The organism is Bacillus sp. J14TS2 (assembly GCF_018333015.1).
In the GTDB taxonomy this organism is placed as follows: Bacteria; Bacillota; Bacilli; order Bacillales; family Bacillaceae_C; genus Lederbergia.
Window position 1 is genome coordinate 1 of sequence record NZ_BORE01000011.1, and the last position, 115,343, is coordinate 115,343.

Annotated in this window: 109 protein-coding genes, 2 pseudogenes, 1 riboswitch and 2 other annotated features (1 of these 114 running past the window's edge); of the genes and pseudogenes, 30 read left to right on the plus strand and 81 right to left on the minus strand. The window is 39.2% G+C overall.

Annotated elements, in window-relative coordinates; genetic code table 11:
• Window positions 1-168: 168 nt before the first annotated feature.
• The 4 genes from ytfJ to sppA form a co-directional block, all read right to left on the minus strand.
• Window positions 169-615: a GerW family sporulation protein gene (ytfJ, locus tag KI375_RS16905; RefSeq protein WP_212974651.1), complete on the minus strand. Its 447-nt coding sequence runs from the start codon at window positions 613-615 to the stop codon at window positions 169-171.
• On the minus strand, window positions 608-1,246 hold the full coding sequence (locus tag KI375_RS16910) for a DUF2953 domain-containing protein (RefSeq protein WP_212974652.1): 639 nt from the start codon (window positions 1,244-1,246) through the stop codon (window positions 608-610). The genes ytfJ and KI375_RS16910 overlap by 8 nt, the downstream gene beginning before the upstream one ends.
• A gap of 79 nt (window positions 1,247-1,325) precedes the next feature.
• Window positions 1,326-1,841: an RDD family protein gene (locus KI375_RS16915; protein WP_212974653.1), complete on the minus strand. Its 516-nt coding sequence runs from the start codon at window positions 1,839-1,841 to the stop codon at window positions 1,326-1,328.
• A gap of 31 nt (window positions 1,842-1,872) precedes the next feature.
• Complete coding sequence (gene sppA / locus KI375_RS16920) at window positions 1,873-2,877, minus strand: signal peptide peptidase SppA (protein ID WP_212974654.1); 1,005 nt, start codon at window positions 2,875-2,877, stop codon at window positions 1,873-1,875.
• A 128-nt stretch (window positions 2,878-3,005) separates the two neighbouring features.
• On the opposite strand from sppA, the gene KI375_RS16925 reads away from it, so the two are divergent.
• Window positions 3,006-3,809, plus strand: coding sequence for an NAD kinase (locus tag KI375_RS16925; protein ID WP_212974655.1), 804 nt, complete (start codon window positions 3,006-3,008; stop codon window positions 3,807-3,809).
• A gap of 330 nt (window positions 3,810-4,139) precedes the next feature.
• Here KI375_RS16925 and KI375_RS16930 read toward each other — a convergent pair whose 3' ends face one another.
• The 5 genes from KI375_RS16930 to refZ all read right to left on the minus strand — a co-directional run bounded on the left by KI375_RS16930 (window position 4,140) and on the right by refZ (window position 10,177).
• Window positions 4,140-4,337: an alpha/beta-type small acid-soluble spore protein gene (locus KI375_RS16930; RefSeq protein ID WP_207448397.1), complete on the minus strand. Its 198-nt coding sequence runs from the start codon at window positions 4,335-4,337 to the stop codon at window positions 4,140-4,142.
• Between the two features lie 136 nt (window positions 4,338-4,473).
• Window positions 4,474-5,682 (minus strand): tRNA uracil 4-sulfurtransferase ThiI, encoded by a 1,209-nt coding sequence (gene thiI / locus KI375_RS16935; RefSeq protein WP_212974656.1) that lies wholly within the window; start codon window positions 5,680-5,682, stop codon window positions 4,474-4,476.
• Between the two features lie 4 nt (window positions 5,683-5,686).
• Entirely contained in the window at window positions 5,687-6,829 is a 1,143-nt protein-coding gene (locus tag KI375_RS16940; RefSeq protein ID WP_212974657.1) for a cysteine desulfurase family protein, read from the minus strand.
• 433 nt (window positions 6,830-7,262) lie between these two features.
• Window positions 7,263-8,978, minus strand: a complete 1,716-nt coding sequence (gene ezrA / locus KI375_RS16945) for a septation ring formation regulator EzrA (RefSeq protein ID WP_212974658.1) — start codon at window positions 8,976-8,978, stop codon at window positions 7,263-7,265.
• 545 nt (window positions 8,979-9,523) lie between these two features.
• On the minus strand, window positions 9,524-10,177 hold the full coding sequence (gene refZ, locus KI375_RS16950; protein WP_212974659.1) for a forespore capture DNA-binding protein RefZ: 654 nt from the start codon (window positions 10,175-10,177) through the stop codon (window positions 9,524-9,526).
• Between the two features lie 275 nt (window positions 10,178-10,452).
• Here refZ and KI375_RS16955 point away from each other — a divergent pair, with 275 nt between their 5' ends.
• Entirely contained in the window at window positions 10,453-10,932 is a 480-nt protein-coding gene (locus tag KI375_RS16955) for a GAF domain-containing protein (RefSeq protein WP_212974660.1), read from the plus strand.
• A gap of 115 nt (window positions 10,933-11,047) precedes the next feature.
• Here the strand turns inward: KI375_RS16955 and KI375_RS16960 are convergent, their stop codons facing one another.
• The 3 genes and pseudogenes from KI375_RS16960 to KI375_RS16970 all read right to left on the minus strand — a co-directional run bounded on the left by KI375_RS16960 (window position 11,048) and on the right by KI375_RS16970 (window position 14,626).
• Window positions 11,048-12,445: a sensor domain-containing diguanylate cyclase gene (locus KI375_RS16960; protein WP_212974661.1), complete on the minus strand. Its 1,398-nt coding sequence runs from the start codon at window positions 12,443-12,445 to the stop codon at window positions 11,048-11,050.
• A 206-nt stretch (window positions 12,446-12,651) separates the two neighbouring features.
• Window positions 12,652-13,930, minus strand: a pseudogene (locus KI375_RS16965) (MFS transporter).
• 72 nt (window positions 13,931-14,002) lie between these two features.
• On the minus strand, window positions 14,003-14,626 hold the full coding sequence (locus KI375_RS16970) for an ArsR/SmtB family transcription factor (RefSeq protein ID WP_212974662.1): 624 nt from the start codon (window positions 14,624-14,626) through the stop codon (window positions 14,003-14,005).
• A gap of 469 nt (window positions 14,627-15,095) precedes the next feature.
• On the opposite strand from KI375_RS16970, the gene rpsD reads away from it, so the two are divergent.
• Window positions 15,096-15,698, plus strand: coding sequence for a 30S ribosomal protein S4 (gene rpsD / locus KI375_RS16975; protein WP_212974663.1), 603 nt, complete (start codon window positions 15,096-15,098; stop codon window positions 15,696-15,698).
• A 211-nt stretch (window positions 15,699-15,909) separates the two neighbouring features.
• Here rpsD and KI375_RS16980 read toward each other — a convergent pair whose 3' ends face one another.
• The 5 genes from KI375_RS16980 to KI375_RS17000 form a co-directional block, all read right to left on the minus strand.
• On the minus strand, window positions 15,910-16,455 hold the full coding sequence (locus tag KI375_RS16980) for a hypothetical protein (protein WP_212974664.1): 546 nt from the start codon (window positions 16,453-16,455) through the stop codon (window positions 15,910-15,912).
• Window positions 16,448-16,717 carry a hypothetical protein gene (locus KI375_RS16985; protein ID WP_212974665.1) on the minus strand — a complete coding sequence of 90 codons (270 nt, stop codon included), beginning with the start codon at window positions 16,715-16,717 and terminating at the stop codon, window positions 16,448-16,450. Before KI375_RS16985 ends, KI375_RS16980 begins: the two co-directional genes overlap by 8 nt.
• Complete coding sequence (locus tag KI375_RS28000) at window positions 16,710-17,015, minus strand: FtsK/SpoIIIE domain-containing protein (RefSeq protein ID WP_374706862.1); 306 nt, start codon at window positions 17,013-17,015, stop codon at window positions 16,710-16,712. The genes KI375_RS16985 and KI375_RS28000 overlap by 8 nt, the downstream gene beginning before the upstream one ends.
• Before the next feature lie 259 nt (window positions 17,016-17,274).
• Window positions 17,275-17,823 (minus strand): DUF2812 domain-containing protein, encoded by a 549-nt coding sequence (locus KI375_RS16995; protein WP_212974667.1) that lies wholly within the window; start codon window positions 17,821-17,823, stop codon window positions 17,275-17,277.
• The gene (locus tag KI375_RS17000) at window positions 17,807-18,148 is read right to left on the minus strand and encodes a PadR family transcriptional regulator (RefSeq protein ID WP_212974668.1); all 342 of its coding nucleotides are present in this window, start codon (window positions 18,146-18,148) and stop codon (window positions 17,807-17,809) included. Before KI375_RS17000 ends, KI375_RS16995 begins: the two co-directional genes overlap by 17 nt.
• Window positions 18,149-18,392: 244 nt before the next feature.
• On the opposite strand from KI375_RS17000, the gene KI375_RS17005 reads away from it, so the two are divergent.
• The 4 genes and pseudogenes from KI375_RS17005 (at window position 18,393) to KI375_RS17015 (ending at window position 20,841) form a co-directional block, all read left to right on the plus strand.
• The gene (locus tag KI375_RS17005; protein ID WP_244852775.1) at window positions 18,393-18,560 is read left to right on the plus strand and encodes a helix-turn-helix domain-containing protein; all 168 of its coding nucleotides are present in this window, start codon (window positions 18,393-18,395) and stop codon (window positions 18,558-18,560) included.
• A 79-nt stretch (window positions 18,561-18,639) separates the two neighbouring features.
• Entirely contained in the window at window positions 18,640-18,849 is a 210-nt protein-coding gene (locus tag KI375_RS27470; RefSeq protein ID WP_244852777.1) for a hypothetical protein, read from the plus strand.
• 76 nt (window positions 18,850-18,925) lie between these two features.
• Window positions 18,926-19,772: pseudogene (locus KI375_RS28135) on the plus strand (site-specific integrase); the annotation flags it as partial.
• A gap of 430 nt (window positions 19,773-20,202) precedes the next feature.
• Window positions 20,203-20,841 carry a sugar O-acetyltransferase gene (locus KI375_RS17015; RefSeq protein ID WP_212974669.1) on the plus strand — a complete coding sequence of 213 codons (639 nt, stop codon included), beginning with the start codon at window positions 20,203-20,205 and terminating at the stop codon, window positions 20,839-20,841.
• Between the two features lie 262 nt (window positions 20,842-21,103).
• Here the strand turns inward: KI375_RS17015 and KI375_RS17020 are convergent, their stop codons facing one another.
• The 3 genes from KI375_RS17020 to KI375_RS17030 form a co-directional block, all read right to left on the minus strand.
• The gene (locus tag KI375_RS17020; RefSeq protein WP_212974670.1) at window positions 21,104-21,568 is read right to left on the minus strand and encodes an AAA family ATPase; all 465 of its coding nucleotides are present in this window, start codon (window positions 21,566-21,568) and stop codon (window positions 21,104-21,106) included.
• Window positions 21,569-21,846: 278 nt separating this feature from the next.
• Window positions 21,847-22,827, minus strand: a complete 981-nt coding sequence (locus KI375_RS17025; RefSeq protein WP_212974671.1) for a phosphotransferase — start codon at window positions 22,825-22,827, stop codon at window positions 21,847-21,849.
• A gap of 85 nt (window positions 22,828-22,912) precedes the next feature.
• Window positions 22,913-23,098, minus strand: a complete 186-nt coding sequence (locus tag KI375_RS17030; protein WP_212974672.1) for a DUF6440 family protein — start codon at window positions 23,096-23,098, stop codon at window positions 22,913-22,915.
• Between the two features lie 311 nt (window positions 23,099-23,409).
• On the opposite strand from KI375_RS17030, the gene KI375_RS17035 reads away from it, so the two are divergent.
• A complete protein-coding gene (locus KI375_RS17035; RefSeq protein ID WP_212974784.1) occupies window positions 23,410-23,856 on the plus strand; it encodes a DinB family protein in 447 nt (148 codons plus the stop codon).
• A gap of 63 nt (window positions 23,857-23,919) precedes the next feature.
• Here KI375_RS17035 and KI375_RS17040 read toward each other — a convergent pair whose 3' ends face one another.
• The 15 genes from KI375_RS17040 to KI375_RS17110 all read right to left on the minus strand — a co-directional run bounded on the left by KI375_RS17040 (window position 23,920) and on the right by KI375_RS17110 (window position 43,132).
• Window positions 23,920-24,201 carry a CotD family spore coat protein gene (locus tag KI375_RS17040; RefSeq protein ID WP_212974673.1) on the minus strand — a complete coding sequence of 94 codons (282 nt, stop codon included), beginning with the start codon at window positions 24,199-24,201 and terminating at the stop codon, window positions 23,920-23,922.
• A gap of 205 nt (window positions 24,202-24,406) precedes the next feature.
• Window positions 24,407-25,060 (minus strand): 4Fe-4S cluster-binding domain-containing protein, encoded by a 654-nt coding sequence (locus KI375_RS17045; protein WP_212974674.1) that lies wholly within the window; start codon window positions 25,058-25,060, stop codon window positions 24,407-24,409.
• Window positions 25,061-25,075: 15 nt separating this feature from the next.
• Window positions 25,076-27,019: an anaerobic ribonucleoside-triphosphate reductase gene (gene nrdD / locus KI375_RS17050; RefSeq protein WP_212974675.1), complete on the minus strand. Its 1,944-nt coding sequence runs from the start codon at window positions 27,017-27,019 to the stop codon at window positions 25,076-25,078.
• Complete coding sequence (locus KI375_RS17055) at window positions 27,012-27,275, minus strand: thioredoxin family protein (RefSeq protein WP_212974676.1); 264 nt, start codon at window positions 27,273-27,275, stop codon at window positions 27,012-27,014. The genes nrdD and KI375_RS17055 overlap by 8 nt, the downstream gene beginning before the upstream one ends.
• Window positions 27,276-27,448: 173 nt before the next feature.
• A complete protein-coding gene (locus KI375_RS17060; protein WP_244852779.1) occupies window positions 27,449-28,408 on the minus strand; it encodes an LCP family protein in 960 nt (319 codons plus the stop codon).
• Window positions 28,409-28,420: 12 nt separating this feature from the next.
• The gene (locus tag KI375_RS17065) at window positions 28,421-29,053 is read right to left on the minus strand and encodes a helix-turn-helix domain-containing protein (RefSeq protein WP_212974677.1); all 633 of its coding nucleotides are present in this window, start codon (window positions 29,051-29,053) and stop codon (window positions 28,421-28,423) included.
• A gap of 360 nt (window positions 29,054-29,413) precedes the next feature.
• A complete protein-coding gene (locus tag KI375_RS17070) occupies window positions 29,414-33,097 on the minus strand; it encodes a cobaltochelatase subunit CobN (RefSeq protein ID WP_212974678.1) in 3,684 nt (1,227 codons plus the stop codon).
• Window positions 33,098-33,452: 355 nt separating this feature from the next.
• On the minus strand, window positions 33,453-35,369 hold the full coding sequence (locus KI375_RS17075) for an AAA family ATPase (protein ID WP_212974679.1): 1,917 nt from the start codon (window positions 35,367-35,369) through the stop codon (window positions 33,453-33,455).
• Between the two features lie 16 nt (window positions 35,370-35,385).
• Window positions 35,386-36,309: a magnesium chelatase ATPase subunit I gene (locus KI375_RS17080; RefSeq protein WP_244852781.1), complete on the minus strand. Its 924-nt coding sequence runs from the start codon at window positions 36,307-36,309 to the stop codon at window positions 35,386-35,388.
• 51 nt (window positions 36,310-36,360) lie between these two features.
• On the minus strand, window positions 36,361-37,143 hold the full coding sequence (locus KI375_RS17085) for an ABC transporter ATP-binding protein (protein WP_212974681.1): 783 nt from the start codon (window positions 37,141-37,143) through the stop codon (window positions 36,361-36,363).
• Window positions 37,143-38,177: a FecCD family ABC transporter permease gene (locus tag KI375_RS17090; protein WP_244852783.1), complete on the minus strand. Its 1,035-nt coding sequence runs from the start codon at window positions 38,175-38,177 to the stop codon at window positions 37,143-37,145. The genes KI375_RS17085 and KI375_RS17090 overlap by 1 nt, the downstream gene beginning before the upstream one ends.
• Window positions 38,164-39,183: an ABC transporter substrate-binding protein gene (locus KI375_RS17095; RefSeq protein ID WP_212974682.1), complete on the minus strand. Its 1,020-nt coding sequence runs from the start codon at window positions 39,181-39,183 to the stop codon at window positions 38,164-38,166. The genes KI375_RS17090 and KI375_RS17095 overlap by 14 nt, the downstream gene beginning before the upstream one ends.
• 286 nt (window positions 39,184-39,469) lie before the next feature.
• Window positions 39,470-40,552, minus strand: a complete 1,083-nt coding sequence (locus KI375_RS17100) for a Gfo/Idh/MocA family protein (RefSeq protein WP_212974683.1) — start codon at window positions 40,550-40,552, stop codon at window positions 39,470-39,472.
• 287 nt (window positions 40,553-40,839) lie between these two features.
• Window positions 40,840-41,820 (minus strand): Gfo/Idh/MocA family protein, encoded by a 981-nt coding sequence (locus KI375_RS17105; RefSeq protein ID WP_212974684.1) that lies wholly within the window; start codon window positions 41,818-41,820, stop codon window positions 40,840-40,842.
• Window positions 41,821-42,262: 442 nt separating this feature from the next.
• Window positions 42,263-43,132, minus strand: coding sequence for a sugar phosphate isomerase/epimerase family protein (locus tag KI375_RS17110; protein ID WP_212974685.1), 870 nt, complete (start codon window positions 43,130-43,132; stop codon window positions 42,263-42,265).
• Window positions 43,133-43,884: 752 nt separating this feature from the next.
• Here KI375_RS17110 and KI375_RS17115 point away from each other — a divergent pair.
• From KI375_RS17115 to KI375_RS17125, 3 genes are all read left to right on the plus strand, one after another.
• On the plus strand, window positions 43,885-44,967 hold the full coding sequence (locus KI375_RS17115) for an oxidoreductase (protein WP_212974686.1): 1,083 nt from the start codon (window positions 43,885-43,887) through the stop codon (window positions 44,965-44,967).
• 3 nt (window positions 44,968-44,970) lie between these two features.
• On the plus strand, window positions 44,971-45,792 hold the full coding sequence (locus KI375_RS17120) for a sugar phosphate isomerase/epimerase family protein (RefSeq protein ID WP_212974687.1): 822 nt from the start codon (window positions 44,971-44,973) through the stop codon (window positions 45,790-45,792).
• Between the two features lie 265 nt (window positions 45,793-46,057).
• Window positions 46,058-47,380 carry an ABC transporter substrate-binding protein gene (locus KI375_RS17125; RefSeq protein WP_212974688.1) on the plus strand — a complete coding sequence of 441 codons (1,323 nt, stop codon included), beginning with the start codon at window positions 46,058-46,060 and terminating at the stop codon, window positions 47,378-47,380.
• Window positions 47,381-47,579: 199 nt separating this feature from the next.
• Here KI375_RS17125 and KI375_RS17130 read toward each other — a convergent pair whose 3' ends face one another.
• The 3 genes from KI375_RS17130 to tyrS form a co-directional block, all read right to left on the minus strand.
• Complete coding sequence (locus KI375_RS17130) at window positions 47,580-48,503, minus strand: S66 peptidase family protein (protein ID WP_212974689.1); 924 nt, start codon at window positions 48,501-48,503, stop codon at window positions 47,580-47,582.
• 442 nt (window positions 48,504-48,945) lie between these two features.
• Entirely contained in the window at window positions 48,946-49,593 is a 648-nt protein-coding gene (locus KI375_RS17135; protein ID WP_212974690.1) for an HD domain-containing protein, read from the minus strand.
• 119 nt (window positions 49,594-49,712) lie between these two features.
• Window positions 49,713-50,978: a tyrosine--tRNA ligase gene (gene tyrS, locus KI375_RS17140; RefSeq protein WP_212974691.1), complete on the minus strand. Its 1,266-nt coding sequence runs from the start codon at window positions 50,976-50,978 to the stop codon at window positions 49,713-49,715.
• 47 nt (window positions 50,979-51,025) lie between these two features.
• Window positions 51,026-51,248 (minus strand) — a binding site (T-box leader).
• A gap of 135 nt (window positions 51,249-51,383) precedes the next feature.
• Here tyrS and KI375_RS17145 point away from each other — a divergent pair.
• The gene (locus tag KI375_RS17145; protein WP_212974692.1) at window positions 51,384-54,365 is read left to right on the plus strand and encodes a transglycosylase domain-containing protein; all 2,982 of its coding nucleotides are present in this window, start codon (window positions 51,384-51,386) and stop codon (window positions 54,363-54,365) included.
• A gap of 504 nt (window positions 54,366-54,869) precedes the next feature.
• On the opposite strand, the gene acsA is transcribed toward KI375_RS17145, so the two are convergent.
• The gene (acsA, locus tag KI375_RS17150; protein WP_212974693.1) at window positions 54,870-56,588 is read right to left on the minus strand and encodes an acetate--CoA ligase; all 1,719 of its coding nucleotides are present in this window, start codon (window positions 56,586-56,588) and stop codon (window positions 54,870-54,872) included.
• A gap of 209 nt (window positions 56,589-56,797) precedes the next feature.
• On the opposite strand from acsA, the gene KI375_RS17155 reads away from it, so the two are divergent.
• The 3 genes from KI375_RS17155 (at window position 56,798) to KI375_RS17165 (ending at window position 59,390) form a co-directional block, all read left to right on the plus strand.
• Window positions 56,798-57,430: a GNAT family N-acetyltransferase gene (locus KI375_RS17155; protein ID WP_212974694.1), complete on the plus strand. Its 633-nt coding sequence runs from the start codon at window positions 56,798-56,800 to the stop codon at window positions 57,428-57,430.
• Window positions 57,431-57,571: 141 nt separating this feature from the next.
• A complete protein-coding gene (locus KI375_RS17160; RefSeq protein ID WP_212974695.1) occupies window positions 57,572-58,219 on the plus strand; it encodes an acetoin utilization AcuB family protein in 648 nt (215 codons plus the stop codon).
• Between the two features lies 1 nt (window position 58,220).
• Window positions 58,221-59,390, plus strand: a complete 1,170-nt coding sequence (locus KI375_RS17165) for an acetoin utilization protein AcuC (RefSeq protein ID WP_212974696.1) — start codon at window positions 58,221-58,223, stop codon at window positions 59,388-59,390.
• A 178-nt stretch (window positions 59,391-59,568) separates the two neighbouring features.
• Here the strand turns inward: KI375_RS17165 and ccpA are convergent, their stop codons facing one another.
• Window positions 59,569-60,567, minus strand: a complete 999-nt coding sequence (ccpA, locus tag KI375_RS17170; protein WP_212974697.1) for a catabolite control protein A — start codon at window positions 60,565-60,567, stop codon at window positions 59,569-59,571.
• Between the two features lie 285 nt (window positions 60,568-60,852).
• Between ccpA and KI375_RS17175 the strand changes: the two genes are divergently transcribed.
• Window positions 60,853-63,084 (plus strand): cell division protein FtsA, encoded by a 2,232-nt coding sequence (locus KI375_RS17175; RefSeq protein ID WP_212974698.1) that lies wholly within the window; start codon window positions 60,853-60,855, stop codon window positions 63,082-63,084.
• A gap of 85 nt (window positions 63,085-63,169) precedes the next feature.
• On the opposite strand, the gene KI375_RS17180 is transcribed toward KI375_RS17175, so the two are convergent.
• The 4 genes from KI375_RS17180 to KI375_RS17195 form a co-directional block, all read right to left on the minus strand.
• Window positions 63,170-63,673, minus strand: coding sequence for a YtxH domain-containing protein (locus KI375_RS17180; protein WP_212974699.1), 504 nt, complete (start codon window positions 63,671-63,673; stop codon window positions 63,170-63,172).
• A 20-nt stretch (window positions 63,674-63,693) separates the two neighbouring features.
• Window positions 63,694-64,182 carry a DUF948 domain-containing protein gene (locus KI375_RS17185; RefSeq protein ID WP_212974700.1) on the minus strand — a complete coding sequence of 163 codons (489 nt, stop codon included), beginning with the start codon at window positions 64,180-64,182 and terminating at the stop codon, window positions 63,694-63,696.
• 369 nt (window positions 64,183-64,551) lie between these two features.
• Window positions 64,552-65,871: a UDP-N-acetylmuramate--L-alanine ligase gene (gene murC, locus KI375_RS17190; RefSeq protein ID WP_212974701.1), complete on the minus strand. Its 1,320-nt coding sequence runs from the start codon at window positions 65,869-65,871 to the stop codon at window positions 64,552-64,554.
• A gap of 337 nt (window positions 65,872-66,208) precedes the next feature.
• Window positions 66,209-68,707: a DNA translocase FtsK gene (locus KI375_RS17195; RefSeq protein WP_212974702.1), complete on the minus strand. Its 2,499-nt coding sequence runs from the start codon at window positions 68,705-68,707 to the stop codon at window positions 66,209-66,211.
• A 320-nt stretch (window positions 68,708-69,027) separates the two neighbouring features.
• Here KI375_RS17195 and KI375_RS17200 point away from each other — a divergent pair, with 320 nt between their 5' ends.
• A complete protein-coding gene (locus KI375_RS17200; protein WP_212974703.1) occupies window positions 69,028-69,633 on the plus strand; it encodes a YhcN/YlaJ family sporulation lipoprotein in 606 nt (201 codons plus the stop codon).
• A 53-nt stretch (window positions 69,634-69,686) separates the two neighbouring features.
• Here KI375_RS17200 and KI375_RS17205 read toward each other — a convergent pair whose 3' ends face one another.
• From KI375_RS17205 to KI375_RS17225, 5 genes are all read right to left on the minus strand, one after another.
• Window positions 69,687-69,923, minus strand: a complete 237-nt coding sequence (locus tag KI375_RS17205) for a hypothetical protein (RefSeq protein ID WP_207448513.1) — start codon at window positions 69,921-69,923, stop codon at window positions 69,687-69,689.
• A 40-nt stretch (window positions 69,924-69,963) separates the two neighbouring features.
• Window positions 69,964-70,116, minus strand: coding sequence for a hypothetical protein (locus KI375_RS17210; RefSeq protein WP_207448517.1), 153 nt, complete (start codon window positions 70,114-70,116; stop codon window positions 69,964-69,966).
• 20 nt (window positions 70,117-70,136) lie between these two features.
• Complete coding sequence (locus tag KI375_RS17215; protein ID WP_212974704.1) at window positions 70,137-70,298, minus strand: glycine zipper domain-containing protein; 162 nt, start codon at window positions 70,296-70,298, stop codon at window positions 70,137-70,139.
• 455 nt (window positions 70,299-70,753) lie between these two features.
• Window positions 70,754-71,251, minus strand: a complete 498-nt coding sequence (locus tag KI375_RS17220) for an NUDIX hydrolase (protein WP_212974705.1) — start codon at window positions 71,249-71,251, stop codon at window positions 70,754-70,756.
• A 30-nt stretch (window positions 71,252-71,281) separates the two neighbouring features.
• Window positions 71,282-72,034 (minus strand): alpha/beta hydrolase, encoded by a 753-nt coding sequence (locus KI375_RS17225; RefSeq protein ID WP_212974706.1) that lies wholly within the window; start codon window positions 72,032-72,034, stop codon window positions 71,282-71,284.
• Window positions 72,035-72,289: 255 nt separating this feature from the next.
• On the opposite strand from KI375_RS17225, the gene KI375_RS17230 reads away from it, so the two are divergent.
• On the plus strand, window positions 72,290-72,754 hold the full coding sequence (locus KI375_RS17230; RefSeq protein WP_212974707.1) for a DinB family protein: 465 nt from the start codon (window positions 72,290-72,292) through the stop codon (window positions 72,752-72,754).
• 58 nt (window positions 72,755-72,812) lie between these two features.
• Here KI375_RS17230 and KI375_RS17235 read toward each other — a convergent pair whose 3' ends face one another.
• The 7 genes from KI375_RS17235 to KI375_RS17265 all read right to left on the minus strand — a co-directional run bounded on the left by KI375_RS17235 (window position 72,813) and on the right by KI375_RS17265 (window position 78,639).
• Window positions 72,813-73,232 (minus strand): universal stress protein, encoded by a 420-nt coding sequence (locus tag KI375_RS17235; RefSeq protein ID WP_212974708.1) that lies wholly within the window; start codon window positions 73,230-73,232, stop codon window positions 72,813-72,815.
• 26 nt (window positions 73,233-73,258) lie between these two features.
• Entirely contained in the window at window positions 73,259-74,710 is a 1,452-nt protein-coding gene (locus tag KI375_RS17240; RefSeq protein WP_212974709.1) for a SulP family inorganic anion transporter, read from the minus strand.
• 311 nt (window positions 74,711-75,021) lie between these two features.
• Window positions 75,022-75,624 (minus strand): YtpR family tRNA-binding protein, encoded by a 603-nt coding sequence (ytpR, locus tag KI375_RS17245; protein WP_212974710.1) that lies wholly within the window; start codon window positions 75,622-75,624, stop codon window positions 75,022-75,024.
• The gene (locus KI375_RS17250) at window positions 75,625-76,440 is read right to left on the minus strand and encodes a DUF1444 domain-containing protein (protein WP_212974787.1); all 816 of its coding nucleotides are present in this window, start codon (window positions 76,438-76,440) and stop codon (window positions 75,625-75,627) included.
• A gap of 217 nt (window positions 76,441-76,657) precedes the next feature.
• Window positions 76,658-76,975, minus strand: coding sequence for a thioredoxin family protein (locus KI375_RS17255; RefSeq protein WP_212974711.1), 318 nt, complete (start codon window positions 76,973-76,975; stop codon window positions 76,658-76,660).
• 1 nt (window position 76,976) lies between these two features.
• Entirely contained in the window at window positions 76,977-77,993 is a 1,017-nt protein-coding gene (locus KI375_RS17260) for a PTS sugar transporter subunit IIC (protein WP_212974712.1), read from the minus strand.
• Window positions 77,994-78,126: 133 nt separating this feature from the next.
• Complete coding sequence (locus KI375_RS17265; protein ID WP_212974713.1) at window positions 78,127-78,639, minus strand: hypothetical protein; 513 nt, start codon at window positions 78,637-78,639, stop codon at window positions 78,127-78,129.
• A gap of 393 nt (window positions 78,640-79,032) precedes the next feature.
• On the opposite strand from KI375_RS17265, the gene KI375_RS17270 reads away from it, so the two are divergent.
• From KI375_RS17270 to ribH, 5 genes are all read left to right on the plus strand, one after another.
• Window positions 79,033-79,473, plus strand: a complete 441-nt coding sequence (locus KI375_RS17270; protein WP_212974714.1) for a YtoQ family protein — start codon at window positions 79,033-79,035, stop codon at window positions 79,471-79,473.
• 111 nt (window positions 79,474-79,584) lie between these two features.
• Window positions 79,585-79,734, plus strand: a riboswitch (FMN riboswitch).
• Window positions 79,735-79,985: 251 nt separating this feature from the next.
• The gene (gene ribD, locus KI375_RS17275; protein WP_244852786.1) at window positions 79,986-81,101 is read left to right on the plus strand and encodes a bifunctional diaminohydroxyphosphoribosylaminopyrimidine deaminase/5-amino-6-(5-phosphoribosylamino)uracil reductase RibD; all 1,116 of its coding nucleotides are present in this window, start codon (window positions 79,986-79,988) and stop codon (window positions 81,099-81,101) included.
• Window positions 81,082-81,726 (plus strand): riboflavin synthase, encoded by a 645-nt coding sequence (gene ribE, locus KI375_RS17280; protein ID WP_212974715.1) that lies wholly within the window; start codon window positions 81,082-81,084, stop codon window positions 81,724-81,726. Before ribD ends, ribE begins: the two co-directional genes overlap by 20 nt.
• 15 nt (window positions 81,727-81,741) lie before the next feature.
• A complete protein-coding gene (locus KI375_RS17285; RefSeq protein ID WP_212974716.1) occupies window positions 81,742-82,935 on the plus strand; it encodes a bifunctional 3,4-dihydroxy-2-butanone-4-phosphate synthase/GTP cyclohydrolase II in 1,194 nt (397 codons plus the stop codon).
• 12 nt (window positions 82,936-82,947) lie between these two features.
• The gene (gene ribH / locus KI375_RS17290; protein ID WP_212974717.1) at window positions 82,948-83,415 is read left to right on the plus strand and encodes a 6,7-dimethyl-8-ribityllumazine synthase; all 468 of its coding nucleotides are present in this window, start codon (window positions 82,948-82,950) and stop codon (window positions 83,413-83,415) included.
• Between the two features lie 88 nt (window positions 83,416-83,503).
• Here the strand turns inward: ribH and KI375_RS17295 are convergent, their stop codons facing one another.
• The 5 genes from KI375_RS17295 to KI375_RS17315 form a co-directional block, all read right to left on the minus strand.
• Complete coding sequence (locus tag KI375_RS17295) at window positions 83,504-84,016, minus strand: DUF84 family protein (RefSeq protein WP_212974718.1); 513 nt, start codon at window positions 84,014-84,016, stop codon at window positions 83,504-83,506.
• A 27-nt stretch (window positions 84,017-84,043) separates the two neighbouring features.
• Window positions 84,044-85,432 carry an NAD-dependent succinate-semialdehyde dehydrogenase gene (locus KI375_RS17300; RefSeq protein WP_212974719.1) on the minus strand — a complete coding sequence of 463 codons (1,389 nt, stop codon included), beginning with the start codon at window positions 85,430-85,432 and terminating at the stop codon, window positions 84,044-84,046.
• A gap of 189 nt (window positions 85,433-85,621) precedes the next feature.
• The gene (locus KI375_RS17305; protein WP_244852788.1) at window positions 85,622-86,848 is read right to left on the minus strand and encodes an MFS transporter; all 1,227 of its coding nucleotides are present in this window, start codon (window positions 86,846-86,848) and stop codon (window positions 85,622-85,624) included.
• Between the two features lie 71 nt (window positions 86,849-86,919).
• The gene (locus KI375_RS17310) at window positions 86,920-87,408 is read right to left on the minus strand and encodes a GNAT family N-acetyltransferase (protein ID WP_212974721.1); all 489 of its coding nucleotides are present in this window, start codon (window positions 87,406-87,408) and stop codon (window positions 86,920-86,922) included.
• 144 nt (window positions 87,409-87,552) lie between these two features.
• Window positions 87,553-88,623, minus strand: coding sequence for a M42 family metallopeptidase (locus KI375_RS17315; protein WP_212974722.1), 1,071 nt, complete (start codon window positions 88,621-88,623; stop codon window positions 87,553-87,555).
• A gap of 130 nt (window positions 88,624-88,753) precedes the next feature.
• Here KI375_RS17315 and KI375_RS17320 point away from each other — a divergent pair, with 130 nt between their 5' ends.
• Window positions 88,754-89,215 carry a hypothetical protein gene (locus KI375_RS17320; RefSeq protein WP_212974723.1) on the plus strand — a complete coding sequence of 154 codons (462 nt, stop codon included), beginning with the start codon at window positions 88,754-88,756 and terminating at the stop codon, window positions 89,213-89,215.
• Window positions 89,216-89,309: 94 nt separating this feature from the next.
• Here KI375_RS17320 and KI375_RS17325 read toward each other — a convergent pair whose 3' ends face one another.
• Window positions 89,310-89,456, minus strand: coding sequence for a hypothetical protein (locus KI375_RS17325; protein WP_207448555.1), 147 nt, complete (start codon window positions 89,454-89,456; stop codon window positions 89,310-89,312).
• 186 nt (window positions 89,457-89,642) lie between these two features.
• Here KI375_RS17325 and KI375_RS17330 point away from each other — a divergent pair, with 186 nt between their 5' ends.
• On the plus strand, window positions 89,643-90,605 hold the full coding sequence (locus KI375_RS17330) for a D-2-hydroxyacid dehydrogenase (protein ID WP_212974724.1): 963 nt from the start codon (window positions 89,643-89,645) through the stop codon (window positions 90,603-90,605).
• A 108-nt stretch (window positions 90,606-90,713) separates the two neighbouring features.
• Here KI375_RS17330 and KI375_RS17335 read toward each other — a convergent pair whose 3' ends face one another.
• From KI375_RS17335 to KI375_RS17345, 3 genes are all read right to left on the minus strand, one after another.
• Entirely contained in the window at window positions 90,714-91,430 is a 717-nt protein-coding gene (locus tag KI375_RS17335) for a ferredoxin reductase domain-containing protein (RefSeq protein WP_212974725.1), read from the minus strand.
• 119 nt (window positions 91,431-91,549) lie between these two features.
• Window positions 91,550-93,178 (minus strand): hypothetical protein, encoded by a 1,629-nt coding sequence (locus KI375_RS17340; protein ID WP_212974726.1) that lies wholly within the window; start codon window positions 93,176-93,178, stop codon window positions 91,550-91,552.
• Window positions 93,171-93,971 carry an ABC transporter ATP-binding protein gene (locus KI375_RS17345; RefSeq protein ID WP_374706865.1) on the minus strand — a complete coding sequence of 267 codons (801 nt, stop codon included), beginning with the start codon at window positions 93,969-93,971 and terminating at the stop codon, window positions 93,171-93,173. The genes KI375_RS17340 and KI375_RS17345 overlap by 8 nt, the downstream gene beginning before the upstream one ends.
• 161 nt (window positions 93,972-94,132) lie before the next feature.
• Between KI375_RS17345 and KI375_RS17350 the strand changes: the two genes are divergently transcribed.
• On the plus strand, window positions 94,133-94,444 hold the full coding sequence (locus tag KI375_RS17350; protein WP_207448562.1) for a PepSY domain-containing protein: 312 nt from the start codon (window positions 94,133-94,135) through the stop codon (window positions 94,442-94,444).
• 94 nt (window positions 94,445-94,538) lie between these two features.
• On the opposite strand, the gene KI375_RS17355 is transcribed toward KI375_RS17350, so the two are convergent.
• Together KI375_RS17355 and trmB are read right to left on the minus strand one after the other, a co-directional pair.
• Window positions 94,539-95,423 (minus strand): YtnP family quorum-quenching lactonase, encoded by an 885-nt coding sequence (locus KI375_RS17355; RefSeq protein WP_212974727.1) that lies wholly within the window; start codon window positions 95,421-95,423, stop codon window positions 94,539-94,541.
• A 94-nt stretch (window positions 95,424-95,517) separates the two neighbouring features.
• Window positions 95,518-96,159, minus strand: a complete 642-nt coding sequence (trmB, locus tag KI375_RS17360) for a tRNA (guanosine(46)-N7)-methyltransferase TrmB (RefSeq protein ID WP_212974728.1) — start codon at window positions 96,157-96,159, stop codon at window positions 95,518-95,520.
• 139 nt (window positions 96,160-96,298) lie between these two features.
• Between trmB and KI375_RS17365 the strand changes: the two genes are divergently transcribed.
• Complete coding sequence (locus KI375_RS17365; protein WP_207448568.1) at window positions 96,299-96,577, plus strand: YtzH-like family protein; 279 nt, start codon at window positions 96,299-96,301, stop codon at window positions 96,575-96,577.
• Here the strand turns inward: KI375_RS17365 and KI375_RS17370 are convergent.
• The 7 genes from KI375_RS17370 to KI375_RS17400 all read right to left on the minus strand — a co-directional run bounded on the left by KI375_RS17370 (window position 96,572) and on the right by KI375_RS17400 (window position 103,828).
• Window positions 96,572-97,387, minus strand: a complete 816-nt coding sequence (locus KI375_RS17370) for a phosphotransferase family protein (RefSeq protein ID WP_212974729.1) — start codon at window positions 97,385-97,387, stop codon at window positions 96,572-96,574. The genes KI375_RS17365 and KI375_RS17370 overlap by 6 nt on opposite strands.
• A gap of 552 nt (window positions 97,388-97,939) precedes the next feature.
• Window positions 97,940-98,887, minus strand: a complete 948-nt coding sequence (locus tag KI375_RS17375) for a nuclease-related domain-containing protein (RefSeq protein ID WP_212974730.1) — start codon at window positions 98,885-98,887, stop codon at window positions 97,940-97,942.
• Between the two features lie 42 nt (window positions 98,888-98,929).
• Window positions 98,930-99,472, minus strand: a complete 543-nt coding sequence (gene thpR, locus KI375_RS17380; RefSeq protein ID WP_244852791.1) for an RNA 2',3'-cyclic phosphodiesterase — start codon at window positions 99,470-99,472, stop codon at window positions 98,930-98,932.
• A gap of 110 nt (window positions 99,473-99,582) precedes the next feature.
• Window positions 99,583-100,440, minus strand: a complete 858-nt coding sequence (gene dat / locus KI375_RS17385; protein ID WP_212974732.1) for a D-amino-acid transaminase — start codon at window positions 100,438-100,440, stop codon at window positions 99,583-99,585.
• A 12-nt stretch (window positions 100,441-100,452) separates the two neighbouring features.
• The gene (gene pepV / locus KI375_RS17390) at window positions 100,453-101,874 is read right to left on the minus strand and encodes a dipeptidase PepV (protein ID WP_212974733.1); all 1,422 of its coding nucleotides are present in this window, start codon (window positions 101,872-101,874) and stop codon (window positions 100,453-100,455) included.
• A gap of 60 nt (window positions 101,875-101,934) precedes the next feature.
• Window positions 101,935-103,107 carry an ABC transporter permease gene (locus KI375_RS17395; protein WP_212974734.1) on the minus strand — a complete coding sequence of 391 codons (1,173 nt, stop codon included), beginning with the start codon at window positions 103,105-103,107 and terminating at the stop codon, window positions 101,935-101,937.
• Window positions 103,097-103,828, minus strand: coding sequence for an ATP-binding cassette domain-containing protein (locus tag KI375_RS17400; protein ID WP_244852793.1), 732 nt, complete (start codon window positions 103,826-103,828; stop codon window positions 103,097-103,099). The genes KI375_RS17395 and KI375_RS17400 overlap by 11 nt, the downstream gene beginning before the upstream one ends.
• A 403-nt stretch (window positions 103,829-104,231) precedes the next feature.
• Here KI375_RS17400 and KI375_RS17405 point away from each other — a divergent pair, with 403 nt between their 5' ends.
• Window positions 104,232-104,450 (plus strand): DeoR family transcriptional regulator, encoded by a 219-nt coding sequence (locus KI375_RS17405; RefSeq protein WP_207448582.1) that lies wholly within the window; start codon window positions 104,232-104,234, stop codon window positions 104,448-104,450.
• Between the two features lie 155 nt (window positions 104,451-104,605).
• Here KI375_RS17405 and KI375_RS17410 read toward each other — a convergent pair whose 3' ends face one another.
• Window positions 104,606-105,325, minus strand: a complete 720-nt coding sequence (locus tag KI375_RS17410) for a pseudouridine synthase (RefSeq protein ID WP_212974735.1) — start codon at window positions 105,323-105,325, stop codon at window positions 104,606-104,608.
• 120 nt (window positions 105,326-105,445) lie between these two features.
• On the opposite strand from KI375_RS17410, the gene KI375_RS17415 reads away from it, so the two are divergent.
• Complete coding sequence (locus tag KI375_RS17415; protein ID WP_207448586.1) at window positions 105,446-105,784, plus strand: hypothetical protein; 339 nt, start codon at window positions 105,446-105,448, stop codon at window positions 105,782-105,784.
• A gap of 165 nt (window positions 105,785-105,949) precedes the next feature.
• Here the strand turns inward: KI375_RS17415 and KI375_RS17420 are convergent, their stop codons facing one another.
• On the minus strand, window positions 105,950-107,563 hold the full coding sequence (locus KI375_RS17420; RefSeq protein ID WP_207448588.1) for a putative polysaccharide biosynthesis protein: 1,614 nt from the start codon (window positions 107,561-107,563) through the stop codon (window positions 105,950-105,952).
• A gap of 223 nt (window positions 107,564-107,786) precedes the next feature.
• On the opposite strand from KI375_RS17420, the gene KI375_RS17425 reads away from it, so the two are divergent.
• A complete protein-coding gene (locus tag KI375_RS17425) occupies window positions 107,787-109,067 on the plus strand; it encodes a BaiN/RdsA family NAD(P)/FAD-dependent oxidoreductase (protein WP_207448590.1) in 1,281 nt (426 codons plus the stop codon).
• Between the two features lie 559 nt (window positions 109,068-109,626).
• Here the strand turns inward: KI375_RS17425 and KI375_RS17430 are convergent.
• From KI375_RS17430 to KI375_RS17450, 5 genes are all read right to left on the minus strand, one after another.
• Complete coding sequence (locus KI375_RS17430) at window positions 109,627-109,809, minus strand: sporulation protein Cse60 (RefSeq protein ID WP_207448592.1); 183 nt, start codon at window positions 109,807-109,809, stop codon at window positions 109,627-109,629.
• A gap of 216 nt (window positions 109,810-110,025) precedes the next feature.
• Window positions 110,026-111,201 (minus strand): hypothetical protein, encoded by a 1,176-nt coding sequence (locus tag KI375_RS17435; RefSeq protein ID WP_212974736.1) that lies wholly within the window; start codon window positions 111,199-111,201, stop codon window positions 110,026-110,028.
• 155 nt (window positions 111,202-111,356) lie between these two features.
• Window positions 111,357-111,674: a rhodanese-like domain-containing protein gene (locus KI375_RS17440; RefSeq protein ID WP_212974737.1), complete on the minus strand. Its 318-nt coding sequence runs from the start codon at window positions 111,672-111,674 to the stop codon at window positions 111,357-111,359.
• A 324-nt stretch (window positions 111,675-111,998) separates the two neighbouring features.
• Window positions 111,999-114,413 (minus strand): leucine--tRNA ligase, encoded by a 2,415-nt coding sequence (leuS, locus tag KI375_RS17445; RefSeq protein ID WP_212974738.1) that lies wholly within the window; start codon window positions 114,411-114,413, stop codon window positions 111,999-112,001.
• A 117-nt stretch (window positions 114,414-114,530) separates the two neighbouring features.
• Window positions 114,531-114,743, minus strand: a binding site (T-box leader).
• 357 nt (window positions 114,744-115,100) lie between these two features.
• Window positions 115,101-115,343, minus strand: the final stretch of a protein-coding gene (locus KI375_RS17450) for an MDR family MFS transporter (RefSeq protein WP_212974739.1). The gene runs 939 nt beyond the window's last position; the window shows 243 of its 1,182 coding nt (coding positions 940-1,182); its start codon lies off the right edge, out of view — the gene reads right to left on this strand; it ends in the stop codon at window positions 115,101-115,103.

A 115,343-nucleotide genomic window follows, 5' to 3' on the forward strand; every position in this document is an offset into this window, starting at 1 on the left:
GCGCCAAAAAACGAACAATTTCTTTTTACCACCAAAAATAAGATAGTGAATCTCAAAAAGGAGCAACCTAACATAGAAAAAAGAGCTGTCATCAAATGCATATTATGCATTCTGCGACAGCCCCTTTGCTTGTCGCCGATAGGCGGGCGCCTTGCGCTTTTCTTGATTCTAAATATCAAATTCAACATGACCGTTATGGTCATTATTCTGCTGGCTCTTTTTCTTGATCATCTTTTGAATTTTTTCGATGGCTTCCGGCGCACAATCAATCATTTTTTCCAATAAGTGCGTATTTTGTTCCAGATGAAGCATATTGACTCCATGTTTATTAACAACTAAAAAGGCAATTGGTGTAATCGATACGCCCCCGCCGCTTCCACCGCCAAAAGGTAATTGAGAACTATCACTTGCTTCTTCATCAGAAGAACCGCCCGATGTTCCTCCTTTAAATTCACTTCCGCCCATTGCAAACCCAAAACCAACTTTTGAAACTGTCAAAATCACTCCACCATCCGGGGTTTCCACAGGTTCCCCAATGATGGTATTCACATCAATCATGTCTTTCAGATTTTCCATGGCTGTTGTCATTAAAGCTTCAATTGGATGATCAGACATTGATTGTCCTCCTGTCTTTTTCACTCTGTAAAAATGATCGTTTTTTATGTTTTTTCCATTCTCTAGCTATTTTATAGGCTGTCCATATAGCATTTCCCACTTTTATCTGCATCATACATTGGCAGGTTGTCTCCAAAGTCATGCGCTGATAATCGGGTTGTACATCTATAAGTGGCTTTTTAGCAAAAGAAAGGTAATTTCTCGCCCATGAGAAAATCGTACCTTTTAGCGACCAAATTGCGCCTGAAGCCGTCCCCGTCTCAGCAGCATCTCCAAGTCCGATCGTGGTCCGCCATTCAAACTGTTTTATCTTAATTTTTATTAAAAACTGAGCAATGACTCTTTGAAATGGTTTGATATTTTGCGGGAGATATTTCAATTCATTTAGTAAGGTATCGAAATGAACAGTGTCCTCTTCCAGCTCCTCAATCTCTTCCCTTTCCATGGACAAAATATCAGCTAAACTCCATTCCTTTTGAAAATGAAGCAAACCAAAAAAAGTCGTACCTTTTATATTGATGTTTATCGCAGAGGAACTCAGAATGGTTGAAAAAGCGATTTGTACGCTCAATAATGGAATCATTATTAAAATGAAAACAACCAAGACTAGAATAAAAATGAACCATAGCATAGTCTACCCCTCCGCAGGAAATAATGCATTTGAACTAAAGATTCATTATTTCCAGTTGCAAAAAAAATAAACCCGCTTTTTAAAAAGCGGGTTCTACATTGTTTCTTTGTTCATGGACAACAGAAGTATCAGCAAATAAATCATGCAATCCTTGTTTTTTTGGTGTAAATGCAACAACCGCGTAAAGCACGATGATTGTTGCTGAGATATAACGTCCAATTCCCTCTCTGAAGATAATCGTTCCCCAGCTTGGTGATTCTTGTTTCAAGGGAATAACTTTTAAGCCAAAGACCATTTTCCCAACAGTTTGCTGAAAAAATTTCGTCATCAATATGAAATAGGCGTAGAAAACAATTCCTGATACAATCCCATATGCGGAGAAAACCCCTGCATCTGAAAGAGAAATTCCTAGCCCGCGAAATAGCGGCTTAATGATCATGGCATTTAGACTAAAGATCATCAGCAAATCTAAGAGATAAGCCCAAAATCGCATCCAAAATCCAGCATAAACGAAAGATTCTTTCCTGATTTCTGCTGTCTCAATCATTCGCTCATCATTCGATTCGGTTGTATATTCCTCGTAATTCTCTGTCATGAACATGACACCTCCCTACTAACATCCCCTATTATTCAGAATAAAGATACATTAACCTTGGCGCATTCGGCTGAGTTAACAATTTTGTAATACCCTGCATTTCTGCATCTTTTCCACCGAATTGTTTAGCAATGACACCGAAGAATGAACCAAAACCAACACCAGCAGTATAACGAATGACTTGAGCACCTTGCAGTTTATAATCGTTTTTCAGTTGTTCAATGACATCTTCTTGATAGCCAAAATCGTCAATGAGGCCAACTTCTTTTGCCTGCCGCCCATCATATACTCTTCCATCTGCAATCTCTCGTACTTCGGTTTCTGACATATCTCGGCCTTCTGAAATAATCCGCACAAATTCATCGTAAGAATTCTTCAGCATGGAATCTAGAATGTCTTTTTCTTCTTCCGTCATATCCCGATATTGACTCATTATATCCTTGTATGGACCACTTTTAATCGTTGTAAAATCAATACCTAATTTGTCAGCCAGTTCTCCAATATTTACTCCTTGCATGATAACGCCTAGCGAACCTGTCATTGTCTCAGGACTAGCAAATATCTTCGTAGCCGGAGCCGAAATATAATAGCCCCCAGATGCTGCCATTGATCCCATGGAAACATAGATTGGTTTATCCGTTTCCTCTTGAATTTGTACGAGCTTATGGTGAATTTCTGCTGATTCATTCGTCCCTCCACCAGGAGAATTTACGTGTAGGATAATTCCTTTTACCGAGCTATCATCCTTCACATGATTCAGCTGTTTCATAAACTCCTTATGTACATAGCCTGCAGTTTGAAAGATGGACGCTTCTCCCGTATCTTGAATCACTCCATCTACTTCCAATACCGCTATTTTCTCAGCCGGGCTTCCAGATTCAACTACTTCCTCTGCAAAAGCCTCATTTCCCCCGACCCCCTCATTGACAAGCTTTGAGAAATCTGCAAAAAGAAAGCTGCTTGCAAGATTCACAATGGTGGAAACGAAAAATACAAATGCCGCTACACCAAGTGCAATCCACCTTTTCCCATTCATATAAAATTCCTCCTTCTAACTTGTGCCTATACTTCTTACGTTCTATTCTTTTAAAAAGTTTCACTGCCATGATAAACTAAGTAGATACTGAATTTCAATTATTGAATCCCGATTAGGAGGCCATCAACATGAAAGACCAGAGAAATAACATCTACCTTTTTCATCAAAATGATTCAGAACTAGCTGAAAAAATAATGAATTTGCAAGAAGCTGCAGAACGTTATGGATTTAATATTGTAAATGATTACCGTGAAGCCAATGTGATTGCAAGTATTGGCGGAGATGGAATGTTTCTCCAAGCTGTCCGGAAAACTGGATTTAGACAGGATTGCTTGTACGCTGGGGTTGCGGTTGGAAGCAATCAAGGACTTTATTGCGATTTTCATATTGATAATATTCATGACATTATCGATGCTGCAACAATGGAAAAAGTGGAAGTGAGACGCTATCCGACTCTCCAAGTGAATATTGATGGGGAGGGTTCTTTTCAGTGTCTCAATGAGTTTACCATTCGCTCAGGCATCATTAAAACATTTGTAATGGAAGTATTTATTGATGGACTTCACTTTGAAACGTTCCGTGGTGATGGACTTGTGATTGCCACACCAACTGGAAGTACAGCTTATAATAAGTCAGTGAGCGGAGCAGTTGTTGATCCATTATTGCCTTGTCTACAAGTGACAGAGTTAGCTTCCTTAAACAATAACACATATCGTACTTTAGGCTCTCCGTTTATTTTAAGTGCTGAGCGCAGCCTCCAACTTAAAGTGGTTCAGGATGGCAATGACTATCCATCCATGGGCATGGATAATGAAGCTTTAAGTGTTCAGCATGTGGAAAAAGTCGATATTCAATTAAGTGAGCAGCGAATTAAAACGATCAAATTAAAAAATAATTCATTCTGGGAAAAAGTAAAAAGAACGTTTCTATAAAAAGACTGAGGCTGTAGCCTTGAGCACTGTACTTGTCCGGGTGGCCCATAGGATGTGGGCGATTTTAACAGGAAGATCCTTGTCCTTCATGAAATGCTTCGACGAATCTGCACGCTTGAAAGGAAGAGTGGTTTTCTTTTCCAAGGAGCGGAAGAGGCAAGTCAACGAACTTGCGCACGTTCGACATAGGACATGTCGGTACCTAGTCGAATTCCTTTAGCTCACAGTAACATTTTACCGGACTTTTTGAATATCTTTTGCTTGTAATATTGCCTGGAAAAGTAAAGAGAGGCGGAAAAATCCGCCTCTCAATCCAGTCACTATATGTGATTATTGATGTCCGCCCATTTGTTGTTGTGCCATTTGGACAAGACGCTTTGTGATTTCTCCACCAACAGATCCGTTAGCACGAGAAGTTGTATCAGCTCCAAGATTCACACCAAATTCTTGAGCAATTTCGGTTTTCATTTGGTTTAGAGCTTGTTCAGCTCCAGGTACTACAAGTTGGTTGCTGTTATTGCTTGGCATGTGTCTCACCTCCCTGTAAGTGTAGAATGTGCAAAAACACATGCCATCATTCATCATTCGATTGGTAATTATTGTTATTCATTAAAAAGTAACTTTTCTCGTTATTTTTTAGGCTTATCAAGCATAGGACAAACCACTATAAAAGGCTATCTAGATCTGCAGTGGCTGATTGCTTACGCGCACTAATCATAATCGTTTCAGTCTTCCCCACCGCTTCTTCAAGTAGAGGATTCCAATCAACTTTTTCTTCAAACTGCTCCATCTTCTCCAATTTCGGTTTTGTTTTTGGCGACGGTGGAGTGAAAATCGTGCAACAATCTTCGTATGGTCGATTCGAAATCTCGATTGTATCAATCTTTTCCGCGATCTGGATAATCTCTAATTTATCCATCGCGATCAATGGGCGAATAATCGGAGTGTTCGTAACTGCATTAATCGCAAGCATGCTTTCCATTGTTTGACTTGCTACTTGACCTAGACTTTCCCCTGTTACAATCGCTAATCCACCTTGTTTTTTTCTAATTTCTTCTGTAATTCGAAGCATCATTCTTCTTGTAGCCGTCATAGAAAAACCAGATGGAATTTCTTTATGGATAACTTGCTGAATCTCAGTGAAAGGGACAATATGAACTTTTACACTTCCCGAATATTGAGCAAGTTTCTGTGCTAAATCCAACACTTTTTGCTTAGCCCGCTCACTTGTAAAAGGGGGACTATGAAAATGCACAGCTTCGATTCCAACTCCCCTTTTCATCGTTAAATAGCCTGCCACAGGGCTATCTATGCCTCCTGAAAGCATCAGCATCGCTTTTCCAGAGGATGCGACTGGAAATCCTCCAGCTCCTAGAATGACCTGACCTGAAATATAGGCAGCATCCTGTCTAATTTCTACAATAAGATTCAAATCAGGTTTCTTTACATCCACTTTAATATCATCAAGATGGATCAAAATATGTGCACCAACCGCATGATTTAATCCATTCGTATCATATTCAAAGGTCTTATCTGTCCGACGTGCAGAGATTTTAAACGTATTTCCTGGGGAATGGACTTCCTTAGCGATATGGAGAGCAGCTGCTCGAATCGCTTCTATATTCTTTTCTGTTTTAATAACTGGACTAAAAGATTGAATCCCAAATACATTCTTTAATCGCTCTATAATTGGCTCTACAGGTTCACCGTTCAGGACTACGTACATGCGGTCCCAACCAGATTCAATTTGTGTGTTCTTAAAATCTTGTAATATAAATTGGATATTTTTCTTTAATTTATGGACAAAATGCTTTCGGTTCCGCCCTTTAAGGGACATTTCGCCATAACGAATCATGATTCTATCATAATTCATTGAATCACCCCACTACCTTTTTTAATCTTACGATGATGTCTGTTAATGCCTCTATAAACTGAATCGCTTCCTGCATGGTATTCTCGTAGGTAAGGCTTATTCGAACAGCGCCTAACGCGATCTCACTCGAAACACCCATCGATTGTAACGTTGGACTTGACGTTTTATCTTTAGAAGAACAGGCACTTGTCGTTGAAATCATAAAACCAGCTTCTTCTAAGGCATGGACAAGTACTTCTCCTTTCAATCCAACTACAGAGAAGTTGATAATATGCGGTGCCGCAGACTCAGGTGTATGAATGATGACTTCCGACTGCTTTTTCAATTCAGCAAATAAATAGTCTCTTACCTGCAAAAGAGAGGCTGCTTTATGAAGGCGGTTCTGCTCCACTAACCGGAGTGCTTTGGCCATCGCCACAATGCCGCCTGTATTTTCAGTTCCACTTCTCCATGTTTGCTCTTGATTCCCTCCAGTTAAAAGCGGAACAAGTTTAACCCCATTTCGTTTATAAAGAAAGCCAGTCCCTTTTAAACCATGAAATTTATGAGCTGAAAATGTACATAAATCAATCCCTGAATCGCTGAGCGGCAAAGCTAATTTTCCTGCGCCTTGAACATGATCAACATGAAAGAGGATTTTCGAATATTCTCTTAGTCTTTCGCCAATTTCTCGGATTGGTTGAACGGTTCCTACTTCATTATTCACATGAATCAGAGAGACAAGAATGGTCTTGTCCGTAATCGCTTGTTCGATGTCGTCAGGATGCACAAGCCCATTCGCACGTACAGGCAATCTTGTCACTTGGAAATCGAATTTTTCTTCTAATTGCTTCAATGTATTTTCAACAGAGGCATGTTCAATCTCACTTGTAATCAAGTGATTTCCTCTGCCTTGATATTCTAAGGCCGCTCCTTTTATAGCCAGATTATTTCCTTCCGTGCCTCCTGAAGTAAAAATAATCTCTGCTGGCTTTACCTCTATTCCATCTGCGATTTGTTGCCTTGCTCCTGTGATCAACTGCTCAGCTTTTCCACCATAATTATGCAAGGATGAAGGATTCCCATAAAAATTTTGGTTCACTTTTAGAAAAGAATCTAGAACCTCTTCATATGGCTTCGTTGTTGCACTGTTATCAAAGTATATCAACATGACACCTTCTATATTTTTTAGTTATTTTTCCAGTTAGGATGTTCAAAAAGTTCGGTAAAATTAACACTGCGAGATAAAGGATCTTCGACTAAGGACTGACACGTTCTGTGTCAAACGTCAAAATCACCACACATGTGCAAGCTCGTTGGCTTGCCTCTCCGCTCCTCACTTACCAGTGGAAGGATCTTCCGTTAAAATCGCCTACGTCCTGTGGGCAACACGGAAGTCAGTACATCCTGTAGAAGTCCGCCTCGAACTTTTGACGTACAGGATGTACTAGTGTCGGACGTTTGCGATTGACGCGTCTTTTTATCTGCCTTTTTGAACACGCACAGTTAATAATCATATCATATTTTTTCAAAAAAAATAAGAAGAGCTTTGGTGAGCTCCTCTTATTTTATTCAATTCTTCCCATGATAACGAATTTTAGCTAGAAACGAGAATATTCATGACTCTCGTAGATTTCCTCGATACGTTTTAGGGCACCTGGTTCGATTTTTTCTACTGCGGTTGCTGCCTGTTCAAGTGCAGCTGTATATTCATAACCTCGAAAGGCTTGTTCAGCCTCTTCTAAATTGATGGCTAACTCGGAGCTTTGCGTACGATAACGATTTGCATATTGAATCACGCGTTCTGCAAGCATAGCCGTTTCAATATGCTCTTCCGTTTTCTCATAAAGATGATCAACGGTATCCTTCGCTTCATCAAGGTACTTCTGAACTAAACTCATATTCAAAGGTTTTTCATTTAAGCTTGTATATACATTTCCAATTTGCTCTTCTGCACGATCATATAGAGACTCGCAATCCGGCGGAAGTCCAGGCATATGACTATTATGAACAAGCCGGATCATTTCTTTAATCCTTCTCTGACATGCATGAGCACTTTCTTTTGCGTCTAATTCATCCTTGCGCAAATTATGAAGACGTTCTGTGAATTTTTCTTGCTCTTGTTTTACCTGTTTCAATTGTTCATCAATATCCTTCAGTTCTTCTTCTAATTGTGAATAAGGAGTCAGCTGGTCAGTTAATTTCGCCTGTAAAAGCTCGTATCTTTTCACCAATTGATGAAAGGCTTTGTCTACCTTCTTCGGTATTTCAAGTTCTTTCTCTTGTAACTGATAACTATTTTGCACAATCTTTGTTTCATGGTTCATTTCATTATTCTTTTCCAGCAATTGTTCGAGGGTATCTTCTACTTTCTCTCCCTCTTGTAAAATATAATGCTTCCCATACACTTCTTTTTCTAGCAAATCATAAAGTGTCTCTATTTTATCCTTCACTTCTTGAAGTCCTTCTTCAACAGGCAGTACCTCCGCCTGTTGTAAAGCATTCAAATAATTGTCAATTTGCTTCGATAATTCTTCTAGTTGTTTCTCCATTTGCAGATGTTCTAGTATAAAGCCTTGCTGGTTCATTTCCTTATAGCCGCTTTTCAGATCATCGACTTGCGATGGAAGAATGGATTGACATTCGGTAAGGAGATCAGGAACTTTTTCCATTTTCGCCCCTAATTCCTCCATCTCAGAGGTAAGAACTAAAACAATCTCACGAGCCTGTAAATAATTGCCCTGGTCTGTTAATTCTTGATAATGATTGATCTTCTCCTCAACTGATTTTAATAAGACTTCTAATTTTTCACCTGCTATGCCAAACAAATGGCGATGGGCCAAAAGATATTTTTTGTTTTCCTGATATTGTTTAAACACATCAGTCATTTCTTTTCTATTTTCTTCTTCACTGCCCACAACCTCGTTTAATTCCTTCAGAATAGCATCCATGTCCTTTTCAATCACGCTTAGCAATTCTCTTACCTTTCGATTGCTCTCTTTCGCTTGCTTAAAACGATATTTATCAGCAAACTCTTCGGAAGCAAAAATCATTTCATCAACCTTAGGTAGACGCACAGTCAGAATGTCATCCCAATCGCTTCGCCATCGTTCAAACATTTCCTCCGTTTCACCCGTCATGTTTAATTGCTTCACTTTCGCCATTTCTTCTGCAATAGGACGGTTCATCAATTCTAATTTTTGAGAATCTAGCTGATCAACCTCTTTATAATATTTTTTCCTTATTATGTATCCCACTACGAATAAAACTAGTATGATCAAAATTGCAGATATTAAAATCTCCACACCGTAATTCATTGTAAGCCCCCTGTTTCTCAGTCATTCCTGTATGCATTTATATGTAAATGAAATTAAATTTTGTGTTATATTCCTCTATAATACCATGTCAACGACAATTTTTGACTATTAAAAGCATTTTTTTTACGATAAAATACGGTGAAACTTTAATTAGTGGGGATTTAGACGTAGTGAATGTAAGACATACTGTCAAAGATATAGATCATAATTGTGAAATTCCTAGTAGAAAAAGGAGTTAAATGAGAGGAAAAACGAAGTACAAGCAGATAAAGGCGCGACAACGATTATCACGCCTTGCAGGCAAACCATCAAATTAAGCAAATTGGCTATTGTAGGGGCAAAAACGACGGTGAAAACGCCAACGGCGAATAGAATGAATGCAACAGCTAATTGAACGACTTCAACAGCGAATAGAGTGCTTGCGACGGCTAATAGAATACGCACAATGGCTAATAGACACCTTCTAAGGGCGAATAAAATGAATGCAATAACTAATAGAACTTGGGAGAAACTTGTCTAATGTAGTCTCTAATTCCAGCCCTTCCTTAAAAACCGTTTGAAGCAGCTGATTCAATTGACTTTGCAATCGTTTGTTGACCTGACCAGGATTCTAGCCATTTACTAATCATTCCATAATATTTATCAATAAAATAGGGTTCATGCGGGCCCATCCCCCAAACTTCTGATACATATAAACTATTGACATAAGGCATCATGAGGATTCCTTTTAATTGAATAATTAGCATACTAATCGGAAACGCCATTTTTTGCTCTTTTAAAGTGGCCTGGATCAAATTTTTCAGAAAGAAGCGCTCTTTCATTAAATAAGTAGAGATGATTTCACGGGACGTTTGCGAATCAATACTGATTTCCCTCCATACAAAACGCGAAAGTAACTTATGCTCACTTTGAAAAACTAAAATTCGCTTTATTGCTCTTTTTAGACAATGATCTGCTTGATCTTTATCCAATTTTCCTGTTTCTTCTTCCAAACAGGTTAAATAGGGCTCAAAAAAACGGATCAGGCATTCTTCTAATAGCCCCTGTTTCCCCTTAAAATAATAGGAAATATTAGCAGCATTGATCTGCGCCTCAGTAGCGATATCACGGATCGTCGTCCCCTTATATCCTTTTGCGTAAAATAATTCAATAGCAGCCTCTACAATTGCTTCTTTTGTTGTTCCTTGCCGATTTGCCATTCAACCGTCCCCCAATCTCTTGAACAAATTAAGCGAATATGAGAAAATAGTATGCATTTTAGGACTCTGATCGAAATTCTACTTATTCAAATACATGATTACACTGACGTTAATCGCAAACGCCTGACACTACATCCTGTATGTCGAAAAATCGCAATGTCATTTTTTTTTGAACATCCTATACAAACCATTTCGGTAAGAAAAGAAAAATCCCTTTCAATACTTATCGACAGTTTCTTTGGAGTGTGTCGAAAGGGAGAAAAGGAGGAAGAATTTTGTTTAAAGCACAGGCCTATGAAGGCAACGCGAAAAACCAATCTAAACTTCTCATAAAACAGCTTAAGTCCCTTTTAGAGGGGGAACCGAACTCAATTGCAAACTTGAGTAATGCTTCTGCTCTCTTAAATCAATTTTTAGAACGAATTAATTGGGTTGGATTTTATTTAGTGGAAAATAATGAACTTGTTTTAGGACCCTTTCAGGGATTACCAGCCTGTATTCGAATTCCTTTCAAGAAAGGAGTCTGTGGAACGGCAGCCGCAACAGAAAAAACGATCGTGGTAGAGGATGTAAATGCCTTTCCTGGACATATCGCCTGTGATGCAGCATCGCAATCAGAGATTGTGATCCCCATTTTTAAAAATGGAGAATTGTTTGGTGTACTAGACATTGATAGTCCTGAAAAAAAGCGGTTTGATCATACCGACCAAACCATTTTGGAAGAGTTCGTTCGAGTGCTGGAAAGCTTTCTATAAGGTCAAAAAAGAAGAGAATGGGACATCAAATGCATAAAATTCGCTTCAGAAATACCTCGCTAAGATATATTGTTTTTCTTTGAATCATAGCATTATGTCCCAGCCTCTTCTTTCCCTAAGGCGAAATTTTAATTTGATTTTTCCCAGAGTTCTTCGCTTCATATAATGCTGTATCGGCACGACTGAACAAGTCAGATACATTTCCCGCTTGAGCTTTTCCCCAACAGGCAATTCCACAAGATATGGTTACTCTAGGATTAGTCTTTTCTGAAATACACTTACGCAATCGTTCAGCAACAATTAATCCATTTTCCAAGGAAATACCAGGAAGGTAAACAGCAAGTTCTTCGCCGCCCCAACGAGCGGCTGTATCTGATGCACGAAGACTTGATTGAATCAATTCCGCTACTTGGATCAATACTTTATCACCTGTTTGATGACCATATGTATCATTCACCTGTTTAAAGTCATCTAAATCAATCAAAATAAATGTTCCCTCTCGGTCATGTTGCATCGAGGCTTTTATCCGCTCATCTAAATACCCTCTAGAAAATAGCTGTGTCAGTTGATCCGTAATCACCATTTTTTCCAGCTGTTCACGTAGAAACATATTTATAACACTTAAAGAAGAGCGTTGCACAAGCGTTTGAAATAAGCGAAACATGTCAAATGTGAACATATAGGGCGCCTCTCCAATCAGGATTACAAACCCCTTCCATGACTGACTATGAAAATACGCAGCCATTAAAGAACCTACACTTTTTTCAGGCATAATCGGTAAATTTTCCGTTTTTCCCATAAATAAGCTTTCTTCATCATTTCCAATCTGTTCATAGATAAAGTGGACTATGCGCTTCCCTGCCTTCCTTTTAAAAAATGTAGAGCTTTCTTGTAGAACTATTGGTCCTGTATCCTTTAAAATCACATACCCTATTTCAGAGCTTTGAAATATTTGTGTAATTTGTCTATGCAAATAACGAATGGCTTCTTTATAGGTTGAAATTGAATTTAATGCTTGCACAATTTCATCAATTAAACGCAAATTTTCAATTAGCTTTTGCGATTGTTGATAGAGCTTCGCATTTTCAATGGCATTCCCTGCGGTATTTGCTAATAGGCGAATAAAATCTATTTCAATATCTTCAAATATAGAGTGCAATTGAGAGGTTACTTGCAAAACCCCATACACTCCTTGCTTTCCCTGCAGTGGCGCATAAATGGATGGGTAGTCCATTGTCTCGATTTCAATTGTCGAATGCACATAAGCAGCTATCGCCCGATCATGTGCAGAATCAAATTCAAGGCTTTTCACCGGCAACTCCTCATCCACTTCCTCATCATTTGCAAGCAGGAGATAGTAATCGTTTTCATTAAAGACCCTTTTCAATGTTTCGATAATTTCACCAAGCACTAAGTTCGTATCCATTGATGAGTGGCATTTATCTGTTACCCTGAATAACTCTCTATACATCATTTCTTCTAAAGACTCAGTATTTTTTTGTTCACGCTTCATTTGAACCTGCCCCCTTGCAATCCCGTAGCAGACTTTTCTCTGGATTAAGCTTTTGTACTCACTTAAGTTGTATTTTACAATAAAAATAATATCTATAATTATATCACAAATAGAACTTTTTACCTATGTAATTATGGAAATATTTATAACGTGAGTGTGAAAAATTCCCAAGTCTCGATATTTTTAAAGGCTATTTTCATCTGATTTTAATTAATCGATTCCCTTTTCTCTGAGAATGCTAAGTTGAAGGTAGAAGAAGTCATATCTTTTGACTCCGGCAATTTCCGCAATTTTGGATGCACAGTCCAAACGATTGAAATGAGCAGTAATCCAGAGCCGGCAACTGCAAAAATTATAATGCTACCAAATAAGCTCGCCAAGTATCCTCCTAAAATTGATCCAATCGGCATAGCAACTGCACTCATGCTGTACGTGACAGAACTCACACGGCCTAGTACATGCACTGGAATAACGGATTGTTTTACTGCACCAAGAAGAACATTCGTTGCACCAATTGGGATCCAAGCCATGCCAAATAAAAATATAGAAACAGAAGACCAAGGTACAAGGGCGGCACTTACCCAACATAACGCTCCAAGTGCAAACGCAATAATAGAGAAGTGACCGACTTTAAAACGTCCTACCCATGTAGCTGACAAAGAACCAAGTAGAACACCCGTTGATTCCGCAGCTAAAAGCAAACCATAAACTCCTGCTCCTCCTTTTTGATCTGCAAACGAAGGAAGAATAGCCATGGAAGCTCCAAGTGCAAAATTGCATATAATCGATCCAAATAAGAAAACAGCGAGCAATGAATGAAAAACAATTGAAAATCCCTCTTTAAGATCTTTCATGTAATTTTTTATTTTTTCACCGCCCGTCTTTGCTTTGTTTTCATTCGGCACATAGCTACCTGCGGGTAACGTCAGCAGAAAAAATAGACCAGCTGTAATAGCAAATGTGATTGAATCCGCAACAAACAGTACTATTGCTCCTATAGCTGCCACAAGAACCCCGCCAACAGCATTAAAAATCATGTCAACTCCTTGGTAGGCAAAAGAAAATAATGAGTTTCCTTTTACGAGATCTTCCTTATTAACAATTAGAGGTAATGCTTTTATCTCTGATGGATTTGCAAACTGTCCAAATAATAGCAGCTAACGGAACAATGACTAGAATCAGTTCCACAGCAAGTACATCGAAATATGAAGCTATAGGGATAGACAAGATGAGCACAAATTGCAAAACTTGGGTTACTATCAAGGTTTTTTTGATTGACCAGCGATCTACCAATGGACCCGTCAAGAATTGTAAACTTGCAGGCAACAAAATTAAAAATCCCGCAATACCTGAGTATAAAGAGCTCCCTCCTAATTCATAAATAAGCCACATGGCGGCCACATAGTATAAGCTATCACCTATGTTGCTAATCGTTCGACCAAGGAACAAAATCAGAAAGTTGTTATTCCTCCTAAGAAGATTCAAAATAATTCACCTCTAAAAATATTTACTCGGTTAAATAAAAACTTACCGTTAATCAAAATAAAAAAGAAAGCACTACCTCTTTCTTTCTTTTTCATCATCAATAGGGACTTCGAACATTGGCTCTTCAACCTGAAATCCATATACTGAAAGATGGTACAGGTTTACTTCAGGTTCTTTATCTGTTTCTTTTACTTCTTCCTCAAAACGTGTTACTAGTTCATAAAATTCCTTGATAAACTCTTGAAATTGGTCCCTCGTCGCTGAAATTTCCCATATCGAGCTTAAATATGACCATTCAGATGGAGTTTCATTTTCTTTTTTAAAGGATATCGAAGGTGCTGACAATAATTCACTTTTAGTCATTTCAACCATCTGCACAAGAAGTTGTCTTATAGAATCGCCTACCTCTTTCACATGTGGAAGCAGCTCGGTAGATGGAGTAAAACCCCTAGCAACAGATTGATAGAACTTTTGAACAATCCCATTTTTTTCTTCTGTTTTGACAATGTAAATCAATTCATTTTTTTCAAGATTCTTTAAATGATAATGAATGGTAGCCCGTGAAACATTGAATAGTTCAGAGAGCTGTTGACCAGTGTATGGTTTCTCTAAAAGTCTCATCATTATTTCCGCCCTAAAAGGATCACCTAATGCTTTCAATTGGTCAAAAGTTTCTAAAACTTTCATTTGTTTCATCAATAGCACCTCCATGTTTAATCCAATAAATAATATGGATGTAGGACTCCATTTTTAGCTTCCTGTTTACATTTTTGTAGTGTTGTAGAAAACTGCAAGCACCGTATATTAATTTTGCCTTTTTTAGGTACTCAATGCAAGCAGTTTCTAATGAAGAAAAGATACTTGATCCAAAAGTTGGAGCGTTTTTTGTGTCTTTCGAATAAACAAAACTCCTTTTATTATGCTATTATAATTTTCCCAACAAAATTTTCATATTGACTTCATAGCTATATAATTATATAATGGTCGTTGTGTAAAATAATGCAGCCTAAATGAACACGTAATGTTTTTGTATTTTATTCCTCTTCATGAGGTGTATCTTGTAACCCGCTGCTGCTAGGGCGAAGGTACATGAAAATAAAATACCCATTATTGCTGTATCATCGGTTTTTATTTTACAAAAATAAAACCTAAGGAGGAGACTTCTATGTCTCGTTATACCGGCCCAAGCTGGAAAATTTCTCGTCGCCTTGGCATTTCCTTGAGCGGAACTGGGAAAGAACTTGAAAAGCGCCCTTATGCGCCTGGACAACATGGTCCAAACCAACGTAAAAAACTTTCTGAATATGGCTTACAGCTTCAAGAGAAGCAAAAACTTCGCCATATGTATGGAGTAAATGAGCGTCAATTCCATAACACATTTGTCAAAGCTGCTAAAATGAAAGGGAAACATGGTGAAAACTTCATGATCCTTCTAGAACAGCGTCTTGATAATATTGTTTATCGTCTTGGCCTTGCTCGTACGCGTCGTCAGGCTCGTCAACTTGTAAACCATGGTCATATCCTTGTAGATGGACGTCGTGTTGACATTCCTTCTTACAAAGTAGCACCTGGTCAAACAATCACCCTACGTGAAAAATCTCGTAATCTTACTGTTGTCAAAGAAGCTATTGAAGCAACAAATTTTGTACCTGAATATGTTTCTTTTGATGCAGACAAGCTTGAAGGAAGTTTCACTCGTTTACCTGAACGTTCTGAACTACCAGCTGAAATCAATGAAGCCTTTATCGTTGAGTTCTATTCACGTTAAGTTCAGAGCTAATTAAAGAACAGGATTTAAAACCCTAGAAGCGTTGATATAACGCAATTTCTAGGGTTTTTCTGTTTTTATCAGGTTTGTAACCACACCCATATAAATTTAACTATTTGGGGGTGGTTTTGGGGGCGAAAAAAATACGCGGACAGACGCTTACTAATAAATAACACGAATTAGAATACCCCCGTCACTTGCGGGGTTATCTTTACTCTATTTCGAACCAAAGAGGATCCTCTGGATCGTATGTGTAAACAGCATATAAATTTTCATCCTTTGGCACTAAGAAAACTACTCCATCTATTGTGCTTTCTCCTGTCTTTAATTCGCCTTTGGTATCTTCGTTAGAATAAAAGTGAACTAACTCATACTTTTTTGGGTCAATATCATCTGTCCAGAGTTCGAATGAATCATTAAAAACAGGATGGGGCTCTTCTTTTGAATCATATGACTCAAACTTAACCTCTACTAAAACGTACTCCATACCTTCTAAAGGATCCAAAACAACCTTGTATTTATCCTTAAATAATTGATACGCTTTATCTCCTCTTACCACATTTGCGATTGATAATCCTAACTCTTCGCCCAAGTAATCTTTATAAATAACAGTATCTCCAATTTTTAAAGGAGTTCCCTTTGTTACCCCTGAATTATTTTTAACAATTTTCCCCTTTGGTAAATGCTCAATTGTTAATTCCTCTTCGTGAAGAACAGTAGAGCGTTCCCTAATATCAATGTATTTTCCGCTAGACACACTTCCCTTCCCACACCCCGCTAAGATAACTAGAATCAATATCCCTACGACCATTATCTTTTTCAATCACTTGGGCATTTGGGCGTTGCATAGACAGGATGGCAAATACCCCTAGCGTTCTTCCTACGGCCACAATCTCCGTTAAAATATCCATTATATCCTCGTCTTTCCGCAACATGACAAACTCATCGATACAACAAACCACAATGTATGGCCGCCTATGTCCTTGTGGAAGATTATCCACATGATCCACTTCAAACACTTCTCTCATCCAGTTCGTTTTTGATATGCAGCAACATCTTTTTTATATCTCTAGCAGAACTGTGGACAGACTGGACATGCTCTACCCTTTTAAAAATATGAAACTCTGATTTTTTACAATCGCCAAAATACAACTCTAACTCAGATGTTTTTTTGCTCTTTATTAATGTGGTAAGTATCGAACGTAATTGAGTGGACTTTCCGGATCCCGTCTCGCCCGCAATTAATATGTGAGGTTGCTTTAATAGATCGAAAGATACATATTGACCATTCCTATCCACCCCACAAAGAATTCCCAATTTATGCTCAGAACAGGATATATTTGATCAAAATTGTATTTCAGTTCAGCTGACATAGCTTTTTTATAAATGGTTAAAACATACTTTTTAAACTCTCCATCTAACTCAATCTTTTTCCCAATGATTTAATAAAGTTATAAGTGACTTAAAAAGTGCCTGAGAATTTGTCTCAGGCACTTTTTACGAATGTATAGTTATTAATTTGTTATTTTCATTATTAATGAACCGGCAATAATACATGATAAAACTAATTATATTTTTATTCTCTAAATTGCCGCTCTTCTACAAGTTCTTTTTTTCTTTTATTTACTTGAATCAATCCGTATAAGAGCAAACTCAAAACCAAGACCAGCATAACAAGGCTGACAATGGGCGCAGTGTAAGAGCTAAAATTAGTTACCATCAACACTAATAGAAAAATTAGAGCAGCTATGATAATACTGAATCCTGTGAAAAGACGCTGCGACATCCTTTTTAAGTGTACAATCCTTGAATCCAAATCAGAGAAGATATTAAATACCCCTAATTCAGCGTTTTTACGAAAATAAACCCAGTTAGAAAACTCGCCAATTTTCTCCGCTCCGGTTTCTTCCATAAAATCAATATAATCCTCACGCTCTTTTTTTGTTAATTTGGGATCGAGTAATTCCAATCGGTAAATATATTTATTCGGAGTTCCTTTCTTAAAGGTATAATTTGGTACACTTACTTTCGTCAGCTCCCAACCGTCTGCTGCCATTCCGTTTAACCACTGCTCTTCTTCAGCAAATTTCCAAACGGTGAAAAGTTTTTTAACTTTTTTCTCCATTGTCCCAATCCTCCGTTTCTACAATTTTCTTCCCATTGTTAATCAACTCTTGCAGCCTTAACAGCTCCAACTCCACCATTTTCTTCCCTTGGGCGGTAATGAGATATTCTTTTTTTCGATTATTGACATTTTTGGGTAAAGCCTCAATCCAACCCTTGTCTAAAAGGTTGTTCAAAGCACCGTATAACGTACCCGCTGCAAGCGTCATTCTTCCTGCTGACATCGTTTCTACTTTCTGCATAATACCGTAACCATGAAGCGGCTCATAGAGAGAGAGCAGCGTATAGTAAACCGCTTCTGTTAAAACAATCTGTTCCTTCTGCATCTTATTATCCCCTTTTATATCCGTCTACGTTATATCGATTGACGATATAACAATATTATATCGTAAGACGATATAACTGTCAACGATATAAAAAAATCCCCGCTCATAGGCTTCATCATTGCGATAAACCTTATAAACGAGGCTCTTTTATTCAAATCATGTTATTTTTTAGAAACCGTATCAAAGTATATTTTACTTTATATAATTAAACTCGTCTTACTTTTTTTAAGAAAGGTGAATGAAATTGAAATACCAATTTGAATCTGCGGAAGACTTACTGAAGTTTTTAAATGAAAATTTGCTATCTACAGTTGAAGTAGGGGAAATATTAGGCGTATCTAAGGTTAGAATTGGACATATGGTTCGTGATGGAAAGTTGATACCAACCAAAGATCAGCCTAAAGTTTTTTAAAGGAGAATGTTCTGGAAAGGAAAGAAAGACAAGACGAATTAAGAAAAAAATATAGACCATGTGATGAGAGTGATTGAATATGAAAGTTAAAATCGGAATGAGGAAACCCAGTCTAAAAAAGCGAGTAAGCGCACGTACTTCCATTAAAAGACAAGTGGTTCACCGGGCTGGGGTGAAGATGCCGCGCGGTTATGGTGCAGTCATGAACTCTAAGAAAGCTGTATATAATAAGGTTTATAATCGCACTACGTTTGATATTTTCAATTTGATTAAAAAAATATTCAAGTAGAGCCCCACAGCCAAGTGAGGGCTTTTGTTATTAAAGCTCATTTTATTTAACACGTGGTGATTTCCTCCCTCTTGCAGAGCGAGTATATATTAATAAGTTATTAAAGAAATACAAGCCCAGTACAGTTTCTTTATTTCATCGACTGTTTAAAATTGCAATTAACGCAGCTGTTGAGGATGAGATTATCCAACGTAATCGTTTTAATAAAATTACGATTGAACAAGAGAAGAATAACAAAAACTTTCTAACTGCAGAACAGCTAAACAGCTTTCTTTCAGTTGCAAAGACTTATGAAAATATCACTAATTTCACTCTAATATTTCCCCTAGCATATACGGGTTTTAGAAAGGGCGAAGCATTTGATCTACAATGGAAAAATATCGATTTTAAAGACCACACTATAACTGTAGAGAGAACTAGGGATAACAAAGGGGTAAGAACTCCAAAAACAAAAAGAAGTTATCGCACCATCTATATTGATAATATTTTAGTAAAGCAGCTAAAAGAATATAAAACTTGGTGTAAAAAAACTAAGCTCTCTTATGGATTACATGAAAAAAAAGCGATTTTGTTTTTATATCCTATCAAACAGGACAAGCTGTAACAGATAATATCCTTTTATATTCTTTCAAAAGGATATTTAAAAACATAGTAGATATCCCAATAATCACACCACATGGTTTGCGTCATACACATGCTACAATTCTAATAAGTAAAAAAGTACCTGTAAATGAAATTGCGGATCGACTTGGTAACACCCCTCAAATGATTCATGATGTTTACGGTCATACTTTAAAACTCTAAAGAAAGAATCTGTGACAGCATTTAGTGATAGTTTAAGGGAAGTTGGGGGCGGTTCTGGGGGTGGTTTTAAAAAACAAACCCTCAACCCTTTTCGTCACAAGGGGTTCAAATACTGTTGAGTTCTATTCACGTTAATTTTATCTTAACCGAAAGAATAACATTAAAAGCCTTAGAATCCTTGTTAATCAAGGTTTCGGGGCTTTTTTTATATTAACTTTGCTAGATAACGCATAAAGAATGATCAATTTGGAGCAGGTTGGGGCCGGGTTAAAAAATAATACGTGGGTAGATGCTAATAAAAAGAGGGCTTCCCTCTCAAGAGTGTAAAGTAGTCGGCTATGTTAAACAAGTTGCACAACTGAGACATACTGGAAAAGAAAATAATTATTAGAACCCCCTTTCTCAAACTCCTCTATAAATCGCCCTTGAATAACATCTTTTCATTAGCTAAACTAATTAATAGAAGAAACTTTTGCAACAAAATAAAGGAAATAGCGAATGGAAAAAATCTTATTAAGCATACGCTGAATTCCACTTAGGGGAAGAAAAATGAGAGAAGAAGAAAAAATATTTAAAGGAATCCTTTTTTCACCTGGGGAGCCAGAGTTAAAAGAAATAAAGCTCAGATCCCATAACCTGTGTTCGGAATATAACCGCACTTTCGAAGATGAAACTGAAAAAAGACAAACGATCATTTCAGATATTTTCCATGAGATTGGGAAGAACGGCCGTCTACAAGGCCCGATTTATATCCACTACGGAAAACATACAGAAATTGGCGATCACTTTTTTGCAAACTTTAATTTAACCATTCAAGATGATGCACGGGTTGTGATTGGTGATCATTGTAATTTCGGTCCAAATGTGACTATCGTTACACCTGTACACCCAATGCTTCCAGATGAACGCCGGGCAATTATGGATAAAGACGGTGTACCGAAACTTATGTGTTATGCAAAACCTGTTAAAATTGGTAATGATTGCTGGTTCGGAGCAAATGTCGTTGTTTGTCCAGGAGTTACAATCGGGGATAATTGCGTGATTGGAGCAGGAAGCGTGGTTGTGAAGGACATTCCAAGCAATAGCTTTGCAGCTGGCAACCCATGCAGAGTAATCCGAGAAATCACTGAACTGGACAGCATGATACATAAACTTGAAATTTTGGATGACAATAGCATTATAGAATAAGAACGTTGTTTTGAAATTGGCTCTTCATGCAATTCTTGAAATTAAGGGAAATTCGGCATGTTTTATTAAACCCCGGACTAAAATTCGGGGTTGCAGGAATCTTAGATGCCCATGTTGCATACATGTCGTTACACTCCCACTGGTAGATGTAGAGGTTTTTCATGTACGTTTGTATTTCCCATGATCGTTGTTCAACGAAAGCCCATTTCAAGGTGTAATAGAAAAATAAAAAACTTGCCGATTCATACACCATAAGTATTATCTATAATAAAACTTTAAGCTTTTCACAAATTACGTCTACATCCACATTTGTCGTATCAATAATTATATCTGAACTATCTTTTAATAACGGTAGTACACGATTCAAACTATCTATTATCTCTTCTTTTTCACCTAGTCTTTTCCCATAATCATTGGTAGTCCTTTCATTTATTCTTTTAAACATTGTATCCTGATCTGCCGTTAAGAGAACCACATAATCAAAGTGTTTATAAAATTTGCTTTGATTTGAATAACAACCTGTAATAAATAAATGCGATTGTCCATTTTCATTTAATAAACTTATCATTTTTTCTTCATCCAAAACCGCCTCTTCAGTATCTCCATTTCTACTGTTCATTATATACCCATAATCTGTATCTACAACTTTATGCCCTTGTTCTTGTAGTCGTTCTAATGTATATGATTTACCTACACCAGATAAACCAGTTATAAATACAATTGACATAATAAATCTCCTTTAAATATTTTATTCTTTCACTAAATTGCTTTGTTTGCTTAAATCACAATTTCTTGCTAATTCTAGTATAATTACCGACTAAGCACTCTACAAATTTGTCGCAAGTAACAGTAGGCTATTTTTATTTCACACTACCTAACAGAATTCTGTTGTTGAATATAGTATTTTTAGAATCCAGAAACGTTGTTGATATCGACGTTTCTAGGATTCCGTTTTTATAGGTTTGCCATTATAAAGTGGCTTTTGATTTTTATTAAATCAGGCAGCTAAGATAGCTCTAAATTTCTAAAGTAATCCATCTTACTATCAATAAAGCCATCATCAAAATCAGCTACTCCGTCAAATTCTGAGTCACTAAAGCATAAACCAAAGAGCCAAAGTTGCCTTAAAGCAACAAAGATAGGTACTGCTTTCAAATCATTCTCGCCAATATTCCTTATTTTTTTATAACCAGTTAGAAATGCCTCCCAGAGTTTTTCAATCTCCTCTTTATTACCACCACTATGAATTTCCCTCGCTAGTCTAAACTCTGCAATATCATAGGCTCTCCATCCGTACCCACAAATATCAAAATCGTAGTGAGTCAATTTCCCATCTTCCGTAAAAGCTACATTTGTATTGCCATGCAAATCTCCATGGCAAATCCCCCAATCTAACTCTTCTACAAAGCTTGATAACTGTTCCTTTAATCGCATAGCAAGATTATAAAGAAAATGATAATCCTCTTGACGGTGATCCATATGTAATTTAATTGTTTTAAGTGGTTTGTCAATCAAGTGTTCAAAATCGAGATTACCTCTTACATGTTCGCTGTTAAAACCATTAGCAGCATTATGCATTTGTGCGACGGATTCTCCGAACAAATGACTGTCTTCTACAGCATGAATAGGCCTTTCATTTCCAAGAGCAAAACTAAACATCACACCATACTTTACACCTTCTGAAACAAGAAATTGATTAATAAAACTCCCATCTTTTTTTCTAATAGGAATCGAAACGCTTACACCTACTTCACTGAGATAATTCAATAAATCTAATTCGAATAAAACCTCAGAAATATTTCTTCTATCAGCACGATATATCCTGAAGATATATTTTGAATGCTCTGTTATTAATACATATGTGTCGTTCATTCCTCTAAGGAAATATTGAAAACTAACCGGTTTATGAATTTCATAATTATCTTTAGGATGTGACAATATGGCTTCTTTTGACAAGAGTGAATATGCTGCAGGGAATAAGCTCAATTCTCTCCCCTCCTTTTATGGCTCCATGAAGGCGGCTGGCTCAAGAACAGGCCTGCTCAAAACCGTATAAATTTAACTATATTTATTACTTTTTAAAATCCTTGTCTACTAAGGGCTTTCCTTCCTGATCCAGCATAACAGTCAGCCCTGCACCGTACCCTTCCTGATGCAACATATACAGGACCCCAGTTTCATTATCACGAATAACTTTAGTCACTTTTAGTTTTCCTTGCGTATAAACCTCTTCAAAACGCTTCTCATTATCAGCCATTCATTTCACTCCTCTGTATGATTTTCAAGTAAACAATCAAAGCTAACCAACGATTATAGAGCAGGTCTATTTGTTGAACTGTCGCGATCTAACCCGTCAACTTAATTGTAACAAACTTTTTTATAAATTATCGAACTTTATTCAATTGATGTGCAGATTTATATAGCTGTAATTATCTGAATAATAAAAAAGGAAATCACTGGCAGAATATCGAATGGTATAAAGAGGTTCAATATAAAAAGGAGGATGATGAATTGATTATTACAAAAATTGATGATAGTTACACAGAGCAAATTAGTTACTTGATTTGTATGATGAATTACACTCGTAATATGACTCTTAACAGTGTAGAGGGATTAACTGAAAAAGAATTGGATACATTGATTGATGATAATAGCAACTCAATTGGGGCTTTATTACTCCATATTGCTGCGATTGAATATGCCTATTTTGTCAACACGTTTGAAGAAAGGGAAATGACCGAGCAAGAAATAGATCAATGGGGCCCTGCACTTCGACTAGGTCAAGAAGGAAGAGACCAGATTAGAGGGAATACATTGAAGTACTATATTGATAAATTAGATGAAGTAAGAACAAATACCCTTCGCCATTTCAAAGATGTTGATGATGAATGGTTACATACGATCGACGAATATTATCAAGATACTCCAATCAATCGTTTTTTTAAGTGGTTTCATGTTTTTGAAGATGAGATTAATCATCGAGGACAAATTAACTTCATTAAACAAAGAGTATAGACAAAAGCACAAGCGATGTCCAAGAAAAAAGCACCCGTTAGGATGCTTTTCAAATTTAACCCACTAACAGTTATTGTCGTCATTAGCAGGTCTACAACGTGGATTATTTAAATCACTTCCACAATTGTAATTCTCTACAATATTCACATCTTTTTCAGATTCTGTTACAGGGAAAAAGTTTTCAATCCGGGTGATGTTCTTATTCACATTTTTTACGTGGGTTGGATGGACACGTCTAATTGTTTTTCTGTTTGTAGTCGTGTTTACAATGTTTTTAGTGGGATAGAATATTGTTTCTACATCATTATGGTTTTGGTTACCATGTTTATCATGTTCTTTGCTCATTTACCTATCCCTCCCTTCATAAAAGATGTAATACATCTTATGTCGAAAAAAGAGAGTTTGTCCTAGGTTTCTGCCAATTTTTTTTAAATTCCACGATCATACTACTAGAATCAATGAATGAACTATATATAAATGCTCTAGAAACAACGTTACATCATCGTTTCTAGAGTTTTTTGTTTAAAGTCTTTCGGGCTTTTCAAAAAAATTAAGTGTATAAGAAGTCGTTTAAAAAATAGTCTACTTCACTTTGATGTTCTGCTTTCCGTTGGTCGATATAACGTTGAATTTCTTCAAAAAAACCTTCATCAAGAATCGGATATCTCACTGTGCGGACTTGATCCAGTGGCGAATTATGGGTAATGACCTGATCAATACTTGCAAGTAAATTTGCTACCATCTTTCTGGATGGCTTTATACCCATGATATCTTGAAAGATTGATTGATCTGCTTCAGGATCGAGTACATGATAAGGTAATTTCATATCAATATGGATCCCATCCACAAGCTTTTCTTTATATAGCTGTTGTACTTTTCTATGGTACAACCCACTGGTTGTAACTATGATCTTGCCAGCAAACAGCTCCCGCGTCCTTTGAAGTACAGCACGTATGTCTATAAAAGGATCGATTAAAAATTCTCCTCCGCTAAACATAATGGCATCAAATAAAAATCCGCTTTTTTTCAAATATAGAAACAAATCATCAGCCGTTTTATACTTTGCAGGTGTATGAGCAATTATTTCATCATAATTATGACATCCGAAGCAATATAACGGGCAGCCTGATAAAGAATGGACCAGTAGGGTCGTATGGTTTGGCACATCAGTAAAGGTCCGAATAAAGTTCTGATAGAATTTCATCATGTATCATCCGTATTACGGATGGCTGACCTCCTTCAATGTATCTTCTTTGAGCCGCTTGCGCCCATTCCAATCATGTCTTCTCGCTTTTGACCAAAAATTATATTTGCCCTCATAGTATCCTTTTTCATCAACATGAATAGTATGGCGGGCAATCATTTTCAGATAACCAATCACCCTGCTAAAGGTAGCGATATCCGTTGAGGCACAAGTTGGACATTGCTCAATATTTTTCCCATCCTCCGCAATGATTTTTTGCCCACAGTTCATACAAGATGTAATCGTTGGTGTTAAGGTGATATAGTTGATTGGTTTTTCAAAAATCTTATCTATATAACGAGCTAACCTTGCAGGAGACACTTTTGATTCCAGAAAATGATGGAGTACACTTCCTGAGGTGGCATAGCCTTGAAATTCGGCACTATTTTCCAATTGTTCCAAGAAATCCTCCTCAGCAAAAGGCGTCATACAACCACTTGTTAAGTATGGGTTCTCCCCCTCACCTTGCACAAAAATATCATGGCCATTCTCTCCTGCCCATTTAAGATCATGGCGGGCTAGTTTTATGGCGGCATTTTCAGCTGGTGCATATTCAATACCACAAGCTACCTTATCTCTAACAATAAATTCATTGATCACGTTGGTCATATATTGCATCAATTCATGTGCAACCAACTTTCCTTTTTCATCTTTAATCCCATTAGGGTAGCCTAAATTAACGATCCCTTCATTCGTGCCGGTGACTGCAAACACATTAAAATAATTTTTTAGATCATGATTGTAGGCAAAAAACGTTGGATAGAGTTCTTTATTATTTTCGATCCAGCACCGTTTTGCCATATGAGCTTGTTGCATGATTTCCAAGTAGCCCCGCATTTTTTCCTTCAATAAATCCATATCATAACCGAACTCTAGTAACAGGCGGTTCATATTCAAATTTAATACCTGTACAGCTCCCGTAGAACCAGACGATGAGCCGAACACCCCTCCACCAGCCTTTGCGAGTGTTTCTAGATTAATTTGCAGACGACAGCATAAACTACGGCTAACTTGTGGATCTTTCGCTTGAATAAATGGATTTAATTGCTGATAATAAGAATTTTCAAATGGCTTTGTTTTAAAATTTTCAAAATACACTCCGCCCCAATCATACATTTTATCCAAAAGTTCGAGAAACAGCGGATTTTCATAATGAAACTGATCGTCAATTTGTACAGTCAAAAGTGGAAATGTAAATGGAATCCCATCACTCCCTGTTCCTTCGCTCATCACATCAATAATTGCCTGATTGATGCGATCAAAATAAGTATGTGGGATATCCTGATACTGGATGAAACGTAACTCTCCTCCAATCACGATATACTCCTGTTTGATTTCTTCGGAAGGCTTACCGAACTCTAGTGTAATATTTGAAAAGCTACTTTGCGCCCCGGAACGAAGCGGCATATTTAATTCCCAAATTAAACTTTGAAATAACTGTTTCAGGCCATCGTCCGTATAAAACTGGCCTCGCTGTGCTTCATCATATAAATAGGAAGCAGCAATGGTAGAAAGCTGTGCCAGCATGACTGCACCAGAAACTTGCTGGGAAATTAGGGTAACCACATTACTAAAATGCCTTATCAAAGTGGATAGACGTGTCGTTGGTTTGGATGAAATCATATTCTTAGCAAGTGATGGAATCCCTTTTGAAGCAATATCGAGACAGCTGATCGACACACAGTACGGTGCCAGCTGTTTATCGTGAACATAGATAACCCCATCGTCATACAATCTTTTAATTTCTGGAGGAAGCACATGGTTAAACAAAAATTCTTCCTCAGCGTGATTATTCAAATTGTGGCGTAATAATGGTAGTGAATAAACATAGTTGCTATTTTCATGTTTTAGATAATCAGATTGTTTATCATCAGCAGTCGATGTGAATTTCCGAATAATTTGTTCTGTATTCTCAAACATTGCTCATCTCTCCTTCTCGCAATCGATGTATCAATTCCATTAATTCAACAGGATTCACTCCAGTAGTTCGGGCTATTTCTGTTTCGTCATCAGCTAGCAATATGGTTGTAGGCACTGACATAATTTGAAAGTTCTCAACTAGCTTTTGTTGTTTTTCTGCGTCAACCACAGCAAAAGTCACGCCCTGATCCCGTAAAAATTTGGAAATAACAGCACATTTTGGGCACATCACCGTTTTAAACATTACTAAATTCATACAAATGAACCTCTCTTTCTAATCTAATCTATTTCACAATAACACAATATATGGTGTTTATAAGTGATAAAAATCACTACATATAGTTTTTATTTTACACTACGAAAAACAAAAGAACTTGAAAGGAAATAGTCCCCATCAAGTTCTTTTGTTTGTTATCGCTAAGCTTAACTCTATTCTTTTATCGCAATATTTTCTTCTGAGAAAAATTCTTTCAATGCTTGCTTATTTTCTTCAAGATCAATGCTTAATACAGCCCCTACGTCGACATTTTGATCGGTAAATGAATCTTGAATGGGTATGCGCAGTTTCTCCAATTCATTTGTCTTGTTTGCTACGATGTCTTTCCCCATTGTAAATAGAATACGATTATCAATATTTGTCTCTACATAGGACGCCGCGGTACCTAATATTTTCGGAAGCTGAACGATATTATGAACGGTAACGGCTTCTGCTAAAACCTTCTCTAGTGCTTCTTGTTGCCTGGCAACACGACCAAAATCATTCAAGTTATCTTTTCTAAAGCGGACATAGCCCAATAGCTCTTCTCCATTTAATGACTGTTTTCCGGGATGCAGCGTCATGCCAATACCTGTTGACATTTCATTTTCTACCTCAACCTTTATGCCATTAGGTGCAACTAAATCCACTAGTTTCGGAAATCCGGTAAAATTAACAATGGCATAATAATTAATATCTAAATCAAAATTATGCTCTATTGTTTTTCTAACTAGTTCAGGCCCTCCAAAAGAATAAGCTGCATTTAATTTTTGCATGCCATATCCTGGAACCTCTACATATGTATCTCGCATAAGAGAAGCAAGTTTTATCCGGTGGGTATTTTGATTATAGTAAGCAATCATCAACGTATCAGATCGTCCTTGTTCTCCTTTCCTTGCATCACTCCCGATCAGTAGTATCTTCACTTCCCCAAATTGGACTTCTTCTCCTTCAAATGGTTCTTGCGTTGTTTCTTCTATGTCGCTCGTTTCCTTTTTATCAGCATTACTTGCTAGCCCTTTTTGATACTGACTAACACTATAAATAACAAGGAAAACAACTATAAAACTAATAAGGAGGAAGAATCCTATAAGTACTTTTTTAAATGATGATCTATGTCTTTTAGTTCTCAAGTTTATTCTCCCTCATCTCTCTGCTATTTTTTTTGAAATCACTTGCACAGCTATGGCATCATCTATAAAACCAATTGGAAAAATATAATCTGGAATCACATCAACAGGAATAATAAAATACAATAATGCACTTCCTATTAAAATAAGTTCTTTTGATGAACCATTTTGCAGCTGAAACTTTTTAAAAAAATCCTTTAGAAAGTTAATAAATGGCCCTACACTATCAACCTTCTTAATTTTCTCATCAAACCCTGAAGAGATCGCTTCCTTTCCATCCTCTGTTTGCGCATAATTTGCATACTCTTTTAATTTTCGGTCAATGTTCTCAATAGAAAATCCACTGGCAACAGATGAATCAAGTGAGTTTTGAATCTCGTTGACATACTGATTCAGTTCTGATTGATCATTCGCTTCCTGTTCAAGTGGATATCCAGCAGCCTCTAAAAGTTCATTCATTGGAATATCCAAATGTTTGGAAAACAGATGTAAATGTTCAAGTGTCGGTCTACGTTTTCCACTTATAATGCGGGATATAGTAGCTGTATCAATATCTGTTCTTTCACTTAATTTTCTCATTGATAAGGAATGTTTATCCAATAAATTCTTTAAAATCAAACCGAGTTGATCTCCGCTCTCTATCTTCATATTAATCTCCTTTCAGACGCCACTAAAAAAGTACAGCTTCCATTTGCAATAAACTATACATTTACGTTGACAATTTGTCAACAAAATTAATAGACTTTCAAATGATCTATTATTCTTCAACTTATAAAAAGTATCTTAAATCTAGTATTTCCCCAATATTAAAAAGCCGAAGAGTATGTCTCTTCGACTTTTCGCATTGTCTATACACAACTTTTCCGTTGACATCTTGACAAATAAAAAGTGGAGGCTGAAACAAAAATGTTTTCAAACAAACCAAAACCGAACTACTAGGTTCATATACCCCGCAATACATTGTTCGTCTTTGAAGGTTAGCAATTTAGTTATGTCCCAGCCTCTTTCCTATATCGTTGTTTCTTCCATATCCCCTTCCAATTCTAAATATAAATCTCTTAATGTATTTAGTTCTTGTTCTGTAGGCTCCCAATACCCTCTTTGAGAGCTTTCTAGTAAGGTTTCCACCATGTGGTGGTAGGCCCAACGGTTATTTTCTATGCATTTTGTTTTGAGTTCTTCATTCTCCATATAGGTGGCATGAAGCTGATGAAAGATCCAGTCTTCTACTTTATTCGTCGTAGCCGCCAGTCCTAAGATATTCTCAAATCGATCTTTTATCTTTTGTACACCGTGATGGTCATGCTCTAACATCGCCTCAATCCATTTTGGATTCGTAATTCGTGTTCGAATTCCTCTTGCGATCGCATGCTCAACATCCTCTGTTTCAATTTGACTCGTTGTCGTATCACTGATATAAACATCCGCTTTTTTCCCCTTTACATTTTCCACAGACTTGGAAAGACCACCAAAAAATTCATAAAAATGATCTAAGTCAACTACTTCATGTTCAACTGTGCTCCGGATTTGGGAAATGAGCTCTACTTTTTCTAAATGTGTGGCTAATAATTCTTTCATTGGTTTACCATAATAATTTTTCGTATAGATATATTGCATGCTATCAAAAAAGGATTGACCAATTTGTGCTTCATCTTCCCAATTTTTTGTTTCAATTAACTTTGTAACCTTTGTTCCATATTCATTTTCTGATGGACCAAACATGCGGGCAGAGGATAGCTCGATGGCTGAATTGTGATCGATCCCTTCACTCTGTAATTGTTCGAGAATTTGCTTTGTATGTCTTTTCATAAAATTTTCATCATCTGTTTCATCCTGGGAACTTATCCGCATAAACAGATCACTGAGATCTTCGATTACATTCGCAAACATTGCTCGAAACATTCCACTGATGTTCAACATGACATCTATTCTCGGACGCCCTAATTCCTCGATCGGAATGATTTCATATGTTTGTTTTAGCATACCTGGCCGGTAAATCACTTTAATCCCAAGATAGTGCAGAATTTGTCCTAATGTTTCTCCTTGGGTACGAGAGGTTTCCAATCCCCAGAGCACAACCCCAATTTTATCCGGGTATTTCCCCGTGTTATCTAAATATTTCTCAATTGTCTTTTCTGCCACTATTTTCCCACGTTCATACGCACTCTCACTTGGAACAAGATTGGGATCAAATTGATATAGATTATAACCTGTTGGGAAAACAGCTGGATCGCGAATCATATCCCCAGCTAGACGAACAGGAATAAATTCTCCGTTTAAAGCTTTGATGAGATGATCTAATTCTTGATTTTGTTGACTGGCTGTATAGGCCGTCATCCCAAACTCTAAGCTTTCTAAAAATTTTTCTCTCCATTCATCGGAAAAAGAGCTTAGAAGTGATTGGTCTAGCAAATAGGATTCAATAAGCTGATCAGCTTCTTCATATAATTTCGTTCTCCCATCGCGATTTTTATCTGCCATGAGTTGATCATAGTTTAACCGCTTAGATTCTGCGAATAATCTTGGAAGTGATTTTAAGTTACCACGATCAAACCTTAACACGGCTTTTACATATTCCATTGCTTGTTTATTTGTATAGGCTGTTCCAAACACATGAAGTCCCATTGGAATAAGCGATGTTTTGATTCGATATAGTTCCATTTCTAGTTCCTCTACCTCTGTAACAGAAAACTGCAGCTCTTTAGCCTTTTTTAATAATTTATGTTGTAATTCCTTGGCTTGCATAGGGTTGGTTCTTTCCACCTCGTGATACTCATTGATCAAAAGCTCTAACGGCAGGAATTCTCCATACAATTCGCTTTCCTGGAACGGAGGAGACTGGTAACTAATTAATGTTGCATGTGAGCGGCGTTTTGCAATCATTGCTTCTGCTGGATTCCCTGCATAGTAAAGATAAAGATGAGGAATATCTTGGATTAATCGATCTGGATAACAATCACTCGACATCCCACATTCTTTCCCGGCTAAAAATTCCAATGTTCCATGTGTACCTACATGGATAATGACATCTGCTTGAAATTCTTCTTTTAACCATTGATAATAAGCGATATACTGCTGATTGGGGGGCAGAGTTTTATCATGATAGGACTTCTCTATTTCTCCTTGAAGATCACGAGCGGGCTGTAATCCAATAAATAGGTTTCCCTCTACAATCCCCGGAATGTAAAATTCACCCTCGTCTGTCATCATGGTATCAGAGGTTTGGCCCCATTCCACTACCTCTTCATTCGCTTTATAGCGAATAAAATCAATTTGCTGATTATCTGTTACCCATTCGGGCGAATTGATTCTTTTTCCCTCAATGAACTTTTCTTGTAGTGCTGCTTTTGTAAGCAGTGGAGTATGATAGCCTTCTCTGTGAAGACGCTCTATGATTGTCTCTAAAGAAGCAAAGGTGTCGAGGAAAGCCCCCCCAAAAATATTCGCTTCACCTGGCGGATAATTATAACCAATAATAGCAACTTTCTTTTGTTTGTTTGCTTTCTTTCTCAACTTAAGCCATTGTGCTACTCGAGAGACTACTTTTTCTGCGCGGTCTTCAATCAATGTTAATTGCTTAATGTCGACATCAAACATTTGATTCTGTTCGATTGTATCCATAACCCCGACTGGAAATGTTTCAATATTTCCATCCAATTCCGGCAACATAACGGAAACGGAAAATTCAGCAGATGTCACTCCTTGTGAGGAATCCTCCCAATCTTTCCTCATCCTCCTCGTAATAAAAAACGGATGTAAAACCGGTACACTCAATTCCTCTAGTAATTGTTTTCCTAATTCTGGATTCCCACCGACAGGTCCAGCTCCTAAACGAAAAGGGACAAAGTTTAAAAGGAGATCAATTCTTGGTTGCTGATCATCCAGAAAATATTGTCTCACCTTCTCTATTTCCTGTTCGCTTCCCCTTTTATAGGTGACTGGAAGAATATTTGCAAATTCCTTTACCCGTGCCATGATCTCCGCAATGGCTTCAATTGTTCGAACTGGATAATGAATGTTTGTAAATAGAAAACCGACCGTCGGCCTTGTATCATCAAAATCAGTATGTTGTGCGTACTCTTCATAGGAGGAAAAAGTCAAATCGTTGATCGGATCATATATGGTTGTCTCCTGTATACCCGCAGGCGGATCAGCTTGAGGAACTTTTAATAACTCCTGGGATGTCAAATCAAACGACTGACCATATTCTTTCAAAAGAAAGCAAAGCAAGTTGCGCATATTTTCTACTCCTGCCAGCCTCCAATACGTAACAATTTTGCTATAGTTTTGTAAATCTGTACGCTTTTCACTTGATTGGCTGTCTTCTCTTATTTGGGATGGCCTGCCATGATGTTCTTGATCAAAATCCTTTGCTGAAAGACTTCCTAACTTAAAAAAAGAGCGGAGCCCATCCCCAAACCCATTGATTGGCACAATAAAAGAGCGGGTAGACGGGATGCTCTCCATGATTATTTGGTTTAATCGTTGAGATGAGCCATGTAAGTCAAGTAATAGAATGTCAGATTTGCTGACACTCGACTTTATCCTAGCAAATTGCTCCTCCTTATCACTGCCAATATCAAAAAGCTGTACATCTACCAGCGTTTTTATAGCGGACGATATTTTGCTTTCATAGGCATGAATAAGATCATTAATAGCTGTTGTCGATGTGGTGACAATCGTTATGTTCACAACTTTCCCTCCTTTTATTTACATAGACTCTCGGCATTTACCAAGTCAGATTGTACAAATTTTTTATCATTCTACATTTAATGAGGGATGGTTCAGTTTCTTATTAGAAGAATAACCCCATCTATATAAAACGAGATCATATTCTACATTCAACGTAACAGCTAGTCACCGTTCCAAGCGAGCAACTGTAGCGGAAATCAACAACGCACGATCTTGGTAGACAATGTTTACAAAAACATTCCTTTTTTAAAAAAAGGGGTTGAAAAAGAAGACGATTCTTCAATAATCCTCGATTCACAGTAAACCTTTTGTAATTTGCGGATCTGCATCTTGAGATTCCAAGACTCTATTCATTTCAAATATGCTCTTTAATGGCTCCATAAATTTGCGATGAGGTGATTTGATCTAATTTTGTGTACATACCGCCAAGATGATCGGCTAGTTTTTTGGCTAGACCTAAAGGGACCTTACTTTGCTCTGTGTCAATAACTAAAGACAAAATACCTTCATTTTTCATCGTCTCTGCTATTTGAAAAGCCTCTTCTAATGGAGAACCTTTGCCCTCATAGCCTTGGTTCGCTCTTCCATCTGTAATGAGAATGAGAAAAGGGATGGCATCTGGATCTTTTTTCCGCAGCTGCAGCCATATCTCATAGCCTTTTACGAGTGCTGATGCCAGTGGTGTTTTTCCACCTGTTGGCAGGTCCTTTAATCGTCGATAAGCCATTTCCACACTTCGAGTAACCTCTAACACAACATCCGCGCGCTTCTGATGAAAGGATATCATTCCGACCTCATCTCGTTTTCGGTAAGCATCCTGCAGCAAAGAAAAGATCGCTCCCTTTACTGCCTCTATACGTTTTCTTACACCCATAGATCCACTTGCATCCACTAAAAATAATAAGGTCGTGCCCACCACTTTTTCCCTTACCTTTTGGCGTAAGTCTTGTTGTTCAATCGCTATAAGTGAATCCCCATTCCTCTTTCTGCTCGATTGATAAGGCGCGGCGGCTCGAAGGGTTGGGGCTAAGGCTAAATCTGTTACTTTCCCATGAGGAGGAATGGTGGCACGGATGTATCGTCCTTTGTTCCATTCAGTCTTTACAACGGAGCGTTTTCCCCCTTTTCCTTGTTTTTGCTCCCTGATAAATGCTTTGAGTTCTTGTAAAATCTTGATGTCCATTTCATCCGCAATACCGGCTGTCCACTCTTCTTGACTTAGACTAGATTCATTGGTTGGTTTTTCCTCATTATAATCAGAATTAGCTTGCTGCAAATGGGGATCCTCTATCGTTGGATTGCTTTCTACTGACTTTGTATTTTCGTGTGTTTCTTGTTTATCTTGATGATTATTTCTTGTTTGTTCTTCTTGATTATTCTCCTGTTGTTGCTCCTGCTTTGGCTTTGATGGTGAGGCTTGATTTTCTCTTTGACGGTGGGGAAGCACATAGGCAGCTGCTTTTTGAAAGTCCTCCGCATCGACTTTTTCTCTTCCATCCAAAGCAGCGATTGCTTTCGCTGTTTCAAGCAAAATATACTCAGCTCGATGTCCCTCACAATTAGCTTCTTGAGCAATCATTGCCGCGTTCCTGATCATTGCCGCGTTTACGGTAATAGAAGCACAACGGGTCTGACTCTCTCGAACCCAACTTTTTAACGTTTCTGCCTTCTCTTGATGCTTTTGGATAAAAGATTCCTGATCCTCTTCAAAGGCTACCCTGCTCTTGATAATATCCATTCTCGTATCGATATCTTGTTCGCCTTTTACGTTTACATATAATCCAAAGCGATCCAGAATTTGTGGGGTTAATTCACCCTCTTCAGGATTCATAGATCCGATTAAAATAGATTGAGAGGCATAAGTGGTCGATATCCCTTCTCTTTCTACCACTGTCGTTCCTGATGAATGAGAATCAATGATCAATTTCGTCAAATGCAAGGATAATAGATTCACCTCATCAATATATAAAATATGTTGATGGGCGCGTTGCAGAATTCCTGGTTTGAATTGTTTCTTGCCAGTTTGCAAGGTTTTCTCAAGCTCAATTTCACCAACTAATTGATCCTCTGTCACACTAAGTGGTAATTCGATCACTTGTTTGCCCAATTTTAGTTGGGAAATACTCCGTACCATCGTTGTTTTTGCTGTCCCTTTCTCCCCCGTTAACAGAATGCCGCCGATTTTCGGATTCACTAAGTTTAGTAAAATAGCTTGCTTGACAGGACCTTGACCGACGATCGCTGTGAATGGGTATGTATGAAGCAAATCCACCGCTGTCTCCTCCCCTTTAAACAATCTCAAGCTCATTAAAAAATGTATCTAGTTGTGACAGATCAGCTCCTTCGTCCTGAAATGGTGTGCGTTTCAGTCGATGAGGATAGACAAATTTAGTAACAGTCTGAATATCCTTAGCCGTAACAGTTCTTCTTCCTTCAAATGCCGCGAGCGCCACTGCCGCCTTCAAAACGGTTAAATCTGATCGATGCCCATCTACTTTTAACTGGATTGATAGTCTTGCTATCAATTGATAGATTTCATCCGATACATCCACCTCAGGTAAAATATTTTTCGCCAGCTCAATCCTTTTGACTAATTGTTCTTGCTCATAACAGTATTTCTCTTGAAACTCCCTTTGATTTTCTTCAAAGGCTAATCTTCTTTGCAGCACCTGTACTCGCCTATCTATTTGCTGCTCACCAGTTACCTCGACAGATAATCCAAAGCGATCCAATAGCTGTGGGCGAAGATCACCCTCTTCAGGATTCATGGTCCCAATCAAGATAAACTGTGCAGGGTGTGCATACGAAATCCCTTCCCTTTCGATTGTATTGACACCCATTGCGGAAACATCTAATAATACATCCACAATGTGATCATCTAATAAATTAATTTCATCGATATATAAAATTTGCTTATGTGCTTCATATAAAATACCGGGCTCAAATTTTTTCTCCCCATGCTTTATCGCCTGTTCTATATCTAATGTGCCGATCACTCGATCCTCTGTAGCGTTTAATGGTAATTCAACAACCTTAAGCTGGCCGAATAAATCGGCTAAAGAACGAACAGCGGTCGATTTCGCCGTTCCCTTCTCCCCTTTAATTAAAACACCGCCAATAGCAGGATTAATACTATTTAATAAAAGCGCTAATTTCATATTTTCTTGCCCGACAATCGCAGTAAAAGGATAATACACTCTATCACTCTTCAATTTTTTCATCTCCCATTAGATTGATGATGTCTTTATCGTTAATCTAAGATGTTACGCTAATGCCTGTGCAATACAAATGGGTTTTTGGTGGAGCGGATCGATCCATATATCCGCCTCCACCCCGAAAACCTCTCGAATCGTATGTTTATTCAATACTTGAGTAGGAGAGCCTTGTGCAAAAATCCCACCGTTTTTCAATACAATCAGTTCATCAGAATATTTAGAAGCGTGATTCATATCATGTAACACCATCACTATAGTGATGCCAAATTCTTTATTAATAGATGTTACAAGTTCCATAATTTCCAATTGATGAGAAATATCTAAAAAGGTGGTTGGTTCATCAAGAAGCAGAATGGAAGGTTTTTGAACGAGCGCCATCGCAATCCATGCTCTTTGCCGCTCTCCTCCTGATAGTGTATTAACAACTCGATTGGCAAAAGTCGTTAATCCTGTCTGCTCAATCCCCCAATTCACAATATCAAGATCTTCCTTTGAGAGTCTCTCCCAAAATTTTTTATGTGGGAAACGACCATATTCCACTAGGTCTCTTACCGTTAAATGAGGTGGTGTATATGGTGACTGAGAAAGAATCCCCATTTTTTGAGCGACCTCTTTGGCCTTCAATTCACGAATCATCCGTCCATTCAAATACACTGCTCCTTGTTCTATTTTTAAATTCCTTGATAAAGCCTTTAAAATCGTGCTTTTTCCCGATCCATTTGGTCCTAGCAAGGAATAAATCTTTCCTTTTTGAATTGAAAGGTCAAGGGATTGAACAATGAATTTCTCTTCATAACGTAAATCAATCTTTTTCGCTTCTAATATGCTCATTATGTTTCCCTCCTTAACAAATAAAGAAAGAATGGCGCCCCAAAAATCCCCATAATTACACCAACTGGGATTTCAACTGGTGCCAAGATCAACCGTCCAATCGTATCACTAAAAGTTACAACCGCAATCCCAAGAAAACAGGAAGCAGGGATAAGTAGACGATAATCATTTCCGATTAATAATCTAGCCGCATGTGGAACAATCAGTCCAACAAAGCCTAGTAAACCCACAACACTGACAGCACTTGCTGCAAGCAGAGATGCCACAGCCGTCATGATGATTCTCGTTCGTTCTACTGAAAGACCTAATCCTCGTGCTGTTTCATCCCCCAAAAGCAATATATTCATCCATCTTGTACCGAAAATAGCAAAAAGCAGCCCTAGTAAGCTGTAAATCCAGATCATCTCGACATGATTCCAGCTTCTTGCAGACAATCCTCCCACCATAAACATAAGAGCACCTTGAACACGATCACTGTAAAAAATCATCAGTGTAGAAATCCAAGATCCTAAAAACGCGGAAACTGCTACACCAGCCAATACAATTCTGACCGGCTGAATGCCTCTTTTCCAGGCTAAAATATAAATAAGTACCGCAGCGCCCATTGCACCAAAAAAAGCCCCTATTGGAACGATGAATTCTAAATGTGGAAATAAAAGTAAAATGACGACCCCCACTAATCCTGCACCAGAGTTAATGCCGATAATACCTGGATCAGCTAGAGGATTGCGCATAATCCCTTGTAAAATAGCTCCAGCTAAAGCCAAATTCACTCCAACCAATGCACCAATAATCACTCTTGGAAGACGTATATTCCATAATATTTGCTGTTTAGATTCCATATGAAATGAAGTCAACGATGTCCAAATCGTAGACCATGAAATGTCGACAGCCCCTTTGGATAGGCTGAATAGAATACTTACACAGGCAAGAATAAAGAAGATGAATAAAATGAAGAAACGCCATGTTCGGCGTTCCCTTATATTTCCCAACTTAAAAGCTGGTTTTTTCATCGCTGTATCACTCACCATCATCAAAAACCTCAGGATATACAAGCTTTGCTAAATATTCAATGGATTCATCATAGTTTAATCCGCTGTTTGATAAGAATAAATTGCCTGGTAAGAAGTGCACTTGATCATTTTGAACAGCGGTTAAAGTAGACCATGCAGGGCTATTTTTCATATCAATGTCCATTCTTTCTTCTGCCTTGGATTTTTCACCATGATGGACAACGAAAATCATATCTGGATCCTCCTCAACCACCTTTTCCAAACTAAATGCTGTTTGCGTCGGATTTTCCTCAAGCGCAGGCACACCTTCTGCAATATTGGTTAATCCTAACATTTGGGAAATTTCACCAGGAATGGTATTTTCTCTATTGACTGTGACATTACTAGGAGTGATATTAAAAATCGCTACTTTTTTCGGTTCTTCCTTACCACGATATTGATTGATTTTTTCTTGAATCGCCGTTATTTTTTGTTCTAGTTCCGCAATTTGTTCTTCAGCTTGCTCACGATCGCCTAAAACCTCTCCAACAAGCTTCGCATTTCGTTTAACATCCTCTAGTAATATCATATCTAGGTTTATAAATGGAATATTACTATCTTCTAAAATCGGAATTAATTTTTTATGTAAAGTAGTGTTTCCGATGACTAAATCAGGCTCTAAAGCTAGAACTTCTTCGACATTCACATTCGTATGGTGGCCAATGTCTGCTACATCTTCAGCCCCTTCAGGAATGCGATCTGGACTAAGCGTTGTTCTTCCAACAGCCTCACCGCCTAGGTCATACAATAAATTTAAATGGGATGGTGACAAAACCACAATTCTTTCAGGCGTTTTCTCTATCGTCACCTCATTTCCTAAATCATCTGTGACTGTTAGCTCGCTGTCAGCTTCCTTCTCCACATTATTTGTTTCTGTTTGCTTTTCATCCTTTTCAACATTCGTTTGCCCATCTACTTCCTCCTTTGTCGCACAACCGGCTAAGAAAATAATAACGAGCAAACCAATGATCCATATCTTGCTTTTCAAGATTCTTTCCCCCTTGTTTGTTATATCTGCCAAGATCTTCATATCCTCCTATCTAACATTAAATCGTAACAATTACGATTTGGTAGGTGAAATTTTTTATTGAAAGATTTTATTACGCAACTCTCTTCAATCAAACGTAAATCGTAACAATTACGATTAATATATTAAACAGCTATTCGATTTATGTCAACCATTTCTTGGAATGTCTTTTTCTAGCATTAAACAAACCCCACCATTTACACGGTGGGGTTGATTTGAGAATTATATTTTTCCTTAGGTGTTCTTCCTACAGCTCGGGTATGGTAATATCCACTTCCTTGCCCAGCTCTGAAGATCTTAGAATCCCATCAATAATCGCTTGATTGATAAGAATTTCTTCACCAGGAATTGGTGCAGGCTTATCCTCCTTAATCGAGACAACAAAGTCACGAACTTTTTCATAAAAGATGTTGTAATTATGCTGTTGGACTGGAATGGTGCTTTCTGTATGATGACCTTGGACATCATGGAACATCGTAATGGAGCCAATGCCTCCATCCCAAACACCGCTCCACGGTCCACTTCCCGCTGGAGTGAGCTTCAGACCAGCATTTGTTCCAAGAAAGAGTGTTGGGCCTAAAGAATCTGCATGCATCGCCCATGAAACTTTAAAATTAAGCACTTTTCCACCTTCCAACCTAACAAGTGCGACACCAAAATCCTCAACCTCAAATTTCTCGGCCTCTGGATGATGTGCAGGATTTGTCCCAAAATGATTAGAGGTGAAAGCAGATACACTAAGTGGTTTTGGATAATCTAGTGCATTCAAAGCCAAATCAAGAGAATAACAGCCAATATCAGCCATGGCTCCAGCACCAGCCAGTGACTTATTGACAAAAGTACCACCTGGCATTCCTCTCCTCCGGCCACCACCGGTTTGGATATAATAGACATTCCCTAATTCAGATTGAACGATTTTTTTCACAGCTTTCATATTTGGATCATAGCGCGGTTGAAAGCCAACCGTTAACATTTTATCCGCTTTCTTACCTGCACGCACCATTTCGAGCCCTTGTTCAAGAGTAATCGCGAGCGGTTTTTCTACTAAAACATGTTTTCCAGCTTGAAGAGCATCAACGCTTGTTTGATGGTGGGCAATATTAGGAGTACAAACACTTACACCGTCTAAGTCTAACTCCAACAATTCTAAATGGCTATCAAAAGCCTGAGTATCCGTCAATTCATGCCTATGTACAAATTCCTCTGCCTTGCCTGGAATAACATCTGCAACTCCCAAAATCTCTACATCAGGCATTTGTTTGTATGCACGAACATGTGCGCCAGCAATGCCTCCACTGCCAATAATACCAATTTTTACTTTCCTATCCATATGTTTCCACCCTTTAATCAGTTTTTTTAAAAGCCTTGCCTTATTACAATGTTCGGGAGTATATTCATGCTTGCCTCAGCCGCTAACCACTGATGGCTCGCAATCTTTCAATTCCATTCCTCGCTTGTACACAGACAACGCACTCTTGTTTGTGTGATTTCTCACACCATACTATAAATTCTATCTTTCTAGAGAATATCCTGCCTAATTGCAAAAAAACCATAGCCTTTGAAAAGACTGGAACATAAAAGGCCATGGTTTTTTAATTATACGAACGATCTCTTAGTCTACTTTACTACTCCATCTTCTAATGGACGATATCCTGCTGCCTCGTAGATCATTTCTGTTAGATTGACAACTTCTTTAGCAAATTTTCCTGGTACTTTAACCTCATGCTTTCCTAGGATTGCATCAAAAAAGCTTCGGTCTTGATTTGTTTCCTTTTTAGGCAGCTCTGGTGTGATCAGCTCTTCGCCTAATCGATGAAGGGTAATCTTTCCATTATCCAAGAATATCCCGCCTTTATCACCACAATATGCATAAGTCTCATGCCAAATTGGGGCATACCCAACAATGTTCAAACCAGCAATCACATTATTTTCAAAACGGATTGAGGTAAATGAGTCTAGTTCTACAGGAGAATTATGATTTTCCATTTGTGTCGATACCTCTATTGGCGATAATCCCGTTGTCCAAAGCAGCACATCACAAATATGGCTTCCCGAATCCATTAACATTCCGCCACCAGATAAAGCGGGATTCTTACGCCACACATTATTGGATCCATGTCCCCATTGCTGATACAAGGAAGCCGTAACAGAGGTTAACTTGCCAATTTCTCCATTGGCGATTGCGTCACGGATATACATAAACTCTGGGTCAAAGTGACGTTGGTACGATACCTGTAATACTCTTCCCAGTTTTTCGGCCGTATCGATTAGTTCCTCCGCTTCCTTTTTCGAGCAAGCCATTGGCTTTTCAATCAGTACATGACACCCGTGATTCATGACATCCATAGCCTGTTCAAAGTGCAGTGTATGCGGGGAACAAATAATAACCGCATCCAATGCCATATCCTGCAGCATATCTTTATGATGGACAAATTCTTTTGCATTAGCCAGTTGATACTTCTTAAGAAAATTCTCTCTATTTTTAGGATTTGGATCTGTAACCGCCACAATGTCTACATAATCAAGTTCCGCTATATGATTTGCATGCAGATTCGAAATACCACCTGTTCCAATAAAACCAACGCGAATTTTATCCATACTATTCTTCTTCCCCTCGTAAAATAGATTGATCATTCTATAAAAGGATGTTCAAAAAGTCCGGTAAAAATGACACTTCGAGATAAAGGAACTTCGACTAGTTACCGACACGTCCTGTGTCGAACGTCGAAGTCACCACATCCTGTGGAAGCTCGTTGGCTTGCTTTTCCGCTCCTTGGAAAAGAAAACCACTTTTCCTTCGTGCGATGCGATTCGTGGAAGATTTACTTATGCTCACGTATTAACTGCATACGTTCCGCTGCTCAAAGCTACGCCGCCTCGAACTTTCGACGTACAGGATGTACTAGTGTCGGTGTTGCTGACAGGACGTCAGCGCCTTTAGCCGACTTGGTCCTTTTTATCCTCCTTTTTGAACACACTCTATAAGTACTACAGACAAGCCCAAAACATTCAACTTTTTGACCACTCATTTTAAAAGTTTTTATTTAAAATACAAAGAAAGATGATCCTTTGCTTTTATAATCCCCTGCTGTTCCGCTTCTAATGATCCCCAAAACCGTTGATCTTCTAATTCGATGCTGATCGCGCCTTGGTATCCAATCGTTTCTAAACGAACAGCTACCTTACCCCAATCAACATCACCTTGCCCAGGAATCGTATAACGCCATGAACCGTCAGAAAAGCCGTATTTCGCACCAAAAGTCGACGGCAGCGTTCCATATTCATATTGTTCCTCCGGTAAAATTTCAGTATCTTTCCCATGACAATAATGAATTCGATCCGCAAATTCACTTAGAAGGCGCAAATGATCGACACCGAGACGAACTAAGTGAGATGGGTCATAATTGAGCCCAAAATGTTTGGATGGAATATGTTGGAACATCGCTCTTAAGGTTTCAGGTGTACATCCTAGTGCAGGATATTGCGGAGCTGGGCCTGGCCACCCTTCCAAAGCCATGTATAGCCCCGTCTCTTCAGCCTGTTTTACCACCTCCGGAAAAGACTCTTTCCAAATAGAAAAGCTGGTCTCACGTGACTGATTCGCATCTTGAGGAATAAGCACCATGAAGAGAATTTTCCCTCCTTGTTCTGCTACCTCTGTCATTTGTTGCTTAATTGACTCGATTGCATCTCTTCGGATTGATTCATCTGGGTTAAGCAAAGCAGATGTGTTCTTTAGATCTACTGAACCAACTTGAAGCCCAGCATCCTGTAAGGCCTTTTTTACTTCTGTGTTATAATTCGGTACATCAATCACATCTAGTCCTATCTCAGCTGCCCAATGAGCTACCTTTTCTATTCCTTGTTTACCAATGTTTGGGGGAATACGCATCCCAATTTGATAATTCATTTAACCATCCTCCAATTATATTAACGATCGTAGTATGCTAATTTTCAAACCAGAAACATCAAAAATAAATATATGACGATGCTTGTTTCTTTATTCCAGTATCAAGGTGTCTACAATGATAAGAAACTTTGAATATACTACTCTAGCATCACCCTCCATTCAATATAACGTCTTCATTCCACAGATTAAAGTATGCGCTTTCTTTCTGATAGACTATATCAACTATATTGATATGTCAATAAGAAGATTTAATTTAATAATACCTATATCCGGTCATTGCCGAATTGCTTTTCACTGAATTTTTCATTCGTGATCTTTTTTAATTAAAGTTTCATTGGTTGGACGTCACCACCCTATCAACCCCTCCACATAGGACCTTTATCACATTTTGTAACATCAGCATTCATTCGATTAAAATCATTTTCATATATAGCTCCGTATAAAAATCATTCATGATCAACCACTTTAAGAACGTTCTATACTAAAATATATCAGCTTTAACAATCATGAATATTCATTCGAAACTTTAAATATATATATTAATATTATTTTTTGTACATAAATCTTTCATTCTGTGCTATATTATTTTTAACATCATGATACATAATCAGCTGTGAGCTTCGAACACTTTCAAAAAGTCATTTTTAGAAAGCAGGTGAGTTATTGAGAAACCTGGAATAAGAAGATAAGTTTGATAGGAATTTTTCGAAAAGACCGAATGTTCAATTTACTAAAATTAGGAGTGATTCGCTGTGAAGCCCCAGCTTCAGGTTGGTTTGATTGGATATGGATTTGCAGGCCGAACGTTTCATGCCCCTGTTATTACATCTGTTCCTGGTTTACGTCTAAGGAAAGTGGTGGAACGAAGAAATGAGCATTCAAAAGAGCGCTATCCGTGGGTAGACGTTGTCAAATCCGCTGAAGCGCTATATGCTGATCCCGAGATTGATTTAATTATCGTCACAACACCAAGTACGCATCATGTAGAATTTGTCCGCAATGCATTGAATGCTGGAAAACATGTCGTTGTAGAGAAACCGTTTACAGCAACAACTGCTGAAGCAGATGAATTAATACAATTAGCAAAGGAAAAGAATAAGATGCTTAGCGTCTTTCATAATCGCCGTTGGGACGGCGACTTCATGACTATTAAAGAATTGTTGCAAAAAAATGTTCTCGGAAGAATCAGAGAATGTGAGTTTCAATGGAACCGTTTTAACCCAATTGCTTCAGGAAATAATTGGCGAGATCAAGCTGGAACAGGAACGGGCGTTTTTTATGATTTAGGTGTCCATTTACTTGATCAAGCTGTTTGTCTTTTTGGGATACCTGACACCATTTCAGCCAAGATTGAGAGTCAACGTAACAATAGTGTGACTCATGATTATTTTGATGTCACCCTTGGTTATGAAGACAATTTACAAGTACGTTTGAGGTCTTCCCCCTTTGTGCGCATTGAAAGCCCTCGCTATATTTTATATGGGGAAAATGGGTCCTTTATTAAATTTGGAGTCGATCCTCAGGAAAGGGCATTAATCAATGGGCAATCCCCTGCTACCAATGGGCAATGGGGAAAGGAAGCGGAAGACCGATGGGGAGATATTTATACATCAATTGGGCAATTAACCCTGAAAGGAAAAATTGAAACACTTCCTGGTGCATATCAAGATTATTATCAAAATGTTTATGAACATATTATGGAGAGCGTCGAACTTGAGGTTAAACCAGAAGAAGCCCGATTGAATATTCAATTGATTGAACGAGCCTTACAAAGCAATCAAAAAGGACGCACGCTATTCGTCCATGAAAAAAACGCACTGAAAGGGAGGGGATGAATCATGTTTCCATTTAAAACGGCCCTTAATGCCTCAACTTTATTCCCTTTTGAACTTGATGTTATTCAACAAATAGAAGTAACAAAACAAGCAGGCTACGATGGTATCGAGCTATGGATGCGTGATATTGACTCCTATTTGGAGATTGGTGGAAGCATTCAAACAATTCAAACGGCATTAAAGAAAAATGATCTTGAACTAATCAATGCAATTGCTTTTTTTAAATGGGCAGACGAGGACCAAGAGACTCGTGAAGCGGCCTTCAAACAGGCGAAAGAAGAAATGGAACTTTTAGCATCCATAGGCTGTCTTTCAATCGCTGCACCTCCCTTCGGTGAAGTAGAATCAGTTACATTGGATGAAATGGCTCAATCCTTTGATCGCTTAGTCACACTTGGGCGCAAAATAGGCGTTGAACCACTGCTTGAATTTTGGGGAAGATCTCAGCAGCTTTCTACATTAGAGCAAGCCCAATTGGTGTTAGAAAAGCTCCAGGTGACAAATGGAAAATTGCTGATTGATCCTTTCCATATGTATGTTGGCGGGAGTAATTTTGCAAACTTACAGTCATTACAGGCGACTCAAATTGGTATTGTCCATGTGAATGATTATCCTTCCTCTCCATCAAAAGAGGAAATAGAGGACGCAGATCGAGTTTTTCCTGGTGAAGGTATGTCCGATACGTTTGCAATTGGAAATACACTGGCAGAAATAGGGTATAAAGATTATTTATCGTTAGAATTATTTATCACTGATTATGAAAATAAGTCAGCCCTTGAAGTCGCTCAACACGGCTTAAATACATTAAAAAAAGCTTACACATGACCGAGAATACATCAGTTTCGTTATTCTTCGAGTATTTTATTGTAGAGAAAATCTATTTTAATCTTATTCAGTCTCATTGAATTACAACTATCCAATTCAACAAACATTCAGAACACTTATTGATAGGATAGTGATAAGTGGATATATATGTGCATATATTAATTATACATACAACCTCCCTTATCAGCACAGATAACAAACCTAATGCTGACTTTTGGAGGGGTATGAAAAATATAAAAATTATCGTATTGGGGGTATCACAATAATGAAAGCGATTTCTAAATTATCAATGCTTTTTCTATTGATCTTATGTGCAGGGTTACTGTGCGTAGCTTGTTCTAGCAAAAATGAGCCAACAGGTTCAACAGACTCTTCTGACTCCGGGGAAACGCAAACTGAGGGAACGGAGGAAGCGGATGAAAAAGAGCCTGTTACAATCTCAGTACTCGTCCATTGGGAAGAGGATATGTTTAATGAACGTTTTAAAGATCCGATCGAGGAGCAATTCCCTTACATTACTTTAGAACAAGTGAGAGCAGGATCTGGACAACAAGATTTAGAAGAGATATTCGCAAGTGGGACTTCACCCGATATTTTCTTTGAGCTTTCTCAACAAACGATGGAATATTTAGAGCTTGATTATGATTTAAGTGAAATGATTGAAAAGCGTTCATATGATCTAAGTCATATTAACCCGGTTTTTCTTGATTCGATCCGCTCGAAAGATAAAGAAGGTAGATTACTAGCATTGCCTTATGAAATTATTTACCATGCTTTGTTCTATAATAAAGATATTTTTGATCTATTTGGGCAGCCATATCCAACCGAAGATATGACATGGAACGAAACATTAGATCTTGCCCGCAATTTAACTGGCGAACGAAATGGCGTCCATTATCGAGGACTTGATTTAGGCGATGCAGAAAAGCCTCTTCAGCAGTTAGCAGTGAATAAAACAGATCCGGAGACTGGAGAAGTCATGCTAGATCAACCAGAATTTGGCCAATATTTTGATCTGATTGATCAAATATTAGATACTCAAGGAAATAGCGAGCAACCGGCTTTCGAACAAGGCTTGTTTGACGGGGATCAAACGACAGCGATGGTTACGGCATTTGTGCAAGGATTAAACTGGTGGAAAGATGTGGAAGGCTTAAATATGGATGTCGCTCCCCTACCAGTTTGGGATAGTGGTCCGGCGGTAAGTCACCGGCCAGATGGCGGTATTATCGGTTTAAGCATCAACCCAGAGAGTGAACATAAGGATGCTGCTTTTGACGTGATCACCTATTTTACAGAGGATAAATACCAAGAATGGGCTTCTCGCAATGGAATCGGGCCTTCAAGTACGAATGAAAATGTTCTAGATTCATTTTTCCAAGATTATGAATCAACACACGATAAAAATGTAGCTTCCATTTTTGCCCATCCGCCAGCAACACCACCTGAGCAAATTAGTCAGTGGGATCAATATGTTGATTTAGATCTTAGAAGATACTCAGAATCAGGTATGGATAGCAATGAGTACCTTCGTGTAATTGAAGATGAATCTGCCGCAAAGATCCAGGATGCCAAGAACGCACAATAAATTGAAACTTCATTCAGTGGGGTTTTTTCCGTCCCCACTTACAAATCTCTTTTTTACCTCGAATTCTTGAATGGGGGTCTTACTGCCAGTTAATTCGGGATAAAAATTCAAATCCTGAAGGTCATTGCCTTCAGGATTTGATTCTTGAATGGATATTTATAGAAATGGCCTCTTCTATTTTAGATATGCTATAGCCATATTAAAGGCTGACAGTCGGCTCAAGTATCGTTAATGTATTATTGATTGTATCCAGATTGGCGGTTGCACCAATTGGAATGGACGCTTTATAATAGCCGTGGGCAGACATGAGATTCGTCATAAGCGGTTTACCTAGTGGCACAACAAATTCATTAATGAAATCTTCGTAAGTCTGACCATAAGCAATTGGACAATTTGTACACTCGCCTAAAACAATGCCGATACAGTCGGCAAATTTTCCAGCAAGCTTCAAATGATTCATATATCGATAGACTTTATTAATGGGTTCATGCGTCTCTTCCAAAAACAAGATTTTGTTTCGTGTGTCTATTTCAAAAGAGGTTCCTAAGTTATCAACAAAGGAGGCTAAGTTCCCTCCAACAATGGGACCCGTGACATTCCCGGGAACACGGCTTATAAGTGGAATATCGGGTGGATTAACAATGAGCCGAGGGGCCGTGAGGGTTGACGTATCTATAAAAAACTGGTCGAAATTATAAGCGGGTGTAGCCAGTTGAAAGTCGATCAGCATTAGACTTTGAAATGTGATTAAATCGGCATATTGATAAAGGACATTCAATAATATCGTCATATCACTATAGCCTGTTATAATTTTTGGGTGACGGCGAATGATTTCATAATCGAGATATGGAAGAATGCCCGCAACACCAACACCACCTCGAGTAGGCAAAATTAGCTTGACTTGATCATTTTCAAACATAGCCATCAAGTCAGACGCACGTTCCTGATCTGTGCCAGCAAGGAAGCCATCTTGAGCATAGACATATTGACCCAATACGACTGTAAATCCCATATCTAGGAGCGTATTAATTCGCGCATCAATTATACTCCGGTCTAACGGACTCCCCAATGTCACAATTCCAATTGTATCACCTGGGCGCAAAATAAGTGGTCTTGTCGCCATCGTTTCTCCCTCCAGAGCAGTGCATATACCCTCTAAGGAACAGTATATTAAGGAAGGGAGATATTTATGATCTGAAAATTTTAATAAGGTATGAATCAGGGGCGGATAAGCGAAAAGGATGCATATGTGAAGTCCCTCTATGTTTCTGTCGAACTAATGGCATTACATAATAGCAATATATCTTCAAGTATAACTGCACGCAAATAGGCAGGAGCCTGCCAATACTCACGAAGTAACCAACCCAGTTCATTCACAAAGGTGTTTTTATCGTGATGATTTAAGATGTTTTTTCCTCTCCTTTTTTATAAAAATTTCTATCTCATTAAAATAAAAAAAGCCTGATCCATTTCATATCAAGCTTACTAATCTATTCAGGTTATTTTAACTTATTAATGGTTTTCCCTTTATTTTTGCTTCGTAAACATCCGCTTCCTTAAGTTGTTTAAAGCTCGCCACTCCACTCTTTAAAAAACTGCTTTAAATATCCTTCCATATAGCTATGTCTGGTTTCCGCCATTCTCCTTGCATATTCCGTGTTCATTAAATCTTTTAAATGTAATAATTTATCATAAAAGTGTTGGATGGTGCTAGCATGTTCAATTTGAAGGTGTTGAGATGAATGAGGAGGTTCGCATTCTTCTATAGGATCATAAATTAATCGATCCATAGCTCCTGAAAAAGCGAATGTACGTGCAATGCCAATTGCTCCAATTGCATCAAGCCGATCAGCATCTTGAACAATCTCCCCTTCCTTTGTCTTCATAGGTGGACGCCCGCCCCCTCTGTATGACATTGTCTGAATGATCTCAATAACACTTGCTATTGTATGATCTTCTACTGTTAAATCCTTTAACCATTTTTTTATTTTCTCAATTTGTTCTGCCTCATTCTCATATAATTTAATATCAGCTATATCATGCAATAAGGCTGCTAATTCACAAATAAATATATCTGCCTTTTCCTCTTCTGCAATGATTTTGGCTGTTTGAGTAACCCGAACAATATGCCACCAATCATGTCCACTTGCATCCGCTTTCAACTTTTGATAGACCCATTCTCGTGTTTTATCTAAAATAACGGCTTTATCCATGTGTCTTCGCTCCACCTATATCTTTTTTGTAGGCTCAAACTTCTTATGCAGGATTAGAACGGCGCAGTCATTATTACGCTTTACGCCGTTCTCCATATCATTATATCTTTCTGCTCTTCTTATTTATATTGAAGCAAATAATATTTTTTCTTTCCGCGACGGATGACAGTGAATTTTCCATCCAATTTGTCGCTTTCTTCTATTATATAATGCACATCCGTCATTTTCTCCCCATTAATGGAGACTGCACCATTTTGAATATCTTCTCTTGCTTGACGTTTGGATGGTGAGATTTTTGCCTGTACTAAAATTTCGACTAGTCCAGTTTCCATTCCTTCTTCATGTTCAAATGTAGGGACATCCTTCATACCTTGGGCAATTTCCTTTGCATTTAAAGAAGCAAAGTTGCCACTAAATAAAGCTTCCGTTATGCGAATAGCTTGCTGTAAGGCCTCTTCCCCATGGATTAATCGTGTCATTTCTTCTGCTAATGTCCGTTGTGCTTTCCTTAAATGGGCTTCTGATTGTACTGATTTCTCCAGCTCTTCAATTTCCGGTTTTTCCAAAAAGGTAAATAGCTTTAAATATTTGATCACATCGGCATCTGAAGTATTAATCCAAAATTGATAAAATTCATAAGGAGTCGTTTTGTCTGGATCAAGCCAAATGGCCCCACTCTCTGTTTTACCAAATTTTGTCCCATCTGCCTTTGTTACCAAAGGAATCGTCATCCCAAATGCCTTCGCACCTTCTCCAGACATTTTTCGAATCATTTCTAAGCCAGTTGTAATATTTCCCCATTGATCACTACCACCAATTTGCATTTTACAGTTCCAGCTTTCGTACAATTGGTAGAAATCAATCGCTTGAAGAATGGTATACGTAAATTCGGTGAATGAGATTCCGGTCTCCAATCGTGATGAAATCGTATCCTTGGCCAGCATATAGTTAACACCAATATTTTTCCCATAATCTCTTAAGAAAGTAATCAAATCCATTGGTCCTACCCAATCAAAGTTGTTTGTTAGGACCGCTCCATTTTCACCTTGAAAATCAAAGATTTGCTCAAGCTGCTTTTTAAGTCCTTGCACATTTTGCTCGACTTGTTCCATCGTTTGCAGCTTTCTCTCTTCTTTTTTCCCACTAGGGTCGCCAATCAATCCTGTCGCCCCACCAACCAAAACAATAGGACGATGTCCATGTGTCTGAAATCTTCTAAGGGTAAGAAATGGCAGCAAGTGGCCGATATGCATGCTATCCGCGGTTGGGTCCACACCACAATATAAAGATATTTTTTCTTTATTTAATGTGTCTGCTAAACCTTCCCCATCCGTTTCTTGATAAATGAGACCTCTCCATTTTAAATCATCTAATAATGTACTCATCTTCTGTCCTCTCTTTCAAAAAAATAAAAAACGCCCCTTCGTAAAAACGAAGGGACGAATTATTATCGTGGTACCACCCAACTTGAGAAACGATTGCTCGCTTCCCCGCTCTCCATATATAACGGCATTAAACCGTTTGTCGCTATTAATCATTCTTCACGACAAATGCTCAAGGAGGTAATTCGTTCGACTGTTTGTATCGATTTGCACCAACCATCGATTCTCTAATCACAGGGACAGCCCACTACTTATTCCTATCAAAGCAAGTATGTTTTTTAATGAACTTAACGTATTTTAACCATATTCCAACAAGAATGTCAAATTCCCACAAAAATTTCGCTTACTCTACCATTCCTATCCATGAATTATGCTATAATAGGAATGATTTTGGGAGGGATGAAAAAAATGAAAGACCAAGTGCAAAAAATTTGGGAGAGTATCAAAGAATTTGCTTCCAAAATTCATTATAAATCGATCTTAAGAGGGGCGAGAGTTACATACGGTGTAACTTGGAATCTTCTGCTTCTATTTATCATTGTCTTTATTATTGGGGGAGCTTTTGCAGGTGGTATTGGATTAGGTTATTTTGCCTCACTTGTTAAAGACCAAAAAGTATTGGCAAAAGAAGAGATGGTGAAAAGTGTTCACCAATATGAGGAAACTTCCACAGTTTATTTTGCTGGTAATAAAGAATTAGGGAAATTACGGGCTGATATTGACAGAGAAGAAATTAAAATTGACGAAGTTTCCGATAACCTAAAGAAAGCCGTTGTTGCAACAGAAGATGAATATTTTTATGAGCATAAAGGAGTCGTTCCAAAAGCTCTATTTAGGGCCGTATTCCAAGAATTTACGAATTCCGCTGTGCAATCAGGAGGAAGTACACTCACACAGCAATTAATAAAAAACCAAATTCTTACAAACGAAGTTTCTTTCGATCGAAAGGCAAAAGAAGTTTTGCTCGCCCTGCGGATTGAACGTTTTATGGATAAGGATGAAATTTTAGAAGCCTATTTGAATGTCACGACATTTGGGCGAAATTCTACTGGGCAAAATATTGGCGGTGTACAAGCAGCCGCAACGGGAATTTTTGGTGAGGATGCAAAAGATCTTACCCTCCCCCAAGCTGCCTTCATTGCTGGTTTACCACAAAGTCCATTCAGGTATACTCCCTTTACAAACCAAGGAGAAATAAAAGATCCTGAATTGCTAGAGCCTGGTATAAATCGAATGAAGACCGTTTTAAACAGAATGAAAAAAGAAGGTTATATTAAGGAAAAAGAATATAAAGAAGCTATCGCTTATGACATTACAAAGGATTTCATTCCTAAGCAGCAACGATCTTATGATAAGTACCCTGCTATAATGGCGGAAATTGAAGAAAGATCAATTGACATATTAGCAGAAGTGCTCGCGAAACAAGATGGCCACAAAAAGAAAGATTTAGAGAAAGATGAAGATTTAAAACAAAAGTACGTAACCTTAGCTGACCGGGATATTCGCCAAAATGGCTATCAAATACATTCCACCATTAACAAAAAGTTATATGATACTTTTGAAAAAGCAAAGAATGAATATCAGAACTACGGTCCTACCTATAAAAGAGACCGAACAAACCCAGAGACAGGCGAAATGGAAGAAGTTGACGATCCGATGCAGGTCGGGGCAATTTTAATTGATAATAAAACAGGGAAAATTTTAAGTTTTGTTGGGGGGCGAGATTTTAAACAAGATCAATGGAATTATGCCACCAATGTACCAAGACCAAATGGATCCAGTATGAAGCCATTACTTGTTTACGGTCCAGCAATCGAAATGGGAGAAAGTGCTCCCGGTGCAGTCATTGCCGATTTACCGTATAATTTCCCTAATGGTTCCGGTGGAACGTACACACCAAAAAACTACTCTTCTTGGAGATACTATGGTCTTGTATCAGCAAGAGAAGCTTTAGCCAATTCCTATAATGCTTCAGCCGTTAGTACTTTTTATAAAATTCGCGATAAGGATCCTGCGAAATATTTACGTAAGATGGGAATTACCAGCGTTAGTAAAGAAGAAGGAAGTTATCTCTCCTCTGCACTCGGTGGACTCACACATGGGGTGAAGGTAGAAGAAAACACCAATGCCTATACAACCTTTGCCAATGGAGGAGAATTCATTGATGCTTATATGGTTGACAAGATTACAGACCATGATGGCGAGATTGTCTATGAGCATAAGAAAAAGCCTGTTGAAGTTTTCAGCCCACAAACCGCTTATTTAATGATTGATATGATGCGTGACGTATTCAATCGACCAGGGGCAACGGCTTCCTCTGTTCCTGGAATGTTAAAGTTTTCTACAGATTGGGCAGGAAAAACAGGGACAACGAATGAATATCGTGATTCATGGCTCATTGGTTCAAATCCGAATATCACATTTGGTTCTTGGGTTGGTTATGCTTCTAATCGAACATCAAGTACGGATAATGGACAACGGAATTATGGAATTTGGGCCAAGCTGATGAACGCGGCTTATGATGTAGATCCAGAATTAATTGCACCAAAAGAACGTTTTAAAGCCCCTGGGGGAATTGTGAACCGTTCTTACTGTGCCGTTTCTGGAATGGCTCCATCTGAAGCCTGTCAAAAAGCAGGACTTGTTCGAACAGATATCTATAATGCAAAATATGTACCAGATAAAACAGATGATAGCCTAGGTGCCGGTGGCCGCTATATTTTAGCCAATGGAAATAAATATGCTGCCTTATCTTCTACACCGAAAGAATTTACAAAATCAGGATTGATCATCAATCAAAGTTTTCTAAATCGAATCACCTATGGTTTTGTGAGTGACTATTCCCAACTCGTTCCAGCAAATTCCCAATGGGAAAAACTGGTTGTAGCCGATGCTAAATTAGAAGATGATGGGAAAGCACCAGCAACTGTTTCTGCAAAAATGGATGGCCAAACAATTACATGGAGTAGATCTGACAGTCACGATGTTATCGGATATCGTGTATATAATGAAGGTGGTAAAAAAGTCGCTTCTGTTCTTTCCGATGGTACACTCTCTCAAAAAGTCGGAAATGGAAAATTCTATGTTGTCGCAGTCGATGTAGCTGGCAGGGAATCTAAACCGTCCAATCATGTTGGCAAAGATAGGGAAGAAGAGAAGAAAAAAGAAGAGGAAAAGAAAAAGAAAGAAGAAGAAGACAAAGCTAAAGAAGTGGCAAAAAAAGCAGAAGAGGAAAATAAGAAAAAAGAAGAACAGCAAAAAGTAAAAGATGAGCAAAAAAAAGCAGAAGAAGCAAAACAAAAGGAACAAGAGCAAAAGCAGGAGGAAGCAAACAAGGAGAAAGAGAAAGAAGAGGAAAAAGAGCCGCCAAAGCAGGATGAAGAAGAATAGACCGAACCAGCTTTATCTATACAAAAAAAAGTGGTTACCCTTTTATCAAGGGTAACCACTTTTTTCAAAGTCGGATGTCCTTACTACAACCGCCCTCCGCTTTTCTTTGGCTAGCTACTGCGCCTAGCGACTAGCAAATTTACGTCTTCCTCCTACGATAAGTCAACATCGACTCGTCCTGCGGACTCCTCGTGTTTCCTTTATCTCGTCGAAAGTCTTTAAATTTAGGCCAACAAGATGTTGGTCAGAACAGCGTTGCGACGTACAGGAAGTACTAGTGCAGACGAAGCGACAGGACGTCGCGTTTGAGTCTGCCGCCAGGACGGCGCGAATTTAGCTGTTCATCATCCCGCTAAACAGGCGCTTCCGCTTTTCTCTGTCTAGCTGCAGGCGGTAGGGGCTCGAGGTCAAATAACCCTGAACCCATAAAGGGAAAGTTCACCCTTCTTTGGTTCAGGAACATTTGCTTGTCGCCCCTAGGCAACCGCCTTCCGCTTTTCTAGTCTAGTCTTCCATTGTGGATAGGTCGCCTGTTGGTAAATCAAGCTCCCAGGCCTTTAAGACCCGGCGCATAATTTTCCCGCTTCGTGTTTTCGGCAGCTTGTCGCGGAATTCAATTTCACGGGGTGCTGCGTGGGCAGCAAGACCTTTTTTCACAAATTGTCTAATATCCTCTTTTAATTCGTCTGTTGGTTCGTTTCCTTCAAGTAGAGCAACGAACGCTTTAATGATTTCACCGCGAACAGGATCGGGTTTTCCAATTACCCCTGCTTCTGCCACAGCTGGGTGCTCAAGAATTTTACTCTCTACTTCAAATGGACCTACTCGTTCACCAGAGGTCATAATGACATCATCGACTCTCCCTTGGAAGAAGAAGTAGCCATCTTCATCCACATAGGCAGAATCACCTGAAACATACCAGCCTCCTGGTAGAAAATATGAATCATACTTTGCCTGGTTGTTCCAGACCGCACGCATCATAGAAGGCCAACCTTTCTTAATCGCTAAATTCCCCATCCGATTAGGCGGTAAGATATTTCCTTGGTCATCTACAATCGCAGCTTCTACGCCTGGGATTGGTTTCCCCATTGAGCCTGGTTTAATTTCTAAGCAAGGGAAATTCACAATCAATTGTGCCCCTGTTTCCGTCATCCACCACGTATCATGGATCCGTTTGTTGAACACTTTTGATCCCCAGCGAATCACTTCCGGATTAAGCGGTTCACCTACACTCAACACATGGCGAAGCTCTGAAAGATCAAATTGTTTTACTAGCTCATCCCCAGCACTCATTAACATTCTAAATGCCGTTGGAGCGCTATACCACACAGTCACACCAAAATCCTCTAAAGTTTGATACCAAGTTTCTGGCTTAAACCGTCCTCCTACAATCACATTTGATGCACCTGCTAGCCACGGTCCAAAAATCCCGTACGATGTACCTGTTACCCAGCCTGGATCAGCTGTACACCAATAGACATCTTCTTCTTGTAAGTCTAATACCCAACGGGCTGTCTGATATTGCTGAACCATGGCATTATGAACATGAAGGACCCCTTTAGGACGACCAGTTGAACCAGAAGTGTAGTGTAAAATTAGGCCATCTTCCCGATCCACCCATTCAATATCTAAATCGTTATCTGCTTCATGCATATGTTTTTGAAAATCAATAAGCGTTTCTGTTTCTTCAACATCTTCTCCTACCAGGAAAACAGTCTTCAAATCAGGCAATTCTTCGACTGGAACCCTTTCAAGTAATTCTGGAGTCGTCACAAGCACTTTCGCTTTACTATCTTCTAATCTATCTTTCACGGCCCCTTCCATAAAAGCCTCGAACAAAGGACCGACGATCGCACCAAGCTTAATCGTTCCCAATGTGGCAAAATATAATTCAGGGGAACGAGGCATGAAGATAAAGACTCGGTCTCCTTTTTCAACATTTCCATGCGTTTTCAAAACGTTAGCAGCCTTATTCGTCAATAATTTCATATCACGAAATGTATATTTTTCCTCCCTATTATCATCACGAAAATAAAGAGCAACCTTATTTTTCCTAAACGTTTCTGCATGACGATCAATGGCTTCATAAGCCATATTGACTCGACCTGTTTCATACCATGAGAACTGCTTCTCAGTATCAGCCCAATCAAAATTTGCACAAGTATCCTTGTAGTTTACTAGATTGTATTTACCTTGAACAACCGGTAACGCTTCCAAGTTCATTTCTTGACAACTCCCTTTTGTTCGATTTACATTCACCACTCTTCTAGTAGCGTATAAGCTATCATTCTCTTATTTTAAAATAGCTTTCACTGTATACGCTTACTATAAATGGTGTATACTATTATAATATAAGACTAACTCATTCACAATTTTTTCACAATATATTTAATCATTTTTTAATGTTAATCGATCTGAAAGGAGGGGTTTAAATGGATCACAAAAAAACATATAATGCTAGACAGCTTAAGAGCAATAATGGAACTTTGCTGATTGAAGGCCCAATATCAGGAGATACGCTGGCAAATTTAGCGTTTCATGAGGACTTAGTCGCTTTTAGGCCCGCTAAACAGCAACAGGAAGCGCTAGTTGAAATTGCTGATCTCCCTGAAGGGCGCATTATTATCGCTCGCGAAGAAAATCAAGTTGTCGGCTATGTCACCTTCCTATATCCTGATCCACTTGAACGCTGGTCGCAAGGAAATCTTGAAAATTTAATTGAGCTAGGTGCGATAGAAGTAGTCCCAAAATTTCGCAGTGCCGGTGTTGGGAAGGCCTTGCTAGATGTATCCATGATGGATGATGCAATGGAGGATTATATTATTATCACAACAGAATATTATTGGCACTGGGATCTTAAAGGGACTGGATTAAATGTGTGGGAATATCGAAAAGTGATGGAGAAAATGATGAGTTCAGGCGGCCTTGTATGGTATGCAACAGATGATCCTGAGATCACCTCTCATCCGGCCAATTGCTTAATGGTCCGTGTTGGTAAAAGAGTGCCCCCAGATTCTGTCCAGAAATTTGATAATATCCGGTTTATCAATCGTTTTATGTATTAACGATTTTCTCTAAACAGACACTTCGTGATAGAAGAACTCGATTATGTATTAAACTTTCAGTGGCGGACGTTAGCAATTGATGTCAGCACCTTTAAGCTGACTTGGCCATTTTTACATATACTTGAATAGGAGTTGACTGGATTGCTTGTAGAAGAAATAATGAAAAAAAATGTTATAACCCTTACTCCCGATGATTCTCTAAGAGCAGCGATTGAGCTGATGCATGATGCTAAAATTCGCCATTTGCCATTATTGAACAATAAACAAGAAATTGCTGGACTTGTAACAGAAAGAGATATTAAAGCCGCTACACCTGTTTTATTGGAAGGTGATAAGGCGCAGGAGTTATTAGAACAACCATTATCAACTATCATGATCACAGAGGTAATCACGGGGCATCCGCTGGATTTTGTTGAAGAGGTTGCTTCTTTATGCTACATCCATCGCATTGGGTGTCTTCCGATTGTTCAAAACAATAAACTTATTGGCATTTTAACAAGTACTGATTTATTACATACGCTTGTAAAGTTAACTGGCGCAGATCAACCTGGCTCCCAGATTGAAATTAGAGTTCCCAATCGTGCGGGTATCTTACATGAAGTTACGTCTATTTTTAAAAATAACCAAATCAATGTCTTAAGTGTTCTAGTTTATCCTGATTCTCATAATATGGACCATAAAGTGCTGGTATTTAGGGTCGCTACTATGAATCCCCTTAAGCTTGTGCAGACTTTGAAAGAGTTTGGACTTGATGTGATTTGGCCAAATATCCCTGGTTTGGATGAGTGACATGAAAAAAGATGCTGTTTTTATTTATTCTGATGAATTACTCGCCTATCGTTTTTCAAAGCATCATCCCTTTAACCAGCAGAGATTATTGTTAACGTTAGATTTACTAAAACAAATAAACGCGATTAGTCCAGAAGATATTGTAGCTCCACGTATGGCAACAGAGGAAGAATTACTTCTCAACCATCAGAAACCCTATATTGAAGCGGTGAAAATGGCTAGTGTTGGAGAGCTTCCTAATCATCAAGCGGAAAGTTATGGGCTTGGTACAGAAGACACACCGATTTTTCAAGATATGCACAAAGCAAGTAGCAGACTGGTCGGAGGCACTTTAACAGCAGTCGATCAGGTTATGCAAGGGAAAGCCCTTCATGCCCTTCATCTTGGCGGCGGACTTCATCATGGTTTTAGTGGAAAGGCTTCTGGCTTTTGTATTTATAATGATAGTGCAGTGGCCATAAAATATTTACGAGAAAAATATAATGCACGAGTGATGTATATTGATACAGATGCCCATCATGGGGATGGTGTTCAAGCCTCTTTTTATGATGATGATGCTGTCTGTACATTGTCCTTACATGAAACAGGTCGTTATCTTTTCCCAGGAACAGGAAATGTCAATGAATGGGGACAGGACCGTGGATATGGTTATTCTTTCAATATTCCGCTAGATGCTTTTACTGAAGACGATTCTTTTTTAAACGCTTACTCGACTTCTATTATGGAAATAGCTGAATACTTTAAACCCGATATTATCCTAACGCAAAATGGAGTGGATGCACACTATCATGATCCATTAACCCATCTCTCTACGACCATGAGGACGTATCGCAACATTCCTAAGCTCGCTCATAAGCTTGCTCATCAATACTGTAATGGAAAATGGATAGCTGTTGGTGGTGGCGGCTATGACATATGGAGAGTCGTTCCGAGAGCCTGGTCGTTTATTTGGCTAGAAATGACGGAACATGCAGAGGTCTCTGGTCCCCTGCCCAAAGAGTGGATTGAAAACTGGCAAGAGAAGGCCCCTGTTCCCTTACTTAAGGAGTGGGATGACCCAGACGACATGTACGATCCCATCCCTCGCCGCTTAGATATCGAAGAAAAAAACGAACAGACAGTAGATCGAGCATTATATTTTGTTAGACAAGAACAGAAACGCAAGCCCTGATTTAAGGTAGAACAGCTAAAAAATCATTATCCTGACGCTCGCAATGCTGTTCTGCCCCGCATCCTGCGGTTTCCGGCAATCCCTCTACTATTTAAAATTCAGAAAAAGATCCAAATCGCAATGATTTGGATCTGTCTGTAACATATGAAAAGAAAATGGTCTTTAAACGTGTTGCTGTTTATTTCGTTGTGTCACGATATTCAATTCGATGTGGGAGTAAAACAGTTCCTTCATCGATTTCCTCTTTGTTCATATATTTTGTTAGTAATCGCATGGCGACTGCACCAATATCATAAAGAGGTTGAGAAATTGAAGAAAGTTGTGGTCGTACCATGGTAGCTAATTTCGTATCGTCAGAAGAAATAATTTCTAGTTCATTTGGAATGGAAACTCCCTGATCTTGTGCCCCATTCATAATGCCAATGGCCATATCATCATTTCCGGCGATAATAGCTGTCGGACGGTCTTCGATCTCATTGAATTTACTCCAAACCTCAAGGCCTGATTCATACGTTTCATCGCCTTCAATGACATAGTCCTCTTGGTATTCAATGCCTGATGCTTCTAGTGCGTCCTTATAACCCACTAGTTTTTGTTCCTGATTAATTGGATTATTTAAAGGTCCGATCACAAAACCGATGTTTTTATGACCTTGTTCAATGAGAGAAGAAACTGCATCATAGGTTGCTTGACGATAATCAATATTAATCGAAGGAACTCCTCCAGATGGATCTACAGATCCCGCTAGAACAATGGGAACAGGGGAACGTTTAAATTCATCGATATGAGTTTGCGTAATATGTCCACCCATAAAGACAATCCCATCCACTTGTTTTCCTAACATTGTATTCAGCAAGTGCATTTCTTTATCCAAATTTTGATCAGAGTTACTTAGAATAATGTTGTATTTATACATTGTGGCAATATCTTCAATTCCTCGAGCTAATTCTGCATAGAAAATACTCGAAATATCAGGGATAATCACTCCAACCGTTGTCGTCTTTTTACTTGCAAGACCCCTTGCTACAGCATTTGGACGATATTCTAGACGTTGGATTACTTCCATTACTTTTTTGCGAGTCGCAGGTTTCACATTTGGATTACCATTTACAACTCTAGAGACAGTTGCCATGGAGACATTGGCTTCTCTTGCGACATCATATATTGTGATATTCATTGGTCTCACACTCCTCTTATTTATTGTCAACAAAAAAACGAAAAACTAACCATTTTTAAACAAAATATCCCATTTTTATTATCATACGCTAATGATTCGCTATCAAGCAAATGAAAGCATTTATTTTTGTCAGATTTTGTCACCCAAGTGAACTATTTCACAACAAAAATTATACTTAACAAAAAATAGCATCAATCTGTTTAACATTCTTCTCATCTTCAGGCTATTATGGTACATTTCTTATAATAGCAGAAAATCACTCAATTGAGTAATGAAAAGTGAGTTATGAATGAAAACATCTTTATTTTTTCCACTATTTTGGTATTAAAGTCATTTTTTAAAAAAGAAGCAGGTGATTTTTCAGTGAAAAAGGAGCGAATTTTCGCTTTAGATATTGGTACACGTTCGGTTGTCGGGCTTATTCTTGAACAAACCGATGATCAATATACAGTACTAGACTTATTTATGAAAGAACATAAAGCAAGGGCGATGCACGATGGGCAAATACATGATATCGTCGCTGTGGCAGAAATAATTACAGAAGTAAAAAGACATTTAGAAGAAAAACATGGAAATTTAACAAAGGTATGTGTCGCGGCTGCTGGTCGCTCATTAAAAACCGAAAGAGCCAAAGCAGAAGTGAATATCACTGGTAAGCCGATGCTTACGAAAGAAGATATCCTGTATTTGGAGCTCTCTGCTGTCCAAGCGGCTCAAGCAATTGTGGCAGAAGAGCAACAGACTGACCATACGCATTCCTATTATTGTGTAGGGTACTCTGTTCTTCATTATTCTATTGATCAAGAGGTAATCGGTAACCTGATTGACCAACAGGGCGAGCTTGCCTCGGTTGACATTATTGCAACCTTTTTACCAAGAACGGTTGTCGATTCATTAATTAAAGCGTTAAACCGCGCAAATTTGAAACTAGATGCACTCACACTTGAACCAATTGCGGCCATCAATGTGCTTGTACCTGTCTCCATGCGAAGACTTAATGTCGCCCTCGTTGATATCGGCGCAGGTACTTCAGATATAGCCATTACAAATGAAGGCACGGTTGTTGCCTATGGGATGGTTCCAAATGCTGGAGATGAAATCACAGAAGCCGTTAGTGAACAGCTACTTTTAGACTTCCCTGTTGCAGAAAAAGTAAAACGACAATTATGGGAGCAGGATTATGTGCAAGTGAAAGATATTTTGGGCTTTGAAACAGAAATTTCAAAAGATGAAGTGATCGGACAAATTTTACCAGCTGTTGACAATTTAGCAACAGAAATTAGCAATGAAGTAAAATCATTAAACAATGGGCTTCCTCCCAAAGCCGTCATGCTTGTTGGGGGCGGGAGTATGACGCCTGAACTGCCTAAACAAATTGCTCAGCTTCTAGGATTACCGGAAAATCGAGTGGCAATTAGAGGCGCCGATGCCATTCAAGGGTTAACCTTTTCCGAGCATATTTCCAATGGACCAGAGAATATTACCCCGATTGGGATTGCCATTTCGGCTCGTAATATGCCAATTAAATATGTATCTTTCACGATTAACGAACAATCTAGTCATATGTTTGCGGTGAAAGAACTAACGGTTTCTGATTGTCTCCTCGCCTCTGGTCTAGCGATAAAGAATCTTTATGGAAAACCTGGGCTAGCTAGCTTTATAACATTAAACGGGCAATCATTAACCTTACCAGGCACCTACGGGAAAGAGCCGATCATTATAAAAAATGGACTAGAATGTCAATTGGATGATATTGTGCACGATGGCGATCAACTTACGGTGGAAAAAGGAGCAGATGGCATTCGAACTTCAGTAAAGATCAAAGACTTACTAGATGATGTTCCAGAGAAATTGGCAATGATTAATGGGCAAAAATATCCTGTTCACATGCGGATCAGCCGAAACGGCCAAGACAGCGATCTTCATGCTGTGATTCAAGATGGAGATGTGATTTACACAAAATATCCTGAAACCATTGATGAACTTATCCATATCCTGCAATTGGATGAACTGCACTCTCTGCTCCGTCCTTTCAGAATAAAAATGAATGGAAAGGAAATGTTTTTTCCATATTTTTCTGGGCAAATATTGCTCAATGGAAATGAAGTAACAAGTCATGAGAAACTGCCCAATCATATCGACCTAACCATTGTACAAAAGATGATCCCAACCATTCAAAATCTAAGCTTACTTCTTCAACACTCCATTCATCGTTCTATTACTGTTTTCTACGAAGAGCAGCCAATTACGATTCAGAAAACAGCCGTTGAGTATGTGAAGAATGGTATACGCTTAGATCCTGACACCATCATCATTGATGGAGATCAAATTGAATACAAAGAGAATCCGAATGATGGTTTTATATTTCAAGATATCTTTCAATATGTAGAAGTCCATAAACCAGAAGAGGCAAAAGGCAACTTTTCCTTGAAAATTAATAGCAATGAGGCCACTTTTTACTCACCTATTCGCGATGGAGACCATTTAGAAATTGTTTGGCCGATCAGGGCAAATTGATAACAATGACGCAAACGCCTTAAGTTTTTATCATGAAAAAAGACGAAGAGATTTTTCGCTCTTCGTCTTCTTGGTGATAGAAGAATTACTTTTTAGCCATTTCTTCTTCTTTTTCCTCAACCTCATCGCTTTTTTCTTGGACTGCCGAATCCACTTGGTCGACACCCTTTTCTACTCGATCCGCAGTTTGTTCTACATTTTCGTTAACTGTTTCTTTCCACTCATCTGCCGTATCTTTCACAGATTCAGCTACTTGCTCTGTTTTATCCTTTACAGTTCCACGTAGCTTTTCCGTTGTTTCTTTCACCGTGTCTGCAACATTACTGCTTTTTTCTACAGCAGCTTGACGAAGTTGATCGGTCTTTTCTTTCGCTGTAGCAGTTAATTCTGTTCCTTTTTCCATCACAGTTTCTTTCCATTCTCCAGACTTGTCCTTTAATGTTTCCACTTGGGTCCCAATGTCTGTTCTTAATTCTTTCCCCGATTTTGGTGCCATTAGAAGCGCAGTTGCTGCTCCTACAATACTACCTACCACAATTCCAATCATAAAATTACTCGTTGTATTTGTATCTTTTTGCTCATTTGTCATTTTACTCTTCCTCCTTATTATTAGTGACTTCGCTCCCATTTCGGTGCAGGGATTGCTTTTGGAGCAGTCGATTTTTGTTTTCGCGAAGACTCATGCTTGCCTTTTTCACCAAACCATTTATCTTTTATTTCTTTAAATGCCGCTCCCCATTGTACGACTTGGGCTATTTTCTCCTGATTTCTATTCATTGATGATGAAATCGAGGTTGTAACCTTTTTCAGAGAATGGTTCAACTCTTGGACCGTTCCGCCTACCTCTTGTACTGCATTGACAACAGTATCCAACTTCTCTACTTTGCCCTGAATATCTTCCGCAAGACTATTTGTCTTATGTAGTAGCATCGTGGTCTCACCTGTTACACCTTCAAGCTGTTTGTTTAGACTGTCCAGTGTGTGTGATACGCTTGCCATCGTCCCCTTTAGTTCATTCAATGTTCTCATTAAACTGATGACGAGGATAGCAAAGGCAATCGCTATAACAGCCACACTTAAATATAAAATTATAATCACGTGTCCAACACCTCCTATGTTCATTTGTCTATACCCTCTGAAGTAAAAAACTAAACTTCCTTCACTAAATAAACTTCGTCATAAATAGATATAATTCCTTCCTTTTCCTTAAAATTTGTGAAAAAGGTCATATATTGTTTAATTTATACTATTTCAAATGATCTATTCAAGAAATCAAGAAAGGCGCAAGCGTCTTGATCTAGGAAGAAAGACTAAAAGTCGACATCCTGTTGGCAAGGCTCAAACCAATAATTGCTTCGTCTGGATTAATACATCCTGTACGTAGCATCGACAACGGCCCAGAACTGGATAATACCCAATCCAAAGTAAGAAAAAGCCTGGAGCGTTTTCCAGGCTTTTTCTTCTCAATTATTGTGCCTTCCTCAATTGTTTGGCTAAGAAATTTTCATATTCCAATTGAAACTTTTGAATATCGCCAGCGCCCATAAATAAAATCACTGCTTGATCGTGTAAACTCAATGAAGAAGTGTCATGCTCATCGAGGATTTCAGCCCCGTTAATTTGCGTCTGTAAATCCTCGATCGTTAATTTCCCATGATTTTCTCGAGCAGAGCCAAAAATATCACATAAATAAACTTTATCTGCTTCACTTAAGCTTTCGGCAAACTCTTGTAAGAAAGTTTGAGTTCTGGTAAAAGTGTGTGGTTGAAATACAGCAACAACCTCCCGCTCAGGGTATTTTTGCCTAGCAGCGTGAATCGTTGCCCTTATTTCTGCCGGATGATGTGCGTAATCATCCACCAAAATTTGATTCCCTACTTTTGTTTCTGTAAACCGCCTTTTCACCCCATTAAAGCTTTTGAATTGTTCTTTTAGAATGTTCACATCAATATCTTCATATTGACATAAAGCAATAACAGATAAGGCATTTAAAACATTATGTTCACCAAACAAAGGAATTTCAAAAGTTGCATGAAAATTATTTCTCACATACACATCAAAGGATGTTCCGTTAGAAGATGTTTGAACATTACGAGCTTGAAAATCATTTTCTTCTCTAAATCCGTAATATACAACCGGTGCTTTCGCGTGGATCTTTTGCAAGTAATCATCATCACCATATGCAATAATGGCTTTGTTCACTTGCATAGCCATATCCTGAAATGCTGAGAACACATCATCGATATTCGTGAAATAGTCAGGATGATCGAAATCAATATTCGTCATAATCGCATAATCCGGATGATAGGCTAGAAAATGTCTGCGGTATTCGCATGCTTCGAATACAAAATATTCCGCATCCTTCACTCCAGAACCTGTTCCATCACCAATCAAAAACGACGTTGGTTTAGCGCCGCCGATCACATGAGCCATCAAGCCTGTTGTCGAAGTTTTTCCATGCGACCCTGTCACTGCAATGCTTGTAAACTTTTCCAATAGCTCTCCTAAAAACGCATGATAACGAATCACGGGAATCCCTAATCTCTCCGCTTCTTCAATTTCTTCATGCGTGTCCGGAAAAGCATTTCCTGCAATCACTCTCATATTCGATTTAATATTTTCACGATCAAAAGGTAAAATAGTAATATTTGATTTTTCCAAAGATGCTTGAGTAAAGAAATACTTCTCCACATCCGAACCCTGTACATGATATCCCTTATCATGAAGAATTTGTGCAAGTGCGCTCATACCTGAGCCTTTAATACCTACAAAATGGTATATCGTCATTTTAGAACCTCCAACATACGTATCTCTATTCTTATCATATGAATTAAAACCTAAATTGGCTAAAATCTTTCAACCTGCTTCTCATTAGCCAACAAGACAGACTTTTCAATTCCTTTTCACCATTCATTACATACTCATGTATTTATTAATATCCAACCATTTATCAGGTTGTATGTAAAAAAAATCAGGAATTTCATTTCCATTCCAATATTATAGCATTATTCATCTTCCATGACTATGACACAAAAATTCATGCAAGCCGCTCCAAGAAATCAAGCCGAGTAAAAGAAGAGAGTAACATGCCCATCTCTCTTTTACTCGGGCAGATCATTTGAAGTCATGAAATCGTTTCTTGTAAGGACTCCCATTCACTTTCTGTCATTAAAACATCTCGAGGCTTACTCCCCTTCGCGGCGGAGATCACACCTTGTTGTTCCATCATATCAATCAATCTTGCGGCCCGATTATAACCGATCCGAAATTGTCGTTGTATCATGGAGGTGGATGCACTACCTTGTTTCATCACAAATTCACATGAGGCAAAGTATAATTCATCTTCTTCCTCTTGAACTTGAGTTTTCTTTAATAGTTCTTCCTGCTCAAACAGATAGTCGGGTTCACCTTGGGCGCGCACATGTTCAATCACACGATCGATTTCTCCATCAGAAACAAAGGTTCCTTGTAAACGAACAGGTTTCGAGGAACCACTTCCTAAAAACAACATATCGCCACGTCCCAGTAATTTTTCAGCGCCGCTAATATCAATAATCGTCCTTGAGTCCACTTGAGATGAAACAGAAAAGGCAATCCTTGTAGGGACATTTGCTTTAATGAGACCAGTAATCACATCAACAGATGGTCTTTGGGTCGCAATAATTAAATGGATCCCACAAGCTCTAGCTTTCTGAGCGATCCGGCAAATCGATTCTTCTACATCATGTGGTGCCATCATCATTAGATCAGCAAGTTCATCAATAATAATAACGATATAAGGCAGTTTTTCATTAAAGCGCCGATTTTCTTCAGCCAATTCATTAAAACGACCAATATTACGAACTGAAGCATGGGCAAATAGCTCATACCTGCGTTCCATTTCTTCGACTGCCCACTTGAGAGAGGCTGTCGCAGCCTTCACATCTGTAATAACAGGACTGACCAAATGAGGAATATGGTTATATGGTGCTAGTTCAACCATTTTCGGATCAATAAGTAGCAATTTTAGTTCATCTGGACTAGCTTTATACAGCAAGCTTACCAAAATGGAGTTAATGCACACACTTTTTCCAGAACCTGTAGCCCCTGCAATAAGACCATGAGGCATTTTTTGTAAATCCGTGACAATTGAATTTCCCGAAATATCCAGCCCAAGCGCAGCCGTTAACGGAGATTCCGACTCTAAAAAGCTAGGGTCCCCAATGATTTCACTTAACTGGACAGGTCTACTATCTTGGTTGGGAATTTCAATACCGATCGTTCTTTTCCCGGGTATAGGCGCCTCCATCCGAATATCTCGAGCCGCCATACTTAGCTTAATATCATCACTTAGATTAGTGATTTTATTAACTTTTACGCCTCGTTCGGGTTGGACTTCAAATCTCGTCACAGAGGGCCCTTGACTAACTTGAACGACCTGTGCTTGAACATTGAAATTGGCAAGTGTTTCGCTTAACAAAACCTTCTGTTCCTCAAGCCATTCCTTATTATTAACTTTTGAAACAGGGGGCTGCAAGAGAGATAACGCAGGATAATTATACGTTTCTAACGGTTCTTCTTGTTCATCCTCCAAAAATATAGCAGGACGTTGGGGTGTCTCTTTCTCCTTTGTATGCGTCACAGCCTCAATTGCACTGCTTTCCAACTCTTCTGCTCTCTCCTGTGAAGCAGGTTGGCTGCTTTCCTTTTTAATTAGTGGCTGTTCTCGCTTTTTTTCTTGTCTTTCACGCAAACTTTTCCGGTCGTTTTTTAACATAAGTACATTAAACGGCATAGCCGCACGAGTCGTTTCTCTTTTGGCAGGTCTACTAGGCTCCTCTTCAACACAACTTGGATCCTGCTCAACTGATATCTGTTCCTGTTCAAGTTCTATTGACTCTTCCGGTTTTTCATCCTCTATTTCCGCAAAACTTGGCTCCTCAACTGGTTCTTCTTCGATGATGGGCTCTGAAGACGCGATCTCCTCTTCAGCTCCCAACACGATTTCATCCGATATAGGCTCTAATTCTTCGTCTGCTTCTTCTACTACAGGATGCAAAAATAGCTCAGGCTCCCTCGTTGTCTCCTCATCCAACTGTAATTCCGTTTCAGTTTCCGGAGTTAAAAAGGTTAAAGGGAGAACTGTCTCCTGCTCTTCTGTATTTAAAGAGTTCTCTGGTTTTATTTTATTTTCGTTATTCTTTAAAAAAGAATCCTGTAGCTCATACTCCGTACTATTCTTTTTCGGCCGTTGATAACCAAAAATCGGAGACGGTATATGGCTTGGACGAAAAGGTTGTTTTAATTGACTTTCCACTTTTTTATTTTTTGGTTTTTCTACTTTTTCATACTGCGCTTTACTCTTTGAATGTTCCGCTTCTGTCTTCGCTACGGATGATTTTTCGTATTTTCTCTCATTTCGTTCTCTATGGTCATTTTTTGGCGTTCCTTTGTTAGGTGGAACTTGTTTGTCAGGTGGGTCTTGCATCAATGGAAAACGAAAATTACCTTTTGGATATTGATACGTCATTCTCGTCTCCATAGTGGATGAGGTGCGACGCGTATTGTCCATTTCTCTAGGTTGTTCTTGTTCATCAATCTCTTCATTCACAAATTTTGAGATAAATCTTTTAAGCCAGGACATCCTATCCCTCTTTCACTGTCATTTATAAGAAAAGCGCAAGGCGCCTAATATAGATGAACGGCTAACTGTGCGACATCCTGTCACTTCGTCTGTACTAGTAACATCCTGTACATCACAACGCCGTTCTGGCCCTAATCCTGTGGGACTCCGACAAGCAAATATTCCTAAATATTGTTACTTATCGCTAGAGCAAAATCCTGCACTAAGCAAATTCCTCTTTTTTAAAAAAATCCGCTTGTACCATTATAACAAATCTCACGTATAAAAATTGAGGAAAAAGGAACATTATAAAAGAATCACATTAATAAGGAGGTTTTTTAGTGAAGATTGTCAAATCGATTGCTGTTGCCGGTATCGCTTCTATGATGCTTATGGGCTGTGGTGCAAATGATAATAATAAAGATCAAGTCGCGGATAATAATGGCCCTCTTGATGTTAACTACGATACACGTAATCGGAATAACACAAGAGACGATCTAACATATCGAAATAATGGGACCAGAGATGGATATGGCACAACAAATGTTGGCGAGAATCGCGATCATGTTGGCAATAATAACCAAAATGATGGAAACAACATGAATAATGATCGCCATGTTGATGTGGCTGACGATATTGCTGATGAAGTATCTGACTTGAAAGAAGTCGATCGTGCGTATGTACTGAAAACCGGCAAAAATGCTTATGTAGCGGTAAAATTAACGAACGATCAAAATGATAAATTAAGCGACGATGTCAAAAATAAAATTGCAGATCGTGCGCGCAAGGCAGATGATAAACTAGATAATGTATTTGTTTCCGAAAACCCGGATTTCTTTGGGCAAATGCGTGGATACCGTGATGAACTAAATAACGGCAACCCTGTTAGTGGTTTCTTTGATAAATTTTCTGATACAGTAGAACGCGTTTTCCCTTCATCAAGATAAGAAAGAACAGCCGACCAAAGTAATGACATCATTGCGACGGTCGGCTATTTGGTTCAAAAGAAAATACCAATGATGACCAATGCCCCTAAAATAAGTCCTCCAATTGTCCCAATTACTTCTTTGTCCAAAATCTTTTGTGGCTGAGGTGTAAAGTATTTAATATCCTCAATATCTGTCTCTAATTTTTTGACAGTTTCTTGTAAAGATCTTATTTCTTTCAATAGTTCATTTTCCTGAGTTGCTGAAACCACTCCTTCTTCCTTTGTTGCAATTTCATTCTTTTCTTCCATCCATGCCTTCCCTCTTTCTAATAAAATCTTATATATGTGGTTAGTTTTTCCCTAATACAACGATCAGAAAGGTCGCAACTGGTCCCAATAACAATGAAAGTAAAAACCAGCCTAATCCACTTCTATTCTTGCCTTGCGCTAACCCTGCGTTAATTAATGCTAATGTTCCCCAGCCAACAAAATAACCTTCCATCCTTCTCTCCCCTTTCCAGATTACTTCTCATTATTGGATCCTTCAAAAGCCAAGCCGATTCCAACACCAATAGCGATCCCTATAGCAATATTGTCCATGGCCGTTCCGATTGCCAAACCAATCGCTATCCCTATGGCAATACCACTTCCACGGAATTTATTCTTTTTATTTTCTGCAGCCATCTTTTCTCCCTCTCGTTAAAAGCCTTTGTTAAATATACGATTTAAGAAGAAAAAGGATTCAAAACATTGGGTTTAGATCTAAAGCCACTATAAAAAGACCCGGTCGTTATTTTAAAACTTCACTGGTTTACAAACCCATTTTTTTCAATAGATACTATACGTAACATAACGTAAACTAAAGAAACCATTTCGATGCTGGTACATCGAAATGGTTCTATTTAGGAGATTCCCACTTGGGAGTCAGCACACTAAAACTGCCAGAGCTTGGAAACTCAAAGGGGGTTTTAGTCTTTTTTATGGAATAACAAGATAACAATGATCAAAATTCCAAATGCAAGCATAAAGAAATTGTTTCACACGCATCCCCCCTCCTATTGGAGGCATAGATGCGCCGACCTGCTAGATTATCAGGAAAGATATTATTATCACTATAAAGGGCAAGGGTACTCCCCAATCTACTTCAAAACTGAACAATTTAGAGCTGTTTTCATAATTGCCTCATGTGTTTTATTCCAGCCTTTATAATAGTCTGCCACATCAATTGGATTGATAAAAATTCTTTGATTAGACTCATACTTTCCCTCAAATGGAAGCAACTCTGTAAGATCCATTCGGTAAAACACCTGGTAGCCAACTAGTGGGTAAGGACTTTGTGCATTCCATTGCTCATTCTCAGAATGATTCACCTCTATTGCTCCAAGAATGGTGCATAATCCATTTACATAGGCTTCTTCCCTCACTTCACGTTTCACACAATCTTCTGGGGTTTCTCCTGCTTCGATATGCCCGCCTGGAAAATCCCAGCCCCTCTCCTTCAGATCAACTAGCAGGAGTTGCTCATGATCAAAGCAGAAAGCATGAACACTTGTGATTAACTTTCTTTCAGGAAGTTCGGTAGTAGGAAACCAGGTAAGTTTTACTTTTCCTCCCCAATCGGCGTAAGAAACTGTCATATGTCTCCTCCTTCCAAGCTGTTTAAGAATTTATAGCTCCACAAAATCGACAATGGTCTCAATCACTTCTTTTTCCCAATAATAGGAATTAAACGTATGATCTCCCTCATGGATAGTATGTAATGTAGCTTGGTCACCATAACATTTCTCGATATATAAATTCGACACTTCATACGGAACTGCCTGATCCTTTGTTCCGTGTATAAGCAGGACTTTTCCTTGATAGGATGCGGCTCGATTCCATACATCAATCGTCTTGAGATCATCGTTAAAAGCAGAACCAACGAGGTTTCCCGCGTGATCATAAGCATCCTGACTCTCAATATAAGGTGTTGCTTCTCTTCTCGCCTCCATGGAAGCTTTAATGGTTCCAGCGGGAGCCATTAGGATCAATCTCTCCACTTGCTTCTGTAATTCTCCTGCTAATAAACTGGCAATGAGTCCGCCCATGCTAAGTCCCAAAACGACGATTTGACTTTCGTCTACCCGCGGATGCGCCTTCACATAATTAAAAATCGTTCTCGCTTCATCTACTTCCTTACTTACTGTCATATTTTCAAAATCTCCGTCGCTTTCCCCACTTCCGAGAAAATCAAAGCGAAAGCTGGCAAACCCTTTCCTTTCTAACGCCCGGGAAATTTTTAAAAACAAACGATGAGGCTCTAATTTATTGCCTGTAAACCCATGGAATAACACAACCGCCGGCAATTTCTCCCCTTCTGGAATATGTTCCATTCCTCTTAATTGCATCCCGTTATGGGTAATGCTTACAGCTTTTTGCATCTAATAACTCCCCTTCTTTTCATTTTTCCCTGTTAATTGGGGATGACGGACGCTCTCCCGCGATAACCATCATTGGAGGATGAAGCCCATAATGATAGTAGTTCTGCTTTATATGTTTTATGAATATTTTACCATATTTATTTTATTTACGCGTTTATTTCATATGTAACCATTCTGTAATTTAATAATTATAGCAAAATATCGAAATATGGCCTATGATGGAAATATAAGTAAATTTATGGGAGGTAATGGGATTTGGGTACCTTAAGACAATTTGCTTTTGCACGCTCGAGCACAATTCGAACATTAGAAAAAATCACTGAAAACAAATGGGGGCAACAACCTGAAGGATTTTCCAATACAATCCTTTGGAATGCTGGTCATATCTTTGTCGTGACGGAAACTTTATTAGGCAAATCGGATGCGAGCTATGTCATTCAAAATCCCAAATGGTCCGAATTTTTTGCATCTGGTACTCGTCCAGTAGATTGGTTCGAACCTGCGGCTAGCCCCAATACTGTTCTTGATTCTCTAAGGGATCAGAAATCGAGAATAAGAGAAGACTTTTTTGGAAAAACAAGCCAACCCGCTGCAGAGCCCTTTTCAATTGGCTCTCATTTGATGGATACACCTTCTAGCTTGATCCAATTTGCCACATGGCATGAAGGAACACATCTCGGGATCATTCAATCGCTTGATAAAGTGATTGCAGACGCATAAAAAACAAACTCTTCAAGCTTCTGCCTGAAGAGTTTTTATCGTCAATCTACTAATCTTACTATTTCACAATCAATACAGGACATTCAACTCGCTTAGCAATTTTATGACTGACACTACCAAGTACCATTTCTTGTAAGCTATTTAAACCCCGACTTCCGACAACTACTAGATCACAGGTTTGCTTGTTGGCATATTCAACAATGACAGGCCCTGGATCTCCATGCAACATGGTTGTTTTATACTTAACGCCCTCTCGCTTAAAATATTCTTCTATTGGAAGTAACTTTTGACGTCTTTCAAATTCTAAAACTTCAGGGTCTTTACTGTGAAGGATATCGGATTTCGCTTTAGAATAATCCATCACAAAGACAATTTCGACTTCTACTTCATTTGCTAGCATTGCGATTTTTACAGTTTCTCCCGCCGCTCGCAATGAGTATTCGGATCCATCTGCTGCTAATAAAATTCTTTTATACACGTACTACTCCTCCTCCAAAGTGAAACTCAAACATCCACTTTACTATGAATGGCCAAGCGTTTAACTAAATTTGAACTCAGCTTGTCGAAACCAGTTAACTGAATACTTTTACCACTTTCTTCCAATTTTAAAACAATTTTATCAATTGCCGCAACCCCAGAGTCATCCCATACATGTGCTTGACTAAAGTCAATCACAATTTCTTTCTCAGGAGTATGCATGTCAATCGAATCAATCAACTCCTCTACAGAAGCGAAGAAGACTTGTCCGTTGACTGTATAAATTCGCTTATTGTCTTTCTGCGTTGAGCTGATTTTTAATTTCGAAATCTTAACAACAAAGAAAACAGCACTTAGAATTACGCCGGCTAGTACACCTTTGGAAAGATCGCCTGTAGCGACAACCGTAATGACAGTTACGATCATCACAATTGAATCTGTGATTGGGGTTTTGCGTAGATTTTTCAAGGCTGCCCAATCAAATGTCCCAATAGAGACCATGAACATAACCCCAACAAGTGCAGCCATCGGGATTTGCACAACCACATTTCCAAGCACAAGAATTAAAAATAGCAGAAAGGCACCCGCTACAAAGGTTGAGAGTCTTCCTCTTCCACCAGATTTTACATTAATGACAGACTGCCCTATCATGGCACAGCCAGCCATTCCACCGAAAAACCCTGTTACAATATTTGCAATTCCCTGTCCCCGTGTCTCACGATGTTTATTGCTTGATGTATCTGTCATATCATCGACGATCGAAGCAGTTAATAAGGATTCCAATAAACCTACTAATGCAAGCGAAAGAGAATAAGGAAAGATAATTTTCAATGTTTCAAAATTAAAAGGAATATCCGGGATTAGAAAAGTAGGCAAAGCAGATGTCAAATTCCCCATATCACCTACCGTCCGCACACCACTATTCGTCAAAATCGCAATGATCGTAATGACAATTATCGCAATCAAGGGAGATGGTACGGCTTTTGTTAGTTTAGGAAATAAATAGATAATCGCTAAAGCGCCTGCAACCATAAGATACATGGACCATTTTTCACCAACAAAATGCTCTAGTTGTGCCATGAAAATAAGAATGGCTAGGGCATTAACAAAGCCAATCATAACAGAGCGCGGGACATACTTCATAAATCTTGCCAATTTGAAAATACCAAATACAATTTGCAACACACCTGTTAAAATCGTAGCCGCAAGTAAATACTGTAATCCATGATCCGCCACTAGTAAAACCGCCACCAAGGCCATCGCCCCTGTAGCAGCCGAAATCATCGCTGGCCGGCCACCAGCAAACGAAATTACAACCGCCATGGTAAAGGATGCATATAGCCCCACCATCGGATCCACACCAGCAATAATGGAAAAGGCAATGGCTTCTGGGATCAGGGCGAGAGCCACCACAATGCCTGATAAAATATCCCCCTTCACATTCCCGAACCATTGTTCTTTTAGTGAATAAGTTTTCAAACGAACACCTCTATTATATTGTATTCAACCTTGAACTCTCATCAAAGTCAAGCCACTCAAAATTTTACCATAATAAAGGACTTTCGCAAGCCCTTTCTAACCAATGTCCTGTTGCCCTCCGACAAGCAAATATTCCTGGACCTATGAAGGATTATTAAGCAGAACATCAGCTAGGCCGCCACGTCCGCATGCCTTTCGCGATGAACTCATATCCCGCGAGGTTCTCGGGGCTAGCTCCAAATACTAGCCAAAAAATTTTGTACTTTCTTACCCTTTAAAAAAGAGAGGCTCTTTCTGCCTCTCTTGATTCGTTATGATTGAAACGCTTGTCCAACTTCATAGGCAGCTGCCTCTAGTACCAAAATCCCCTTTTCCTTAGGAGCATTCTGCAAGTCTAACTCCTTGGCAGAACAAATCATTCCGCTTGATGGAACCCCTCGAAGCTCTGCATCTTTAATCACCATTCCACTTGGCATGACAGCACCCACTTTTGCCACAACTACTTTTTGTCCTGCATCGACATTCGGTGCGCCACAAACAATTTGCAGTTCCTCTGTCCCTACATCGACCTTGCAAATATTTAATTTATCTGCATTTGGATGTTTCTCTTTTGTTTTTACAAACCCGACAACAAATTTTGGAGTGAAATCTGCTTCAAGCTGCTCGTCAAAGCCATTTTTCATGATTGCGGCATTGATTTTTTCCACAAGCTCTTCCGTTAATTCTACTTGGCCATTGGCGTCCACTTGCAGATATTGAGAAGCCTGAAAAAGATTGAAGCCACTCGTTTGCTTGGTCTTTTCATCAAAAATCCGCGCCACATCGCCTTTACGTTCAAAGGTCGAATGGTCTGTTTCTTGAATAGCGATTAATAAAGTATCGCCAACCCCTTTTAAGTTATAAAAAACATTCATTTATTCCTTCTCCTTCTTCTTGGACTTTTTTTGATCTTGTGCCAGGATAAAAATTGGCTCCAGCTTTCCCTCTTCATATGTAAAGGATAACGCCGTAATCGGAACTTTTCCAGTTGTAAAAAAACTCATCGTTAATTCGGATAAAATATCATAACCGGTTGTATTGCGAATATCCCCAATGATTAATACATCCTGATGAGGGACGGCGACAATCATGTCTCCCTCAATGGTTTCTGCTTTTTCTTGCAAAAATTTTTCATTTAAAATCCTGCTGGCATCATAGCCATCATTGGTATTTAAGAAGTAAAAATCATTTCCACGCAATGTATCTTTTTTCAGTTTCACTGGAAGGGAACGAACATTAAAGCGTGCCATTTCCCGCACTTTTTGGGGATCAAGCCTTTCTTTTTTTATAATTTGCTCATCCAACAGGCGATACGTCTGCCCAAGATCAAGCGCATAATAAATTCTTGTTTCTGCGGTATGATCATCTGTAAAAAACGGTACACCCTCCCCAGTTTCTTTCGGGAATGACGTTGAACGAATAACAGGATAGATTTTCTTCTCCTGACCAGCGACTTCTTGGTCTTTGCCCATCACTTTGAGGGCCTCTTCCACGTAATACTCCACTTCATCAATCGCCTTGTCTTTATGCACATGCCACTTGGCAACTAGAGGAGACAAGGCAATATCCAGTCCTTTGCCCGTTTCTTCATTTTCAACGCGCACTGTTTCCGTTTCTCGATCATATTTGAACAAACGTCCCTGCTTTTTAAGACGCTGTTCCAATGCTCTTTTCATTTTCTTTTCATCCATTTTCACACCACTCCCCTCCTTTGGGACATTACATTACTGTTTATTTTACACAAAATAGGCCAGAGTCTCAAAGTTTGGAAATGAGGATTTTCTTTTCCCACACAAAAATCCAGTCCTGCGATATATTAGACTGGATTCTTTGATTAATCGTAGATATTTCCATATCATGCTTCCCTATTTTTAAAGTATTCAGGGAGTACAGGTTCTTCTTACTTCATTATTCCGCAAGTTCATTGATAAAGTCTCCGATTTCTTCTAAGGTCTTCCGATCCTTGCTTACGAAGCGACCTGCTTCTTCACCATTATGGAAGGCAACAAAGCTTGGGATCCCAAAGATATCCAATTGACTACAAAGATCAATAAATTGATCACGATCCACATACTTGAATATATACTCTGGGTAATCCGCCTCTAATCTTGGCAAGAACGGCTCAATAAAGGTACAATCTGGGCACCAATCAGCAGAAAACATAAAGATCGCCCGTTCTTCCTTTTTCAATTGTTCAAATTCTTCTATAGATTGTAGTTTTTCCATTTTATTTCCCTCCAGTATTGATTAGCATTTGACCTGGTTTGATCCAGCCCATTTTCCTCATAAATTCTGATAAACATAAGCTTATCACAGCTGGAGCCAAAAGATGTAATACAATGACTTGGATCAGCACTGTAGTGGAAAAACCCATAGTTTCAAAGGTCATGATTTGACCGACAAATCCACTCGTTCCCATGCCAGCTCCTGCTGCATTACTTGTCATCGGCCAAATCGTCGTAGCAAACGGTGCGATCACAATCCCCGCAACTGTTGGTGGAATTAAAATCAAGGGATAGCGGATAATATTCGGCACTTGCAGCATGGATGTACCAATCCCAATCGCTAACAATCCACCCATCTTGTTCTCACGATAGCTAGACACCGCAAAACCAACCATTTGGGCGCAACACCCAATCGTTGCTGCCCCAGCTGCCAATCCACTTAAATCAAGCATAAGCGCGATTGCTGCGCTTGATATTGGTGCTGTTAACGCAAGCCCCATTAAAGTCGCCACAAGGATTCCCATTAAAATTGGCTTTTGCTCTGTTGCCCAAACAATCCAGCTGCCGAACACGGTTAAGAATTGTCCGATCGTTGGTCCAATAAATTTTGCAACCAGAAAACCTGTGAAAATCGTCACAAAAGGAGTCACAATAATATCTATTTTCGTTTCCTTACTGACAAGCTTTCCAATTTCAACCGAGATGAGCGCGGCAAGATAACTCCCTGCTGGTCCTCCACCAAGGGCTGCGCCCGCAGCTCCAGTGGCAACCGCGGCAAAGGTCACAAGTGGTGGCGCGCCAAGCCCAACTGCAATCGCAGCTCCGATTGCCGGTCCCATTAAATCCATCGCTAATTGACCCATTTCAACCAAAATTGGCCAATGCAGTTGCTCACCAATTGTTTTTATAATTAAGCCAATGATTAGAGAAGAAAATAACCCTAACGCCATATAACTCAAGGCATCGACTAAATACGTTTTAACTGAAACCCGTACACCCTTCTTTTCTAAAAAACCCATCTCCCTGCCCCCTTGTCAACCATTATAATTAACTAGTGTAAAGACAGTTATCGCTTTTGTCTATCCTTTTTTTAAAAAAACATCTCCAGAATGCAAAAAGAGGGCCAACTATTAAGGCCCTCCGTTAACATCTCTATTCTACCTGGCTTGAACGAACAATATCCATTAGGAGTTTTGCATCTTCGGATACATTCTGTACAGCTGATTCTGTCGTTGCTTTTGTTCCACCAATTCCAGCAGTTACTTCATAAGTCTCTTCTTCTTCGATTTCTGTAATGACGAGATAGCCAAAACGATCATCTTTAGTAAATGTCTGATTGATAATTAAGGGATCGTCAGTATCGATTAACAAATTATATAATGCTTGACTATCCTCCTCTTCGTTTGGGTTATAAAAAAGGATATAAGGATGGTCTTGCTTATCAAGTATAATATTATTGGGTTTATCATCTTTTACCGACATGCCAGAGGGTAAATAGAACGCAATCGATTGTATCTCTTGATTTGCTTCTTCCGGCTCTTTATCAAAAGCCTTTTCGGCTTGTTCTACAGCTTTGCTCTGTTCTTTTTCAATGGATGCTCCACAAGCAGCAATGAGTAGCATACTACATAGCATGATTGCGCAGGTCATCGCTTTTTTAAACATCTTGTTTCCCCCTAGACCTAAAAAATCTAGTTCCATCATACTATTAACAAAAATACATTGACAAGCCTTTCGCGAGAAATTCCTTTTGTAGGCATATCTGTAAACAAAAGCGCAAGTGCCTTGATCAGCCCCGACAAGCAAATGTTCTGAGACAAAGAAAGGCGTTCTTTGCCTTTCATTGGCTCAGGTTATTTGACGGAACATCGGCTAAGGACGCCACGTCCTGTGGCAACGCCGATGGACTCGCATCCTGCGAGCCTCTCGGGGCTAGGCGCTGGAGCTAGATGCCAAACCGCAACGTAAACAATTATCCATAAGCTACAATTTTATAATTTCCTAGACCACAAGAAATTGCTAAAATGGAAGTTATATCATAATAAGGAGGGAATCAGTTTGAGATTAATCGTTTATCTAGCTGGTGAAATTCATAGTGAATGGCGGTCAGAAATTAAGAAAAAGGCGGAATCTTTAGATCTCCCCATTGATTTTGTTGGACCCATGGAAGACCATGATCGCTCGGATGGAATTGGTGAAGAAATTCTTGGCGAACAACCAAATGCCGTGTTTCGTGATGCCGCTGCTTCAAGTTTTAATAACCTGCGCACAGAGGTCTTATTGAAAAAAGCAGATATCGTAGTCGCTCTTTTCGGAGAGAAATATCGACAATGGAATACAGCGATGGATGCAAGTACCGCGCTCGCGATGAATAAACCCCTTATTCTAGTTCGGCCAGAAGGATTACACCATCCTTTAAAAGAGTTATCAGAGAAAGCCAATATAACCGTGGAAAATGGAGATCAAGCTGTGAAAGCTCTGTCTTATATTTTTGAGTAAACGAATATTCCATGATCTTCTTTGGGTAGAAATCAGAAGTTCGAGGAAAATTTGTTATTTTTCCTCTTGATTCTTTGTTAAGCAGTATGATAATCTGTTTTGTAATCGAATATATTCCTTCGGGGCAGGGTGAAATTCCCTACCGGCGGTGATGAGCTATTATGCTCTTAGTCCGTGACCCGGATGCTTTTTTATAAGCAGAAGGTGGATTTGGTGAAATTCCAAAGCCGACAGTGAAAGTCTGGATGGGAGAAGGAGAATCTAACAAAGTCTATTTTTCTATGCGTTTTTTAAGCATTTATTCAGAAGTTTTCTGTTTTATTAGTACATGTTCAAAATGGAAGTTAAAAAGTTTACTCTATTTTTTGAACGGCTGCTATTCAGAAACGCTGAAAGTCATTTATAGACCTATGTTTATTTAAGTATGTCTAAAAGCCCCGCTACTATGTTTGCGGGGCTTTTTTATTTTCATTCGTTCGTAAGGAATACTGATAATGGAGTGTTGACAGGTTGTGTTGAAGGAAAATTATATGGAGTTAGCCTTATCTTTAGCGCGCACAGTTGCGGGACAGACTTCACCCAATCCCCCTGTAGGAGCGGTTGTCGTGAAGAACGGTCAAATCATCGGTATGGGTGCACACTTAAAGGCTGGTGAGGCTCATGCAGAACAGATAGCACTGCAAATGGCTGGAGACGAGGCTCGTGACGCAGATCTTTATGTTACTTTAGAGCCTTGCGCTCATATGGGAAAAACGCCTCCATGTGCAGATGCCGTAATAGCTTATGGGATTAAACATGTATGGGTTGCAACTCAAGATCCCAATCCTCTTGTTGCAGGTAAGGGGATCCAACGCATGGAAGATGCCATGATTCAAGTGGATATTGGTCTCTACGGACAAGAAGCTGCCCAACTATATGCACCATTTTTTCACTATATTCAAACAAAACAACCTTACGTTACGATGAAAATAGCAATGACATTAGACGGAAAAATAGCTACAGCAACTGGAGATAGTAGATGGATCACAAGTGACCAAGCACGACTTGATGTTCATTTACTTCGAGCTGCACATGATGCGATTTTAGTCGGTGTGCAGACGATTCTTCATGATGACCCTCTCCTCACCACCAGATTGCCCCAAGGTGGAAAAAATCCTATTCGAGTTATTTTAGATACACATTTGCGGACACCGATCAATAGCCAAATCGTGCAAAACGATGAAGCACCAACGCTAATTTTTTGCGGGCAGCAAGCGGCAAGCAAAAGACAACAACTGCTTGAACAAGGGAGCCAGGTTAAAGTCGTCCGCTTGGCAACTGAGAGAATTTCTGTTCCTGAGATTTTAAATGAATTAGCGAAACACAATATTATGAAGTTGTTGGTTGAAGGTGGGGCGACGATACATGCTGCCTTTTTAAAATCGCAAAAAATCCAAAAGGTTATTGTCTATGTTGCACCCAAATTATTAGGAGGAAAACAATCCCTCCCATCAATTACAGGTGAAAATCTACTTTCCATGTCAGAAGCTCGTCCTTTCATATTTGAAAACGTAGAAATGATTGGCCCTGATATCAAAATCACAGCTTTACCAAAAGGAAGTGAACAAAATGTTTACAGGGATCATTGAAGAAATTGGCATCATTGCACAGATTCAAGCCCAACCTCAATCTCTAAAGTTGGAGATTACAGCTCATACTATTTTGCAAGATATGGAGCTAGGGCACAGTATTGCTGTGAACGGTGTCTGCTTGACGGTCACTCATTTTTCCTCTGAACATTTTAGCGTAGATGTGATGCCAGAAACGTTTCACACCACCTCTTTACAAAGATTAAAAACTGGTAGTGTTGTCAATTTAGAACGTGCTCTTTCACTTCAAGATCGGCTTGGCGGCCATTTTGTTACAGGCCATGTGGACGGAATTGCGGTTGTACATTCAAAGTCCCAAGTGGAAAATGCTTTATACATGACACTCTCTGTTCCTGATGAATGGAGGATGTATTTATTACCGAAAGGCTCCATCGCATTGGATGGGACTTCGTTAACGATTTTTAAAGTGGAAGACAATCAGGTAACCATTTCTCTGATTCCCCATACCCAAGAAAAAACAGGATTAGTGAACAAAAAAATCGGGGATGTAGTCAATTTGGAATGTGATGTATTAGGAAAATATGTAGAACAGATGGTATTTCAAACCAAGCGAAAACAGCAAAGTTTGACAAAAGATTTCTTGCAACATAACGGATTCTTTTAAGGAAAGGTGACAAACATGTTTGATTCAATAGAAGATGCCATAAGCGACTTACAAAAAGGCAAAGTTGTGATTGTTGTGGATGATGAAGATCGAGAAAATGAAGGCGACTTTATTGGTCTAGCAGATCTAGTCACCCCCGAGATGATAAATGTAATGGCAAAGTTCGGAAGAGGACTTATCTGCGTTCCTATTACAGAGGAAAAAGCGCAACAACTCGAATTAAAATTAATGACTGATCAACCTACAGAAGGTTATGGAACAGCCTTTACGATTAGTATTGATCATTGTTCTACCCGTACAGGTATTAGTGCGTTTGAACGGGCAAAAACGATCGAAGCAATGGTGAAAAAGGCAGCTGGGGCACGAGATTTTGTTCGACCTGGGCACATTTTCCCCCTTATTGCGAAAAATGGCGGTGTATTACAACGTAAAGGGCATACGGAGGCTGCCGTCGATCTTGCTAGATTAGCAGGACATTCACCAGCCGGGGTGATTTGTGAAATTATGAATGATGATGGGACGATGGCACGCACACCAGATTTACAGCTTATAGCAAAGGAATTAGACCTTAAATTGATTACAATTCAAGATTTGGCAGACTACCGGGAACAACAAGAATCATTAATCATTCGCGAAACTGAAATTAATCTGCCAACAGAATATGGTCATTTTCGACTTGTTGGTTATTCGGAAAAGATAACAGGACAGGAACATCTTGCCCTTATAAAAGGTGACCTGCATACAAATGAACCGGTATTGGCACGTATTCATTCCGAATGTTTGACAGGTGATATCCTCGGTTCCCATCGTTGTGATTGTGGCCCCCAACTTCATGCTGCCATTGAGCAAATAGAAAAAGAAGGGCGCGGGATACTGCTGTATATGCGGCAAGAGGGTCGTGGAATTGGCTTGATCAATAAATTAAAAGCATACAATTTACAAGAGCAAGGATTCGATACAGTGGAAGCCAATGAAAAATTAGGCTTTGCAGCAGATTTACGTGATTATCGACTAAGTGCAGAAATTTTAAAAGAGTTAGGTGTTCAAAATATACGCTTGCTAACGAATAATCCGAAAAAGATTGCGAGTTTAGAAGACTGTGGAATAAAGATTATCGAACGTGTTCCAATCCAAATGCCAATAAAGGAAGAAAATCGTCGATACTTACAAACAAAAAAAGAAAAACTAGGCCATTTATTCATATTTTAGGAGGAATTATACGTGGGAAATGTATTTGAAGGTCATGTTGTTGGAACAGATCTAAAGATCGGGATTGTCGTAGGTCGATTTAATGAATTTATTACAGGCAAACTTTTATCAGGTGCTGAAGATGCATTCAAACGACATGGAGTCAAAGAAGAAAATGTGGATATCGCTTGGGTACCAGGAGCTTTTGAAATTTCCCTTATTGCAAAAAATCTAGCAGATTCAGGTAATTATGATGCGATTATCACACTTGGAACTGTGATCCGCGGGGATACTCCTCATTTCGATTATGTATGTAATGAAGCCGCAAAAGGTATTGCACAGACAGGGCTGCAGTCTGGTATTCCTGTGATCTTTGGTATTCTTACGACTAATACAATTGAACAAGCGATTGAGCGTGCTGGAACAAAAGCCGGTAATAAAGGTTGGGATACTGCAGTAGCTGCCATTGAGATGGCGAATTTGACGAAACAACTTCGCTAAAACAGAGTAAAATGTTCCCCTAATATATTGTAAAGTAAGAAGCCATTTTGCCAATGAAGCAAAATGGCTTCTTGTTAATTCACATACTTTATAACTGATATTGATACTGCCCAACTAATAATTTCATAATATGTGTAAACATTAAATCGCGTGTGACCATTCCATTGGTAAAGACGCCAATTGCTCCTTCGCCATGACGGATGTTTTCGCGTTGACAGAAATCATCCATAACAGGACCAAGTTCTTCACCATTTCGGAGTCTTACGGCAATTTCCTCTGGAAGCTTAATTCGGGCTCCTCCTGCTACAAGTGTTTCCTGATCCCTTACCGCCAGAGCACCCCAATTGATTAGAAAGAGACCTGCCGGTGTTTCCGTTACACCTCCCTCTAAGCCAATGCCAAGCTCAATATCTTGTTGGCGGACACAGTATTCCGCGCGATTCATCGCCCCCTTCATTGTTTCTTCATCGGAAAAAGGCATACTACTTACTTCAGAGGGGGCATCGATTGGATAAATATCAAACGCTATTTCTGTTGCTTGTAAAACATTCTCAACTGCTGTTAATTTTGCTTTGTTTCTAGATCCTACCGCTATTTTCATTCCCATAAACCTTCCTTGCTCAAAATGTTATAGACCACCAATCGACAAATATTTCGTCTCTAGATATGGTTCGATCCCTTCAATTCCACCTTCTCGGCCTAGTCCACTTTCCTTCATCCCCCCAAAAGGAGCATGGGCAGCAGATGGACCACCGTCATTCCAACCAATAATCCCAAATTGCAAATGGTCATGTAAATAATTTCCCACGCGGTAATCATTTGTGAAGAAATATGCCGCTAAGCCATATGGCGTACCATTCGCTAATTCCACCGCTTCATCTAGTGTTTTATAGCCAATAATAGGTGCAACAGGGCCAAATGTTTCTTCATGCATAATTGTCATCTCTGTTGTCACATTCTTGAGAACGGTCGGCTCGACAAAGAAACAGCCTTTTTCTTCATCTACTTGGAACTGATTGCCAACTAGCACCTCAGCTCCTCCTGCAATTGCATCTTCAATTTGTTCGACGATTTTGTTATAACCTTTTTCATTAATAATCGGACCAACATCAATGCCTTCTTGCAAACCGTTGCCAACCTCAAGCTTTTTCACTTCCGACACAAATTTTTCCGTGAACTCATCCAAAATCCTTTCATGAACAATGATTCGATTTGCACAAACACAGGTTTGTCCCGCATTTCGGAATTTAGCGGCAACGGTTTGTTGAACAGCCAGTTCAATATCCGCATCTTCGGCAACAATTAAGGGCGCATGTCCACCAAGCTCCATCGTCACATGCTGGATATTTTTGGAACTATTCTCAATCAATTGCTTTCCAACTGCCGTCGACCCTGTGAACGTGATTTTACGGATCAATTCACTACTCGTAAAAATTTCACCAACGACCTTTCCTTCTCCTATGACGTATTGAATCGCAGCTTTCGGAATCCCGACTTCGTGCGCATAATCAATAAATTTCATACCTGACAAGGGGGTTTCTGATGCTGGCTTAACAATAAAAGTACAACCAGTCGCTAAGGCAGGTGCGGCCTTTCTTGCCATCATCGCTGTTGGAAAATTCCAAGGGGTAATGGCTGCTACAAGGCCAATCGGTTCTCTCGTCACAATGATTCGTTTTGAGCCAGTATTAGCTGGAATGGTCCGGCCATAGACTCGTTTCGCTTCCTCCGCATACCAATCCAAGTATGCGGTAGAATAATCAACTTCACCTCTTGCTTCATTTAATGGCTTCCCGTTTTCTGCAGTCATTAATTTCGCTAATTCTTCTTTATTCTCTTGTATTTTCGCACTCCAAGCCTGAATGAGCCTAGCCCTTTCATGTGCATCTACTTTTGCCCATTCTTGAAAGGCCTGATGCCCTCGAGCAATCGCTGCTTCGATCTCATCATTTGTTTGCATATTGAGTGTTTCGATTACATCACCAGTCGCAGGATTTGTGACGTCTATGTTTGACATAAATCAAAACTCCTTTCAATCGTTTCATCTCTTTCTATATTCCCTAATTTTAACAAAATTATCGTATCGAAAGGAAATAAGAGCTCTTTATCTATCGCGACTGACACTTAGGTTTTATTAACATGACATAAAAAAAGTGCCCAAATCCCCAATTTTTCCTACTAGGGTCAGACACCAATTTTTAAAAATTTATTGCTCTAATGTGTTTTCTTCTATTTTGTTCACATCTGATGTGATTGGTTTCGCAGCCTGTGCCAGCAATCCAGCAACTGTCACACCAATCAGTACAAAAATTAATGACCGCAGTAAACCGACTGATTCAGCGATAGCCCCTAAGATGGGGGGACCAACAAGAAAGGCCATATAACCAACCGTTGTGACAGCTCCTACTCGAGCCGCCACACCATGTGGATTATCACCAGCTGCAGATAAACCAATCGGAAAACCGTAAGCTGAGCCAAATCCCCAAAGAACAATTCCGACAGCTGCTGCATAATAATTCCCACTAAAAATGACGATCATAAGCCCGAGTGCTGCCGAAATGGCGGAGATTCTAAGAATTGCTACCCTGCCAAACTTAGCTAAGAGAATATCGCCCACTGCACGACTAATCGTCATGGTCGCGACAAATAAACTAAACATTAAAGAGCCAGCTGCGGCGGTTTTATCATACCCATCCACAATGACTAATGGCAACCAATCCCCAGCAGAACCTTCTGCAAAAGCCATTCCTAGTACGATGACGCCAAGCAAAAACGTCCGTTGCTCTTTCCAAACCGAGAGACTCTCTTTCGCTGTCGTCCCGCTGGTATCCTCATTTTTAACTTGACCAGATCCTCCCGGTATAAAGCGAAAGAAATAAATGATTAAGATGAATACAGTAAAAGCAATAACTAATAAATGAATGATAATTGGCACATGAAGATTATTGACAACGGAACCAATCATCGCACCAAAAAACGTCCCTAAACTGTATACCGCATGAAAGCTCGTCAAAATTGGCTTTTTTACCGTTTGTTCAATCGCCGTTCCTTCAACATTCATCGACACATCACAAATCCCAATACCAAACCCAAAAAGCGCTAAGCCACCAAAAACAATCAATACATGAGGAAACCATGAACTACCGATTCCCACAGTGATCAACCCAGTGGAACTAAGCCCTAGTCCTACTAACATAATGACACGGCCGCCAAAGCATGCAATTAAACGACTTGCACAGAGAAGGCCAATAATCGAACCAGTAGAAAGACCAAAAATGATCCAGCCCATCTGTGCTGTTGAAACACCTAATGAATCGCGAATATTTGGTGTCTGGGCCACCCAGGATGCCATGGCAAATCCAGAAAGACCAAAATAAAAATAGATGGCCATACGCCACAAACGAATTTGCCGAATTGTAAGTGCCTGTTCCACTGAATACCATCTCCTAAGAATCATAAACATCATCATTCTACAAAACTATATTTTTAAATGTAAGAAGGGCTTTATCCCAATGCCTCAATTTCAATATAAAAAGGGACAATATCAACATAACGCCCGTCTTTCTGTTTAAATCCATTTGGAATTACACCTAATGAGGAGAAACCTAGTTTCTTGTATAGGTGAATCGCCCCTTTGTTCGCAGCCACCACCGCATTAAATTGCATGATCCGAAAGCCCAGTGATCCTGCTGCCTCCAACGAATCAACAACTAATTTTTCGCCAATACGTTTTCCTCTTTGTCCAGACTTAACACCATAGGAGGCATTAGCAATATGTCCGCAACGCCCCACGTTATTCGGGTGTACAATATATAGACCAAGGATCTCGCCTTTTTCTTCAGCCACACCTGTATAGGATTGTTCTGCAAAAAAAGACCTTGCTCTCTCCAGTGTCAATGGCTCCTCTTGCGGAAAAGCCAGACCTTCCTCGACAATCTCATTCCATATAGACATCATATATGGTATGTCCGCTTCTGTATATTTTCTAATCATAATTGCCACTTCCAAATTCCCTCTTTTTTCGTGTTATGATGATTGCGCTTCTATGCAAGCTAGTTGGTATAATACCGATTTTCCTAACTAAATAGCCCGATTGTTGAATTGTCACAATCGAGCTTATCAGCGCAGTTATACAAATTATTGTTGCTTAATTGCATCTACAGTTGTGCGATCACAGGCCTTGACAAGTTTGATAAGTAGTTCTTTAGCCGCTGCATAGTCATCTACATGAACAATGGATGAAGATGTGTGAATATAGCGTGAGCAAATTCCCACAACAGCACTCGGAATGCCCTCATTGGCTGTATGAACACGCCCTGCATCTGTGCCGCCTTGTGACACAAAATATTGATAAGCAATCTTGTTTGATTCCGCAGTATCAAGTACAAATTCACGCATACCTTTATGTGTCACCATCGAACGATCAAAAATTCGGAGCAGGGCGCCTTTTCCTAGCTGACCAAATTCATTTTTATCACCGGAAGCATCATTGGCTGGGCTCGCGTCTAATGCAAAGAAAAGATCTGGTTGAATCATACTGGCTGCTGTTGCCGCCCCGCGCAAACCAACTTCTTCTTGCACAGTTGCACCAGAATAAAGTCTATTCGGCAAGGATTCACCTTGTAATTCTTTCAGAAGCTCAATCGCTAACCCACAGCCATAACGATTATCCCAAGCTTTTGCCATAATCTTCTTCGGATTGGCCATTGGGGTAAACGGACAAACAGGGACAATCATTTGCCCAGGCTTAATGCCCATTTTCTCTGCATCCTTCCGATCATCCGCCCCTACATCAATCAGCATATTTTTAACATCCATTGGTTTACTGCGTTGTGCCTCTGTTAAAAGATGTGGCGGAATCGAGCCAATCACACCATCCACCTTTTCCGCAGCCGTCACAATCTGAACTCGTTGTGCAAGTAAAACCTGATTCCACCAGCCACCAATCGTTTGAAAACGAATCATTCCATTATCGGTAATTTGTGTGACCATAAAGCCCACTTCATCCATATGACCGGCAACCATAATCGTCGGCCCTTGTTCATCCCCACGTTTGAAACCGAAAATTCCACCTAAGCGATCTTGGATAATCCCATCCGCGTATTTTTCTAATTCTGTCCGCATATAATCACGAACAGCATGTTCATTGCCTGCAATCCCTGGTAATTCTGTTAAAGTTTTAAACATCGTAAGGGTTTCTTGATTCATAAATCTTCCTCCCATTTCAATAAATATATGTATAGTTCTATTTTAACCGATTTTTTCTCGTTGGCTATTCATTTGTTTATTCAGCATAAAATTATTTATAATCAATATAGGAAGCATAGGAGGCGTAACAGTGTCAAAAGAAATTTTGCATGAATGGCAACCAGAATCTTTCTTAGACTTCAGCCTGGAAGAAAAACGTCTTTATACCATTGGATTAGTTGATGTAAATATTGGAGCAAATGAGTTAAATATTACCTTAGATAATGGAACCCAGGACCTGGAAATCATCTATAATCAAATAGACTTTTCGATTCCGGTTGAATATTATGTATGGTCATTCCGATATGGTACTGAAGGAATACGGAATGATCTAGCCTATGCCAACTGCAAGGTAGCGGCGAATATAAACAAAGATTATTATTATGCATTCAAGATGGAAAACTCTGAATATATACAATGGCATGATCGCATTTCTCCTTTTACGAGTAAAGACTATCCTAAACTAGAACACCGTATCTATATCACTTCCGATGATGTTTTGGAAGTTCTTAGTACATTCGAGCCGACTTTTAGGATAAAAACCATATCCTAGAATTTGATCATTTTTATTAGAACTTACCATTGTCTAAACAGCATAAATCAGGTATGATAGACATAAGATGATGGAGTAGGAAAGGGGTTTCCCCCTATTCCTCAAGGTTACTGGAGCCTTTCTTCGCTGCCGACGAAGAAGGCTCTTTTCTGTTGCGATAATTCATGAGCGCGGTTACAAGGTTAATGCCCGCAACCACTACATTCACAATGGCAACGAAAAGAAGCACATACCTTTCCATTCATCTCACCTCCTTTCGGGGAGGTTATATTTAAATTATAGCAAAACAAGCTACCAAGAACAAGTGTTCTATGTAAAATTTTTACAAACCCGGTGTCCCTCGCATAGCATATGAATCAGTTTCTTTTCTTTATAAGCGATTTTAGTTAGAATTAAATATTATTACTAGTATATAAGGAGGGATCCGATGACGACAAAAACCTTGGTAATCAATTTAGAATTAGCACACCACCTTTTAGAAGAAATCAAACAAGTAGTGCCTGATTGGAAAATTGTTGCAAGTAAAGACAGTGATCGTATTCAAGAGGACTTAGAAAAGGCGGAAGTTGTATTACATTGGAAAAAAGCAGTGGAATCAACTTTGCTTGAAAGAAATAACCAGGTCAAATGGATTCAAACTTGGAGTGCAGGTGTGAATAGTTTACCATTGCAAAAGCTACAACAAAAAGAGGTTGTGCTAACTAGTGCGAATGGTGTCCATGCCTATCCTATCTCCGAGACGATCTTTGCGCTGATGCTGGGCATAACGAGAAAGATTGATACGTATGTAAGGCAACAGCAAGAAAAGAAATGGCAGAATGGTGGGCTTGCATTAGAAATTCACGAGAAAACAATTGGAGTAATCGGGGTCGGTGCCATTGGTCAAGAAACAGCTAAAATTGCCAAAGCCTTTGGTATGAAAGTGCTAGGTGTAAGGCACTCAGGAAAACCTAACACATATATTGATACCATGTATAAACCCAATCAATTGGAAGACGTGCTCAAACAATCTGACTTTGTCGTAATCACGCTTCCACTAACAAAGGAAACTACTCATATGTTTGGGGAGAAACAATTTCAGCAAATGAAAAACAGTGCCTTCCTTATCAATATTGGCAGAGGACAAATTATCGATGAGGCTGCATTGATTCAAGCATTGAAAGATAAGGAGATTGCAGGTGCAGGTCTCGATGTATTTGAGGTAGAGCCATTACCGGAAGATAATCCATTATGGGAACTGGATAATGTGATCATCACCCCTCATACTGCAGGTGCAACCGAACATTATACCGAGCGTGTTGTCCGGGATATATTTATTCCTAATCTAAAACATTATCTTACCCATCAAGCCCCTCATCTAAATGTCGTTGATTATAAAAAGGGATATTAATAATTTCCTAGATAATGAAAAGGCACTACCTATTCCTAAGTTACGGATAGGTAGTGCCTTTTCTTATTCATTTAATGCAACAACAACTATCAGGGATTTTCACCTCGATTAAATTGACAAATCCACTGGTAAGAACTCAGCCAGTTGCCGTTGATGCTTATCAAGCATAATTTGTTCCGGCTTGATGCCCTGCTCACGAAGTACGTCAATATTCTGCACAAGGAATTCGTCACTGCCGATAATGTAGAAGAGACCATCCTTGTCTGCAGCCAGCTTTTTCACTTCTTCATAGTATTCCTGACGATTATCGACGAACTGTGAGGTGAACTTCTTATCAGGTGCAGACCTAAAAATATCCGTGAATAAGAAATCTTTTGACGAATCAATGTTCAGGGAATGAATTTGCTTGACATTGTCAGCACGTTCGAAATAATCAAGGACAAGTGGTCTTAATGTTGCCAGGCCGACACCGGATGACAATAGATAAACATTTTTGTCTTCTCTTTTAAGCGGCACATTTGAATGAATTTTAAATATGGCAACCTCTTGGCCAACTTCAAGATTTCTTAAAATCGACTTAAATTCAGAGCACTGCTCTCTGATCCGTGTCGTGATCCCGATTGAATTTTCATGCGGTAAAGTGGAGATGGACATATGGCGAATCAGGCTGCGGTTTGGTTTTTCTCCGGCGTTAAAGCCTTCCAGTGCCAAATGGATGTGGGCGCCTTCTTCCCATGTAAGGCCTTCCGGAAGGTCAACAAAATACGTTTTAACCTCAGGCGTTTCATCAACAATCTTATTTATTTTGCTCCAGTATATTTGCATGATATCTTCTCCTTACTCCATCATATTTATTGTTACTATCTACTATACACTAAATGATAATATTTCTCAATTAAATATTGAATATTATGAGATATCTCCTATGAGTTTCTCCGTCCTTTTTACCCCTCTTTGCTCACCATCTTAAAAACCTTTTTCCAGTATAGAATCGTTCCTAACAAAAGCAGGATTAAATAGCTGATCTTTCCAAAAGGAATGAGCAGAGCAATAAAATGAAGAAGAACAAATCCACCTACAAGAAACATCAGCAAGAAGAACATGGCAGTATTTACCGATTGTTGAGCTGATTCAAATGGTTTTGTAAAAGGAAAATACTCATTATTTATTAATTTATAGGCCAGCACCGTTTGCAAAATGGCTGTAACGAATACGATGAGTAAATCTAACCAAATATTCCAAGAAAATAGATAGAGAAAAACAACTGAAATAAGTAAATACACAGGCAAATAAAGTTTTACAAGTAAAGCTTTAAGTGCTGCGCTATAAAATTTCTTTGTTTGCTTGATAGGAATCGTTTTGAATATCCATCCGCCCTTATCATTTTTCGAGAATTTCAACATTTGCACCATTGAGCCTATCATAATTGTACTGAAGTAAATATTTAAATAGGTATTACTATCCGCTAGACTATCAACAGTCTCAGACATGAGTGTATTCATAATAAAGATAAATGGAAATATTAGCCCCATTCCTAGTATAGGATAGACTTTTAATTTAAACTCCCTTTCCCGACTCATCATAATTGAGGAGAAACGAAAGAACATTTTCTCTTCTTGATCGAAACAAATCAATGATGACCAAAAACGTGTAAGCGAAAATTTCCATCTTTTTATCTCACCCGTTTCGTCCATCAACTTTTGCAAATTCCTTTCGAAGCTAGGCATTAACCATATATAAACCGCTAAAGCGATGAACGGAATCACAAGAGCCAAACTGGACAAAAAGATATATATGAAGGAATGATTGTGCCCGAGTATTAGTTCAAACGGTGCCGCAAACCAAATTGGTGGAAGCAAAACATGCCACCATTCAAACACATAAGATATATTTATATCAACTATATTAAAGGCACGGATAAAGATCTGATATCCAATCACTACAGCAACTGATAAAATAATTTGCACATAATTAATCAGGTTTTTTAGCTGATCACTACCAAAGAACTTTAAAATCACAAGATAGACAAGCGCAGTAATCGCAATAATCAATAAAACCAACAGCACGACTTCTGCTAAAAATAAGAGAAAAAACACAATTCCTTGCTTGAAGAGCATCACGATCGCAGGAATCGAAATAAATGCCCCCGTAATAAAAGCCATATAATACGCGATATGGATCATCTTTGCTGCGTTAATCGTTCTAGAATCGAGTGGCTTTGTATGGAAAATTGCCTTATCTCTTATATCTAATAGAACAGAAGAAAAATCAGCAATCAATGAAGTCATCATTAAAAACATTGTTAGTCCAAAGATAATACTCATCTGGAACATATATTGATCCAGAAAAACAAACAAGACAAGTAATAAGCCATATAAGGCATAAATGCCCAAGGTTTTGAGAAATTGGTTGCCTTTCGCCTTCTGATTTCCTTGAAAAATTGTCGGAGTCCGCCTTTGATCCATGATTAGTTTCATTTCAAGGATTTTTCGCATCATTTTATAGTCGATCTTCATCCATGTAAACAGGGGTTGAAACCAATCCAATATTTTTAAGGAACGAAATTTAGTCATCCCTATCCCCTTCCAACACAGTGTCCACAAAAAGTTTTGCTGTATCCTGATGTTGGTTATACCCTGTTAATTGATTGAAAATCCCTTCTAAAGATCCTTCTTTGCTTTGCTCCTTTAATTCTTCAAAAGTACCATCAGCGGCAATATGCCCATCTACCAATAATACAATCCGATTACTGATTTTCTCCACGACATCCATAATGTGGGAAGAATAGAAAATAGTCTTACCTCTCGATGCCAATTCCTCCAAAATATCCTTTGCCATAATCACGCTATTCGCATCCAACCCATTTAATGGTTCATCCAGAAAGATAAGGTCAGGATCATGCAACAAGCTAGAAATAATCAATACTTTTTGCCGCATCCCTTTCGAAAAAGAGGATATTCTTTTATGAAAAACCTCTTCTAAATCAAAGGATTTCATCAATTTCATTGCTTTATTTTCTGCTTGGCTTTCTTCCATTCCGTACAATTCACCAATAAAAGTGAGATATTCACTAGCTGTCAAATTTTCATAAACATCCGCACTTTCTGGTACATAGCCAATTTTTCTTTTATAATCTGGACCTGTTGAAGAAATATCTTCACCAAAAATTTCAACCGTTCCCCCGTAGCCTTCTACCAAACCGAGCATAATTTTTAATGTCGTACTTTTGCCGGCTCCATTGGGTCCAATATAACCGATAATTTGCCCCCGATAGACATCTAGATCAATACCATTAAGGACATGGTTATCAAGAAAACTCATCGTCAAATTTTTTAAAGATAAAACTTTTTCAGTTGAATTGGAAATGATACTCACCCTCTATTTTTATATTTCAGCATCAATAGCCGTCATCTCTTAATTCTATGGTAACATCTCTGTTTTTTCTTGTGTAGAAAACCCCATTAAATTCTCGAAGAATTTGCTTGATTCCTGTATACTGAAAAAATAGATAGGTGGAGGTGCAGAAAATGAATTGGAAATCGTTTATTGCTGGAACTCTTACTGGCTTAATCGGTGGCTATTGTTTACGAAAAATAATGGAAGAACAAGTCCCCTTATCTGGTGAAAAGGTACTTGCCGATATTAAGCATGCTTTTAAACAAGAAGGAAGTATTGACGGATCGTGGATGCAGATGAAACCTGAAGATTATCAAAAACATGCGATCAAAACGAAGGTATATCGTGGTGGCATTATGCGCACCCGTGACGGAGAACGTCAGCAATTTGAATTTATTGCGGACGCCTTTACTGGAAGTGTTTTGGACGTGTATCCTCTTTAAGGAGGGGCAGGAGGCACCAATGGATGGTGCTTCCTGCATTTTCTTCCACATTAACTAGCAGTAAGACCCTCGCTGATTGAAGTTTCACTGATATTTATGATTTTTTGTGTAAATCCTTGAGTAATTTTCCTTGATCTGCTCGCTCTCGCTCGAATGTAGCCATAATGTCTCCAGTTGTATTCCACTTCAAGGCACGATAATAAGCATCATGGTAAAAACTGAACCAAGCACCTGAATCAATCGCTTGTGGAATCCAGTTTTGCTTTTCACGGATCGAATCCATCGGGTAATCATCATAAGCAAGAACCCATAAGGGATTTTGATGGGCATGGGTTGGCATAAGATCAGCCATATGGACAAGCTTTTCCCCAGCGCTTTCCAGCATGATGATGGAATGGCCAGCGCTATGACCTCCTGTATGAATCATGCGGATACAATCTTCTAAGATAATGTCGTTTTGAAAGGTAATCACCTGATTGGCGATCGCTTGCCAATTCTCCGGCCAATATGTATTACGCGAGCGAATATTTGGGTTGCGCATTTCATCCCACTCTACTTGCGAGGTATAAATTTTTGCATTGGGAAATGTTGAAACAAACCCATGAGCAGTTGGTTTCGTTAATCCGCAAGCATGATCAAAATGAAGATGGGTCATAAGCACAAGATCAATACCTGCCGCTGTGAGAGCAAGCTTTTCTAGTTCCGCTTCTATCTTCGATTCCTCTGACACTCCATAATTTCGTTTCTGCTTATCCGTTAGCTTTCCATTGCCAATGCCGGCTTCAATTAAAATATTTTTCCCATTCACCTGCAAAAATATCGGATCACACCGTAACTCAATTTGATTCTTCTCATTTACAGGGTATTTCCGTGTCCATAAAGGCTTGGGAACAACCCCAAACATTGCTCCCCCATCCATAAACGTATCTCCACCATTTAACCACCTCAATGTGATATCTCCGATTTGTAATCTTTCCATCTCATTCTTTCCTCCTTTGGTTCCGAACATATTTTGTACTTTTTTATAGTAAAAAACACATGAACATTTAAATGGTCTCATGTGTTTAAATAATTTATTTCATATACTGTACTTCGCAGCGATAAATGGGATGGCCTTTTGCTGTGAATTTCTCTTCGTATTCCGTCATGATGTTGCCTTCATAATCGCTGTCATGTAAATCCAGCCATACATCATTTAGCTTCATTCCGTAATGAGAAAAGCTCACAAGTGAATATTCAAATAATCCGCGGTTATCAGTTTTGAAGTGAATTTCGCCTTCGTCCACAAGGATATCTTCATAGATCTTTAAAAAGGACTCATGAGTTAAACGTCTTTTTTCATGGCGGTTTTTCGGCCAGGGATCGGAAAAATTTAGATAAACCCGCCCAACATCCCCTTCTGCAAAGAAGCTACGCAAATCGGCACCATCCGTATGTAATAATTTTACATTCGGTACATCCACTGCCAATACTTTATCTAGTGCTGTCACAATCACACTTTGTTGCAGTTCGATTCCAATATAGTTTATATCTGGATGTGCGCGTGCCATTTCCGAAATAAACTGTCCTTTCCCTGTCCCCACTTCGATATGGATCGGCTGATTATTCCCGAACAGATCGTCCCATTTGCCTGCAAAATCTTGTGGGTTGGGAATGACAAATTGAGGATATTCTTCAATTTTTTCCTTTGCCCACGGTTTATACCTTACACGCATGTTTCAAAACACCTCTGATTTTCGTATGGTTAAAAATAATACTAATATCTTGATCCCGTCCTTTCCCAAAATCAAGCAACGCATAAAGGCTTTTCATCTGCGCAAACTACAAGCAACTCATTGGAAAGGAAGAAGAAGCATGTCTTTAAATCACCAAGACCAAGTCAATTTATTACAAGATATTTTAAATAATCATTTAGAGGACTGCTGTGGCTCTGTCTCAGAATATGAACAAGTAGAACGGTTAATCCAATCTTTACTTGCGAATCAATCTGTGCCCCAGGAAATGGAACCTCTTTTACATGATATATATAGCTATTCTCAAACAGGAAAAAATTCAAGTCATCTTGATCAACATATAAATGCCCACCAGGACCAGCTTTCCCAGTGGGTGCATGTTATCAATACATTATCATAAAGGCTTAGTGAGAGGATAAGAACAAGCATAATCATTTCTCATATAATTGTCTAAATCCTTTGTCCAATAGTTCACTTCAAACAAATGCCCTCTTGTTTGATGCCATTGAATCGATAATAAAGTATGGGCGATCGTATACCATTTCATCCGCCATTCAAGATTCGCGGTAAGAGGACTTCCATAATGACGTAACCAGTGAGACCATTTATTTTTCGGGACATACCAATGTAAAAGCACTCCTAAATCGAAAGCGGGATCGGCGATCGTGGCGCCATCCCAATCAATTAGAAAGGTCTCTCCTTTGTCGGAAAACAACCAATTATTATGATTCACATCCCCATGGCAAACAGCCCAATCATTGCATTGTATAGTTGTCCACTCTTTTTCAAGAAAATCAAGGGCCCTATTGATCGTAGAATTGGCATATAACTCTTGATCCAATGTTAACTTAATATCCTCAAGCATTACATTGGGTCCATAAGGTTTTTTCTCCATCCGCGCCATCATACTTAAAAGTGGCTTTGATTCATGTATTTTTCTTAAGAGCTTTGGCGCTTCTTCTCCTGCCATTTCTCCCGCTGAAAATTCTCTACCGGCTAAACATTGCTGGGCCGTTACGACATCACCGTTTTCCAATCTTCTTGTCCAGACCAACTTCGGGACGATCCCCTCTGCTGATAAAACAGCCAAAAACGGGGACGAATTTCGTTTGAGAAACAGTTTCTGATTATCTTTGATTGCAAAAAAAGCTTCACCGGTTGCTCCACCGGCAGGTATAATTTCCCAATCCTGCCCCAATAATTGTTCCACCTAATTTCACCTTCAATTATATCAACAAATAGTAGTATCGTATCTGTAACTTTTGATTAGAAGAAAAAAAAGATCGCTATTGACTCATAAGAAAAGCACAAGGCGTTTGCTTATCGGCGACAAGCAAATGTTCTGAGAAAAAGAAAGGCGTTCTTTGCCTTTCATTGTCTCGGGTTATTTGACCTCGAGCCGATGGCGTCTGGAGCTAGATCCAAACACTAGCCAAAATTATACTTTCTTATCTTTTAGAATAGCCATCTGTATTATCCAATTTTATCGTTAATCGTCATTTTTCGTCAAGTGGCAATTGCTGAAAGTTTAATTTTCTTAAGAAAAGCGTAAGGTGTCCGCCTATCGGCGACAAGCAAATGTTCTGGGACAAAGAAAGGCATTCTTTGCCTTTCTTTGTCCCAGGTTATTATGCAGAACATCGGCTAAGTTCGCGCCGTCCTGGCGAAACGCCGATGGACTCGCTCCTGCGAGCCTCGAGCCGATGGCGCCTAGAGCTAGATCCAGCATTAGCCGAAATGTATGATTTTATAAAAGTCTCTATCATTCAGATTCCCAGTTTGGTCTTTGAAAAGAAGTCGTTTGCCCATATTCTAATAACGATTTCGCCGCCCGGATTTGCATCATCTTAATGGGAGATGGTGTTTTTCTTGCCCTTTCGAACCATTCCCCATATGTACGCTGGTCTAAAATCGCTATATCCCCTGCAACATCTGGGTAATCAATAAAACCATTCCGAGATACAATTGCTTTACGTATCGGTAATGCCACTTCATACAATTGAAAAATCTGCTTAACAATTTTCTCCATTCGGTTCACTGCCATCACGGGATTCAAAACCTTCTTTTCTTTATCTCTCACCTTCATCTTCCAGAAATGTTGATTTTCCCCAAGATAGGCTGCCTGATTCGACTGCTCAATAAACGTCAAACACCATATTTCAGTTGGTGTGAGCAATAGAACGTCCAGCTCAACTGGCGCTTTTTTCAATAAAAAAATCGGTTCATAAAAGAGAAAGTAATTATCCGGAAAACGTTGGAGGAAATGTTTTAATCGTTCATCTATATAAAACCGTCGATCAACAAATGATTTTTCCATTACGGTTGAGCTTGCCCATTTTAACTGAAAAAGCAATAAATGATCAAGAAAGCTTTGCTTTAATTCCGTTTCTGTTTGTACATGTAGAGGGGTTGAAAACTCAAAATCTTCCTCTTTATCTTGTGGAGTCTTATTTTCTTCATAAGCTTCTATTGGAATTTCAATGGCATTTGTCTTTCTTTTAAACAACTTTTTCAGCGATCGAAATCTTTTCTCCTCTTCAGGAACACTGTCTATTTCCACCGAATTTGATTGGGAAGGCACCCCGGTTTCCCAGGCTTGTTTGATTTTGAGCCATTGTTGTTTTTTTAGACGAATGAATTGAGAAGGATAACGCGATAAGTCTGTTTCATAACGTGAAACATAGTCTTGCAGTTTTAATAATTGAGCCATTTATCTATAACCTTCCTTACTTATTACATCCATTATACCCCATTATGAATGAGAGAGGGAGAATGTCTTTACTTTTACGTATTTTGGTGTTTTTTCTGGATGTGTTCGATATAAAATCACTTCATTCGCTAAAAATGAGAGGGAAGGATCATACACACTAAACATTTCCTTCTTTAACCTCTGTTCACCAGGCCATTTACGCGCCAATGTAATATGAGGATGAAAACGACGTTCTTCTAAGGAAAAACCAGCATTTTGGCAAGATGTATATATCTGTTTTTGCGCATCCAATAAATTTTTTGAATGATTTACCCCTGCCCAAAAAATCCGCTGACCAAACGTATCCAGATGTGTTATTTCTAGAGAAAAGGCTTTGAATTCGAAAAGATTCTTCTCAATATTCTTTATCGCACTCTCTCGTTTTTCTTTATCTGCTGCTCCTAGAAAAGCTAAGGTAATATGATAATCTGCAGGATGGACCCACTTTTTAAAAGGAAAGGCAATTTTTAACTTTTTACTTAATACAGCTAACTCTTCTTTAATTGGATCTGGCAATGCCAATGCAAAAAAATAATGTTCCGCCATCATGATCATCCTCCTTGCGCTTTTCTTCGTCCAGCTCCATCGCCTAGCGGCTGCGCTTTTCTTAGAAAAATCCGATGTTTAGTAGTCTCTTCCTAAACATCGGATTGCATTTACATTTTTTGAGTTTTTATGGCTTTAATTTCTTCTAAAAACAAGGACTGCAATTTTTTTGTCAGTGGACCTGGTTTCCCATCTCCTATGGATTGACCGTCAAGCTGGACAATCGGCATTACTTCAGAGGTAGTGCTGGAAATAAAGATTTCATCTGCTGCTTTTAAATCTTCTAATTGAAATGTCTCCTCAGCGATCGGAATTTGATGGGATTGGCAAAGTTTCACAATCACTTGGCGAGTGATCCCATTTAAAATAAAATTGGTTGCTGGATGTGTGGTGATTTTACCATCTTTTACGATATATGCATTGGATGAAGAGCCTTCTGTTACCGTTCCGTCACGGTGGAGAATTGCTTCATAACACCCTTGCTCGGTTGCTTCTTGTTTGGCTAAAACATTTGGTAAAAGATTCAAGCTTTTGATATCACAGCGCAGCCAACGGATATCCTCTGCTATCATCGCTTTTACACCCTTTTCAAGCATTTCCTCGGGTCTAGGCACTTCCTTTGTGTATGCAGTTAACACTGGCTTGATATCACTTCCTGGAAATAGATGATTCCTAGGTGATGCACCTCTAGTCACCTGCATGTAAATCGACCCATCTTGAAGCTGATTCTTCAAGATCAACTGCTTGATGAAGTTATATATTTGCTGTTTATCAAAAGGCATTTCCATTTTAATTTTTTCGGCACTTTGAAAAAAACGTTCCAAATGCTCATCAGCTGTAAAAGCCTCACCACCATAAACCCGGATGACTTCATATACCCCATCGCCAAATTGGTAGCCGCGGTCTTCTATATCAACAACAGCGTCAGTACGCTCAATTAATTGATCATTCACCAATACTTTTCCCATAACCATTCCCCTTTACTTTTCTTTTGCTAACTCATATATGGCTTGTGCGTAAATAGCCGTAGCTTGCCAAAGGTCGGCTAATTCCATATATTCATCCTTTTGGTGAGCAACATCTGGACGCCCTGGAAACAACGCCCCAAAAGCCACTCCGGAATCAAGCGATCTTGCATAGGTTCCCCCACCAATCGCTAACAGTTCCGCATTTTCTCCGGTTTGTTCTTCATAGACAGCCTGTAATGTTTGGATAAGAGGAGAATCCTTCGGCACATGATGGGGTTTAGAATCTGTATATTGCCCGAGCTGGAAGCCTGATTCTTTGCATACCTTCTGAATCGATTTCTTCCCCTTCTCATGGTTAAAAGTAACCGGATAGCGCATTGTAATGCCAAACTGACCGCCTTCATGTTCGTTATAAGACATTTTTCCAACATTGATCGTCAATTCACCTGAGATATCATCTTCATACGCAACTCCAAGTGCACGTCCATGTGAATCGCCAAAAAAGAAATCCACAGCTGCTTTTACATATTCTGTTCCTCTCTCATCAAGCGTAAGTGTAGATAAAAAATTGGCTAATAATAATCCGGCATTTTTGCCTTTATCCGGTTCTGAACCATGGGCACTTACACCATGAATCTCCATAATTGAATAGCCGCTTTCTACATAATATTTTCCAGTTAGCTCCTGGGTATCCAAGAAATCTTCGAACATTTGAATAATATCTGTTTTGCCATCTTTGATATCAAGAATCGCCTTAGCATGATCAGGGACCATATTATAGCGTAATCCAGAAACAAAGGATAATAAGGTAATCGGCGCGCTCGTATCATCCGTACCCTTTATATCTTGAACAAGATCAAAGTCAGCAATTCCCTTTTCTGCGATAATAATGGGGAAATCTGCGTCAGGAGCAAATCCCATTTCTGGCATTTCTTCCTCTTTGAAATAGTGATCCACACAGCGCCAATCACTTTCCTCGTCAGTCCCAATAATCAGACGAACCCTTTTTTCAAGAGGCAGACCTAGTTCTTTCACAATTTTCATTCCATAATAAGCGGCCATCGTTGGTCCTTTGTCATCAATTGCGCCTCTAGCATAGATTTTCCCATCCTTGACAACCCCAGAAAAAGGATCATCCGACCAACCGTCTCCTGCTGGAACAACATCAACATGCCCTAGAACACCAATTAAGCCCTGTCCTTTACCAGTCTCTACATGCCCGGCCACATCGCCTGTATTTTTCGTTAAAAAACCATCTCGTTGACCAAGCTCAAGCATATAATCCAGTGCTCTTTTAACCGTTTCCCCAAAGGGAGCTTCCGCTGTTGCTTTCGTCTCGTCTAGCACACTTGGAATTTGAAGAAGTCCTTGTAAATCCGCGAGAATGGTATCTTTTCTTTTTTCCACTTCTGCTTTCCAATCTATTTTCGCCATTCTGATCATGACTCCTTTATTAAAAATTGTCTTTTCCTATTATATACCTTTTTTTGTATTTCATAAATTTGGAATTTGTGTGAAAAGAAAAAACCTTACAATCACGAGCAGGACAACAATGATAATAAATGGAATAAGCAATACTGATGCGACAAGTTTTTTTGCTTGAAAATAGCCGACTTCCTGAGGATATTTTCTGGCAAAGGGATGTTCTTCAACTGTTCTGCGCCACGCGTTCCCAATCCATGTGATTAGAAAAAGCACGCCTGAAATCATGACCGTTATTTTTAACCATAAGGGCGGTAAGAGGACAATCGCTGCTCCAGTTACACTGATAATCTGAAAGTATTGCAAAATATACTGTGAATCGCGGGTAAAGGCTTTGATAAATAATTCCAAATAGCCCGTTTTCTGATTACGCCTCTTAAACAATCGGTTCGATTGTGCGTATAGTCGCGGCTTCGTTCGATTACTCGAAAACCTTGGTTTTTCAATGTCCATCGAAAGTTGAAAAATTGTTTCCGTATATTTATTTTTCTCAAGTTCATCAATGGCTAAGTCTTGTTCAAAGTTATGAACAGAAGAAAAACGCTGGCGTACAAAGAAAAACGAACTCCCTGTATTAAGTAAAATCAGGAGGAAAAGCCAACCATTATTCTGATGTGTAAACAACCAAAAACCAAGCTCCCAGATAATCAAGGCTCCCATCACAACTGGAATGCCTCTTAACAGACTTCGCCAACCACGCACTTGCACATTCAATTTCCCTTTTATCGACATAATCAACCATTTTAAAGATACCCAAAGTCCAGCAAAAAGAAGAAAATCCTTTGTATGTAGATGGAAACGCTGGTACCAAAATGGGGCAATGGCAATTCCAAGTCCTACAACAGACAACCATTGGAAGCAATAAGAATAGAAAATCCCCCATTGTTTTAATTGCAGAAACAGCTTTTTATTTTTTCTAAGAAAGATTCGATCGGCTTCCCGCACATATGTGTGGAAATGTTCCCCCCATAATAGGAGGAAAAACAATGCGAGCATGTGAATCGACATTCCGTCTATCCAGCTGGGCAGTTCTATCCACCAGGAACGATATATGAAAAAAGAAATAACAGTTGCCGGCAGGATAAAATAAACAAACACAGTCCAATCAATAATCGATTTAATCGTATCATACCGATGCTCCCAGCCTTGTTTCAACCTCATCCAAAACAACTTTCTACTCTTCATCTTCTTCATCCTCTAGATCCAAACATGAATAGAGACTGCCGTCGGTTGAACCACATTGTTGTAAAACCTCGTTTAAACCCCCTTTCGCTTTCATTCTTCCATTTTCAATAATGATAAAGGAATCACACATTCTTTGCGCTGTATCTAAAATATGGGTGCACATTAGAATCCCCTTGCCTTTGCTTCGTTCTTCTTCTAGAAGATCTAAGAGGAGCTTAGTTGATCCAGGATCAAGTCCCATAAATGGCTCATCAATGATTAGTAAATCTGGTTTTGTAAATAAGGCCAGCGCCAGCATCCCTTTTTGCTGCATCCCCTTAGAAAAATTCCCAGGAAATTCATGAAGATGGGCGGATAAGCGAAATTTTCTTAATATGTCCTTCGCATAGTGGAGCGTCTCTTCTTCCAACTCTTCGACAGCTGCCACAAATTCGAAATGCTCCCAAAGAGTGAGTTCTTGATAATATAAAGGGCGTTCAGGAATATAGGAAAGCTTCCTCCCTTGCTCTTTTAAAATCTCTCCTTCTACAAAAGGTAATTCATCCAGAATCGCTTTAATCGTTGTACTTTTCCCCGCACCATTTGCTCCAATCATTCCGAGCAACTCACCTTGTCCAATGGAAAAGTCTATATTGGTAATTGTTCCCTTGTTTAGTTGATAACCTGCTTGTTGTATGTTTACCTCTAATAACGCCACAAGCTCACTCCCTACTATCATCATGATCTATCTCTACATCTACGAATAAATGTCTAAAAAGTTCCGCAATATACTAAAAAGAGCACTTTCCCCTTTTCATTTTTTGATAAATACGTTAAAATGTAAGTGTCTGAAAATAGAATATACTTAAAGTGGTTGTTCAAAGAGGATTAAAATGGCTCGTCGACTAGAGAAACAAACATCGAGTGTCATTTTTATCGGAGACCTGCAGGACGTAGCTCATAGAGGCGTTGCGACGTACAGGAAGTACTGGTGTAAGGGAAGCGACAGAATGTCGTGAATTTAGCCTTTGCTCCTCATTTTTGAACATCATTTAAAAGGAGTTGTCTGCGGGAAATTACCATCTCTTTAACTAGGCAAGATGTCAACCGACTGCCATGGGATTAAAGATGAGGGAGTGGTTTTATTGAAACCGTCAACGAATAGAATGCTTACCAGGGTCAAATCCATTTACTTATACATCTTAGAAAATGGTACTGTCACAACACGAGAAATTGTGAATGAATTTGGAAGCACTCCTCGCACCATTCAAAGGGATTTGAATGTGTTAGAGTACAATGACCTAATCAGTAGCCCGAGACGCGGAAAATGGACAACAACAAAGAAAAAAGTGAAAGTAACATAACGCCCACGACCAGTCTGCTTATGAAGCAGTGACCTTTCGCAGGTTATTAAGGGCAATTGACCAAGCAAATGAAAGCATTCAAAGTGTCATGTTTGTCAGATTCTTGATTATTCTTTATAAAATAATAAAGACTGCCCATCATAGATGGAGGGCAGTTATTTTATTGCGATATTTTGCAATTGCATTACTTCTTCTTCTGTTAATGCACGATATTCTCCAAGCGCCAATTCTTCATCCAACTGCAATCGTCCCATGGAAATGCGCTTCAAATAGATGACTTGTTTTCCTACAGCCGCAAACATTCTTTTGACTTGATGGAATTTCCCCTCTGTAATCGTTAATTCAATATCTGATCTTTCACCAGCTTTTAAGATTTCTAAAAACCCAGGCTTTGTCTCGTACCCGTCATCTAAGATAACACCCTGTTGAAAGGCATGTTTATCGTCTTCACTGACAAGCCCTTTAACTACAGCAAAATAGGTTTTCGGCACATCTTTTTTAGGCGAAAGAAGTTGATGGGCTAGCTTTCCATCATTGGTTAATAGCAATAGCCCTTCCGTATCCTTATCCAATCGGCCCACTGGGAACGGGGACATCACCGCATCATCTGGATGCAATAAATCGATCACGGTTTTTTCACGTACATCCTCGGTTGCCGAAATCACATCAGCGGGTTTATTCATCATTAAATAAATATATTCACGGTAATGAACTTCTTCTCCATTGACATAAATCGATTGTTGTTCAGGAATCACTTGTGTTTTCGGATCTTTTACAATATCCCCTTCCACTGTGACACTTCCACTTTTCAAAAGCTTTTTTACTTCTTTCCGGCTACCATAGTCCGTATTTGCCAAAAGCTTATCAATTCTCATCAAAAAACCTCCTTTCTGTGAAAATACAATATTTCATTTCTTTAGGCCCATGCCCATACGCTTTATAAACTCCTACATAGGCTGATGGTGGAAGAGATAATGAAATGGAGTGACGTATAAATGAGTTTTCGCCAACAAATGCCTATGCCGTTTTCTAATCAAATGCCGTTTCCAGGCCAAATGATGCCACAATTTCAAGGGAATATGCCGCAACAGCCCTCATATGAGGAATTTTCACAAAACCCTCAAGATGAAATGCAAGCAAAATTCTTTCCTGGGATGCCAAATCATTCCTCTCTTGATCGGAGAGTCGATCAATTAGAAAATCAGGTCAGAAGACTAGAGCGGCAAATTAATCGGCTTGACCGCAGAGTATCGCGCTTGGAAGGTCAAGGAGGCCATCCAGGGTTTCCAGGTCATCCAGGTCGACCAGAATATGAAGAAACTGGATATTATTAATTCTTAAAAGGTTTTGGAAGTGTATCCACTCGGATTGATCCTATTTCTTCGTCTATTCATCCCAAGGATGACGCCCATCCTGATCACATATGTATCGTTATGGGCAGTTGCCCACCTTGTTCTTTAGGTGTAAAGCACTGCCCGTTTATGCTATGTTATAGGGTTTTAATTCATTCCCAGCTTCTTCTTAAACCTTGTCAATCGCTCCCCAAATAACCGATCAGCCAATCCAGATTTTAAGCCCAGATAGCCATAAATCATCGCTCCAACTGCAGCGCAAATAAAGATCAGCAATAATCCTTGCAGCCTTGATTCTGGATTCATAATAGAATGAAGTCCAAGGTACACAAAGTATACAGGCACTAACATCGCAACATTAAAAATAATAATTAACAGCACTCTTCTATAGACAAGTCTTAATGGATACTTGGAAAAGATTTTAATCACAACTAAGTTAATCGCAATCGAAACGAAATAACCAAGCGTTGTTGCATAAATCGCTCCTTCTGTACCAAAGGCTTCGATAAGCGGGATATTTAAGCTTAATTTTATTAGAATTCCTGTTAACAGACTTAAGATCGTGAAACGTTGTTCATTAATGCCTTGCAGGATCGCCGCGGTTACGGAATATAAAGCAAATAAAATCGCGACAGGCGCATAGGTTTTTAGCACCTCTGTCCCTAGATCTGAATAGCCATAAAATACGGTATAAAAGGGTTCCGCCAAAATCATCAAGCCCAATGATGCAGGCAATGTAATAAATAATAAAACTTGCAGCGTCTGATCCAGCTGGCGAAAAAGAATCTTTCGGTCTGAATTGACGAAGGATTCCGTAATTAAAGGAACCAGCGTCATGGCAAAAGCTGTGGCTAAAGATACCGGGATAATGACCAATTTATGGTTTAAGGTTAAAGTTCCGTAGGCATCTAAGTAATTAACGACTTGGTTTCCAGCCGCCATCGCTCGGTTAAATGTAAATTGATCTATTAAGGTATACAATGGATTGGCAATACCGACCATCACAAAAGGAAAAGCGTAAATAAGAATTTCCTTATACATACTCCCTAGAGAAACAGTGAGGTCACCTTTACTTTGCAGACGTTGCTCGTCTAATTTCGGTTTGCGTTTTTTCCAATACCATAGCAGGACAATAAGACTGGCAATCCCGCCGATAAAGGCGGCAAAGGTCGCCGTCCCAATCGCTGTCACAACACTCCCCTTCAGGATATAGATGACCATAAAACTTCCTGCTAATAAGAAAATAATTCTCGCTAATTGTTCAATCACAGTGGATACAGCAGATGGGCCCATTGATTGGTTACCTTGGAAAAAGCCACGAATTAAGCTCATCGCTGGGATCACAAGTAAAGCAAAGCTGACAGCTCTAACAACAGAGGCCACGTCTTCAGTGGTAAAATCCGTTTCTGCTCCTTTTAAGACCATTTCCGCGATCGGTGTCGCTAACCCGTACATCACGAAAAAAGAAACAACTCCAGTCAGCGTCATTACAATCAAACCTGAGCGGAATAGCCGATGCCCCACCTCATATTCACCTAATGCATTATATTTCGCAATATATTTGGATACAGCCATTGGAACACCAGCTGTGGCAATACTAATAAAGATCGTATAAGGATTATACCCATATGAATATAGCGCATAGGCACTTTCCCCACCAATAATCGCTTTAAAAGGGATAACATAGAAAAGACCTAATATCTTTGATAAAATTGTACCGAGCGTTAATATAAATGTTCCACGAATTAATTTAGATGACATACATTCTCGAACTCTCCATTTTTAATTTTCATTTGTTTTTTTAATTTTAATCACTACACTCTCCATTTAGTTTACAGCTATCGACGGAATTTGACAATGAGTTCAGCGTTGCGTTTGGAAATTGTTCATAGTATTTTAAGAAAGCACAAAGTCATCAAAAATAATGAAGGATCGAATATTCCCTATATAGACAGAAATTGAACATGAAAGTGAGCCGATAAAAATGTATGATGTTATAGTCATCGGTGGCGGCCCGTCAGGATTAATGGCCTCCATCGCTGCCGCCGAATATAAAGCAAAGGTTTTATTAATAGATAAAGGTCATAAGCTAGGCAAGAAATTAGCGATCTCAGGAGGAGGACGCTGTAATGTGACAAATCGCTTGCCCTTGGATGAGATTATTCGCCATATTCCCGGCAATGGCCGCTTTCTATATAGTGCCTTCTCTGTTTTTAATAACGAAGATATCATTCGTTTTTTCGAAAATCTCGGGATTGAATTAAAGGAAGAAGACCATGGGCGCATGTTCCCTGCTTCTAATCGGGCACAGTCCGTCGTCGATGCGCTTTTATCGCGAATGAGTGAATTAGAAGTTGAAGTGCTGCCAGATACCCCTGTTCAAAAAGTACTTTATGAACAGGGAAAAACAGCAGGAGTTCTGTTAAAATCCGGAAAGAAACTTGTGGCCTCCGCCGTGGTAATTGCCACTGGCGGCGCATCTGTCCCGCAAACTGGATCAACGGGAGATGGCTATCCATGGGCAAAAGCGGCCGGCCACACGATTTCAGAGTTATTCCCAACAGAAGTGCCGATTACTTCTAATGAGCGATTCATCAAAGAAAAACAATTACAAGGATTGTCGCTGCGCGAAGTAGCACTCAGTGTGCTGAAGCCAAATGGAAAACCATTGATTACCCATAAAATGGACATGATTTTTACCCATTTTGGCATTTCCGGTCCCGCTGCCTTGCGTTGTAGCCAATTTGTTGTAAAACAATTAAAAAAATCAAAGCGGCCTGAAGTGACAATGGCGATTGACGCACTGCCTAGCCAAAGTGAGGAAGCACTTTTTCAACAACTCCAAAAAGTAAAAAAGGACGAACCAAAAAAGAGCATTAAAAATGCACTGAAAGGCTTGTTACCTGAGCGTTATTTATTGTTTTTATTCACACAATGTGAAATCGATCCATCGGAGATTTGCGGGAGTCTTTCAACCGAAAAATTGCGCGCCTTCGCCAAAGCCTGTAAGCAATTCACGTTCCAAGTAAATGGCACCCTTCCATTGGAAAAAGCTTTTGTCACAGGCGGCGGGGTTTCCGTAAAAGAAATCGAACCTAAGACAATGGCCTCCAAACTCACGCCCGGCCTGCATTTCTGTGGGGAGATTTTAGATATCTATGGCTACACAGGCGGCTATAACATCACGGCTGCACTTGTGACAGGAAGACTGGCAGGGATGAATGCCGCCCTTTATGGAAAAAGAAGTGAGCAAGGAGTACTGTGATTATAGAGAAATAGCTGTTTGTTCAGCTGTTCTTTTTCAATTTATGAACTGAGGACAGATCAGATTTGCCCTTACGATTTTGCGGCGTTCTCCCTTTTTCGTTACGGTGAGCTCGCACGCCCTTACCCTTTTGCTGCGTTCTTCGCTTTTTGGTAACGGCGAGGGTTGACGCCGTTACCCTTTGGTAGCGTTCTTCGCTTTTTGGGCACGGCGAAGGCTTGCGTCGTTACCCTTTTGCAGTGTTCTTCGCTTTTCGGGCACGGCGAAGGCTTGCGCCGTTACCCTTTTGCTGCGTTCTTCGCTTTTCGGGCACGGCGGGGGCTCGCGCCGTTACCCTTTGGCGGCGTTCTTCGCTTTTTGGGCACGGCGGGGGCTCGCGCCGTTACCCTTTGGCGGCGTTCTTCGCTTTTTGGGCACGGCGAGTACTGACGCCGTTCCCCTTTTTTGCAATTCTTTTTGTCAGGGCCACGCTGAATTTTTAAAGTTTTTCTGATTTAAATCTCTGTCCTCGTTAAAACGACAAAAAAAAACAGGACTATTCCATATGATAGTACCTGCTTTATGAGTTATAAATAATTAATGCACTGAAACAAAAGACTTGTTCTCCAGAGGCATCGCCAATCAGCGCGACGTTATATTTAATATCCACTACATCCCTAGGAGAAATTTCTTCGAGGAATTCATTCATTTCTTCCTCTAAATCCTGTTCATGGTCACAATCAAATAGTTTAACTTGTACCAATTATCTCCACTCCTTTTTAGCATGTTTGCCAATATTAGTGGATTTTATACTATTCAGAAAATAGTTTTTAGTTACAGCGATAGCCTAAAACAATCCTAACAGATATTTATTTGGATAAGTTAATCACTCGAGCTCCAAATAATCATAATACCAGCTAGAAGAAAAACATTTATACAGCAGATGATTGTTTTTCGCAGCTACCCTTTCCTTTACAAATCAATTGATTTTTATGATAAAGTCTAATAAATGAGCATTTTCAACTGGGAACTTTGATTTTATATGAAGATTTTTTCTATCCAAAACAATCATATTTTCTTCTTTGTCATTTCTTTCAATTATGTAGATTTCTTTATTTCCTTTATCTTGATAAAGGAGTCTATATGTATTTCCAGGTTGAGATATTTCAGCCAGTGGCTCAAACATTGGTTCTTTTCTTAACGAAAGTATTCCTAAAGTGTCTCCTTCCTCGTCAATCGGTAAGCAATATAAAATTCTCTTGTCATCTAATGCTAATTGCTCGGCCTCGTTTACCTCATATTCCGCTTGTTTAAAGAGATTTTCAAATGGGCTGTATGACGTATAGTGAAACTCCTTATCGTAAACATATAAATTTCCGTTACTACCCATGATATAGGCATGTTCATTTGAAGCATAAATCGGTGCAAGATCTATACTATCGGTAGCGAATGATTCATATTCAACCGTTTCGTTCGTAAGATCAATGATCGCAATTCCTGAATTCTCGTACTGATCTTTCGCATTGATCCTTCCGCTTACTCCATATATCATCTTACCAGCAAAACTTAAAATCGGAGTCCATTTTGGGACATGTCCGTACTCTGTTTCAAAACTCTCCTGAGTAGTTGCGTTCGAAATGGAGATATTAAATTCCCCTGTGTCAAAATTTGTGTTTTGTTCTCCTGTTTTATGAGATACGATCGTCTGAAATAACACATCGTCACCGAAATGTTGCATATGATCAACCCCAACTTCATAATCAAAATAGTCAAGATTACTCTTCTTAAATTGTTTATTCTCAATATCATAGGTGTAATAGAAATTATCGACCACAGGCTCACCATAAAAAGAAATGAACAACTGATTAAAATCAGTTGGCTTCTGTTGAATATTCATTCTTCGAAAATCATTATCTATTATTTTATACTGTTGAATATCCTTCCCTGTTTTTGTCACTTCTTTAATAAGTGTCATTTCTTGTGAAACACGTTGGTCGGCGGGATAAAATAATAAATAATGGCCTGACTTCCCCATCGCTTCCGACATAAAATTCTCTATCCCTTTTACCGTAATCATTTTCTTACCGCTATGTTCATTGAAAAAGATCACTAGCACAAAAAGAATAGCCCAAAAAAATAGTACCTTTTTAATCATTTCATCCCTACTTCTTTAGCTTTTAGATTTTGCCTAACACATTCATTAATAATGACGTAAACATTGCAAAATAGTTTCACTTTTTGAGGGAACGAAAAAGGGAAATCCCTAAGACTACTACAGTCTTAGAGATTTCCCTCACATGTTATCCTATATTATTTTTCCTTTGGCGTTGTTTCTCCCTGCCATTTGAGCATGCCGCCAACCATATTCGTGACCTTGTAGCCTTGTTCATTCAAATATTCGCAGGTTCTGCCACTGCGTCCACCTGAACGGCAAATCAGAATATATTCTTTGTTCGGATCTAGCTCATCAAGATGCTCAGGAATTTGGCCCATTGGGATATGAACAGCTGCTGAGATCATACCTTCTGCCACTTCTTCCTCTTCCCGTACATCGATTAAATTATATTGTTTCCCTGCTTCCAGCTCTTTCTGTAGCTCTTCTGGAGTGATGGTCTTGATTTCGCTCATCTAATCTTCCTTTCGAATGAAATATTTCTTCTATTATTATCTGTGCTTGTGATTGGATAGTCAAACAAACGAGTCCATGCTCAGGAACTTAGCTTGAAGGGTTCTGCATTTCCATGAAACATTGAATCTTGAAGCAGATTGCGGAGCTTCAATGCCGGGTTGCACGCTCCCTATGCCCATAGCAGAACTTCCCCCCTGCATTTGCGCAATTTCTCATGTATATTGCGTATCTTCTGCTCTACATTCCGACACTTCAAGCACATTGCACACCTTCTCACTATACAATCTTTAGAAAGCCTCATCCCTGAGGATGAGGCTTCTTCCTTAATTTGCGACGATATTAACCAGCTTGCCTGGAATGGCAATGACCTTACGAATTGTTTTACCTTCTAGTTGTTGTTTAACTTTTTCATCATCTTGAGCAATTTGCCCAAGTTCTTCCCGGGAGGCGTCGCGGGACACTTTTAATTTGGCACGGACTTTTCCGTTAATTTGGACGACGACTTCGATTTCATTATCGACTAGTTTGTTTTCGTCATATTCTGGCCATTTTTCATAGGTGATCGTATCCGTATGGCCTAGCTTCTCCCAAATTTCCTCAGCGATATGCGGACAAATCGGTGCCAGCATTTTGATGAAGCCTTCTACATACGCTTTTGGTAAAATTTCTGCTTTATAGCCTTCATTAATGAATACCATTAATTGGGAAATTCCTGTATTAAAATGCAATTGTTCATAATCACTAGTTACTTTTTTAACGGTTTGATGATAGACTTTTTCAAGGTCGCCGCCAGTTGTATCCTGAATCTTCTCAGAAAGTGCACCATCATCCTGGATCAATAGACGCCAGACTCGGTCTAGGAAACGGCGTGATCCATCAAGCCCTGTTGTTGACCAAGAAATCGATGCATCCAACGGCCCCATAAACATTTCATAGAGGCGCAATGTGTCTGCCCCGTGGCTTTCTATCACTTCATCAGGATTGACGACATTGCCTTTTGATTTACTCATTTTTTCATGATTTTCTCCAAGAATCATCCCTTGGTTGTATAATTTTTGGAACGGTTCTTTTGTTGGAACGATCCCTAGGTCATATAAAAATTTATGCCAGAAACGGGCGTACAATAAATGTAGGACAGCATGTTCTTGACCACCGATATACATATCAACGGGAAGCCATTTTTTCAATAATTCTGGGTCGGCTAATGCTTGATCATTATGTGGATCAATGTAACGAAGATAATACCAGCTACTGCCTGCCCATTGTGGCATCGTATTTGTTTCTCTTCGCCCTTTTTTCCCCGTTTCTTGATCTACCACATGAAGCCAGTCGGCAATATTGGCTAACGGTGATTCGCCTGTTCCGGATGGTTTGATCTCAGCGGTTTTCGGCAAAATCAGCGGTAATTCTTCCTCAGGTACACCTGTCATTGTGCCGTCTTCCCAATGAATAACCGGAATCGGTTCTCCCCAGTAACGTTGGCGGCTAAAGAGCCAATCTCGTAAACGGTAGGTAATCTCCTTCGTGCCGAGCTCTTCTTTTTCCAACCAATCAATCATCGTGGAAATTGCTTCATCTTTTCCAAGCCCATCAAGGAAATTAGAATTCACATGGGGACCATCGCCTGTGTATGCTTCTTTGGCAATATCGCCGCCTGAAACGACTTCGATAATCTCCAAAGCGAATGTTTTGGCAAATTCATAGTCTCGTTCATCATGTGCTGGCACAGCCATAATTGCACCGGTTCCGTAAGACATCAAAACGTAATCCGCGATCCAAATCGGAATTTGTTTTCCATTGACAGGGTTAACCGCATAGGCCCCTGTAAACACACCAGTTTTTTCTTTAGCCAAATCCGTTCTTTCTAGATCACTTTTTGCTTTGATTTTTTGAATATAGGCTTCTACTTGCTGCTTTTGCACCGCAGTTGTAATTTTTTCAACAAATGGGTGTTCAGGTGCTAAGACCGCGTAGGTGGCACCAAATAGAGTATCTGGACGAGTCGTGAACACAGTAAATGTCTCATCGAAATCAGCAATTGAGAAGGTCACTTCCGCTCCCTCAGAGCGTCCGATCCAGTTGCGCTGCATATCTTTAATGCTTTCTGGCCAGTCTAACTCTTCTAGATCATCTAACAAGCGATCCGCATATTCGGTAATTTTCAAGATCCACTGTCTCATTGGACGGCGTTCAACCGGATGGCCTCCACGCTCACTTTTTCCATCAATTACTTCTTCATTGGCTAAAACTGTCCCTAGTGCTGGACACCAGTTGACAGGAATTTCATCGACATAGGCCAGCCCTTTTTCAAATAGCTTTAGAAAAATCCATTGCGTCCATTTATAATAATGCGGATCGGTTGTATTGATTTCCCGATCCCAATCATAGGAGAAACCAAGCTCTTGGATTTGTCTTTTAAATGTTTCAATATTATGTTTGGTAAATTCAGCAGGATCATTCCCTGTGTCAAGGGCATATTGCTCCGCTGGAAGTCCGAAGGCATCCCAGCCCATTGGATGCAATACATTATAGCCTTGCATTCGCTTCATTCGAGATAAAATATCGGTTGCTGTATACCCTTCCGGATGGCCAACATGAAGACCGGCACCAGATGGATATGGGAACATATCTAATGCATAAAATTTCTCACCTTCACGACTTGCATCTGTTTTAAATGTTTGCTTATTTTCCCAATAACCTTGCCATTTTTGTTCCAATTCTCTATGGTTAAAACTCATCTTTCTTCCTCCGTTCATTTTGTAAAACGCGATTAATGATAAGGTGAAACTTCAATCAGTATACTACTGCCCTTTAATGCGAGATAAATAGAAAAAGCCCCCCATCCCAAAGAAACCTCTTGGGACGAGAGACTGTTAACTCCCGCGGTACCACCCACATTAATGCTTTCGCATTCACTCATACATCCTTAACGCGGAAAACGGCATAAACTACTTCTTTCACTTATACAACTAAAAGGTGAGTTCATGATTCATCCTGATTGACTTCCACCACCCGCCAACTCTCTGCACAGTTTGACATCATTACTATTCCTTTATTCACGTTTCAAGTATTTTTAATTCGTGTTCAAAAAGGAGGATAAAAAGGACCAAGTCGGTTAAAGACGCTGACGTCCTGTCACCAACACCGACACTAGTACATCCTGTACGTCGAAAGTTCGAGACGGCGCAGTTTCGAGCAGCGGAATGTATCCTTTTTAAATACATGAGCATAAGGAAAGCTATCCTGAACCCGCATCGCACGAAGGAAAAGTGGTTTTCTTTTCCGAGGAGCGCAGAAACAAGCCAACGAAGAAATTCGCAGTGTCATTTTCACCGGACTTTTTGAACATCTTTTTTAATCAGATATGTCCAATTGTAATCAAAAATATACATAATAGCAAGCGTAGTTTTTAAAGATATGTTCCATTAGGCTGCAAGTGAAGATTGCTTTTTTAATGGACGATCATAAAAATAAGATAAAATAAATGAGACAAGCAATAAGAAGATCAAGATCATAAATAATACGGACATTCCCCACAAGTCGACAAGCATTCCACCAAGGACAGGACCGACCATGCGTCCCCCTGTTGCTGTACTATTGACAATTCCTTGATAAAAGCCTTCCCTTCCTTTTGGGGCTAATTGATTGGCGACTGTTGGAACAACGGG

Excerpts from the sequence above, each read along its gene's own strand:
- ytfJ (WP_212974651.1), bottom strand. The coding sequence starts at position 615 with ATGTCTGATCATCCAATTGAAGCTTTAATGACAACAGCCATGGAAAAT.
- KI375_RS16910 (WP_212974652.1), bottom strand. The coding sequence starts at position 1,246 with ATGCTATGGTTCATTTTTATTCTAGTCTTGGTTGTTTTCATTTTAATA.
- KI375_RS16915 (WP_212974653.1), bottom strand. The coding sequence starts at position 1,841 with ATGACAGAGAATTACGAGGAATATACAACCGAATCGAATGATGAGCGA.
- sppA (WP_212974654.1), bottom strand. The coding sequence starts at position 2,877 with ATGAATGGGAAAAGGTGGATTGCACTTGGTGTAGCGGCATTTGTATTT.
- KI375_RS16925 (WP_212974655.1), top strand. The coding sequence starts at position 3,006 with ATGAAAGACCAGAGAAATAACATCTACCTTTTTCATCAAAATGATTCA.
- KI375_RS16930 (WP_207448397.1), bottom strand. The coding sequence starts at position 4,337 with ATGCCAAGCAATAACAGCAACCAACTTGTAGTACCTGGAGCTGAACAA.
- thiI (WP_212974656.1), bottom strand. The coding sequence starts at position 5,682 with ATGAATTATGATAGAATCATGATTCGTTATGGCGAAATGTCCCTTAAA.
- ezrA (WP_212974658.1), bottom strand. The coding sequence starts at position 8,978 with ATGAATTACGGTGTGGAGATTTTAATATCTGCAATTTTGATCATACTA.
- refZ (WP_212974659.1), bottom strand. The coding sequence starts at position 10,177 with ATGGCAAATCGGCAAGGAACAACAAAAGAAGCAATTGTAGAGGCTGCT.
- KI375_RS16960 (WP_212974661.1), bottom strand. The coding sequence starts at position 12,445 with ATGAAGCGTGAACAAAAAAATACTGAGTCTTTAGAAGAAATGATGTAT.
- KI375_RS16970 (WP_212974662.1), bottom strand. The coding sequence starts at position 14,626 with ATGAAACAAATGAAAGTTTTAGAAACTTTTGACCAATTGAAAGCATTA.
- rpsD (WP_212974663.1), top strand. The coding sequence starts at position 15,096 with ATGTCTCGTTATACCGGCCCAAGCTGGAAAATTTCTCGTCGCCTTGGC.
- KI375_RS16995 (WP_212974667.1), bottom strand. The coding sequence starts at position 17,823 with ATGGAGAAAAAAGTTAAAAAACTTTTCACCGTTTGGAAATTTGCTGAA.
- KI375_RS17000 (WP_212974668.1), bottom strand. The coding sequence starts at position 18,148 with ATGCAGAAGGAACAGATTGTTTTAACAGAAGCGGTTTACTATACGCTG.
- KI375_RS27470 (WP_244852777.1), top strand. The coding sequence starts at position 18,640 with ATGAAAGTTAAAATCGGAATGAGGAAACCCAGTCTAAAAAAGCGAGTA.
- KI375_RS17015 (WP_212974669.1), top strand. The coding sequence starts at position 20,203 with ATGAGAGAAGAAGAAAAAATATTTAAAGGAATCCTTTTTTCACCTGGG.
- KI375_RS17020 (WP_212974670.1), bottom strand. The coding sequence starts at position 21,568 with ATGTCAATTGTATTTATAACTGGTTTATCTGGTGTAGGTAAATCATAT.
- KI375_RS17030 (WP_212974672.1), bottom strand. The coding sequence starts at position 23,098 with ATGGCTGATAATGAGAAGCGTTTTGAAGAGGTTTATACGCAAGGAAAA.
- KI375_RS17035 (WP_212974784.1), top strand. The coding sequence starts at position 23,410 with ATGATGAATTACACTCGTAATATGACTCTTAACAGTGTAGAGGGATTA.
- KI375_RS17040 (WP_212974673.1), bottom strand. The coding sequence starts at position 24,201 with ATGAGCAAAGAACATGATAAACATGGTAACCAAAACCATAATGATGTA.
- KI375_RS17045 (WP_212974674.1), bottom strand. The coding sequence starts at position 25,060 with ATGAAATTCTATCAGAACTTTATTCGGACCTTTACTGATGTGCCAAAC.
- nrdD (WP_212974675.1), bottom strand. The coding sequence starts at position 27,019 with ATGTTTGAGAATACAGAACAAATTATTCGGAAATTCACATCGACTGCT.
- KI375_RS17055 (WP_212974676.1), bottom strand. The coding sequence starts at position 27,275 with ATGAATTTAGTAATGTTTAAAACGGTGATGTGCCCAAAATGTGCTGTT.
- KI375_RS17065 (WP_212974677.1), bottom strand. The coding sequence starts at position 29,053 with ATGAAGATAGAGAGCGGAGATCAACTCGGTTTGATTTTAAAGAATTTA.
- KI375_RS17085 (WP_212974681.1), bottom strand. The coding sequence starts at position 37,143 with ATGAGCATATTAGAAGCGAAAAAGATTGATTTACGTTATGAAGAGAAA.
- KI375_RS17090 (WP_244852783.1), bottom strand. The coding sequence starts at position 38,177 with ATGATGGTGAGTGATACAGCGATGAAAAAACCAGCTTTTAAGTTGGGA.
- KI375_RS17100 (WP_212974683.1), bottom strand. The coding sequence starts at position 40,552 with ATGGATAGGAAAGTAAAAATTGGTATTATTGGCAGTGGAGGCATTGCT.
- KI375_RS17105 (WP_212974684.1), bottom strand. The coding sequence starts at position 41,820 with ATGGATAAAATTCGCGTTGGTTTTATTGGAACAGGTGGTATTTCGAAT.
- KI375_RS17110 (WP_212974685.1), bottom strand. The coding sequence starts at position 43,132 with ATGAATTATCAAATTGGGATGCGTATTCCCCCAAACATTGGTAAACAA.
- KI375_RS17120 (WP_212974687.1), top strand. The coding sequence starts at position 44,971 with ATGTTTCCATTTAAAACGGCCCTTAATGCCTCAACTTTATTCCCTTTT.
- KI375_RS17125 (WP_212974688.1), top strand. The coding sequence starts at position 46,058 with ATGAAAGCGATTTCTAAATTATCAATGCTTTTTCTATTGATCTTATGT.
- KI375_RS17130 (WP_212974689.1), bottom strand. The coding sequence starts at position 48,503 with ATGGCGACAAGACCACTTATTTTGCGCCCAGGTGATACAATTGGAATT.
- KI375_RS17135 (WP_212974690.1), bottom strand. The coding sequence starts at position 49,593 with ATGGATAAAGCCGTTATTTTAGATAAAACACGAGAATGGGTCTATCAA.
- tyrS (WP_212974691.1), bottom strand. The coding sequence starts at position 50,978 with ATGAGTACATTATTAGATGATTTAAAATGGAGAGGTCTCATTTATCAA.
- KI375_RS17145 (WP_212974692.1), top strand. The coding sequence starts at position 51,384 with ATGAAAGACCAAGTGCAAAAAATTTGGGAGAGTATCAAAGAATTTGCT.
- acsA (WP_212974693.1), bottom strand. The coding sequence starts at position 56,588 with ATGAACTTGGAAGCGTTACCGGTTGTTCAAGGTAAATACAATCTAGTA.
- KI375_RS17155 (WP_212974694.1), top strand. The coding sequence starts at position 56,798 with ATGGATCACAAAAAAACATATAATGCTAGACAGCTTAAGAGCAATAAT.
- KI375_RS17165 (WP_212974696.1), top strand. The coding sequence starts at position 58,221 with ATGAAAAAAGATGCTGTTTTTATTTATTCTGATGAATTACTCGCCTAT.
- ccpA (WP_212974697.1), bottom strand. The coding sequence starts at position 60,567 with ATGAATATCACAATATATGATGTCGCAAGAGAAGCCAATGTCTCCATG.
- KI375_RS17175 (WP_212974698.1), top strand. The coding sequence starts at position 60,853 with ATGAATGAAAACATCTTTATTTTTTCCACTATTTTGGTATTAAAGTCA.
- KI375_RS17180 (WP_212974699.1), bottom strand. The coding sequence starts at position 63,673 with ATGACAAATGAGCAAAAAGATACAAATACAACGAGTAATTTTATGATT.
- murC (WP_212974701.1), bottom strand. The coding sequence starts at position 65,871 with ATGACGATATACCATTTTGTAGGTATTAAAGGCTCAGGTATGAGCGCA.
- KI375_RS17195 (WP_212974702.1), bottom strand. The coding sequence starts at position 68,707 with ATGTCCTGGCTTAAAAGATTTATCTCAAAATTTGTGAATGAAGAGATT.
- KI375_RS17205 (WP_207448513.1), bottom strand. The coding sequence starts at position 69,923 with ATGGAAGAAAAGAATGAAATTGCAACAAAGGAAGAAGGAGTGGTTTCA.
- KI375_RS17210 (WP_207448517.1), bottom strand. The coding sequence starts at position 70,116 with ATGGAAGGTTATTTTGTTGGCTGGGGAACATTAGCATTAATTAACGCA.
- KI375_RS17215 (WP_212974704.1), bottom strand. The coding sequence starts at position 70,298 with ATGGCTGCAGAAAATAAAAAGAATAAATTCCGTGGAAGTGGTATTGCC.
- KI375_RS17220 (WP_212974705.1), bottom strand. The coding sequence starts at position 71,251 with ATGACAGTTTCTTACGCCGATTGGGGAGGAAAAGTAAAACTTACCTGG.
- KI375_RS17225 (WP_212974706.1), bottom strand. The coding sequence starts at position 72,034 with ATGCAAAAAGCTGTAAGCATTACCCATAACGGGATGCAATTAAGAGGA.
- ytpR (WP_212974710.1), bottom strand. The coding sequence starts at position 75,624 with ATGAATGTTTTTTATAACTTAAAAGGGGTTGGCGATACTTTATTAATC.
- KI375_RS17250 (WP_212974787.1), bottom strand. The coding sequence starts at position 76,440 with ATGGATGAAAAGAAAATGAAAAGAGCATTGGAACAGCGTCTTAAAAAG.
- KI375_RS17255 (WP_212974711.1), bottom strand. The coding sequence starts at position 76,975 with ATGGAAAAACTACAATCTATAGAAGAATTTGAACAATTGAAAAAGGAA.
- KI375_RS17260 (WP_212974712.1), bottom strand. The coding sequence starts at position 77,993 with ATGGGTTTTTTAGAAAAGAAGGGTGTACGGGTTTCAGTTAAAACGTAT.
- KI375_RS17265 (WP_212974713.1), bottom strand. The coding sequence starts at position 78,639 with ATGTTTAAAAAAGCGATGACCTGCGCAATCATGCTATGTAGTATGCTA.
- ribE (WP_212974715.1), top strand. The coding sequence starts at position 81,082 with ATGTTTACAGGGATCATTGAAGAAATTGGCATCATTGCACAGATTCAA.
- KI375_RS17285 (WP_212974716.1), top strand. The coding sequence starts at position 81,742 with ATGTTTGATTCAATAGAAGATGCCATAAGCGACTTACAAAAAGGCAAA.
- KI375_RS17295 (WP_212974718.1), bottom strand. The coding sequence starts at position 84,016 with ATGAAAATAGCGGTAGGATCTAGAAACAAAGCAAAATTAACAGCAGTT.
- KI375_RS17300 (WP_212974719.1), bottom strand. The coding sequence starts at position 85,432 with ATGTCAAACATAGACGTCACAAATCCTGCGACTGGTGATGTAATCGAA.
- KI375_RS17310 (WP_212974721.1), bottom strand. The coding sequence starts at position 87,408 with ATGATTAGAAAATATACAGAAGCGGACATACCATATATGATGTCTATA.
- KI375_RS17315 (WP_212974722.1), bottom strand. The coding sequence starts at position 88,623 with ATGAATCAAGAAACCCTTACGATGTTTAAAACTTTAACAGAATTACCA.
- KI375_RS17325 (WP_207448555.1), bottom strand. The coding sequence starts at position 89,456 with ATGGAAAGGTATGTGCTTCTTTTCGTTGCCATTGTGAATGTAGTGGTT.
- KI375_RS17330 (WP_212974724.1), top strand. The coding sequence starts at position 89,643 with ATGACGACAAAAACCTTGGTAATCAATTTAGAATTAGCACACCACCTT.
- KI375_RS17335 (WP_212974725.1), bottom strand. The coding sequence starts at position 91,430 with ATGCAAATATACTGGAGCAAAATAAATAAGATTGTTGATGAAACGCCT.
- KI375_RS17340 (WP_212974726.1), bottom strand. The coding sequence starts at position 93,178 with ATGACTAAATTTCGTTCCTTAAAAATATTGGATTGGTTTCAACCCCTG.
- KI375_RS17350 (WP_207448562.1), top strand. The coding sequence starts at position 94,133 with ATGAATTGGAAATCGTTTATTGCTGGAACTCTTACTGGCTTAATCGGT.
- KI375_RS17355 (WP_212974727.1), bottom strand. The coding sequence starts at position 95,423 with ATGGAAAGATTACAAATCGGAGATATCACATTGAGGTGGTTAAATGGT.
- trmB (WP_212974728.1), bottom strand. The coding sequence starts at position 96,159 with ATGCGTGTAAGGTATAAACCGTGGGCAAAGGAAAAAATTGAAGAATAT.
- KI375_RS17365 (WP_207448568.1), top strand. The coding sequence starts at position 96,299 with ATGTCTTTAAATCACCAAGACCAAGTCAATTTATTACAAGATATTTTA.
- KI375_RS17375 (WP_212974730.1), bottom strand. The coding sequence starts at position 98,887 with ATGGCTCAATTATTAAAACTGCAAGACTATGTTTCACGTTATGAAACA.
- thpR (WP_244852791.1), bottom strand. The coding sequence starts at position 99,472 with ATGGCGGAACATTATTTTTTTGCATTGGCATTGCCAGATCCAATTAAA.
- dat (WP_212974732.1), bottom strand. The coding sequence starts at position 100,440 with ATGGGAAAAGTATTGGTGAATGATCAATTAATTGAGCGTACTGACGCT.
- pepV (WP_212974733.1), bottom strand. The coding sequence starts at position 101,874 with ATGGCGAAAATAGATTGGAAAGCAGAAGTGGAAAAAAGAAAAGATACC.
- KI375_RS17395 (WP_212974734.1), bottom strand. The coding sequence starts at position 103,107 with ATGAAGAGTAGAAAGTTGTTTTGGATGAGGTTGAAACAAGGCTGGGAG.
- KI375_RS17400 (WP_244852793.1), bottom strand. The coding sequence starts at position 103,828 with ATGATGATAGTAGGGAGTGAGCTTGTGGCGTTATTAGAGGTAAACATA.
- KI375_RS17410 (WP_212974735.1), bottom strand. The coding sequence starts at position 105,325 with ATGAGAATTGATAAGCTTTTGGCAAATACGGACTATGGTAGCCGGAAA.
- KI375_RS17415 (WP_207448586.1), top strand. The coding sequence starts at position 105,446 with ATGAGTTTTCGCCAACAAATGCCTATGCCGTTTTCTAATCAAATGCCG.
- KI375_RS17420 (WP_207448588.1), bottom strand. The coding sequence starts at position 107,563 with ATGTCATCTAAATTAATTCGTGGAACATTTATATTAACGCTCGGTACA.
- KI375_RS17425 (WP_207448590.1), top strand. The coding sequence starts at position 107,787 with ATGTATGATGTTATAGTCATCGGTGGCGGCCCGTCAGGATTAATGGCC.
- KI375_RS17435 (WP_212974736.1), bottom strand. The coding sequence starts at position 111,201 with ATGATTAAAAAGGTACTATTTTTTTGGGCTATTCTTTTTGTGCTAGTG.
- KI375_RS17440 (WP_212974737.1), bottom strand. The coding sequence starts at position 111,674 with ATGAGCGAAATCAAGACCATCACTCCAGAAGAGCTACAGAAAGAGCTG.
- leuS (WP_212974738.1), bottom strand. The coding sequence starts at position 114,413 with ATGAGTTTTAACCATAGAGAATTGGAACAAAAATGGCAAGGTTATTGG.